Origin of the sequence: Lentisalinibacter salinarum (genome assembly GCF_040706555.1) — a bacterium.
GTDB lineage: Bacteria > Pseudomonadota > Gammaproteobacteria > Steroidobacterales > Woeseiaceae > Lentisalinibacter > Lentisalinibacter salinarum.
On the sequence record NZ_JAPDRH010000005.1, the window covers coordinates 1 to 113232 of the forward strand.

The window sequence follows — 113232 nt, forward strand, 5'->3', positions numbered from 1 at the left end:
ATCATCCTGCGCGGAAATATCGGTTTGATTGCATCGTCCCACTGATGCTTCCCGCCGGGCGTCGCGACAACTGATGAAAACCAGCGCAAGTAGGCTTCGTACGTTTCCCCTTCCAGTTGGGCTGACTCGTGCATTGCAAACACACTTTGGAAAAACAGCGCCTCTTCAGTCATTAGACCTCCGAACAGATGCCGTTTCGCGATTGGCATGTCCGGATAATAAACAAGACCCTCCCAGAACGCCTCCGCCTTCTCTGGATCCAATCGCAGTCTGTTCGTAATCCGATACTGCTCAGCAACCTGTTGACGACTCGAAGACTGCACAGCACGCGTATTCGCTCGTACCTGGATAGCCAGATAAATCAACGACACGACGACAGCGATGCCGCCTATGAAATCGCCGAGATTGCCGAGGCCTTCAAGCACAATGGTCCCGCACAGGTAATCCGCAGATTCGCCAGAGCGCCCAGTATAGGCGAAATCGGATCACGGTCCGCACTGCTCTGGTTACCACCGCCAGCCGACCTGAGGAGTATGCCAGGGGGGAGTCGATCTCAGGGCTCAGCGTGCGGTTGCCGAATAGCAAGTGTTTTTGAGACCCCTAGGCGGGCGATCGGGCGCAGGTGAGAGTGACCTTACCCCTGAAGTTGGTCCGGTACTTCACTAGGAAAGGACATACTACGCCACTTGGGCAGCGAAGGCCGCCGGTGTCATGAACTGCAATGAGCTGTGTGGTCGCTCCACGTTGTAATGCTGGCGCCAGGCTTCGATCTCGTCACGAGCATGTTGCAGGGATCGGAACCAATGCTGGTTAAGGCAGCCCTCCCGAAATCGTCCGTTGAAGCTCTCAACAAACGCATTCTGGGTTGGCTTTCCGGGCTGGATAAAATGCAGCTTCACCCGGTGATCTTTGGCCCAGAAGAACATGGCCTTACAGGTCAGCTCGGGGCCGTTGTCGCAGACGATAGTTTTCGGCAACGGGCGGTCGAGTTCGGTGAGGAACCGGGCCATCCTCGCCCCTGATATCGACGTATCGACGAGCTGACCAACGCACTCGCGGCTGAAGTCATCGACGACATTGAGCATCCTGAAGCGTCGGCCATCAGCCAGCTGGTCGGACATGAAATCAACGGACCAGCGCTCATTAGGCTTCGTTGGCACGAGCATCGGTACTCTCGGCCGAGTCAGCTTCTTGCGCCGCTTGGTGCGGACCTGAAGCCGCTCCTCCGTGTAAATCCGATGTGTGCGCTTGTGGTTGCGCACGACCCCCTCGTGCCGAAGCATGGCGTGCAGAGTCGGGCAGCCATAGCGCGGGTACTGCTCGGCCAGCGCCTTGAGCCTGGTCCGAAGGTCTGCATCGTTGGTCGGTAGCGGAACGTAGCGAACCATCGATCGGCTCACTCCCATCAGCCTGCAACCGTGGCGTTGACTCAGGAGCCCTTCCCGGACCCAAAACTCAACGACACGCCGCCGCGCGGCAGGCTTCACCATTTTCGATTCAGCGCTTCCGATAACGCCGATTTCTCCAGCATCGTCTCGGCCAGCAGCTTCTTCAGCTTCTTGTTCTCAGCCTCGAGCTCCCTCAGGCGCTTGGCCTCGGACACCTCCATGCCGCCGTACTTCGCCTTCCAGGTGTAGATCGTGCCCTCGGCAAAGCCGTGCTCCCTGGCCAACTCTGCCAGCGGCACACCGTTCTCGTGCGCCTGCAGGATCTTGATGATCTGCTCTTCGGAAAATCGCTTTCGTTTCATTTCGGACTTCCCCCAAGTCAACTCTAACGGGAAATCCTAGTGAATTCATGGGCCAGATTTCGGGGATAAGGTCAATCAAGACCATCGGGATCAAAGTAGCTCAACGGATTCTGCAGAGCGTACCCATAAGTATTCAATCCACCTTCGAGCCCGATAGGATCGCTTTCCAGGTACCGCCCAGTCGAAGGGTCATATGTACGGTGGTAGTTGTAGACTGTAATTCTCGATGGTGCCCCTTCGCTCGTTATTTTCCTCCGTAGTCGTGCTCCGACACTTTTTCTCCGTCGGCCGAGTACCAAGTGTACAAACCAACTCTTTGGCCATTCCTGTACTGGCCGACTTCCTTTACCTCTCCCGTGTCCCACCAGCTCCGATAAGGACCATCGTGTAATCCGTTGCGGTAGGATGCCTCCAATATCTGCTGTCCTGCCAGATTCCAATGACGCTCAACCCCATCCAACTTCCCTTCGGAATTGAACTCCGCTTCGGCGATAAGTTGGCCATCTTCTCCGTAGACTTTCTCGATTTGCCTATCAGTCGATCGTGCCTCGTTCATGTCAATCTACCTTTCAACCGATGATCTATCGCGGATAGTCCCTAAATGGAGAATACTCCGGTGGTTCCAAAGGATTCGGCTTTCCACCATTCTGATTGCACATATTTCGCCGCGTCGCCGCACGGTCTTGACAGGCCTTCACATGTCGCATTCCCAAGTTTTTCCATTGCCAGCAACGAGAATCTTCAGCCTCCCAGCGGCTATAGCAGAAGTTATCGTCGTCAGAATCGGTGCATACGTCATAGACATATGCGCCAGCTAGCAATGCGCCCCAGAATGCCCATTTTGGCCATGCCGCGTCGGAAGGGTCAGGCACGGCAGTGTCAGCACCAAGGCCGGTCAAAACGCGGGCTACTGCCGACTCGCCGGTCGGATCTGTGTACGACAGTGGATTCTGCAATGCATATCCGTAGGTATTCCACCCGCCGGCCAACCCAATGGGATCGCTCTCCAGATACCGCCCCGTAGTCGGGTCATAAGTGCGGTAGTAGTTGTAGTGCAGCCCTGTCTCTTGATCGTAGTACTGCCCCGGGAACCGCAAAGAGACCACAGTGGCCTGCCCGTCGCCATCCGGATCCTCATCTGCAGCACCGACCCCAAAACCGTCACTTGCCCAGCGCCAGATAACGGTGCCGACAGCGTCGGTCGCGAGCCGGGGCGTGTCGAGCTGGTCCGTGTGCAGGAAGACGATGGTGGAGCCGGTTGCCTGTGCGAGCGGCATGCCATCGAGCCAGAGGTAGTCGCGGTGCTCGATCAGCGTACCGGCACTGTCATAGAGCGTTTCGGCGAGGAGTTCCCCGGCAGGTCCGTAGTGATAGTCGTAACGTCGCCCGCTGCCGGTTGCCTCGAGCTTCCGAACCCGCTGGCCGTGACCGTCGTAGGCATAGGTCGCCTGGAGTGTGCCGCCGACGGAGGCACTCAGCAGCCGGCCGTGATCACCGTAGATATACGTCTTGCCGCGAGCATCATCCAGCGTGTTTTCGGCAGCGTCCAGCGTGACGGTTACGGCATCGTAGCTCGAGAGACGGTTAGAGGCGGGGGAGTAGGTCAGCGTGTCGGTGGTGATACTCACGCCGTCATCGGTGACGAGCGACTGGCGATTACCCACCGGGTCGTAGCTCATGGCGAGCACCCCGTCGTCACCGGTGTCGCTGATCAGCCGGTCCAGGGCATCGTAGTCGAAGGTCCGTGTCCGCGTGGGGTCGTTCGCATCGGCGATCTGATCGATGTTCCCGCCGGAGTCGTGGATTAGCGCCAGGTCCTCGATGGGGGTGGCACCGTCGCTCGTGACCTGGTCCGTCAGTCGATACTGAAGATCGTAGATCCGGATCAGACTGAGGCCATTGCCGAAGTCCAGCGAGACCAGCGGGCCGAAAGGGGCGTAGACGATGCTGGAGGCGACCGGCTCCGTGACGCCGCCGACCGTGGTCGTGACCGCTGTCACTTCTCCCGCGGCATTCCGGGTGTAGTCCACGCGACGGCCGGAGGGATAGGTAATGACGGAGAGCCGGTCATCAGCATCGTACTCGAAACCTGTGGTGTGAACGACGCCGTCCATCGTCCGGGAGACGCTGATGCGATTGCCGAAGGCGTCGTAGCTGTAGTTGCTGGTACCGGCGCCATCCGTCATCGAGGTCAGCCGACCGAGCTGGCTCATCCCGCCATCGTAGCCATAGGAGATATTCAGCGATGAGTCGGGATAGGAAACCGAGGTCAGGCGGTTCAGGGCGTCGTAGGTATAGGTGGTCGTGACACCCCGGGCATCGGTCTGCGTGATGCGGTTGCCGGCAGCATCGTACGTGTAGGTCGTCAGGCCCGTATCCGGACTGGAGACCGAAAGCCGGTTGCCAAGGTCGTCGTAGCTGTAACTCGTCTGTGCATTGTTCGGCGCCGTGACCGAGATCAGCTCATCATTGACGTCATAGGCGTAGCTCGTCGTCCCGGACAGCGCATCCAGAGTCTGCGTGAGACGATTCAGCGGATCGTAGGTGTGGTCGGTGTCGTTCAGGTTCGGATCGGTTTCGTCGGTGAGATTGCTGCCCACGTCGTAGCCCCAGATCCTGTGTGGCAGACCCGAGCGGACCTGCCGGAGATCCTCTTTAGTCAGCCGAGCAGCAACTGAGCAATGCGACATGGCAGGTATTGGGTTCAGATCCGGAGAAGCGGTATTCTTACGCAAGAGCTACGAGCTTCGCACTCCCACCACACTCTCGCAATGAGCCACCGAAGAAATTGCCCACATCGCCGACAGATACAGGTTGCGCCGATGATGGATTGGACGGACCGCCATTGCCGGTACTTCCATCGCCTGCTCTCACCCTCGGCGCTACTCTACACCGAGATGGTGACGGCCGAAGCCCTTGCCCACGGGGACGCCGATCGCCTGCTGGATTTCGATGCCGCCGAGAAACCCGTCGTCCTCCAGGTCGGCGGCTGCCACCCGGCGAAGATGGCACGTGCGGCCCGCCTCGGCGTCGACGCCGGCTACGACGCCGTCAATATCAACGTGGGCTGTCCGAGCGACCGCGTACAGGACGGGCAGTTCGGCGCCTGCCTGATGGACCGTCCGGAGTTAGTGGCCGACTGTTGGCGTGCGATGTCCGAAGCGGTGGATGTGCCCGTGACGGTGAAGACCCGCCTCGGCATCGACGACAAGGACAGCGACGAATTCTTCCTGCGCTTCGTCGATACCGTGGCGGAGGCCGGTTGCACGACGTTCATCGTGCATGCGCGCATCGCGATCCTGGCCGGTCTCAGCCCGAAGGAGAACCGCACGGTACCGCCGCTGAACTACGAGCGGGTCTATCGGCTGAAGGAGCGCTACCCGGAGTTCGAGATCGTGATCAACGGTGGCATTACGTCGGTGGAAGAAGCCCGCGCACAGCTCGATCGCGTGGACGGGGTGATGCTCGGCCGCGCGGCCTACCACACACCCTGGGTCTTGGCGGAACTCGAGCGCGCACTGGGCGATCCGTCCACGGCACCCGCCAGCCGTCACGCCGTGGTGGAGCGGATGCTGCCTTACATCGAGGCGCATCTGGCCGCCGGCGGGCGGCTGCATCACGTGTCCCGGCACATGATCGGGTTGTTCGCCGGCTGCCCGGGCGCGAAGCAGTGGCGGCGGACGCTCAGCGAGAACGCCCACCGCCACGATGCCGGCGTGGAAGTGGTGGAGGAGGCCCTGGCGGCGCTGCCGCGGGCCGCCTGACCGCGCCGATCAGTCGGTACGCACCGGGCCCGCCGGGCGCTGCGGGATGCGCGGCGGATCGGCCTGGATGCGCTGCATTACTTCGGCGATACCGCGCGCGAGCTGCGGGTCGCGGCCCTCGAGCAGCGCGACCGGGTCGTTGTCCACGACGATGTCCGGGCTGACGCCTTCGCCCTCGACGTCCCACTCACCCTGCGCGTTGGCGTAGCCGAACTGGGGCACGTAGACCTCGCCGCCGTCCAGCACCGGGCCGTGGTTGGTGATGCCGATGACGCCGCCCCAGGTGCGCTTGCCGATGAGCGGGCCGAGGCCCGCCTCCCGGAACATCCAGGGGAAGATGTCGCCGTCGGATGCCGAGGTCTCGTTGATGAGGCAGACGAGGTGCCCGGGGAAGACGGTGAACGGATAGGTGTTCGGTCGGTCGTTGTGACGGCCGTACGACAGTCCCAGGATGTTGCGGCGCAGGCGTTCGATCAGCATCTGAGAGACGTTGCCGCCGCCGTTGGAGCGCACGTCCACCACGATGCCGTCCTTGCGGATCTGCGGGTAGTACCACTTGATGAACTCGCGAATACCGTTCGCGCCCATGTCCGGGATGTGGATGTAGCCCACGCGGCCGTCGGTGGCCTCGACTACCTTGCGCCGGTTCTCCGCCACCCAGTTCAGGTAGATGAGATCCGACTCGCTGGCGAGAGGCTCCACCAGCACCGTGCGCGCGTCCTCCAGGTCGGGCGTTTCGCCGACGGTGAGCTGCAGGGGCTGTCCGGCCGGGACGGTCAGCAGCGCGTACGGGTTCGTGGCCGCCGTCAGCTCGCGGCCGTTCACGGCCAGCAGGTAGTCGCCCTCGCGCACGTCCACGCCGGTCTCCGTCAGCGGTGACCGATAGCGCTCGCTGTCGTTCTCCCCGGGGAGGATGTCGGCGATGCGGTAGCGGCCGGCATCCGTATCCAGCGCGAAGCGCGCGCCGAGCAGCGCCACATTGGGGCGGGCGGGCAGGCCCTCGTCGCCGCCGGCGATGTAGGCGTGGGAGGCGTTGAGTTCCGCGATCATTTCGCCGATGAGGTAGTTGAGATCGGAGCGGTGGGAGACGTGCTCGAGCAGCGGTTCGTATTGCTCGCGCACGGCCTGCCAGTCGAGGCCGTGCATGTTCTCAACGTAGAAGTAGTCGCGGAAGCGGCGCCAGACCTCGTCGAAGATGGTGCGCCATTCCGCGCGCGGGTCGATGTCCGCCACCAGTTTGTCGGTGGCGACGGCCTTCGTCTCCTGTTCCGCGCCCTTGCCGATGTCGTAGACCTTGTAGCCGTCCTTGCCCTGCACCATCACGAAGCCGCCGTCCGGCGAGAGGCTCACGCCCTGGACGCCGCCGACCAGTTCCTTCGCTTCCCGGTCCTCGATGCTGTAGGTCATGAGCCGCGGCTGCTGCAGCGGTTCGCGCCCGTAATAGAAGGAGTCGGTGACCACGTACAGGAGATGCTTGCCGGTGACGGCGAGGCCCTGGATGTTGGTGGGGGTGATGCCGGGTACCCGGAAGTACCGTCCGGCCAGGCCGTCGAAGTCGATGCGGACCTCCGGTGCCTGCTTCTTCTTGCCGTCCTCGTCCTTCTTCTCTTCTTCCTCGATGACGGGATCGGCGTTCTCCGGTGCGAAGGGGTTGCCGGCATCGGCGGTCAGGGCGAGGCCGAGGATGCCCACCTGGTCGACCAGGGTGTAATTGAACTCCCGGGTGCCGATCTGTGGCTGGAACATGCGGTCGCCGAGGAAGTACAGTGCCTTGCCGTCCGGCGACCAGGCAGGCGAGCGGTCGTTGAAGAACTCGTCGGTGACGCGGTGCAGCTTCTCGCGCTCGGCGTCCCAGACATGGATGGAGCGCATGCCCGAGGGCTCGCTCAGGCTCAACGCGAGCCAGCGGCCGTCCGGCGACCAGGCGTAGTCCGCCGTGTCGCCCTGGGCCTCGTCGGCCGCGATCACCGGTTCGCCGCGGCCGTCGGTGCGCGCCACGAAGATGCGGCCTGCGGCGTCATGCCAGGCCAGGCGCTCGCCGTCCGCCGAGAAGGCGGGCGCGGAGTAGCGCGTGCGGTAGCCTTCGGAGAGCTGCACCGGGTCGCCGCCGGCGGAGTCTTCCACGTACACCTCTTCCTCCCCGGAGAAGTCGGAGACATAGGCGATGTGGCTGCCATCCGGCGACCAGGCCACTTCGCGCTCGTGGGCGCTCGAGGTGCCGGTCAGGTTGACGGCCAGGCCTTTTTCCACCGGCACGCTGAACAGATCGCCCCGGGCGACGAACAGCGCCCGGCGGGCCTTCGGCGACAGCGCGAAGTCCTCGATCTGGCCGGCGACGCTGACCTGGCGCAGGCGTGCCGGCAGGAGGTCGGAGGGAACCGTGATGGTGAGGCGCCGGTCTTCGCCGGTGGCCGTGTCGTAGACGTGGATGGCGCCGTTCAGCTCGTAGGCGATGCGGCCGGCGTCGTCGGTGCCGGGCCAGCGCACGTCCCAGTCCGTGTAACGAGTCAGCTGGGTGGTTTCGCCGGTGGCGGGGTCGTGGCGGTAGAGGTTGAAACGGCCGTCCCGGTCGGAGGCGAAGTAGGCAGCGCCGTCGATCCACATGGGATCGCGGTCCGAGCGCTCGTGGCTGGTGACCGGCGTGGCAGTGCGGCCCGGGATATCCAGCAGATACAGGTCCTGGGCCCAGCCGCCCTGGTAGCGCTTCCAGGTGCGGAAGTCGCGCATCAGCGGCGAATAGAACAGACGGTCGGTGCTGCCCGCAAAGGTGGCGGCGCCGGCTCTCGGCAGCGGGAGCGGTTCCGGCAGACCGCCTTCGCGGCTCACGGTGAACAGACCCCCGTCGCCCAGCCCCCAGGCGTCGCGCAGGGAGCGGAACAATACGCGCTCGCCGTCCGGCGTCCAGCCCTGCACCAGGTGGTCGTAGCCCCAGCGGGCGGGTAGGGGACCCTGGGACGGATACCAGGTCAGCTGGCGCGGCTCGCCGCCTTCCGCCGGGATGACGTACACCTGCTCGGCGCCGTCGTACTGGCCGGTGAAGGCGATCTCGCTGCCGTCCGGCGAGAACTCCGCGAAGATCTCCAGCCCCGGATGGCTGGTGAGCTGGCGTGCGTGTCCGCCGTCGGCCGACACGGACCAGAGGTTGCCGGCGTAGGTGAACACCACCCGGTCGCCGTGGATGTCCGGGTAGCGCAGCATCAGTGTCTCCGCGGCCACGCCGGTGCCGGCGAGGAAGGCGAGGGCGGTCAGGCAAAGTGTCGGTAACTTTCTCATGGTTTCGTCCGTGATGATGACTCTGGTCGTGAGTTGGGTACGGCGTGTGGGCTCGCTCAGCGGGACTCGCGGGGCTCGACGGCCAGCCGGCCGAAGTCGCGCTCGAGGTTGGCGGCGATCCAGGCGAAGGCGGCGTAAGCGGCCACGTTCTGGTCGATGGCCGCGCGCTCGATGCGGTCGATGGTGTCGTTGGCCGTGTGGTGGTAGTCGAAATAGTACGTGCCGTCCTGGGTCAGGGAAAACACCGGCATGCCGCCGGTACGCAGCGGCCGCAGGTCCGCGCCGCCGCCGGTGTCGTTGCCGCCGCGCTCGATGCCGAGCGGTGCCAGCACCTGGTGGATGCCGGCCACCAGATCCAGGGCCTCCGGTGCCACGTTGGAAGAGATGCGCCAGACCCGGCCGGCGCCGAAGTCGGCTTCCGTGCCCACGATGTGATTGGCGAATTCCTCGTCGCTCATCTGCCGGTACTTGCGCGCACCGGACAGGCCGAATTCCTCGTTGGCGAACAGGACCACGCGGATGGTGCGGCGGGGCGCGGTGTCCAGCTGACCGATGAGGTGGGCTGCCGCCGTGACGATGCCGACGCCGGCGCCGTCGTCCAGCGCGCCGGTGCCGAGGTCCCAGGAGTCGAGGTGAGCGCCCAGCAGCACGATCTCCTCCGGGGTTTCGCGCCCGGGGATCTCGCCGATGACGTTCGCCGAGGTGGTGGGTGGCAGCTGGCGGGCGGTGGAGTGGATGCGCAGCACCGGCTCGGCGCCGGCGGCGATGCGGTAGGCGAGCAGGTCGGCGTCCGGTGCGGACAGGGCGATGGCCGGGATGCGGCGGATGGAGAGATCGTAGAGCTGAGTGCCGGTATGAGGCGCCCGGTTGTCGCTGGTACCGACGCTGCGGATGACGACGGCCTGGGCGCCGAGTTTCGCCGCCTCCCGTGCGCCGTACAGACGGACGGGAACGGTCTCGCCATAGCCCCGGCCGTCGCGGGCGCGCTCCATTCGTTTGTCGATGAAGACGATGCGGCCGCGGATGTCCTCCGCGTCGCGGTCCTGCAGATCCTCGAGGCCGCTCACGCGCACCACGCCCGCCTCGATGCCGGCCTCGCCGGTGCCGACGCTACCGCCGAGCGAGGTTGCGGCCAGCGGAACCGGGTTTTCACCGAGCAGCGTCACGGAGAGCGTGCCCCGGTCCCAGTGGGGCACTTCCACTTCCTGGGTGCGCACGTTCTCGAGGCCGAGCGCGCGAAGCTTCTCGAGCGCCCAGCGCACCGCCGCGCGGTCGCCCGGTGAGCCCGCCATGCGCGGTCCCACCTCCAGGGTGAGTGACTCGACGATGTCGTAAGCGGGCGTGCCCGCGAGCGCGGCGTCGCGCAATGCGGCGGCACTGTCCTTGAGATCGTTGGACAACGGCTGCGCTGCGGCCGTGCCGAAAATCGCAGACAGGGCAATGGCGAACAGAGGAGTGGCGACGAGTGCCGGCAGGCCGGCACGTCGCTTCAGCGTGGATGGCGACATCGATGGCTCCGAGACAGTTTGCCGAAACGGTTTTCGATACGGTTCTCGATACGGTTTGCGCCGGATTGTACCCAAAGCTGCCGGGCAGTACGCATAGCCGCCCACGGCGCCAGCCTATACAATTCAGCGGCGGCAGGACCCGTCCGCTCCGTATAAGAAAGGTACAGACACCCCATGGGCAAGGCACAACGCAAGCAGACAATGGCCGAGCTAGCCGACAGGCACGAGCTCTACGAGGAATCCGTCCAGGACGTCGAGGTGGAGGTGGACTTCCTCCTGGATACCTTCGGCGAACTGCGCGGACGCACACCGCAGATCTACCGCGAGGACTTCTGCGGCACGGCGAGTGCCTGCTGCGAGTGGGTGCGGCGTGGCAGCGACCGGCGCGCAATCGGCGTGGATCTGGATCCGGAGGTGCTGGCCTGGGGCCGGGAGAACCGGCTCTCCCACCTGACCCACGACGAGCGCGACCGCGTAACCCTCATCGAGGACAACGTCCTCACGGCCAATACCGGCGTGGTCGACCTGATCGGCGCGTTCAACTTCAGTTACTTCATCTTCGATTCCCGGGACGAGATGCGCCGCTACTTCGAGCGTTGCCGGGAGTGCCTGGCGGACGACGGCATCCTGTTCCTGGACGCTTTCGGCGGCTCCGAGACCATGGACGTGGTGAAAGAGGAGACCGAGCACGACGACTTCACCTATGTCTGGCATCAGGCCGAATACCATCCGGTGACCGGCTACATGAAGTGCCACATCCATTTCAAGTTCCCGGACGGCTCGAAGATGAAGAGGGCCTTCAGCTACGAGTGGCGCCTGTGGACGTTGCCCGAGATCCGCGAGCTGCTGCTGGAGGCCGGCTTCAGCAAGGCCACCGTCTACTGGGAGGGCGAGGACGAGGATGGCGAGGGCAACGGCGAATTCACCCCGGAGTCGGAGGGTGAGCCGGACCCCGCCTGGATCGTCTACATCGTGGCGGAGAAATAGGCTCTCCGGGGCCGGGTGCCGGCGGATTGGACATAATGGGTGTCGGTCGGCGCCCCTGTCTGCGTATAATCGAGCGGGAAAACGGATAAGCTTCCCCGCGTATCCCGCCGGCAGCAAAGGCTTTCGGACAGATAATGACCACAGACGCTGAAGTCGCCATTCTCTTCGCCGACGTCGTCGGCAGCACCCAGCTCTACGAGACGCTGGGTGACGACCGCGCCCGCGAGACGGTGGCCGAGTGCCTGGAGATCATGAAAGCCGCCACCGAGGAGACCGGCGGCACGGTCATCAAGACCATGGGCGACGAGGTGATGGCCACCTTCCCGACGGCCAATGCCGCCATCGGCGCGGCGGCGGCCATGCAGAAGCGGATCAGCGACAACGAGGAGCTGATCGGCGAGGGCCACAAGGTGTCCATCCGCATCGGCTGCCACTTCGGCCCGGTGGTGCAGGAGAACCGGGACATCTTCGGTTCCGCGGTGCACACGGCGAATCGGATGACCTCCCAGGCGAAGGCGCGCCAGATCATCACCACCGACACGATGGTGCAACAGCTGGACGAGGACTGGCAGGCGCTGGTCCGCCAGATCGACATCGCCACCGTGAAGGGCAAGCGCGACGAGGTGGCGCTCTACGAGGTGCTGTGGCAGCCGGAGGAGGCCACCAGCATGCTGCCGACGATCGGCTTCGAGGAGCAGGGCGCCGACAAGCCGGTGAAGCTCGTCCTGTCCTATAACGGCAAGGAAGTGGAAATGGACGCGAAGCGCACGAGCATTTCCATGGGCCGCGCCGACGAGAACGATCTGGTGGTGAAGGGCAATCTGATCTCGCGCATCCACGCCCGGGTGGAGAAGCGCCGGCACCGGTATTTCCTGGTGGACGAGAGCACCAACGGCACCTTCATCCAGACCATGCAGGGCGAGGAAATCTTCGTCCGCCGCGACTCAGCCGAGCTGGCCGGCGAGGGCATCATCGGCCTGGGACGGGTTGCCAAGCCCGGCAGCCCGCTGGCCATCCACTACATGCTGGTGCGCTGAGACCGGCGGCGCCGCCGGCGCCGGTCAGGAAGCCTTCGCCAGCTTCTCCATCACGGCGCCGTGTTCGGCCAGCAGACGCTCGGGAGCGCGCTCGCCGAACGAGCGCAGGTACTCGCCGACCGCTTCCATCTCCGCCTGCCACTGTGCCGGGTCGACGGCAAGTAACGCCTCCATGACGTCCGGGTCTATCTCGAGTCCCTCCGTGTCGATGTCGCCTGGCTTCGGCAGCAGTCCCACCGGCGTCTCGACGGCGTCGGCGCGGCCCTCGCAGCGGTCGATGATCCAGCGAAGTACCCGCAGGTTCTCGCCGAAACCCGGCCACAGGAAGCGGCCGTCGCCGTCGCGGCGGAACCAGTTCACGTGGAAGATGCGGGGCAGCTCGAGCGGCCGGTCGGCCAGCGAGAGCCAATGCTGCCAGTAATCGGCGAAGTTGTAGCCGCAGAAGGGCTTCATCGCCATCGGATCCCGGCGCACGACGCCCACCTTGCCGGTGGCCGCGGCGGTGGTCTCCGATGCCACGCTGGCGCCGACCAGCACGCCGTGGCTCCAGTCCTTCGCCTCGTAGACCAGCGGTGCCAGTTCCCGGCGGCGGCCGCCGAAGACGATGGCGGAGATGGGCACGCCCTCGGGCGCCTCCGCCAGTGAGGAGTAGCTCGGGTTCTGCTCCGCCGAGACGGTAAAGCGGGAGTTCGGATGGGCGGCGGGGCCGTGCTCCGGGTCATACTCCCGGCCGCGCCAGTCGATGGCGGGCTCGCCTTCCTTCTTCTCTTCCCACCAGGGCTCGTTGTCGGCCGTCACCGCGACATTCGTATAGATGGTGTCGCGGTGGATCATGTCGTAGGCATTCTTGTTGGTCTTTGCGTTCGTGCCCGGCACCACGCCGAAGTAGCCTGCCTCCGGGTTGATGGCCCGCAGCCGGCCGTCCTCGTCCGGGTGCAGCCAGGCGATATCGTCGCCCAGAGTCCAGATCTTCCAGCCGGGCTGAGAGGCGGGCGGGATCAGCATGGCGAGGTTGGTCTTGCCGCAGGCCGACGGGAAGGCGCAGGCCAGATAGTGGACCTCGCCGTCCGGGCTCTCGACGCCGACGATGAGCATGTGCTCGGCCAGCCAGCCCTCCTGGCGCGCCTGCCAGCTGGCGATGCGCAGCGCGTGGCATTTCTTGCCGAGCAGCGCGTTGCCGCCGTAGCCGGAGCCGATGCTGCGGATGGCGAGCTCCTCCGGGAAGTGCATGATGTAGCGGTTGTCCGGATCCAGATCGCCGGTGGAATGCATGCCCCTGACGAACGTGCCGTCGCGCTCGATGCGTTCGAGCGCCTCGTCGCCCATGCGGGTCATGAGCTTCATGTTGGCGACCACGTAGGGGCTGTCGGTGATCTCCACACCGCAGCGCGCATAAGGCGATTCCACGGGTCCCATGCAGTAGGGGATGACGTACATCGTGCGGCCCTGCATGCAGCCGTCGAACAGCGCGTCGAGCTTCTCGTGCGCCTCGGCCGGGTCCATCCAGTTGTTGTTGGGGCCGGCATCGGCCTCCCGGCGGGTGCAGACGAAGGTGAGGTGTTCCACCCGCGCGACGTCCGAGGGGTCGGAGCGGTGCAGGTAGCAGTTGGGGTAGGAGTCCTGGTTCAGTTCCACGAGATCGCCGGACTCCAGCATCTTCTGGATGAAGTTCTCGTATTCGCTATCGCTGCCGGTACACCAGTAAATGTCGTCCGGCCGGGTCAGACGGGCCACCTCGTCGACCCAGTCACTGAGGCTCTTCAACGTCGTGCTCATCGTGCTCTCTTGCGCTGGCGGCTGGGGAATTCCCGGAGTCCTTTCCCGGAGAGGGCCGGTATTATACCCACGAGACCGCGGAGTGCATTCCCTCTCCGTGCGCAATGCGCAACTCCCGCTGCAGAAACAAAAACGCCGCCGGATCCGTGGATCCGGCGGCGCAAGAGACTTATGTCAGACGGGGATCACGCGGCGGCTGCCGAGCTGGTCCCTCCCGTCTCGACCTGCCGTGCCTTCTTGGCAACCTTGGTTGCCGTCCGGCGGGTCTTCTTGGCGGCTTTCTTCTTGGTCTTGGCCGCTTTCTTCTTGGCCGTCTTCTTGGCGGGCTTCACTGCCTTCTGGCGGAAGTCCGTGACGGTGCTCTTCACGACCTCACCCACGTCCTCGGCGGCGTCGCCGAAGATGGTCACGGTGCCGCGCACGTTATCGACGACGCGCGACGTGGTGGCCGGGATGAGGTTGGCCTGGGTCTTCACCAGGGCGCCCAGGCTCTCGGCACGGGCGGCCGCCTTCAGGCGGGCACCGGCGGCGTCCAGCGTGGACTCGACCGTCTTCGTCTGGTGCTTCACCAGCTTCTCGGTCGTCTTGTGAGAGATGTTGGCCAGACGCAGGGTCATGTCGGAGATCCGACGGACCGGGGTCTTGCCCTTCGTGACCCAGTCACCGGCTCGCTCGACGCCGTCCTGAGCTGCGGAAATCACGGACTCGACGCGACCACGGGCGTCTTCCGCGGCACGATTGAAAATGTTCTCGACACTGATGTTCATTTGGCACCTCCTCGGTTGCTGCGCTGCATCATTGTTGCAATGCACAATAAGCCATGTCAGCGGGCTTGTCAAGCATCTGCGTAACCTGAAATGCAGACTTCGCAGCCCGTGTTTCCGGCTTCGTAAGTACCTGAATTAAAGAATAATAATTCGGCTGTAAAAGCGCCTGCGGCGGAGCCGGCCGTGGCGAGCCTTGCGCGTCCGCCGGCAGCCGCACGGGTTGCGCAGGCACGGCCCTGTCCTACGGCCGATTTGTGGCCCCTCCGGCCGGGAAGCGGGCAGTGCAGCCCGCGCGCGGCAGCGAGTATAGTCTGCGCCCATGCAGAGCTTCCGCGACCTCTTCGGGGACGAGAGTCCGCTCGCCGCGACGGTACCGGGCTTCCGTCCGCGCGCCGCCCAGGCGATGATGGCGGAGGCCGTGGCCGACGCGCTGGCGGCACAGGAACCCCTGGTGGTCGAGGCCGGCACCGGCATCGGCAAGACCTTCGCCTATCTGATCCCGACGCTGGGAAGCGGCCGGCGTACCATCATCTCCACCGGCACCCGGGCGCTGCAGGATCAGCTGTTCCATCGGGACCTGCCCACCGTGACCCGGGCCATCGGCCAGCCGCTGTCCACGGCGCTGCTGAAGGGCCGGGCCAATTATCTCTGCCTGCACCGGCTGGATCAGGCGGCGGGCACCCCGGCGGCCGCGCGGTTCCGGCGTGAGCTTGCCGTCCTCGAGCGGTGGAAACACGAGACCCGCAGCGGCGACCGCCGCGAAGTGGTGGATATAGAAGAGGAGTCGGGTGTGTGGCCGCTGGTGACGTCCACCGCCGAGAACTGCCTGGGCCAGAAATGCCCGTTCTTCGACGACTGCTTCGTCGTGCATGCGCGCCGTGCAGCCCAGAAGGCCGACGTGGTGGTGGTGAACCATCATCTGCTGCTCGCGGACCTGGCCATGAAGGAAGAAGGGTTCGTGGATTTCCTGCCGGGCGCCGAAGCGCTCATCCTCGACGAGGCGCACCAGATCCCGGACCTGGCCACCCGTTTCTTCGGCATCATGGCCGGCACGCGCCAGGTGGAGAACCTGCTGGACGACGCCGCCGCGTTTACGTTCGCGCTGGGCGGGTCGGAACTGCGCCAGGCCATCGGTGCCGTGGCGGATGCGGTGCGGGGCGTCGTGGCCGCGGCGCCGCGGGAAGCCGGCCGTTACGAGCTGGGCGGGCAGCGGGGCGCGCTGGCGGAACCGCTGGGCGTACTTCGCGGGCGCCTCGCCGAACTGCACGAGGCGCTGCAGGACGTGGCGGGCGAATCGGCGGAAGTGGAAGCCGTGGCCGAGCAGCTCTACGACCTGCAGGCCCGGCTCACGGCGGCCACCGACGAGGACGAGGAGGCCGGTCTGTACTGGTTCGACGTCAACCGCCGCTCGGTGCGCTTCCACCTGACGCCGCTGGACGTCGCCGGCCGGCTCCGGGCGCTGATCGATATGAGCGAGGCGCCGTGGGTGTTCACGTCGGCCACGCTGGCGGTAGGCGAGGATTTCAGTCATTTCCTCGGTCGGATGGGCCTGAACGACGCGCGCACCCTGCAGTTCCCAAGCCCCTACCGGCTGGCCGAGCGGGCGCGCATCTACCTGCCGCCGGGCCTGCCCCAGCCGTCGGCCCGGGGCTACACCGAGGCCGCCATGGAGGCGGCCGCGCCGCTGCTGGGGATGACCGCCGGCGGCCTGTTCTTCCTGTTCACGAGCTACCGCGCGCTCGGCATCGCGGCGGACTGGTGGCGGGAGCGACGCGAGCGCCTCGGCGGCCGACAGCTGCTGGTGCAGGGCGAGGCGCCCCGGGCGGACCTGCTGGAGCGGTTCCGGGCCGCCGGCAACGCGGTGCTGCTCGGCACGGGCACGTTCTGGGAAGGGGTCGACGTGCGCGGCACAGCCCTCACGGGCGTGGTGATCGACAAGCTGCCGTTCACCTCCCCCGGAGACCCGCTGCTGATGGCCCGCACGGAGTTCATCCGCCGGCAGGGCGGCAACCCGTTCATGGAGCATCAGTTGCCGGAGGCGGTACTGACGATGAAGCAGGGCGTTGGGCGGTTGATCCGCGACCACGCCGACTACGGGGCGATCGTCCTGTGCGATCCGCGCATCGGCACGCGGCGCTACGGACCCGTCTTCCTGCAGGCGCTGGCCCCGATGGCGACCGTAACCGATCCGGACGCGCTGGCGGAGTTCTATTCACGTCACGAGGCGGCCGGCGAAGCGGCGGTGTCGTGAAGATCCTCGCCCTCGAGACCTCGGCCGATGCCTGCTCCGCCGCCCTGTGGGTGGACGGCGAAGTGGCCGAGGTGTACGAGGAGCAGCCCCGCCGGCACGTGGAGCTGATCCTGCCCATGGTGCGCGGCCTGCTCGCCGAGGCGGGAATGCGCATGGCGGCACTGGACGGCATCGCTTTCGGCGCGGGACCCGGCTCCTTCACCGGCGTGCGCATCGCCGTGTCCGCGGCCCAGGGCTTTGGCCTGGCGGCCGGGCTGGCGCTGGTGCCGGTCTCCTCGCTGGCCGCACTGGCGTCTCGCGCGCTCGCGGGGGGCGCGCGCCGGGTCTACGTCACCCAGGACGCGCGCATGGGCGAGGTCTACGCCGGGGCCTGGGAGGAAGGCGCCGACGGGCTGCACACGCTGGCGGCCGATCGACTCACGGCCCCGGCCGCAGTGCAGCCCGCCGAGGGGGACTGGTGGCTGGCCGGCGGCGGCTGGGACCGCTATCCGCAGATGGCGCCCGCCGGCGCCGCGGATACCGGTCTGCGTTTTCCCCGCGCCCAGGAAGTGGCGGCGCTGGCCGCGCCCCGTTTCGCCGCCGGCGACACGCTGGCGCCCCGGGACGCGCAGCCCGCGTATCTGCGCCGGACCGTCGCCCGGCAGGCGCCGTAACCGGACTGTAATGTAGACTTGCTCTAATCGCGCTCCATGGAGCCGATATGACGACAGCGCGCCGCATACTGGTAGTCGAGGACGAAGCCCCCATCCGGGAGATGATCGCGTTTCATCTGTCGCGGGCCGGCTTCGAGGTGGACGAGGCCGCCGACTGCCGCCAGGCGCGGGAGCTGCTGGCCGACCATCGGCCGGACCTTGCCATTATCGACTGGATGCTGCCGGACATGAGCGGACTCGAGCTGACGCGCTCGCTGAAACGGGACTCCACCTTCGAGGACCTGGCCGTCATCATGCTGACGGCCCGGGCGGAGGAACAGGACAAGGTGAGCGGGCTGGAAGGTGGCGCCGACGACTACATCACCAAGCCGTTCTCCTCCCGCGAACTCGTCGCCCGCATCAATGCCGTGCTGCGCCGTTCCGGCGTCTCCGGCGACGAGATCGTGAGCGTCGGCGAGCTCGAGCTGGACGTGGCCGGACACCGGGTGAGTGTCGGCGGTGCCGAGATCCAGCTCGGCCCCACGGAATACCGGCTGCTGAAATTCCTGATCACACATCCGGAGCGGGTGTACAGCCGCGGCCAGCTGCTCGACCGGGTCTGGGGCGCCAACGTCTACGTGGAGGAGCGCACCGTGGACGTGCACATCCGCAGGCTGCGCAAGGCGCTGTCGGCGCGTAACGCCGAACACTACATCCAGACCGTGCGCGGGGCCGGCTACCGATTCTCGTCGCGGGACGGCTGATGCCCTCGGCCTGGAGCAATGCGCTGCTCAAGGCCGCCGGCGTTATCGGCCTGGGAGCGTTCATCGGCTGGCTGTACGGTTATGCCCTGCCCGGCGCGCTCATCGGCGCGCTGGCCGTGCTCGCGGTTCACTTCAACATGCTGTTCCGCCTCGAGCGCGCGCTCCGGACCCGCAGCCGTATCCAGATACCGGACGGTACGGGCATCTGGCCTCAGGTGCTCGCCCGCATCGATTACCTGAAACAGCGGGCCAAGAAACACAAGCGCCGCCACCACCGCACGCTCAAGGAGATCCGCGCCTCCACCAACGCCATGCCCGACGGCGGCATCGTGCTGAACGAGAACTCGGAGATCACACGCTACAACTCGGCCGCGGAGTACCTCGTCGGCCTGCGGCCCCGGCGGGACCGGGGCCAGCGCGTGGATAACCTGATACGGCATCCCGCCTTCGTGAGCTATCTTCGCACGGGCGACTATTCGGGCTCGGTGACCATCCCGTCGCCGTTGCGCGACGACGGCTGGCTGACCTGTCGCATCGTGCCCTACGGCGAAGGACAGCGACTGCTGCTGGTGCGCGACGTCACGGAGCAGGCGCGGCTCGCGCGCATGCGCCGGGATTTCGTGGCGAATGCCTCGCATGAGCTGCGCTCGCCGCTCACCGTGATCGGCGGCTACCTGGAGGCCATGTCCGAGGATACGGAGATGCCGCCGTCCTGGCAGCGGCCCGTCGCCGAGATGCAGCGCCAGGCCGCCCGGATGAAGGAGATCCTGGACTCGCTGCTGGAGCTGTCCCGGCTCGAGTCGGGCAGCGAGGCCCGCACCGACACCCGAGTGGACGTCGCGGCGCTGCTCAGGGAGTCCGTCGCCGAGCTGGACCGCCCCGACGGCGGGCCGGCCGTGGAGCTGCGGCTCGAGTCACGGGCGCAGCTGTACGGCAATCCGGTGGAGATCCGCTCGATCATCACCAATCTGCTGTCCAATGCCGTGCGTTACACGCCGGCGGACGGCAGCGTGACGCTGAGCTGGCAGTCCGACGGCGAGAGCGCCACGCTCACGATGGAGGATACCGGCGTGGGCATCGCGGAGCAGGACATTCCCCGGCTGACCGAGCGCTTCTTCCGCGTGAACCGGGGTCGCAGTCGCGAGGACGGCGGCGTGGGGCTCGGCCTCGCCATCGTCAAGCACGCGCTGGGCCGCCACGACGCGACGCTGGAGGTGGAGAGCCGGCCGGGGGAGGGCAGCCGCTTCGTCTGCCGGTTCCCCGGTGCGCGGCTGGTGCGCGCCGAGGCCGTCCCGATTCCGCGGGGCACGGCCGGCGGCGACCGCTCGGCCACGGGCTGATCGGCCCGGGCCGGAAGGGTGTGTGGCAATGTATGCACAATGCAATGCCATTGTATGAGTGAAGTATTTACAAATTATCGCCAGGAGCAGGGCAGAGCTGGTACACTCTGCGGCGTAAACGGGTCACGGCTACGGACGTGGAAACGTTTCTGCCATAGTTCATGGCGCCGGCTCGAGAGAGGACGCAACGCATGCAGACGACGGATCTGACCCATCACATATCCCGCCGCTTCAACAAGGACCTGGAGGCGTTGCGCAACAACGTGCTGTCCATGGGCGGACTGGTGGAATCCCAGCTCGAGCGCGCGGTCGAGGCGGTGGTCAGCGGCGACAGCGAGCTGGGGCTGCAGGTGGCCTATGACGACTACAAGGTGAATCATCTCGAGGTGAGCATCGACGAGGAATGCAGCCGCATCCTCGCCACCCGCGCGCCGACCGCGAGTGACCTGCGCCTGATCGTCGCCATCATCAAGACCATCACGGACCTCGAGCGCATCGGCGACGAGGCCGAGAAGATCGGCTTCCTGGCTTCCAAGCTCGCGGAGATGGACCGCCCCGCCGGCTCCTACCGGGAGCTGAAGAACATGGGCGGGCAGGTCAGCCGGATGGTGCGCCAGGCCATGGATGCCTTCGCCCGGCTGGACGTGCAGGCTTCGCTGGCGGTGGTGAAGGACGACGAGATGGTGGACGAGGAATACGAGACCATCCAGCGCCAGTGCATGACCTTCATGATGGAGGACCCGCGCAGCATCAAGCGGGTGATGAACGTCACCTGGGCGGCGCGGGCGCTGGAGCGCATCGGCGACCACGCCAAGAACATCTGCGAGTACGTGATCTACATGGTCCACGGCAAGGACATCCGGCACACGGATATCGACGCCCTGGACGAACAGCAGCCCGCCTGACCGCGAACCCGCTTCCCTCAGCATGACCGCCACGGATTTCATGACGCGCCGCTATGCCAATCTCGCGGGCCTGCTCGCCTGCGTGGCGATGATGGGTTTCGCCCTGTATGCGGAGTACGTGCTCCTGCTGGAGCCCTGCCCGCTGTGCGTCTTCCAGCGGGTGGCCACGATCGGGCTGGGCGCCGTCTTCCTGCTCGCCTTCGTGCACAATCCGGCGGGCTGGGGCGCTCGCGTGTACGGCGTGCTGGTCTTCGCGGCGGCTGCCGCCGGCGCCGCCATAGCCGGGCGACACGTCCGGGTGCAGAGTCTGCCCGCCGACGAGGTACCCGCCTGCGGTGCCGGGCTGGATTACCTGCTGAACACGGTGCCCCTGACCGAGGTGATCCGCGAGGTACTGACCGGCTCCGGAGAATGTGCCGAGCTGAAATGGTCGTTCCTGGGGCTCAGCATGCCGGCCTGGGTGCTGATCTGCCTGTCCCTGCTGGGCCTGTTCGGCCTGATCGCGAACTTCAGGTTGCCCGCGCGCCGCGGCGCCGGCTGAGGGCTCAGCGGGCCAGCAGAGCTTCCAGGATGCGTTCGTAGACCGCCGTCAGGCGGACGATGTCCTCCACCCGCACGTACTCGTCGATCTTGTGGATCGAGGCATTCACCGGACCCAGTTCCACCACCTGCGCTCCCGCCGGCGAAATGAAGCGCCCGTCCGACGTGCCGCCACCGGTCGAGAGTTCCGGCGCGACGCCGAGTTCCTCCCGCACGGCGGCAGTGACGGCGTCGGTCAGCACGCCTTCCTCGGTCAGGAAAGGCTTGCCGGACAGATGCCAGTGCAGCTCGTAGTCCAGGCCGTGGCGGTCCAGTATCGACTCCACGTGGGCCGCCAGGCTCTCGTGGGTCCACTCGGTGGAGTAGCGGAAGTTGAAGCGCGCGTTCAGCTCGCCGGGGGTCACGTTCGGGGCGCCGATGCCGGCCTGCACGTTCACCACCTGGAAACTGGTGGGCGGGAAGTACTCGTTGCCGTCGTCCAGCGGCGTGGCGTAGAGCTCGGCCAGCGCCGGGGCGAAGCGCTGGATCGGGTTGTCGGCCAGCTGCGGGTAGGCCACGTGGCCCTGGATGCCGCGCACCTTCAGGATGCCGCTCAGTGAACCGCGTCGTCCGTTGCGCACGATGTCGCCGAGCGCCGCCTGGCTGGACGGCTCTCCCAGCACGCACCAGTCGATGTGTTCGCTGCGCTCCTGCAGCGTCTCGATCACTCGCTTCGTGCCGTCCCGCGCCGGTCCTTCCTCGTCGCTGGTGATGAGGAAGGCAATCGAACCGTGGTGGTCCGGATGCGCCGCCAGGAAGCGTTCGGTCGCCACCAGCATGGCGGCCAGGCTCGACTTCATGTCGGCTGAGCCGCGGCCGTAGAGCAGGCCGTCGCTGAAGGTCGGCTCGAAGGGGTCGCTGGACCAGGCATCCAGGTCGCCCGGCGGGACCACGTCCGTATGGCCGGCGAAGCAGAACAGGGGATCCGACTCGCCCCGGCGGGCCCACAGATTGTCGGTGTCACCGTAGCGCAGATGCTCTATCCTGAAGTCCAGGGCTGCCAGGCGCTCGGCCATGAGAGTCTGGCAGCCGGCGTCCTCGGGTGTCACCGACCGGCGGCGGATCAGTTCGCAGGCGAGACGTACCGCCTCGTCTGCAGCGAACGCATTTTCGTCGTCGACGGCGGTGATATCGGACATCAAAAAAATCTTATAACTGATTGATAAGAATAATATTGGCTTTGAAGCGGGTTCCCGGCGGAGAGAACCACCTGCAATATTTCCGTAACATTGCCGGACTATCCTCTGCGCCCGTCGAATATCGCCTGAACCGCGGGAGTAAATCGTGAGCAAGAGAAGCACAGCTCCGGGACGAATCGCAACCATCGCGACCGTCGCCGGCATCGGAATCGGGCTGCTCGTGGCCGGCACCGCCATCGCCCAGAGTGGCCGCAGCTACATCTACATCGTCGGTTCCTCGACGGTCTATCCGTTCACCACGGTGGTGGCCGAGCGGTTCGGCAAGACCACCCAGTTCCGCACGCCCAAGGTGGAGTCGACCGGCTCCGGCGGCGGCTTCAAACTGTTCTGCGCAGGCGTCGGCGTGGACCATCCCGACGTCACCAACGCCTCGCGCCGGGTGAAGGCGTCCGAGCTCGAGATGTGTGCGGAGAACGGTGTCGCGGATGTGATCGAGGTCAAGATCGGCTACGACGGCATCGTGATGGCCAACGCCGTGGAGTCCGAGCAGTACCAGCTGAGCCGCCGCGATATCTTCCTGGCCCTGGCCAAGGAGGTCCCGGATCCGGACGGAGGGGAGAAGCTGGTGCCGAACCCCTACACGGTCTGGAACGAGGTCGACCCGAACCTGCCCGACACCGAGATCGAGGTGCTGGGCCCGCCGCCTACCTCGGGCACCCGCGACGCGTTCGTGGAGCTCGCCATGGAGGGCGGCTGCCAGACGTTCGACTGGATCGCAGCCATCGAGGACGAGGACGAGACCCGCTACAAGACCATCTGCCACTCCATCCGCGAGGACGGCGTGTACGTGGAAGCGGGCGAGAACGACAATCTCATCGTGCAGAAGCTGGAGGCCAACCCCGATGCTCTCGGCATCTTCGGCTTCAGCTTCCTGGACCAGAATATCGAGAAGGTGCACGGCTCGTTCATCGACGGCGTGGAGCCGACTTTCGAGAATATCGCCTCGGGCGACTACCCGGTGTCCCGCCCGCTGTACTCCTACGCCAAGAAGGCCCATGTCGGCGTGATCCCTGGTATGAGAGAATTCCTGCGCGAAATGACGAGCGAGCGCGCGTGGGGCGACGACGGCTACCTGTCCGAGCGCGGTCTGATCCCCATGCCGGAGCCCGAGCGGGCCAGGGTGCTGGCGGCCGTGGAATCGCTGACACCGATCCGACTCTGAATCGCGGCCGGAGCGGACGACAATAACGAGGGACGCGCGGCGGCCCGGCGGCCGCCGCGCGCAACCCGCGCCACGATGAAAGGGTGACCGAATGCAGCCCGAGACACTGCTGCTGATCCTGCTGTTCCTCTGCGCTGCAGCCTACCGTCTCGGCCGCGGCCGTTCCCTGAGCACGGCGGGTGGCGACCGGCCGATGGCGCGCCTGCATTCCCTGCCGAGCTACTACGGATACTTCACCGCCATCTGGTGTCTGCTGCCCGGCCTCGCCATCATCCTGCTGTGGGTCACGCTGGAGCCCAGGGTGATCACCGCGCTGATGGTCGATCGTCTGCCCGAGTCGGTGCGCGACGTGTCGGCCGGTGCGCTCGATCTCGCCGTCAACGATATCCGCAATCTCGCCGCCGGTGACGTGGTCAGCACCGACGTCGATGCGCAGATGCGGGCGGCGGCCGATTTCTACCTGGAGACGCGGGCGAAGAGCCGGCTGCTGCTCACGATATTTGTGCTGGCGGCGGCCGTGGGCGGGGCGACGCTGGCCTGGCGACGCATCTCGCCGGGTTTCCGCGCCCGCAACCACGTGGAGCGCGTCGTCCAGACTGCCCTGCTCGCCGCCTCGACCATCGCCGTCCTGACCACGGTCGGCATCGTCCTCTCGGTGCTGTTCGAGTCCATTCTGTTCTTCCGCAAGGTCCCGATCACGGAGTTCCTGTTCGGTCTGGAATGGAGCCCCCAGACCGCCATCCGCGCCGATCAGGTGGGCTCCTCCGGTGCCTTCGGCGCCGTGCCGCTGTTCACCGGAACGCTGCTCATCACCGCCATCGCCATGTTCGTGTCCGTGCCCATCGGACTCATGACGGCGATATTCCTGACCGAGTACGCGCGCTCGAGCTTCCGCTCGACCGCCAAGCCGCTGCTCGAGGTGCTGGCGGGTATCCCCACCGTGGTGTACGGCTTCTTCGCGGCACTGACCGTGGCGCCGCTGATACGGGAGGTCGGCACCAGTATCGGCCTGGACGTGGCCTCGGAGAGCGCGCTGGCGGCCGGACTGGTCATGGGCATCATGATCATCCCGCTGATCTCGTCCCTGTCCGACGACGCCATCACGGCGGTGCCCCGGGCGATGCGTGACGGCTCGTTCGCCCTGGGCGCGACGCGCTCCGAGACGGTGAAGCTGGTGATACTGCCGGCCGCCTTGCCCGGTATCGTCGGCGGCATCCTGCTGGCGGTCTCGCGGGCCATCGGCGAGACCATGATCGTGGTGATGGCCGCCGGCCTCGCCGCGAACCTGACCGGCAATCCCCTGGAGGCCGTGACCACCGTCACCGTGCAGATCGTGACCCTGCTGGTGGGCGACCAGGAGTTCGACAGTGCCAAGACCCTGGCGGCCTTCGCACTCGGCCTCGTGCTGTTCCTGGTGACGCTGGTGCTAAACGTGATCGGCCTCCGGGTCGTGCGCAAATACCGGGAGCAGTACGAATGAGCGACGGCAGGAAGACGGCCCGGCAGCTCATGGAGGCGGGCCTGCCCCGGCGCTACAGCCGCGAGCGCCGGTTCCGGGTGCTGGGCATGCTGGCGGTGTCCGTCGGGCTGACGTTCCTGGTGCTGTTCTTCGCCAGCATCGTCGCGAGCGGCTACAAGGCCTTCGCGCAGTCCCAGGTGGCGCTGGACGTGTATCTGGATCCGGCCCTAATCTCGCCCACCGGGGCGACGAATCCGGAGGCGTTGGCACTGGGTGACTATTCCGGCCTGGTGCGACAGAGTCTCTACGACCTGTTCCCGGACGTGAGCGGCCGGAGCGACCGCCGTGCGCTGGCGCAGCTGGTCAGCGTGGGCGCCTCGTATCAGCTGCAGAATCTGGTGGCGGCCGACCCGGATGCGATCGGCGAGACCCGCCGCGTGTGGGTGCCGGCCAGCGCCGACGTGGACATGGTGGTGAAGGGCAGCATCGACCGTACGCTGCCCGAGGAGTCCCGGCCCGTGAAAGACCGGGAACTCGTCTGGATCGACCGGCTCACCGAGACGGGGCGGCTGCAGCTCAAGTTCAACACCGCGCTGTTCACGAACGGCGATTCCCGGGAGCCGGAACTCGCCGGAATCCGCGGCGCCCTCATGGGCTCGTTCTACATGCTGCTGGTCACCGTGGCGCTGGCGTTCCCGATCGGAGTGGCGGCGGCGGTCTATCTCGAGGAATTCGCCCCGCGCAATCGCTGGACCGACCTCATCGAGGTGAACATCAACAACCTGGCGGCCGTGCCCTCCATCGTGTTCGGGTTGCTCGGGCTCGCCGTGTTCATCAACTGGGCGTCGCTGCCGCGCTCCTCGCCGCTGGTCGGCGGACTGGTGCTCTCGCTGATGACGCTGCCGGTGATCATCATCGCGGCGCGCGCCTCCATCAAGGCCGTGCCGCCGTCCATCAAGGAGGCCGCCCTCGGCCTGGGCGCGTCGAAGATGCAGATGGTGTTCCAGCACGTGCTGCCGCTGGCGCTGCCGGGCATCCTCACCGGCACCATCATCGGCATGGCCCGGGCGCTGGGCGAGACGGCGCCGCTGCTGATGATCGGCATGGTGGCCTTCATCGTCGACATCCCCCAGGGGCCGCTGGATCCGTCGGCCGCGCTGCCGGTGCAGGTGTATCTCTGGGCGGACAGCCCCGAGCGCGCCTTCGTCGAGCGCACCTCCGCGGCGATCATCGTGCTGCTCGGATTCCTGCTGGTGATGAACCTCACCGCCGTATTGTTGCGGCGGCGTTTCGAGCGCAGCTTTTAGACGGTCCGCCGTTGAGGCGGGCAGGGAACTGTAAGAGAATGAAGCCCGAATTCAGGACTGACATCGACCCCACGGCGGCCGCAGGCCGCGCTCAACAAGGACCGATCTCCCCAGTGGCTGACGATCAACTGACCCCGAGCGCTTCTGCGGCACCCGTCGTCGAGGAGTACCGTCGCGAGCAGGACGAGCGCGCCTACGAGACCGTCGGGAATCCCCGCGCGAAGCGACCGTTCCTGTGCACCGAGCACGTCGACGTCTATTACGACGACAATCACGCGATCATCGATGTGAGCCTGGAGATCGGCCAGAACGAGGTGATCGCGCTGATCGGTCCGTCCGGCTGCGGCAAGTCCACCTATCTGCGCTGCCTGAACCGCATGAACGACACCATCGAGTCGGCGCGGGTCACCGGCAAGATCACGCTGGACGGCCAGGACATCTACGACCGCAGCATGGACGTGGTGGCCCTGCGCGCGCGGGTCGGCATGGTGTTCCAGAAGCCTAATCCGTTCCCGAAGTCCATCTACGACAACGTCGCCTACGGACCGCGCATCCACGGCCTCGCGGCGAATCGGGCGGAGCTGGACGAGATCGTGCACAACAGCCTCGAGCGCGCGGGTCTGCTGGCCGAGGTGAAGGATCGCCTGGACGAGCCGGGCACCGGCCTCTCGGGCGGTCAGCAGCAGCGGCTGTGCATCGCGCGCACCATCGCGGTCAGCCCGGAAGTGATCCTTATGGACGAGCCTTGCTCCGCGCTGGATCCGATCGCGACCGCCCGCATCGAGGACCTGATCGACGAGCTGCGGGAGAACTACGCCATCGTGATCGTCACCCACTCCATGCAGCAGGCGGCGCGGGTGTCGCAGCGCACGGCGTACTTCCACCTGGGCAAGCTGATCGAGGTGGACGATACGGACCGGGTCTTCACCAATCCCCAGCACAAGCTCACCGAGGACTACATCACGGGCCGCTTCGGCTGATCGGGCCCGTCCGCGGACCCCTCAGGTGGCGAATATGCGGCCGTAGGCCTCGGCGTCGAAACCCACCACCATCCGCTTGCGGCTCTCGATCACGGGCCGCTTGATCAGCGTGGGATTCTCCAGCATCAGGGCGAGCGCGCCGGCCCGGCTGAGGTTCTGGCGATCGAGTTCCGGTATGCGCCGCCAGGTCAGGCTGCGCTTGTTCAGCAGCGCCTCCCACTCGACCCGGTCGGCCCAGCGCTCCAGCATCTGGATGGTGACGCCGTCGTCGCGCACGTCATGGAACCGGTGTTTGATATCGTGCTCCTGCAGCCATTGCAGCGCCTTGCGGCAGCTGTCGCAGCTCTTCAATCCGTAGATGTCGATGGTCGCCTCTCCCATGGCTATGTCCCGATGGCTCAGTCCAGATTGCGCAGCAGTTCGTTCAGGCCGACCCTGGCCTTCGTCTTCTCGTCCACCCGCTTGACGATGACGGCGGCATACAGCGAGTGGCTGCCGTCTGCCGCCGGCAGATTGCCGGGCACGACGACGCTGCCCGCGGGTACGCGGCCGTAGCTTATCTCGCCGCTTTCGCGGTCGTAAATGCGCGTGCTCTGGCCGATGTAGACGCCCATGGAGATCACCGCCCCGCGCTCGACGATGACGCCCTCGACGATCTCCGAGCGCGCGCCGATGAAGCAGTCGTCCTCGACGATGGTCGGGGCCGCCTGCAGCGGTTCCAGCACGCCGCCGATGCCGACGCCGCCCGACAGGTGCACGTTGGCGCCGATCTGGGCGCAGCTGCCGACGGTGGCCCAAGTGTCCACCATGGTACCCGAGCCGATCCAGGCGCCGATGTTCACGTAGGAGGGCATGAGGACGACGTCGGGGGCCACGTAGGCGCCGCGGCGGACCTGCGCGTCCGGCACCACGCGCACGCCGTCGGCGCGGAAGCGCTCCAGGTCGTAATCGGCGTACTTCAGGCCCACCTTGTCGTAGTAGCGGGTGTGGCCGCCCTCGACCACCCGGTTGTCCGCGAGCCGGAAGTAGAGCAGCACGGCCTTCTTCAGCCAGTCGTTCACCACCCAGCCGTCCGGTCCCGGCTCGGCCACCCTGGCCCGGCCGCTGTCCAGTTCGCCGAGCGCGGCCTGGACGGCCTCGGCCACCGCCGTATCGCCGGGACGGAGTTCGCCGCGGCGCTCCCACGCCTGCTCGATGGTGTCGCGCATATCGCTCATTATCGTTCCTTTTGCGTCGTACCTGTTCGTCGGTGCTGCCGGGACAGCGCGAACTCGCGGATGCGCCGCGCGGCTTCCACGCAGTCGTCGGGCGGCGCCACGAGCGACAGCCGCAGGCGTCCGGCGCCCGGGTTCGTGCCGCCGGCCTCGCGCCCCAGGTAGGAGCCCGGCAGCGTCACCACGTTGGTGGCGGCGTAGAGTTCCCGTGCGTAGCGCTCGTCGTCGCCGTCGATCCCGACCCAGAGGTAGAACGACGCCGCCGGCGCCTCCACGTCGAGGACGTCGGCGAGCAGTGGCGTGACCTCACGGAACTTGCGCGCATAGAGGCGGCGGTTCGCCTCCACGTGGGCGTCGTCCGCCCACGCCGCGACGCTGGCTCGCTGGGTGGGGACGGGCATGGCGCAGCCGTGGTAGGTGCGGTAGCGGCGGTAGTCGGCCATGATCCGGGCGTCGCCGGCGACGAAGCCCGAGCGCAAGCCGGGGATATTGGAGCGCTTCGACAGGCTGTGGAAGGCGATGCAGCGGGCGTAGTCGTCGCGGCCCAGGTCGCGGCAGACCTCCAGCAGCGAGACCGGCGCCTCGTCCAGATAGATGTCGGCATAGCACTCGTCGGCCGCGATCACGAAGTCGTGCCGGTCGGCCAGTTCGAGCAGTTCCCGATAGAAGGCGGCGTCCAGCACCGCGCCGGTGGGATTGCCGGGTGAACAGACATAGACCAGGGCCGTCCGCGCCCAGACCCGTTCGGGCACGTCCGCCAGGCGGGGACGGAAGCCGGTCTCGGGCAGGGTGGGCAGGTACCAGGGTTCTGCGCCGGCGAGCAGCGCCGCCCCCTCGTAGATCTGGTAGAACGGGTTCGGCATGGCCACGCAGCTGCCCGCGCCCGGATCGACCACCGCCTGGGCGAAGGAGAACAGGCCCTCCCGGGTGCCGTTCACCGGCAGGATCCCGTTGTCCGGGTTCACGCGGACGCCGAAGCGCCGCGCGAGCCAATCGGCACAGGCCTCGCGCAGCTCGTCCAGCCCCAGCGAGACGGGATAGACGCCGGCCCCCTCCGCCAGGGCCGCCTCCAGGGCCTCCAGGATGAACGCGGGGGTCTCGTGGCGGGGCTCGCCGATGGACAGCGGTATGCGGCTGAGGCCGGCCGGCGGCTCGACGCGTGCCAGCAGCTCGGCGAGCTGCTCGAAGGGGTAGGGATGCAGGCGCCGGATGCGCGGGTTCATGGTCAGGCCGCCTCGCCCAGCCGCTGGTCGAGGGTGCGGCTGAGCGCCTCGCGCACCGTGGCGTCCAGCGGCCGCTGATCGTGTCCCGTCAGATAGAACACGTCCTCGGCCCGCTCGCCGATGGTGAGGATCTTCGCCGCCTTGATCTCGACGCCCAGCTCGCGGAAGACCTTGCCCACCGCCAGCAGCAGGCCAGGCCGGTCGCCGGCGACCAGTTCCATGATGGTCCGCCCGCCGGCGGTGTCGTCGGCGAAGCTGATCTGGGTGGGCGTGCGGAACATGCGCACCTGCCGAGGCGCGCGGCGGGTGACGCGGGCGTCCCAGTCGTCGCCTCTTCGCACCACCTGTGTCACACGGGTCAGTATCTCCTCGAGGCGGTCGCCGTCCGGCGGCTTCTCCGTCTGCCCCACCTCCATGACGATGTAGGTATCCATGCTGTAGCCGTTGCGGGTGGGCGTGATGCGGGCGTCCAGGATGCTGAGCCCGAGTTCGTCGATCACCGCCGTGGCGTTGGCGAAGGTGTGGTAGCGCTGCGGCGTGTACAGGAACAGCGCGATGCCGCCGGTGTCCTCGAGCGCGCGCACGGCGATCAGCGGCTGATCCAGCTCGTTCCGGTGCGCGGCCATGAACTCGGTCTGCCAGGCGATCTCGTCGGCGCCGTGGCGCAGGAAGTACTCCGGATTCTGCACTGACCAGACCCGGTCGATGTCCGCGTCGGCGACGCCGGCGTCCGTCAGCGCCGCGCGGGCCTCGCGCTGGGTCTCGGCGATCAGCTCCTCCTTGTCGATGGGATTCTCCAGCCCCCGGCGCAGCGCCCGCTTGGTGAGCTCGTACAGGTCCTCGAACAGGCTCGCCTTCCAGGAGTTCCACAGCTTGGGGTTGGTGCCGCGCACGTCCGCCACCGTCAGCACGTACAGATAGTCGAGGTGGGTCTGGTCGCCGACCAGGGCGGCGAATTCGTTGATCACCGCCGGATCGCTGATGTCCTTTTTCTGCGCCGTCGTGGACAGGGCCAGGTGGTGGCGCACGAGCCAGGCGACCATGCGGGCCTCGTAGCGGGACAGACCGTGCTCCAGGCAGAAGGCCTCGGCGTCGACCGCGCCCAGCTCGGAGTGGTCGCCGCCGCGGCCCTTGGCGATGTCGTGGAACAGCCCGCCCAGATAGGCAATCTCGGGCTTCTCCAGTGCCTGCATCACCGCGCTCGGGTGCGGGTACTCGTGATCGAACTGGTGCAGCCGGAAGCGGCGCAGGTTGCTGACCACGAACAGGGTGTGTGCGTCGACGGTGTAGGCGTGGAAGAGGTCGTACTGCATGCGCCCGACGATGCGCCCGAAGGAGGGGATGTACAGCCCGAGGACGCCGTACAGGTTCATGCGCCGCAGCTCGTGGGTGACCCCCCGGGGCGCGCGCAGGATCTCCAGGAACAGGCGGTGATTGCGGGGGCTCTGGCGGAACTCCTCGTCGATCAGATGCAGGCTGCGCTTGATCAGCCCGACCGTCCAGGCGCTGACGCCCTTGATGTCGCTGTGCTTCTGCAGCAGCGTGAACAGCTCCAGCAGCGCGGAAGGATCGCGCTCGAAGACCTCGTCATTGGCGGTCTGCAGGAAGCCGTTACGCATCTGGAAGCGCTCGTTCAGCGGCTCCGGCTCGGCGTCGGGGTCGAGCAGGATGGCCTCCTGGAAGAGCTGCAGCAGGATCTCGTTCAGCCGCGACAGCTCCATGACGGTGCGGTAGTAGCGCTGCATCATCTGCTCGACCGCGAGCGTGTAGGAGGCGTCCTCGTAGCCCAGCATCTGCGCGAGCTTCACCTGATGGTCGAACAGGAGCCGGTCCTCGCGGCGCCCGGTCAGCACGTGCAGGGCGAAGCGCACCTTCCACAGGAAGCTGCGGCCCTCGATCAACCGGTCCAGCTGGCCCGGCGTCAGGAAGCGGTGGTCGACGAGCTCCGCCAGGCCGTCGGCGCCGAAGTGGCGCTTCGCGATCCAGCCGATCATCTGGATGTCGCGCAGCCCGCCCGGGCTGCCCTTGACGTTCGGCTCCAGGTTGTAGGCGGTGTCGTGGTAGCGGTGGTGGCGCTCGATCTGCTCGTTGCGCTTGGCCTCGAAGAACTCTCGTGACGACCACATGCGGTCGGGGCCGATGCGCTCGCGCATGGCGTCGAAGTTCGCCGCGGGGCCGGCGAGCAGCCGCGCTTCCATCAGCGTGGTCATGACCGTGACGTCGGCACGGGCCTCCCGCTCGCAGTCGGCCACGGTGCGCACACTGTGGCCGATCTCCAGCCCCACGTCCCACAGCGCCGTCAGGAAGTCGCTGAGCCAGCCGGTCTCCTGTTCGCCCTCCGGCAGCAGGATCATAACGTCGATATCCGAGCAGGGATGCAGCTCGCCGCGGCCGTATCCGCCGACGGCCGCCAGCGCGGCCGCGGAATTGTCGGCATAGCAGTCCCAGAGGTGGCGCAGCAGGCGGTCGATGAGCGCGGCCCGGGCCACCACGAGCCGGTCCACGGCTTCTCCGGCGCGGAAACGCTCCACCAGGTTGTCGCCGGCCTCGGCCAGCCCCTCCCTCAGCGACAGGGGGTCGACGTCGGGGCGGCAGGCGCCCAGATGCCGTTCCAGGACGGTGATGGCCGGGTCGGTGCCGCCCGTCTCCCGGATTCCGCCGGCCCTGGCGTTCACGCCGGCCTGCCTCAGCCGCCCGCGGCGGCGGCTTCGCGCTCCGCGGCCCCGAGGGTGAGTATTTCGTGCCCGGTCTCGGTGACCAGCACGGTGTGCTCCCACTGGGCGGACAGCGAGTGGTCTTTGGTGACCACGGTCCAGCCGTCCGGAAGCAGTTTCACGTGGCGCTTGCCGGCATTCACCATGGGTTCTACGGTAATGCTCATGCCCGGCGCGAGTTCCATCCCCGTGCCCGGCTTGCCGTAGTGCAGCACCTGGGGATCCTCGTGAAAGCCCCGGCCGATGCCGTGCCCGCAGTATTCCCGCACCACCGAGCAGCGCTGGGACTCGACGTATTTCTGGATGGCGTGGCCGATATCGCCGAGATGCTTGCCGGGGGCCACCTGGGCGATGCCGCGCAGCATGCCCTCGCGGGCCACCGCGGCGACCCGCTCGGCCTGCACGGAGGGCTTGCCGACGTGGAACATCCGGCTGGTGTCGCCGTGGAACCCGTCCTTGATCACCGTGATGTCGATATTCACGGCGTCGCCGGACTTCAGCTGCCTGTCCCCCGGGATCCCGTGGCAGACGACGTGGTTCACGGAGGTGCAGATGGATTTCGGGAAGCCGCGGTAGTTCAGCGGCGCGGGCACCGCATCCAGTTCGTCGACGATGTAGCGGTGACAGATGGCGTCCAGCTCGTCCGTGGTCACCCCCGGTCGCACGTGCTCTCCGATCATGTCGAGCACGGTGGCGGCCAGCCGGCCGGCCACGCGCATCTTCTCCTGCTCCTCGGGTGTCTTTATGGTCACATTCATGGCAAAGGGGGGCGCCGGGTGTGCGCGGGGGGGTTACCTGGGGATCACGGGCGGGGCCGCTCTCCGTCGGGTTTCGCCGCCGCTGCGTTGTTGGACAAAGCGACCTATGGTATAAAGCGCGCGCCTGACAGGCAATCCGAAAACTTAATCCACACATGCACCGACACGGTCCGCCGGGTGCCCCGCCGAAAAGGGGTTGCGGTCCGAGGGTGTATGGAGGCTCAACCCGAGGAGACGACATGACTGACGTGAACATGCGCCAGCTGCTGGAGGCTGGTGTGCATTTCGGGCATCAGACCCGTTACTGGAACCCGAAGATGGCCCCCTTCATCTTCGGCGAACGCAACAAGATCCACATCATCAACCTGGAACGCTCGCTGCCGATGCTGCGGGATGCGGCCGGCTACGTGAAGAACCTGGTGTCCGACGGCGGCACCGTTCTGTTCGTCGGCACCAAGCGGTCCGCCCGTGAGGCCATCCGCAGCGAGGCCGAGCGCTGCAGCATGCCCTTCGTCAGCTACCGCTGGCTGGGCGGCATGCTCACCAACTTCAAGACCATCAAGGGCTCCATCAAGCGTCTCGGCGACATCGAGGCCATGAAGGAAGACGGCACGATGGAGCAGCTCACCAAGAAGGAGGGCCTGACCATCGAGCGCGAGCGGGAGAAGCTCGAGCGCAGTCTCGGCGGCATCAAACAGATGAATTCCCTGCCCGATGCGCTGTTCGTCATCGACGTGATGCACGAGAACATCGCCGTGGCCGAGGCGCGCAAGCTGGGCATCCCGGTGGTGGCCGTCGTGGACACCAACTGCTCGCCGGACGAGATCGACCACATCATCCCGGGCAACGACGACGCCATGCGCGCGATCCAGCTCTACACGGCGGTGATCGCCGACGCGGTGCTGGACGGCAAGGCTTCCGCCCCGGAGGCGGTCCTGGGCGACGACGAATTCGTCGAGCTGGACGAGCAGGGCCGGCCGACGAAGACGACGCGCAAGAAGGCTCCCGCGAAGAAGAAGGCCAAGAAGAAGACGGCGAAGAAGAAAGCCGTGGCAAAAGCGGACGATGCCGGCGAGGCAGCCGGGGCACCGGACGTGGCCGAAGCCCAGCAGTCGCAGCCGGCGGAAGAGCCCGCCCCCGGCGAGGAGCCGAAGCCGGAGGCCGAGGCCGCTGCGAAGGCGGTCGCCGATGAGCCGGGCACCGAGGCCGGCGCCGGCGCGCCGCAGCCCGAGGCAGCCGCCGAGGCGGCGGAGCAGGCCGGCGACGAAGGCGGGAAGGAAGCCGAGGAGCCGAAGAAGGAGGGCTGAGCCCTCCTGCGAGCCCTGGCTCCGGCCGATCGAGCCGGCGATTTGACGGAAGGAACATGGACGTGCCGCGTTGTCGCGGCCCCGTCCGCAAGGATTACGAGGTAGAGAGATGGCTGTAACTGCAGCGATGGTCAAGGAACTGCGCGAGCGTACGGGCGCAGGCATGATGGAGTGCAAGAAGGCACTGGTGGAGACGGACGGCGACCTGGAGGCTGCGGTCGAGCAGCTGCGCAAATCCGGCCAGGCCAAGGCGGACAAGAAGGCCGGCCGCGTGGCCGCCGACGGCAAGATCGTCATCGCCACCGGCGACGACGCTGTGGCCGTGGTCGAGGTGAACTCCGAGACCGATTTCGTCGCCAAGGACGACAACTTCTCCGCCTTCGCCGACAAGGTGGCCGCGCTGGTGCTGGCCCGACGTCCCGTCGGTCTCGACGAGCTGATGGCCGCCGACCTGGATGGGCAGACCGTCGAGGAGGCCCGCAAGGCGCTGATCGCCAAGGTGGGCGAGAACATCGGCGTGCGTCGCTTCCAGGTGGTGCCGGCCGACGGCAACACCGGCGTCTACAGCCACGGTGCCCGCATCGGCTCCGTTGTGGTCCTCGACGGCGGCGATGCCGAACTGGCCCGGGATCTGGCCATGCACGTGGCCGCCTCCAATCCCGCCTGCATCAGCGAGGCGGACGTGGACCCCGAGCAGCTCGCCTCCGAGCGGCGCATCCTGACCGAGCAGGCGCAGGACAGCGGCAAGCCGGCCGAGATCATCGAGAAGATGGTGGAGGGACGCCTGCGCAAGTGGCTGTCGGAGATCACGCTGGTAGGCCAGCCATTCGTGAAGGACCCGGACGTCACCGTCGGCAAGCTGCTGGGCAAGGCCGGCGCCACCGTGAAGCGCTTCGTGCGCTACGAGGTGGGTGAAGGCATCGAGAAGAAAGAAGAGAATTTCGCCGAAGAGGTGATGGCCCAGATTCAGGGCAGCTGAGGCCCGCGCCGGATCCCGCCGATGGCCTCGGCGCTGCCCGGTAGGATAGAATCGAGCGGCCCCGCCTGCGCGGGGCAGTTCTTATCGTACGCCTTGTCGTACGCCGGGTCAGGGGCCGCCTCAGCGCTGCCCGGTCCCGGCAACGCCCGGAGTCGCGCCGCCTATGTCTGAAGCCGAGCCAGGTCTGAAGCGCATCCTGCTTAAGTTGAGTGGCGAGGCGCTGCTGGGCAGCCTCGATTACGGCATCGATCCCGAGATCATCAAACGCATCGCCGGCGAGCTGCGCGACGTGCGCGAGCTGGGCATCGAAGTGGGCGTCGTGATCGGCGGCGGCAACATCTTCCGCGGCGCGGGGCTCGCCCGGGCCGGCATGGACAGGGTCACCGGCGATCACATGGGCATGCTGGCCACGGTCATCAATGCGCTGGCGCTGCAGGACGCTCTGGAGCGACTCGGCGTATACGCGCGGGTGATGTCGGCGCTGCAGATCCACGATGTCTGCGAGGACTACATCCGGCGCCGTGCCATCCGCCACCTGGAAAAAGGCCGGGTGGTGATCCTCGCGGCCGGCACCGGCAATCCATTCTTCACGACCGACACTGCGGCCAGCCTGCGCGCGATCGAGGTGGGCGCGGACATGCTGCTGAAGGCGACCAAGGTGGATGGCGTCTACAGCGCAGACCCGGTCACGGTTCCGGATGCCCGTCGTTACTCGACGGTGTCTTTCGACCAGGTGCTGACCGACAAGCTGAATGTCATGGATGCCACGGCGATCGTCATGTGCCGTGACAACGGCCTGCCGCTCAGGATCTTCGACCTGACGCGGCCCGGCGCTCTTCTGCGGGCGGTGCGCGGCGAGGACGTCGGCACCCTCGTCACCAACCAGGGCTAATGATCAGCGGAGACACGGAGTGATAGAGGACATCAAGAAAGACGCGGCGGAGCGCATGAAAAAGAGCGTGGTATCGCTGAAGCAGGAATTCACGAAGCTGCGCACCGGGCGCGCGCACACCAGCCTGCTGGACCACATCCACGTGGAATACTACGGGGCGGAGGTGCCGCTGAACCAGGTGGCCAACGTCGGTGTGGAAGACTCGCGCACACTGACCGTGGCGCCGTACGAGAAGCAGATGGTGCCGGTGGTGGAGAAGGCCATCATGAATTCCGACCTCGGGCTGAATCCGGCGACGGCCGGCACGGTCATCCGCGTACCGCTGCCGCCGCTGACCGAGGAGCGGCGCAAGGACATGATCCGCATCGTGCGCCACGAGGCGGAGGGCGGCCGCGTCGCCATCCGCAACATTCGCCGTGACGCCATGCACGACCTCAAGGAGCTCCTGAAGGAGAAGGAGATCAGCGAGGACGACGAGCGACGTGCCGAAGAGGCCATCCAGCAGCTCACCGACAAGTACGTGGCCGAAGTGGACCAGCAGCTGTCCGAGAAAGAGAAGGAGCTCCTCGAGTTCTGAGAGACACCCGTCTCACGTTTCCCATGGTCCGCCGATGAGCAATAGTCCCAACAGCCCGCCCGCGAGACTGCCGCGTCACGTGGCCGTCATCATGGACGGCAACGGGCGCTGGGCGCGACGCCGCGGGCTGCCGCGCCAGCTGGGCCACCGCTCCGGCATCGGGCCGGTGCGCACCACGGTCGAGACCTGCGGCAAGCTGGGCATCGAGTATCTCACCCTGTTCGCGTTCTCCAGCGAGAACTGGTCAAGGCCCCGGGAGGAGGTCACCGGGCTGATGCGGCTGTTCGTCGAGTCGCTGAAGCGCGAGGTGACGGAGCTGCACGAGAACGATGTGAAGCTGACCTTCGTCGGCGCGCGGGAGCGGCTGCCCGGCGGCCTGGTAAACCAGATGGAGGAAGCGGAGCGCCGCACCGCCGACAACACGGGCCTGCGCCTGGTCATCGCTGCGGCCTACGGCGGGCGCTGGGACATCGGCCAGGCGGCCCGATCGCTGGCCGCCGAGGTGGCGGAGGGCCGGCGCAGCGTGGAATCCGTCGATGAGGAGGCGGTGGCCTCCCGGCTCGCACTGGCCGGCTGTCCGGACCCGGATCTCCTGATCCGCACCGGCGGCGAGCGGCGTATCTCGAATTTCCTGCTCTGGAACCTGGCCTACACCGAGCTGTACTTCAGCGACACGCTGTGGCCGGACTTCGACGCCGCGGAGTTCCACGAGGCACTCGCGTATTTCGCACAGCGCAAGCGGCGCTACGGCCGTACCCAGGAACAGCTCGAGGTCGGATGATGCTGCGCCAGCGTGTCATCACCGCGGTGATCGCGGTCGTGCTGATCCTGCTCGCGCTGTTCGTATTCCCGTCGTCCCTGACCCTCGTGCTGCTCGGCGTGCTGATCGTCGCCGGCGGCTGGGAATGGGCGGCCTTCCTGGGCGCAGAGGGTGCCGCACGCGGTCTCTTCCCCGCGGTGCTGGCCGTGGCGATCGCCGCAGTCTGGTGGGCGGTGCCCCAGTTCCTCCCGCTGCTGCCCGTGCTGCTGGCCGCGCTGGCCTTCTGGCTGGTGGCGGCCGTGCTGGTGATGCGCTATCCCATCCGCGTGCCGCGCTGGCTGATCTGGGTGGGCGGGCTCGCCATCCTGGTGCCGGCTTATCTGGCGCTGGGCACGCTGTATATGGGCGAGCCGCGCGGGCCGCAGGTGGTGCTGTTCGTGCTCGCCGTCATCTGGTCCGCGGACATCGGCGCCTATTTCGCCGGCCGTCGCTTCGGCCGCGTGAAGCTGGCACCGAAGGTCAGTCCCGGCAAGACCTGGGAAGGGGTGTTCGGCGGTCTGGCGGCAGCCACGCTCGTCTGCATCGCCGGCGCCTGGTGGTTCGGCGTCTCGCTGACGATCCTGCTGCCGTTGTCGCTGGCCGCAACGCTGCTGTCGATCATCGGCGACCTGACCGTGAGCCTGTTCAAGCGCAGCGCCGGCGTGAAGGACAGCGGGCACCTGTTCCCCGGCCATGGCGGTGTCCTGGACCGGGTTGACAGCCTGGCGGCCGCCTCCCCCCTGTTCCTGTTGATGCTGAGACTGCTCGGCTTGGCATGAGCGGGGCCAAGGGCAGCGCCTGCGCCCGGCACCGTTCGGGGAACCCCCGCCACGCCGGCGCTGTCTGTCTGTGTGGGCGGGACGGCGTCCGCAGTGGCGGGGCCATCCTTTATACTGGCGGACTTTGCGCGCGGGGAACCGGTCTTTGGGCACCATATTGACATCCGTCGTGGCCTTCGTCGTGGCGATCAGCCTGCTGATCGCCATCCACGAGTACGGCCATTACATCGTCGCGCGGCTGTTCGGCATCAAGGTGCTGCGCTACTCCATCGGCTTCGGCAAGCCGTTGTGGAGCATCCGCCGTGGCGCGGACGACACCGAGTACTGCATCTCCGCGCTGCCGCTGGGCGGCTACGTCAAACTGCTGGACGGGCGCGAGACCGAGATCGCCCCGGAGGACCAGGGCCGCGCCTTCGACCAGAAGCCGGTGCCGCAGCGCATTGCGGTGCTGTTCGCGGGGCCTGCCTTCAATTTCCTGTTCGCCATCGCCGCCTACTGGATACTGTTCGTCCAGGGCGTCGCCGTGGTGGCGCCGGTGGTCGGCGAGGTGGAGCCCGGCTCCTACGCCGCGGAAGCCGGGCTGGCTTATGAAGACCGGATCCTGCAGGTCGGCGGCAAGGACGTCTCGGGCTGGGAGGACACCCTGATCACCCTGCTGGGCGACATGGTCGATGACGGCCGCGTGCGGCTCACCGTGGAGCGCGCGGACGGCTCCACCGAGCGGCTGACGATCGACGTTGGCCGGGACGCGGCGCGGCTGACGGAGCCGGGGGTACTGTTCGACGGTCTCGGATTCCGCCCGTGGTCGCCGCCGGTGGTGGTGGGCGAGGTAAACCCGGACAGCGCGGCCGAGGCGGCGGGGCTCGAATCCGGAGATCGTATCGAGGCGGTCGACGGCGAGCCGGTGGCCAGCTGGCGGGAGCTGACCGAGGCGCTGTCGCCGCGGCCGGGTGAGACGGTGGCCATCACCTATCGCCGCGACGGCGACACACGTACCGTGGAGACGACGCTGGGCGAGATGGAGAGCGACGGCGAGCGCCGTGGCATCCTCGGCATCAGCAACCGCATCGAGCCCTCCGAGCGGCGCATCAGCATCCAGGAATACGGGCCGCTCGAGGCGGTGGCGGAGGCCACCGGCAAGATGGTGGATACCACGGTCTTCACCGTCCGCATGCTGTTCCGCATGGTGGTCGGAGACGTCTCGCTGAAGAATATCAGCGGCCCGGTGAACATCGCCCAGTACGCAGGCTCGTCCGCCAGCGCCGGCAGCGAGTATTTCATCGGCTTCCTGGCGGTGGTGAGCATCAGCCTGGGCGTGCTGAACCTGCTGCCGATCCCCATGCTGGACGGCGGCCAGATCGTCTACCAGACGGTGGAGTGGATCAAGGGCACCCCCTTGTCCGAGCGGGCGCAGATGATCGGCCAGCAGGTTGGAATACTCGCGCTAATCGCTATCATGGGCCTCGCTTTCTACAACGACCTAACGCGTATCTTCGCGCCATAAGGAATCACGGTTTGTTCTCGTCCGATCGGTTTACGACTCCGGATCGCGCCGGCCGCCCGCTGCTCCGCGGCGGCTGGCTGTTACTCGCACTGGCCCTGCTGTCGACGGCGGCCCTGACGGCGAGGGCCGACGAGTTCGTGGTGCGCGACATGCGGGTGGAAGGCCTGCAGCGCATCTCGGAGGGCACCGTGTTCAACTACCTGCCGATCAACCTCGGCGACACGCTGACGCCCCAGCGGGTGCGAGAGGCCATCCGCGCCCTGTACCGGCAGGGGCTGTTCGAGGACATCGCCTTCCGGCGCGACGGCAACACGCTGGTGATCGTGGTGGAGGAGCGACCCTCCATCGCCGAGTTCACCATCGAGGGCAACAAGGACATCAAGACCGAAGACCTGATGCAGTCGTTGCGCGGCGTGGGGCTCGCCCGCGGCAAGACCTTCGACCGCTCGGTGCTGGAGGAGGTGACCCGCTTCCTGACGGAGCAGTACTACAGCCGCGGCAAGTACGGCGTCTCCGTGGTCGCGAACGTGGAGGACCGGCCGAACAACCAGGTGGCCATCTCCATCGACGTGAAGGAGGGCGAACGCGCCCGTATCCGCCAGATCAACATCGTCGGCAACGAGGAGTTTCGCGACGAGGAGATCCGCGACCAGTTTGAACTGCAGACGCCCAACTGGCTGTCGTTCATCCGCCAGGACGACCGCTACGCCAAGGAATCGCTGTCCGGCGACCTGGAGAGCCTGCGCTCGTTCTACATGGACCGGGGTTTCGCGGACTTCCGGGTGGAGTCCACCCAGGTGGCGATCAGCCCGGACAGGAAAGACATCTACATCACCATCAACGTGCGCGAGGGCGAGCGCTACGAGATATCCGACATCAAGCTGGCGGGCGAGATGGTGGTGCCGAGAGAGGAGCTGGAGCGGCTGATCCTCGCGAAACCCGGCGAGACCTTCAACCTGCAGCGGCTCACCCAGACCTCGGAGCTGATCTCCTTCCGCCTGGGCGCCGACGGCTACGCCCAGGCCGAGGTAGAGCCCGTGCCGGACCTGGATCGGGAGAACAAGCTCGCCGACGTCACGATCTACATCGAGCCCAACAACCGGGTCTACGTCCGCCGCATCAATTTCAACGGCATCGACAGCGTGGCCGATGAGGTGCTGCGCCGGGAGATGCGCCAGATGGAGGGCGGCTATCTCTCCAACACGCTGGTCGACCGCTCGAAGGTCCGTCTGCAGCGCCTGCCCTACATCGAGGAGGTGCAGGTCGACACCGCGCCGGTGCCGGGTACCCCGGACCTGGTCGACGTGAATTACGACCTGAAGTACGGCCTGCCCGGCCAGTTCGGCGGCGGCGTCGGCTACTCCGAGGCCCAGAAGCTGATCCTGAACGGCAACTTCGTGCACTCGAATTTCCTCGGCACGGGCAACCGGGTGGCCGCCGAGATCAACTCGGGGCGCTTCAGCACGGCCTACAGCATCTCGTACACGGATCCCTATCGCACCATCGACGGCGTCCGGCGCACGCTGTCCGTGGGCTACCGGGACATCACGCAGTTCACCTCGTCCGCGTCGGACTTCTCCACCGAGACGATCACCGCCGGCATCGACTACGGCTACCCGATTACCGAGTATCAGACGCTTTCCTTCGGGCTGGCGCTGCAGGACGCCGAACTCGTCGCCTCGACCTTCAGCACCCGGCAGGCCCAGGAGTGGGTGCTGAACAACGGCAACCCGCGGGTGGAGGATCTCGGCAACGGCAATTCGCTGTTCGTCACCGACTTCAAGACGCTGGAGCTGGTAGCCGGCTGGACCTACGACAGCCGCAACCGGGCCATCTTCGCCGACCGGGGCACGCGCCAGCGCTTCGTCGTCTCCGCCGCCGTGCCGGGCAGCGACGTGGAGTACTACACGGCGCGCTACGACCTGCTGAAGTACTTCCCGATCACCCGCAACTGGATCGTCTCCTTCGCCTCGGAGTTCGCTTTCGGCGAGGGTATCAACGAGACCACGGCGCTGCCGCCCTACAAGCAGTTCTACGCCGGCGGGCCGGGCTCGGTGCGCGGCTTCGCGGAGTCGGATCTGGGACCGGTGGACAGCTTCGGCAACCCCTACGGCGGCAACCTTTTGGTCACGAGCCAGCTTGAGCTTATAATCCCCGTCCCTGAAAGCCTGCGCGGCCGCACGCGCTTCAGTCTGTTCTACGACGTCGGCAACGTATTCAACACGGGAGAGGTGGCCTTCACCGACAGGCTCGGTGACCCGATCACCTACGACTTCGAATCGGGCGAACTGAGGCAGTCCGTCGGCATCGCCGCCGAGTGGCTGGCTCCGCTGGGCCTCTTCCGCTTCAGTTACGCGATGCCGCTGAACGAAGTCTCGGGTACGGATCGCATCTTCGGTGATCGGGTCGAGCGCTTTCAGTTCTCGATCGGAAACGCATTTTGACGCCACTTTCAAGCACGGGAAACGGTATGAAATTCAAGACCCATCAAGGACCCCTCGGATTTTCCATCCTCGCACTGGCACTCCTGGCGCTGGCGACGCCCGTGTCACAGGCGTGGGCGCAGTCCAGCGTCAAGATCGGCGTGGTCTCGCTGCCGCGCCTCCTGAAGGAGGCACCCCAGGCGCAGGCATCCATGGCCGAGCTGCAGCAGGAGTTCGCGCCGAGAGAGCGCAGCATCCGTGCCAAGCAGGAGGAGTTTCAGAGTCGCAGCGAGCAGGTACAGCGCGACCTCGCGGTGATGAGCGAGGAGGAGCGGCGCACGGCCGAGCGCGAGCTGCGGGAGTCCCAGCGTGACACCCAGCGTCTGCTGGAGGAGTTCCGCGAGGACTACAACCTGCGGGTGAACGAGGAACTGGGCAAGCTGCAGCGCTCGCTGCTGAAGGAAGTGCAGGATTACGCCCGCGCCTCGGGCTACGATCTCATCGTCGGCGACGGCGTGCTGTATGCCAGCGACGTGGTGAATATCACCGACGAGGTCCTGCGCGAGCTGCAGGGCAACTTCGACGCCGGATCCGCTTCCGAGTAGGCGCGGCGGCCCGCACGGTGACGGGGCCGACGGCGTGAGCCTGTCGCTCGGCGAGATCGCCGCCCGGTTCGGCTGCGAACTGCACGGCGATCCGGACGTCGCGGTCAGCAGGGTGGCGACGCTCGCCAACGCCGGGCCGGACGCCGTGGCCTTCCTCGCCAACCCTGCCTATCGGTCCGCCCTGGCGGACACGGCCGCGGGCGGCGTGCTGCTCGCCGCCAACGAGGCCGACGCCTGCCCGGTGCCGGCGCTGGTCTGCACCGACCCCTACGTGACGTATGCCCGGGTGGCGTCCCTGCTGTATCCGCCGCGGCTGCCGGAGCCCGGCGTGAGCGAGTCGGCCACCGTCGACGAATCGGCCGTCGTACCGGCTTCCGCCGCGGTGGGGCCGGGCGCGCGCATCGGTCCCGGCGTCGTCCTGGGCGAACACGTGGCCGTCGGGCCCAACTCGGTCGTGGAAGCCGGCTGCCGGCTGGGCGAAGGCACCCGCCTGCTCGCCAACGTCACGCTCTGCCACGGGGTGCGCCTCGGCGCCCGCTGCCTGATCCATCCGGGAGCGGTGATCGGTGCCGACGGCTTCGGCATCGCGCGCGCGCCTGAGGGCTGGATCAAGGTGCCCCAGGTGGGCTCGGTCACCATCGGCGACGACGTGGAGATCGGCGCCAACAGCTGCGTGGACCGGGGCGCCATCGAGGACACCGTGATCGGCGACGGGGTCAGAATCGATAACCTCGTGCAGATAGCGCACAATGTGCGAATCGGGGATCATTCGGCGCTGGCCGCGATGGTGGGGATAGCCGGCAGCACGGAAGTCGGCAAGCGCTGCCTGTTCGGGGGCGCTTCCGGCGTCGTCGGGCACGTGAAGATCGCCGACGACGTCATCCTGGGCGGCCGCTGCATGGTCACCAGCGACATCCGCAAGCCCGGCATGTACGGTAGTGCGATGCCCCATCAGGAAATCGCCGTATACCGCAGGAATGTGGCCCGCTTCCGCCAGATCGACCGTATGGCGCGCAGGCTCAAGCAGTTAGAGAAGGCGCTCGGCATAGGAAGAGGCATTGGAAGAAAAGGATCCGACTGAATTCTCGCGGATCGATATCCGCGGCATCATGGAGCTGCTGCCCCATCGTTATCCCTTCCTGCTGGTGGACAGGGTGCTGGAGAACGAGAAGGGCAAGCGGCTGGTGGCGGTGAAGAACGTCACTATCAACGAGGAGTTCTTCGAGGGCCATTTCCAGGGCCGGCCGGTCATGCCGGGCGTGCTGATCATCGAGGCTCTGGCCCAGGCCACCGGCCTGCTGACCTTCACCTCCTTCGACTCCCCGGACTCCGGCAACGTGTATTTCCTGGTGGGCGTCGACAAGGCTCGCTTCCGCCGACCGGTGGTGCCCGGGGACCAGCTGCGCCTGGAAGTGAGCCTGACGCGGCGCATCCGCAACGTCGTGCGTTTCCGGGGCACGGCCACCGTTGACGGGGAGAAGGCGGCCGAGGTGGAACTCATGTGCGCGCCGGGGCGCTGACGGAGGAGGCGATGGGCATCCACGAGACCGCCATCATCGACCCGTCGGCCCGCATCGACGGTGACGTGGAGATCGGGCCGTACAGCATCGTCGGCCCGCACGTGGAGATCGGCGCGGGCACGCGCATTGGTCCGCACGTGGTCATCCGCGGGCCCACCCGCATCGGCCGGGACAACCGCATCTTCCAGTTCGCCTCCGTGGGCGACGACCCGCAGGACAAGAAATACGCCGGCGAAGACACGCGGCTCGAGATCGGCGACCGCAACACCATACGCGAGTACTGCAGCATCAACCGGGGCACCTCCCAGGACGTCGGCGTCACCCGCATCGGCGACGACAACTGGCTGATGGCCTACGTGCATATCGCCCACGACTGCCAGGTGGGTAACAACGTGATCATGGCCAACAACGCCACACTGGCCGGCCACGTGCACGTGGGCGACTGGGCCATCTTCGCCGGGTTCTCGGGCGCTCACCAGTTCTGCCGCGTCGGCGCCCACTGCTTCCTCGGCATGTATGCCGGCGTCTCCAAGGACGTGCCGGCCTACGTCATGGTGATGGGCCAGCCGGGCGAACCCCGCGGCATCAACGCGGAAGGGCTGAAGCGCCGGGGTTTCACGAAGGAGCAGATCCGCAATATCCGTGAGGCCTATCGCATCCTCTACCGCAGCGGGCAGAAGCTTGCCGAGGCGCTCGAGACACTCAGTGCGCTGGCCGCGGAACAGCCGGAACTCCTGCCCATGGTGGAGTCCATCCGCTCCTCGGAGCGGAGCATCATCCGCTGACCGGGGCGTGGGGCGAGAGTCAGGCAGCCCGCTCATCGCCGTAGTCGCCGGCGAGGCTTCGGGGGATCGTCTCGGCGCCGGACTGATCGCCGCCATCCGCGAACGCTGCCCCGGCGCACGCTTCGAGGGCGTGGCCGGGCCGGCCATGCGGGAGGCCGGCTGCGAGGCCTTGTTCGACACCGACGCGCTGGCGGTGATGGGCATCGCCGAAGTCGTCGGCCATCTGCCCCGCCTGGTCGCCATCCGCCGCTCGCTGGTGCGTCGCTGGTCCGCCGCGCCCCCCGATCTGCTGGTGGGCATCGACGCGCCGGACTTCAACCTCGGGCTGGAGAAGAAGCTCCGCCGCCGGGGCGTCACCACCGTGCAATACGTCAGCCCCTCGGTCTGGGCCTGGCGGCCGCGGCGGCTGAAGAAGATCCGCAAGGCCTGCGACCGGGTGCTCTGCCTGCTGCCGTTCGAGAAACGCTTCTACGACGAGCGTGGCCTGGATGCCGTGTTCGTCGGCCATCCTCGCGCCGAGTCCATCCCGCGGCAGCCGGATGCTGCTGCGGCCCGCCGCGCGCTCGGCCTGGCGAATGGAGGGGCCAATGATGAGGATAGCAGCGGGGGCAATGGCGCCGGCGAGGTGGTGGCGCTGCTGCCGGGCAGCCGCGCCGGCGAGGTGGGACGGCTGGCGCCGCACTTCCTCCGCACGGCGGACTGGCTGGCCCGGCGGCGGCCGGGTATCCGTTTCGTGGCCGCGCTGGCCGGCGCCGGCGCACGCACGGCTTTCGAGGCGGCACGGGCGGAGGTGGCACCCGACCTGCCGGTGACGCTCTGCGACAGCGGCGTGGATCTGCCGCTGGCTGCCTGCGATGTCGCCCTCGTGACCTCGGGGACGGCCACGCTGGAGGCGGCGCTGTACGGCCGCCCGATGGTGGTGGCCTACCGGCTGTCGCCGACCACGCTGGCGCTCGTGCGGTGGCTGAATCTCATCCGGGTGGAGAATTTCGCGCTGCCGAACCTGCTGGCGGGGCGCACGCTGGTGCCCGAATTCCTGCAGGAGGAGGCCGTGGCGGAGCGCATGGGGCCGGCGCTGGCGGCCTGGCTGGACGAACCCGAGCGCCGCGCCGGGGCCGAGCGCGAGTTTGCTAGAATCCATGCTGAACTCGCCCGGGGCGCCGACGGCCTGGCAGCGCAGGCGGTGCTGGAGATGTTGCCGGGCGCGGGGTGTGACCAGTGAAACCTTTCGTCCATCTGCATCTGCATACCGAGTATTCGCTGGTGGACAGCGTCGTGCGGATCGGGCCGCTGATGTCCGCCGTCGCCGATCAAGGCATGCCGGCGGTCGCGCTCACCGACCAGAGCAACCTGTTCGCGCTGGTGAAGTTCTACAGGAGCGCGCTCGCCCGCGGCGTCAAGCCGCTGATCGGGCTGGACCTGCTGCTCGCCGACGAGGACGATCCGCAGCGCCCCAGCCACCTGGTGCTGCTTTGCCAGAACCGGGCCGGCTACCGCAACCTCACACGGCTGGTGACGCGCACCTACCTGGACGGCCAGTACCGGGGCGTGCCCATGGCGCGGCGCGAGTGGCTGGACGCGGACACGACCGCGGGTCTCATCGCGTTGTCGGGCGGCATCCAGGGCGACATCGGCCGCGCCGTGATCTCCGGCCGCGAGGACCTGGTGGCCGAGCGCAGCGAACACTGGGCGCGGCTGTTCCCGGACCGTTTCTACCTGGAGGTCACGCGCACCGGGCGGCCGGGCGAGGACGCGTGCCTGGCGGAGGCCGTGCGCCTCGGCGATCGCCTCGGACTGCCGCTGGTGGCCACAAACGACGTGCGTTTCCTCGCGGCGGACGACTACGACGCCCACGAGGCCAGGGTGTGCATACACCAGGGCCGCACCCTCGAAGACGGCGACCGTCCCCAGGACTACAGCGACCGCCAGTATCTGCGCAGCGCGGAGGAGATGGCGGAACTGTTTGCCGACCTGCCCGAGGCGCTCGCCAACAGCGTGGAGATCGCGCGGCGCTGCAACGTGGAGATGCGCCTGGGCGAGAGTTTCCTGCCGGAGTTCCCCGTGCCGGTGGGCCGGACCACGGACGAGCACCTGCGCCTGGAGGCGGCCGCACGGCTCGAGAAGAAACTGGCCGCAGGCGGGCTGCGCGGCGGCAGCCGCGCGGACTACGAGGCGCGGCTCGAGCGCGAACTGGAAGTCATCTGCAGCATGGGCTTCCCGGGCTACTTCCTGATCGTGGCGGACTTCATCCGCTGGGCGCGTGAGAACGGCGTACCGGTGGGGCCCGGACGCGGATCCGGGGCCGGCTCGCTGGTGGCCTGGGTGCTCGGCATCACCGACCTGGACCCGCTGGAGCACGACCTCCTGTTCGAGCGCTTCCTGAACCCGGAGCGGGTCTCCATGCCCGACTTCGACGTGGACTTCTGCATGGAAGGACGCGACCGGGTCATCGACTACGTGGCCGAACGCTACGGCCGCGACCAGGTCTCCCAGATCATCACCTACGGCACCATGGCCGCGAAGGCCGTGGTGCGCGATGCCGGCCGGGTGCTCGGCCATCCCTACGGCTTCGTGGACCGCATCGCCAAACTGATTCCGTTCGAGCTGGGCATCACCCTGGACAAGGCGCTGGAGCAGGAACCGGAGCTGGCCCAGCTCTGTCGCGACGACGAGGAGGTGCGCGGGGTCATCGACCTGGCGCGCAAGCTCGAGGGTCTGGTACGCAACGCCGGCAAGCACGCCGGCGGCGTGGTGATCGCCCCAACGACGCTTACCGACTTCGCCCCGCTGTATTGCGAGGAGGGCGGGCACAACGTCGTCACCCAGTTCGACAAGGACGACGTCGAGGCGGCCGGCCTGGTGAAATTCGACTTCCTCGGGCTGCGCACCCTCACCGTGATCGACCGGGCGGTGGCCAACGTGAACGCGGAACGGGCACGCCAGGACGAGCCGGCGATCGACATCAGCGAGGTGGCGATGGACGATGCGCAGACCTTCGAGCTGCTGCGCGCCTGCCGCACCACCGCCGTGTTCCAGCTCGAATCCCGCGGCATGAAGGACCTCATCAAGCGTCTGCAGCCGGACTCCTTCGAGGATCTCGTGGCGCTGGTGGCGCTGTTCCGGCCGGGGCCCCTGCAGTCGGGCATGGTGGACGACTTCATCGCGCGCAAGCACGGCGACCAGAAGGCGGTGATCGACTACCTGCATCCGGACCTTGAGCCGGTGCTGAAGCCGACCTACGGCGTGATCCTGTACCAGGAGCAGGTCATGCAGATCGCCCAGGTGCTGGCCGGCTACACGCTGGGCGGCGCGGATCTCCTGCGCCGCGCCATGGGCAAAAAGAAGCCCGAGGAGATGGCCAAGCAGCGGGAGGTGTTCGTCAGCGGCGCGGAGGCCCGCGGCGTCGAGACCGCCACCGCCACCCGCATCTTCGACCTGATGGAGAAGTTCGCGGGCTACGGCTTCAACAAGAGCCATTCCGCCGCCTACGCCGTGCTGTCCTATCAGACGGCGTGGCTGAAGGCCCATTATCCGGCGGCGTTCATGGCCGCCGTCATGTCCACCGATATGGATCACACCGACAAGCTCGTCTCGCTGAAGGACGACTGCCGGGAGATGGGCATCGAGATCGAGCCACCGGACGTCAACCGCTCGGATTTCGTCTTCGGCGTCTCCCGCGGCGAAGCCATCCGCTACGGCCTCGGCGCAATCAAGGGCGTCGGCCGTGGCGCGGTGGAGTCCATCGTTGCGGAGAGGGAGGCGAACGGGCCGTACCGGGACCTGATGGAGTTCTGCCGGCGGGCGGACCTGGAACGGGTGAACCGGCGCACGCTGGAGGCGCTGGTCAAGGCGGGGGCCATGGACGGCATCGGCGCCAATCGCCGCACGCTGATGACCCTGCTGCCGGAGGCCGTTAAGAGCGCCGAGCAGGAGGCGCGCGCATCGGCCGCGGGCCAGGACGACCTGTTCGGGCTGCCGACCGCCGCGCCGCCGAGGCCGATGCCGCAGGCGAGCCCGCAGCTCGCGGAATGGAACGAACAGGAGCGACTGGCGGCGGAGAAGGAGAGCCTGGGCCTGTATCTCACCGGCCACCCATTTCACTCGGTTGCCGGGGACGCCCGGCATTTCACCTCCGGCACCCTGCGCGATATCACCTCGGCCCGGCCGCCGAGCACGGACAACGGCGAACGGGACTATTCCCAGTCGCGCCGGGAGGTCGTCGTAGCCGGGCTGATCATCGATATCCGCAAGCGCGGCAACCGGGTCACGGTGGTGCTGGACGACGACACCGGGCGCATCGAGACGAGCCTGTTCTCCGAGGCTTTCATGGAGAACCGGCACCTGTTGGTGAAGGACCGCATCATCGTGGTCGAGGGCCGCATGCGCTACGACGAGTTCATCGACGGCTGGACCGTGGTGGCGAAGACCGTGCGCGACATCGACCGGGTGATCGAGGAGCGGGCGCGGCATCTGGTGCTCTCGCTGGACGTGAACGGCAGCGGCCGGGAGGTGCTGAACAGCCTGCACGAGATCCTGCTGCCCTATCGCAGCAGCCCCGGGAATGGTCCCGGTGATGATCCGGGCAACGGCGCGGCCGGCGGCCGGGGCGGGCGTGCGCGCTGCGACGTGGCGGTGCAATACGTGGGCAGCGACGCCACCGTGCGGCTGAATCTCGGCGAGGACTGGTGCATTCGCCCGACCCGGGACCTCAGAGACAAGCTCGAGGATCTGCTCGGCCGCGGCGGGGTGCGGCTGGTGTACGCCGCGGATCAGGCGTCTTTGTAGTAGGCTTGTCGTTCGCGTGACACGCAGCTCGTAGGCGGGGGAGGGCGCCGGCACCGATATGGCGATGGATCTCAAGTTTCTGGATTTCGAACAGCCGATCGCCGAGCTGGAGGCGAAGATCGACGAACTGCGCTTCGTCGGCGACGACTCCGAGGTGAACATCGGCGAGGAGATCGAACGGCTGAAGTCGAAGAGCGAGGCGCTCACCCGCAGCATATTCTCCGATCTCAGCGCGTGGCAGATCGCCCAGCTCGCCCGTCACCCCATGCGGCCGTACACCCTGGACTACCTGCCGCTCGTGTTCGAGGACTTCCAGGAGCTGCACGGCGACCGCATGTACGCGGACGATCACGCCATCGTGGGCGGGCTCGCCCGGCTGGAAGGACGCGCGGTGGTGGTGATCGGCCACCAGAAGGGCCGGGATACCAAGGAGCGCGTGCGGCGCAACTACGGCATGCCGAAGCCGGAGGGCTATCGCAAGGCGCAGCGCCTGATGCAGCTGGCCGAGAAGTTCTCGCTGCCGGTGATCACGCTGATCGACACGCCGGGGGCCTACCCGGGGGTCGGTGCGGAGGAGCGCGGGCAGAGCGAGGCGATCGCGCGCAGCCTGTTCGTGATGGCGGAACTGGAGACGCCCATCATCGCGGTGGTCATCGGCGAAGGCGGGTCCGGCGGTGCGCTCGCCATCGGCGTGGGCGACCGGCTGCTGATGCTGCAGTACGCCGTCTACAGTGTGATCTCGCCGGAAGGCTGCGCCTCCATCCTGTGGAAGAGTGCCGAGAAGGCCAGGGAAGCCGCCGAGGCGATGCGCATCACGGCGAAGAGCCTGCACCAGTTCAAGCTGATCGACGAGATCATCCCCGAACCCCTCGGCGGCGCCCATCGCGATCCCCGCGCCGCGGCGGATACCCTGAAGAACGCGCTGATCAGACACCTGGACGAGCTGGAGGCGGGCGACATCGGCCAAGTGCTGGAGAAGCGCCGCCAGCGGCTGGCATCCTTTGGCGAGTTCAGGGACGGCTGAACCGCCGGCATTCGGTCCCGGCGCCCTCGAGGACACTCTGCGCGGCCTGCTCGGTCTGTCGCGCGGCGAGCCGCTACCTCCCCTGGTCGTCGCTTTCAGCGGCGGCGCGGATTCGACGGCGCTGCTGCATGCCGGCGTCTCGCTGCCGGACTGCCGCGTGCGGGCGCTGCATGTGGACCACGGGTTGCAGGAGGAGTCGGCCGCCTGGGCGGAACATTGTCTGCGTGCGGCCGCCGGCCTCGGCGTTGAGTGCCGCGTGCTGCGGGCCGAAATCACCCGGGAGGCCATCGATGCGGAGGGAGTCGAGGGCGCTGCGCGGCAGGCGCGCTACCGGCTGCTGGCCGCGGCGCTGGAAGCCGGCGAGTGCCTGCTGACGGCACAGCACCGACAGGACCAGCTCGAGACCGTCCTTCTCCAGCTCCTTCGCGGCGCCGGGCTGCCGGGGCTGGCCGCCATGGCAGCGATCGCCCCACTGGGCGCCGGCCGGCTGCTGCGCCCCCTGCTGGGCCGGGGCCGGGACGAGCTCTGCGATTACCTCCGCGCCCGTGGCATCGACTGGCTGGAGGACCCCGCCAACAGCGACCCGCGCTTCGATCGCAGCTACCTGCGCCGGGAGATCGTGCCGCGGCTGCTCGCGCGCTGGCCCGCGGCGGACCGCAATGCCGCGCGCAGTGCCCGGCATCTCGCCGAGGGTGCCGGGCTGCTGCGGCAACTGGCCGCGGCGGACCTGGACCGCTGCGATGCGGGCAGGGGCAGGCTGGACGCCGGGCGGCTGCGGAGACTGCCGCGGGCGCGGCAGGGCAATGCGCTCCGGCACTGGTTGCGCAGCGGCGGGTGCCGGGCGCCGGACGCGCAACACCTGGATCGTCTGCTGGAGGAGGTGGTGGCCGGTCGGGGCGAACAGCCGCGGCTGCGTCTCGGCGGGGCGGAGATCTGCCGCTACCGGGATCGTCTGTATATGCTCCGCGGGCAGCCGGTCGAGATCTCTGCCGGGCCGCTCGCGCTGGTTCCCGGCGACACGCTGGAGCTGCCCGGCGGCCTCGGCCGGCTGGCGCTGCGGCCGGGCGCGCGGACCGGCCTGGATCCCGCACTGGTCGCGGGCGGCTGCGACGTGCGCTTTCGCAGCGGCGGCGAGAGCCTGGCACCCGCTGCCGACCGCCCCACGCGGCGGCTGAAGCAGCTGCTGCGCGAAGAGGGCATCGTGCCCTGGATGCGGGGACGGCTGCCGCTGATCTACTGCGGCGACGAACTCGTGGCCGTGGCCGACCTCTGGATGGCGGCACAACGGTGCTGCGAAGGCGGCGTCGCCGTGGTCTGGGAGGGCCGTCCGCCGCTGTACTGAGCATCGCCGCGGCACCGTCCCGATTGTTTGCCCGGTCGGCTTCTGGTAGCTTTGAGTACCGTCTTTCAACATCCGTCGGGCTTGAGTTGGGGGTCGGAGTAAGCATACGCCCGGGCGCTGTCTGCGGGCGGTAGAACGTGTGCTTACTCCGGCCCCTTGCTATTGGCCGACATCCCCGCGGGGTTCTTCCATGACGTGCTACGTATTCATCACCGGCGGTGTGGTCTCCTCACTCGGCAAGGGCATCACCTCCGCCTGCCTCGGCGCTATCCTGGAGTCCCGGGGCCTGAAGATCAGCATGATCAAGCTGGACCCCTACATCAACGTGGACCCGGGCACGATGAGCCCCTTCCAGCACGGCGAGGTGTTCGTGACCGCGGACGGGACCGAGACCGACCTGGACCTGGGCCACTACGAGCGTTTCGTGCGCACGACCACCGGGCGCAACAGCAACTTCACCACGGGGCGTATCTACGAGAGCGTCATCGCCAAGGAACGGCGCGGTGACTACCTGGGCGCCACCGTGCAGGTGATCCCGCACATCACCGACGAGATCAAGGAGAGCGTCCGCCGTGGCGCCGGCGACGCCGACGTCTGCATGGTGGAGATCGGCGGTACGGTGGGCGACATCGAGTCGCTGCCGTTCATGGAGGCGATACGCCAGATGGGCGTGGAGGAGGGCCGCGACCGGGTGGTGTACGTCCACCTGACGCTCGTGCCCTATATCGCCACTTCCTCCGAGATCAAGACCAAGCCCACCCAGCACTCGGTGAAGGAACTGCGCTCCATCGGCATCCAGCCGGACGTGCTGGTCTGCCGTTCCGAGCACCCTTTGCCGGCGGAGCAGCGGCGCAAGATCGCGCTGTTCACCAACGTGGCCGAGAACGCGGTGATCTCCGCCATCGACGTGGACGACCTCTACAAGATCCCGATGATGCTGCGCGACCAGGGCCTGGACCAGATCGTGGTCGACCATCTCGGCATGGAACTGCCGCCGGCCGACCTCGGCGAGTGGGAGGACGTGGTGCACGCCAAGCAGCATCCCACCGGCGAGGTCAACGTGGCGATGGTGGGCAAGTACGTGGACTTCCGCGATTCCTACATCTCGCTGTCCGAGGCGCTGCTGCACGCGGGTATCCACACCTCCACCCGGGTGAATATCCATTACTTCGAGTCCCAGGACATCGAGACCGACGGCGCGGACTGCCTGCGGGACATGGACGCCATCCTGGTGCCCGGCGGCTTCGGCGAGCGCGGGGTCGAGGGCAAGATCAGCGCCGTGCGGCTCGCCCGGGAGAACGGCATTCCCTATCTCGGCATCTGTCTGGGCCTGCAGGTGGCCGTGATCGAATTCGCCCGCCACGTGGCCGGACTCGACGGGGCCCACAGCACGGAATTCGGGCGCGGCACGCCGCACCCGGTGATCGCGCTCATCACCGAGTGGCAGACCGAGGAAGGCCGCGTCGAGGAGCGCGACGAGGAATCCGACCTGGGCGGCTCCATGCGCCTCGGCGCCCAGCCCGTGCAGCTGGCCGAAGGCTCGCTGGCCCGCGAGACCTACGGCAAGCCGACCGTGCACGAGCGCCACCGGCACCGTTACGAGGTGAACAACAACTACAGGCCGGCGCTGGAGGAGGCGGGCATGCGCTTCTCGGGCACCTCGCTGGACGACCTGGTGGAGATGGTGGAACTGCCGGCTCATCCCTGGTTCCTGGCGAGCCAGTTCCACCCCGAGTTCACCTCCAACCCCCGTGACGGCCATCCGCTGTTTACCGGTTTCATCAGCGCCGCGCGGCGCTACCGGGAAGGCGAGGTGCCGGAGGCCGCGCGGGCATGAAGCTCGCTCACTTCGAGGCGGGGCTGGACCGGCCGCTGTTCCTCATCGCCGGCACCTGCGTGGTGGAGAGCGAGCAGCTCGCCATCGATACCGCGGGCCGGCTGAAGGAGATCACAGACGGCCTCGGCATGCCGTTCATCTACAAGTCGTCCTTCGACAAGGCCAACCGGAGTTCGGCGGGCAGCTTCCGCGGGCCGGGAATGGAGGAGGGCCTCAGGGTGCTCTCCGAAGTGCGGCGCCAGGTCGGCGTGCCGGTACTCACGGACGTCCACGAGGACACGCCCCTGGACGAGGCGGCCGCGGTTGCGGACGTGCTGCAGACGCCGGCATTCCTCTGCCGCCAGACCAATTTCATCCTGCGCGTCTCGTCCCAGGGGCGGCCGGTCAACATCAAGAAAGGCCAGTTCCTCTCGCCCTGGGAGATGGGCAACGTGGTCGACAAGGCACGCTCCACCGGCAACGAGCAGGTCCTGGTGTGCGAGCGCGGCTTCACCTTCGGCTACAACAACCTGGTCTCCGACATGCGCAGCCTGGCGGTCATGCGCGAGACCGGCTGTCCGGTGGTTTTCGACGCCACGCACTCGGTGCAGCTGCCCGGCGGCAAGGGCAGTGCCTCCGGCGGGCAGAGAGAGTTCGTGCCGGTGCTGGCGCGGGCGGCGGTGGCGGCCGGCGTAGCGGGCGTGTTCATGGAGACCCACCCGGATCCCGAGCGCGCCCTGTCGGACGGACCGAATGCCTGGCCGCTGGACCGGATGGAGGCATTGCTCGGGGTGCTGCAGGCGCTCGACGGTACCGTCAAGCAGAGCGGATTCGCCGAGGCCGAGTTCGGCCTGCAGGCCAGATAACGACTCAGAACAACACAGATAGACCAGGAGACAGCATGGGTCAGATCGCCGACATCCGTGGCCGCGAGATCATCGATTCGCGCGGCAACCCCACGGTCGAAGCCGACGTTATCCTGCAGAACGGGATCATCGGCCGGGCCGCCGTGCCCTCGGGCGCTTCCACCGGGGCCCACGAGGCCGTGGAACTGCGCGACGGCAACCCGGACCGCTACGGCGGCAAGGGCGTGCGCAAGGCGGTGGGCAACGTCAACGGCGCCATCCGCGATGCGCTCGTGAGCATGGACGTCCACGACCAGACCACCATCGATCGACGCCTCATCGAACTCGACGGCACGGACAACAAGTCGCAGCTCGGCGCCAACGCCATCCTCGCCGTCTCCCTCGCCTGCGCCCACGCGGCATCCCGGTCCTCCGGCGTGCCGCTGTATCGGCTGATGGGCGAGGAATCGGTGATGCCCGTGCCCATGATGAACATCATCAACGGCGGGGCTCACGCGGACAATAACGTCGACATCCAGGAGTTCATGATCCTGCCGGTCGGGGCGCCGCGCTTCGCGGAAGCCGTGCGCGCAGGCGCCGAGATCTTCCACACGCTGCGCAAGGTGCTGCACGGCCGCGGGCTGAACACGGCGGTGGGCGACGAAGGCGGCTTCGCGCCGGACCTGCCTTCCAACCGGGCGGCGCTGGATACCATTGCCGAGGCGGTGGAGAAGGCAGGCTTCAGACTGGGCGAGGACATCATGCTCGGGCTGGACGTGGCGAGTTCCGAGTTCTACCGCGACGGCGTTTACCGACTGGAATCCGAGGACCGCGAGTTCGACGCCGCAGGGTTCGTGGACTACCTGGCCGGCCTGGTCGATGCCTATCCCATCATCACCGTCGAGGACGGCATGGCCGAGGACGACTGGGACGGATGGAAACTGCTGACCGAACGCCTCGGCGGCCGCATCCAGCTGGTCGGCGACGACCTGTTCGTGACCAACACCCGCATCCTGTCGCGCGGCATCGAGAACGGCATCGCCAACTCCATCCTCATCAAGCCGAACCAGATCGGTACTCTCACCGAGACCCTGTCCGCCATCGACATGGCGGTGGAGGCCGGCTACAGCGCCGTCGTGTCGCACCGATCCGGCGAGACGGAGGACTCCACCATCGCGGATATCGCGGTCGGTACCCGCGCCACGCAGATCAAGACCGGCTCCATGTCGCGTTCGGACCGCATCGCGAAGTACAATCAGCTACTGCGGATCGAGGAGGCCCTGAATCATCACGCGAGCTACGCGGGTCGCGGGGCCTTCCCGCTTTCGGAGGCTGAAGAAGGCTGAAGACTGACGTGCGCTGGTTCCTCGCCCTGCTGCTGTTCCTGTTCCTGGGCCTCCAGGCGGACCTCTGGCTGTCCGAGGACGGTTACCGAAAGACCCGCGAGCTGCGGCGCGCGGTGGCCGAGGCAAGGGAGGAGAACGAGGCCCTGGCGGCGCGCAATGCGGCGCTGGAAGCCGAAGTGCAGAACCTGAAGACGGGCTCCGAGGCGGCCGAGGAGCGCGCCCGCAGCGATCTCGGCCTGATCGGCCCGCGCGAGACCTTCTACCAGGTCGTCCCGGCCGACTGAGCCCCATGCACGTCCCCGACTGGCCCCGCGCCGGCGGGTCCGTTGCCGGCGCGGCCCGGCTGAAGTCCTCGGCCGAGGACTTCATCGTCGAGGAGGAGCTCGGCTTCGAGCCGTCCGGCGACGGTCCCCATCACTATCTGTTCGTCGAGAAGACCGGCTGCAACACGCAGTGGGTGGCGTCCCGGCTGGCGCGCCACGCCGGCGTGCGCTCGCGGGACGTGGGCTATGCGGGATTGAAGGACCGGCACGCCCGCACCCGGCAGTGGTTCAGTGTGCCGCTGCGCGATGCGGCGCCGACCGACTGGGAGGGTTTCGCGGCCGAGGGGGTGCGGCTCCTGTCGGTGACCCGCAACCGGCGCAAGCTGCGTCGCGGGGCGCTGTCGGGCAATCGCTTCGAGCTGCGGCTGCGCGATGTGCAGGCCGACCAGGCGATGCTGGAAGCGGGTCTGGAACGCGTCGCCGTCGACGGCGCGCCGAACTATTTCGGCAACCAGCGCTTCGGCCGCGAGGGCGGCAACCTGGAGCTGGCCCGGCGGCTGTTCGCCGGCGAGCGCCTCCGCCGCCGCGAACGCGAGTTCGCCCTGTCCGCGGCCCGCGCGTGGCTCTTCAATCAGGTGCTGGCGCGCCGGGTCCGGGACGGCAGCTGGGACCGTGCACTGGACGGCGAGGTGCTGATACTCGACGGCCGGGGCAGCGTCTTCAACACGGAGGCGTCCGACGAGTCGCTGGCCGCCCGGGTCGTGTCGGGCGAGGTGCACCCCACCGGACCGCTCTGGGGCCGGGACGGGCCGCGGCCCGCCGCAGCGGCGGCGGCCGTGGAACAGGCGGTGGCGGCGGAGTGGGAATGGCTGGCTGCGGGTCTGGAGGCGGCCGGCCTGGAGATGTCCCGGCGGAGCCTCCGCCTCGTGCCCCGGGCGCTGGAGTGGTCCCGGGAAGACGACGAGTGTCTGCTGCTGCGTTTCTCGCTGCCCGCCGGGGAATATGCGACCACCCTCGTGCGCGAGCTGCTCGAGACCGCCTGAGCCGTCAGAGCGGCTTCAGGAGGACGTACACCGCCCCGGTCCCGCCGTGGGCGGGTTTCGCCGAGGCGAATGCGAGCACGCCGTCCCATTGCCGCAGCCAGCCGTCGACGCGCTGCTTCAGCACCGGCCCGCGATGTCCCGAACGCTTGCCCTTGCCGTGGATCACACGGACGCAGCGATGACCGAGGGAGCGGCTCTCGACGAGGAACTCTTGCAGCGCGTGCTTGGCCTCGTTCACGGTCAGGCCGTGCAGGTCGGTCTCGGCTTCGATGCGGTAGCCGCCGCGGACGAGCTTCTGCATGGCCCGGGAGCTGAGCCCGGCTCGATGGAAGCGCAGCTGCTCGCCGCTGAGGCGCTCCTGGTCGGCCACGGTATGGGTCAGGCTCTCGGTCAGGACCGCGGCCTCGTCGGCGCGCCGGAAGCGCGCCTCGGGCGCCGGCGGGCGGCGGCGCGTCTCTATGCGGTCCGGTCGTATGCGCCTGGCGTCGCCCACGCTGGCGCGGAAGAGTTCGATGTCTTCTTCGCTCAGCCCGGCTCGGTCGCCGCCCTGTCTGTCGTCCGTCATCGACCGCCTCCCTGCCACGGTGCGCGGTGCCGCCGGGCATCCGCAACACAGCCTCGTTCGCCCTAGGTACCGGTGCGAACATTGAGTATAGTTAGCGCGGTCCATCAGCACCAACGACAGGCTCACACCGGTTTGCGAATTCTTGTCAGTAACGACGACGGGCACCTGGCCGAGGGCGTTCGGGTGCTCGCCGACGCTCTCGAGCCGTTGGGCGAGATCACCGTGATGGCGCCGGACCGAAACCGCAGCGGCGCCAGCAATTCCCTGACCCTGGAGTCGCCGCTGCGCGTCATCCGCACCGGCGAGCGCCGCTATTGCGTGAACGGCACTCCCTCCGACTGCGTCCATCTGGGCGTCTCCGGATTCCTGCCGGAGGAGCCCGACATGGTCGTGTCCGGTATCAACGAAGGCGCCAACCTGGGAGACGACGTCATCTATTCCGGCACGGTGGCGGCGGCGATGGAAGGGCGCTTTCTCGGCCTGCCCGCCATCGCCGTCTCGCTGGTCGGCAATAACCCCGTGCATTATCCCACCGCTGCGCGGGTGGTCGTGTCGCTGCTCGAGCGCATGCAGCGTCATCCGCTGCCGTCGGACACGATCCTGAACGTGAACGTGCCCGACCGCCCGTGGGAGGAACTGGAGGGCATCGAGGTCGCCCGGCTCGGCTTCCGCCATCGTTCCGAGCCGGTGATGCGGGACCGGGACCCGAAGGACAAGCCCATCTACTGGATCGGCCCGGCCGGCGGCGGTCAGGATGCCGGGTCCGGCACCGATTTCAATGCCATCGCCCGGGGACGTGTCGCCGTGACCCCGCTGAAGGTGGACCTGACCCGGCACGAGGTCCTGGACGACATGCGCACCTGGCTCGCCGATGATTGACAGCACCGCGCACCGGGGCATCGGCATGACGTCGGCGCGCACGCGTAACCGGCTGGTGGAGCGCTTGCGGGCCGGCGGCATCCGCGACGAGCGCGTGCTCGAGCGCATCCTGGCGGTGCCGCGGCACATCTTCGTCGACGAGGCGCTGGCGAGCCGGGCCTACGAGGATACGGCGCTGCCCATCGGCCATGGCCAGACCATCAGCCAGCCGTTCATCGTGGCGCGCATGACCGAGGCGCTGCTGAAGGGACTGCCGGGCGGGCGCATCCTGGAGATCGGTACCGGCTGCGGTTACCAGACGGCCGTGCTCGCGCCGCTGGTCGACGAGATCTACACGATCGAACGCCTGATGCCGCTCATGACCCGGGCCCGCCAGCGCATCCGCGAACTGGGCATCGGCAACGTGCGCTTCCGCCGCGGCGACGGCTGGGAGGGCTGGCCGAAGTACGGGCCCTACGACGGCATCCTGGTGGCGGCCGCGCCGGAGCGCGTGCCCGAAGCGCTGCTCGCCCAGCTCGCGCCGGGCGGCCGGCTCGTGCTGCCGGTGGGCTCGGCCCGGCGCCAGGAACTGATGGCCATCGTGCACCGTCACGACCGCTACGAACAGGTCTCGCTCGGACCGGTCAGCTTCGTGCCGCTGGTGGCAGGGGCCTCGGCGTGAAGATATTCGGCGGACTCTACGACCGGGTCCTGTCCTGGTCCGCCCATCCGCATGCCCGCTGGTATCTGGGCGGCCTCAGCTTCGCCGAGTCCTCGTTCTTCCCGATCCCGCCGGACGTGATGCTGGCGCCGATGTGCCTGGCGCGGCCGGACCGCGCGCTCTCGCTCGCGACGCTGACCACGCTGACCTCGGTCGCGGGCGGTATCGCGGGCTACGCCATCGGCTACTTCGCGCTGGAGGCCATCGAGCCGCTGCTGAAGAACGTGGGCTACTGGGACGCCTATCTCAAGGGCCGGGACTGGTTCGCCGAGTGGGGCGTGCTGGCGGTGCTGATCGCGGGTTTCTCGCCGATCCCGTACAAGATCTTCACCATCTCCGCCGGCGCGGCGGCGATGGCGTTTCCGGGATTCGTCATCGCCTCGTTCTTCGGCCGGGGCGCCCGGTTCTTCCTGGTGGCCGGGCTGATCGCCCTAGGCGGTCAGCGATTCGCCGACGGGCTGCGCCGTCGTATCGATCTGCTCGGCTGGCTGTTCGTCGCGCTCTGCCTCATCGTGGTGGCCATCGTCGCGGTCAGGTGATGGGACGGCTGACGCGAGCGCTGGCTCTCTGTCTGGCCGCCGCCCTGCTCACGGCCTGCGGCGGCCGGGCGCTCAACTGGGATGCCGACGTGCCCGCCGCCCACATCGTGCGCAGCGGCGACACCCTGTATTCCATCGCCTTCCGCTACGGCCTGGAGGTACGCGACGTCGCCCGCTGGAACGGCCTCGGCGACGGCTCGCTGATCCGCCCGGGCCAGCGCATCGTGCTGCAGCCTGCGGCGGGCGCCTCGCCCGGCGGGACGGGGCGTTCCTCGTCCCCGACGGCCGGTCAGGCCGGCAATAGCACTACCAATACCCGGCCTGCGCTGCCGGACCTCCCGTCGCCGTCCTGGCGCTGGCCCACCGATGGCGCCATCGCGGCCGGCTTCGGCGAGGACAACGCTGCGCTCACCGGAGTGCTGATCGAGGGGCGGATGGGCCAGGCCGTGCGCGCGGCCGCCGACGGCCAGGTGGTGTACGCGGGCAGCGGCCTGATCGGCTACGGCAATCTGGTCATCATCAAGCACAACGCCACTTACCTGAGCGCCTACGGCCACAATCGGGCACTGCACGTGACGGAAGGGGAGACGGTGCAGCAGGGCGAGCGCATCGCCGAGATGGGCGAGGGCCCGGGTCGCAAACCGCGGCTGCACTTCGAGATACGCCGTAACGGCGAGCCGGTGGACCCCCGGCCGTTCCTGCCGCGAGGACGCTGAGGCACCCTGGGGGGCGCGAGCGGCGCGGCAGCGGCCGCCCGATCCGCGATCTCCGGCCGGCTACTCCACGATGAGCGCCGCCACCACCCGCCGCCCCTCGGCGGTGAGGATATTGAATGTGCGGCAGGCGGCGCGGGTGTCCATGACCTCGAGGCCGATACCCTGCCTGGCCAGACCGCGAGTGAGCGCGGCGTCGGGGAAGCGCAGGCTGCGCCCGGAGCCGAGCAACAGTATCTCCGGCGCCGGTTCGACGGCGGGCTCGAGGGTGGCGGCGTCGAGGCTGTCCACGCCTGCGCAGTCCCAGTCCCGCACCTCCTCGGGCAGCACGAGGATGCTGGATCGGTACAGGGTGCCGCTGATGGTGATGCCGGCCCCGGAGCAGGCCGTGATGCTGAGTCCCGCGGGTCTGTCCAGAGTAAATTTCATGGGGTCGATTTCATGGCGTATCATGCGTGCCCGGACGCGAGCGACGGCCCAAGCGATGGCCCAAGCGATGGCCCAAGCGATGGCCTAGGCCCCGACCTTAGGGATTCCGCGGGTCGTGTCAATGCCGCACCGCCCGATCTCACATCACCCGACACGCTCGATGAAGTCTCTCCTGTTCCTGACCGACCTCGATCAGCCGGCGCTTGCGCAGGTGCTGCCCGGCGTGCAAGGGGCCGGCGGCGGGCGCGAACCGGATGCGGCGAGCGCCGCGGCCCGCTGGCTCGGGATCACGCTGCCGGCGGCGCCGGCGTGGCTGCGGCTGCACGGAGAGCAGGGTCGACCCGGCCCCGGACCCTTCGCTGACGGCACCGGGCCGGGCGGGAATTGGCTGGCCTGCATGGATCCCGTGTCGATGGCCGCCGACATGCGGGAGCTGCACCTGCTGGAGCATGCGCCCGTGCTCGCCGATGACGAGGCGGCGGCGCTGTGCGAGGACATCCGGCCGAGCCTGGAGGAGCGGGGCTTCTCACTGCACGCCGGCGGCTCGAGCCATTGGTATGTCGCCTCGGAGCGGGAGTACCGATTCTCGGCAGCATCGCCGGGGGTGGCGCGGGCCGGACGCATACGCGACGAACTTCCCGCCGGGCCGGACGCGGGCGTGTTCCGCGCTCTGGGCAACGAAATTCAGATGCTCTGGCACGACCATCCGGTGAACCGGGCGCGTGCCGGGCGGGGCCTGCCGCCGGTGAACTCCGTCTGGTTCTGGGGCGGCGGCTGCGTCGAGGCCGGCCCGGCAGCGGGCGATCAGCGCCTGCCGCCGCTCCATGCGCACGACCCGCTGCTGACCGGCCTCTGGCATCGCCTCGGCGGCGAGACGGCCGCACCGCCTGCCGGCGACGCGGCAGCGCGAGCGCTTGCCGCGGGCTGCGTGATGGCCCTGTCCGGCGAGGCACTCGCCCGGCCGGCCGTGGTAAAGGCCCTGCGGCGAGGTCGCGTCCGCATCGTCACCCGGGACGGCCTGTGCGCCGTATTGCCGCGGCGCGGCCCGCGCGCGCTGCTCGCGGCCTGGAGGCGGCGATGAGCGAGGGCGGCCTGCCCATCGCGCGGCGGACGGCGGGCGAGGATGCCGCGCTGCCCGCCTCCCTGCACCCGGTGCTGCGCCGGGTGTATGCGGCGCGCGGCATCCGCACGGCGGAGGAGCTCGAACTCGGCCTCCGTCATCTCGCGCCGGTGGGCGGGCTCGCCAACCTGGATCGGGCGGTGGAGCTGCTGCTTGCCCACCGTGGCGGTCGCGTCACGATCGTCGGGGACTTCGATGCCGACGGCGCCACCAGCACCGCGCTGGTATTGCGCTGCCTCGGCCGCTACGGATTCGCGGCCGTGGACTCGCTGGTGCCGAATCGGTTCGATTTCGGTTACGGGCTGACGCCGGAGATCGTCGAGGTCGCCGCCGAGGCCGGGCCCTCGTTGATCGTCACCGTGGACAACGGCATCTCCAGCGTGCGCGGCGTCGAGCGTGCGCGCGAACTCGGCATCGACGTGCTGGTCACCGACCACCATCTGCCCGGCGAGCGGCTGCCGGCGGCCGCGGCCATCGTCAACCCGAATCTGCCGGGGGATCCCTACCCGAGCAAATATCTCGCCGGCGTGGGTGTGGCGTTCTGCGTGATGGCCGCGCTGGGGCGCCGCCTCGCGGCGGAGGGGCAGAACGGTGCCGAGCGCATCGCCGCCGATTATCTCGATCTGGTCGCCCTCGGCACCGTGGCCGACGTGGTGCCCCTGGACCGCAACAACCGGGTGCTGGTGCGCCAGGGGCTCGCACGCATCCGCGCCGGGGCCGCGGTGCCCGGCATCCCGGCGCTGCTGCAGGCGGCCGGCCGGGACCCGCGGCGGGCGGTGGCCAGCGACCTCGCCTTCGGCGTCGCGCCGCGTCTGAACGCGGCCGGACGGCTGGAGGACATGAGCACCGGCATCGAGGCGCTGGTGTCGGACTCCGTGGGCGAGGTTCGCGCGCTGGCGGCGCGTCTCTCCGAAATCAACGACGAGCGCCGCCGCATCGAGGCCCGCATGCAGGCGGAGGCGCTCTCCTCGCTGGAGGACATCGAGCTGCCGGAGGGGGAGAGTGCGTTGCCCCATTGCGTCACCCTGTACGATCCCGGCTGGCACCAGGGCGTGGTCGGGCTGGTGGCCTCCCGCATCCGCGAACGGGTCAACCGCCCGGTAATCGCTTTCGCCGATGCCGGCGGCGGGGAGCTGAAGGGGTCGGCGCGCTCGGTACCCGGGGTGCACATCCGCGACGTGCTCGCCGCCGTGGCGGCGTCCGCACCGGAAATGATCGGCCGCTACGGCGGCCACGCCATGGCGGCCGGTCTCAGCCTGCCGCGGTCGAATCTGGAGCGGTTCCGCCGGCTGGCGGCCAGCCGGGTGGCCGAGTGTTTCCCGGACGCGGACTTCAGCGGCACGCTGCTCACAGACGGCGAACTCGATGCGGCGGACATCGGCCTGCCGCTGGCCGAGGCGCTGCGGGAGGCGGGTCCGTGGGGGCAGGCATTCCCGGAGCCGCTGTTCGACGGCGTCTTCACCGTCCGCGAGGCCCGCGTCGTGGGAGAGCGGCACTGGAAGCTGAGACTGACCGGCAGCGGCGCCGGCGCGCCGGTGGACGCCATCGCCTTCAACCAGGTCGACACCGTGACGGTGATGCCCGGACACCGGGTACACGTCGCCTATCGGCTCGACGTGAACGAGTACGGCGGCATCCGCCGCGCCCAGCTCGTGGTGGAGGGCATGCAACGGCTGTAGCGCCGTCGCTCGCGCCACTCATGATAGACTGCGCCGCTTGTTTTCGGAGGGGTGCAATGGACACCAACCAGATCAGAACAGAGATCGAAGACCTCTCGGACAGGGCAGAGGCCCTGAGGAGGTATCTTTGACTACGCGGGCAAGTCGGAGAGACTGACCGAAGTCCTGCGCGAGCTGGAGGACCCGGCCGTGTGGCAGGACCCCGAGCGTGCCCAGGCGCTCGGCCAGGAACGCGCCGAACTCGAGAAGGTGGTCGGCACCCTCGATCGCATAGGCACCCGCGTCACGGATGCCGGCGAGCTGCTCGAGATGGCGGCCGAGGAGGGAGACGAGGACACCCTGTCTTCCATCGCCCGGGACGTCGGGGGCGTGGCCCGGGACGTCGAAGGGCTGGAGTTCCGCCGCATGTTCTCCGGCGAGATGGATTCGGCCAACGCCTTCGTCGACATCCAGTCCGGCGCCGGCGGCACCGAGGCGCAGGACTGGGCCGAGATGCTGCTGCGCATGTATCTGCGCTGGGCCGAGCAGCACGGCTTCCGTACCGAGATGATCGAGGCCTCCGAGGGTGAGGTGGCCGGCATCAAGAGCGCCACGGTGAAGTTCGTCGGCGAGTACGCCTACGGCTGGCTCAGGACCGAGACCGGCGTGCACCGCCTGGTGCGCAAGTCGCCGTTCGACTCCGGCAACCGCCGCCATACGTCGTTTGCGTCGGTGTTCGTCTCGCCGGAAGTGGAGGACGACATCGACATCGAGGTGGACCCGTCGGATCTGCGCATCGACGTCTACCGGGCCAGCGGCGCCGGCGGCCAGCACGTCAACCGCACGGAGTCGGCCGTGCGCATCACCCACGAGCCCACGGGGATCGTGGTGCAGTGTCAGAACGACCGCTCCCAGCACAAGAACAAGGCCACCGCCATGAAGCAGCTGAAGGCCAAGCTCTACGAGCTGGAGCTGCAGAAGCGCCGCGCCGAGGCGGACGCCCTGGAGGACACCAAGGCCGACGTCGGCTGGGGCAGCCAGATCCGCTCCTACGTGCTGGACCAGTCCCGCATCAAGGACCTGCGCACCGGGGTGGAGACCGGCAACACTCAGGCGGTGCTGGACGGCGACCTGGACGAATTCATCGAGGCGAGCCTGAAGCAGGGCCTGTGACAACGCCGCCGGCAGAACATTGAGGGAAGAGCATTGAGTCAGGACAAGCCCGCGGAATCCGAGAACAAGCTGATCGCCGAGCGTCGGCGCAAACTCGCCGAGCTCCGCGAGGCGGGCGGCGCCTACCCGAACGACTTCCGCCGCGATGCGCTGGCGGCAGAGTTGCATGCCGCCTGGGATCAGGAGGACGGCGAGGCACTGGAGGAGCGCGGCATCCGCGTACGCGTCGCCGGCCGCATGATGGCCAAGCGGGTGATGGGCAAGGCGAGCTTCGCGAAGCTGCAGGACCACAGCGGCCAGATTCAGCTCTACATCCAGCGCGATGCGCTGCCAGAGGGCCTCTACCGGCAGTTCAAGGGCTGGGACCTCGGCGACATCGTGGCGGCCGAGGGCACGCTGTTCAGGACGCGCACCGGCGAGCTCAGCGTCAAGGTCGACGTCCTGCGACTGCTGGTGAAGGCGCTGCGTCCGCTGCCCGAGAAGTGGCATGGCCTCAGCGACCAGGAGACCCGCTACCGCCGGCGCTACGTCGATCTCATCATCAACGAGGACAGCCGGCGGGTGTTCACCACACGCTCGGAGATCGTCTCCTTCATCCGCGCCTTCATGGACGAGCGGCACTTCCTGGAGGTGGAGACGCCGATGATGCAGACGCTGCCGGGCGGCGCGCTGGCGCGTCCGTTCGTGACGCATCACAACGCGCTGGACATGCGGCTGTATCTGCGCATCGCGCCGGAGCTGTTCCTGAAGCGGCTGGTGGTGGGCGGTTTCGAGCGCGTCTACGAGATCAACCGCAACTTCCGCAACGAAGGCGTCTCCACCCAGCACAATCCGGAGTTCACGATGCTGGAGCTCTACTGTGCCTACGCGGATCACCGGGATCTGATGGAGCTGGTGGAGAGCCTGATGCGCGGCGTTTGCGAGGCGGTCACCGGTGCCACTGCCGTCGAGTATCAGGGCAGCACCTACGACTTCGGGCCGGCATTCCGCCGGATCACCGTCGAGCAATCGATCCTGGATGCCAACCCGGGGCTGGAGCCTTCCCGCGTGCGGGATCGGGACCACCTGGCCGCCGTGGCGGAATCCCTGGGCATTCCGGTGCTGGCGGGCTACGGACCCGGCAAGCTGCAGATCGAGATCTTCGAGAAGACGGTGGAAGACACGCTGGATCAGCCCACCTTCGTGACCGCCTATCCCGTGGAAGTCTCGCCGCTGTCCCGGCGCAACGACGACGACCCCTTCGTCGCGGATCGGTTCGAGTTCTTCGTGGCGGGGCGCGAGATCGCCAACGGCTTCTCCGAGTTGAACGACCCCGAGGACCAGGCGGAACGTTTCCGCGCCCAGGTCGAGAACCGCAGCGCGGGCGACGAGGAGGCCATGTCCTACGACGAGGACTATATCCGCGCGCTGGAATACGGCATGCCGCCCTGCGCCGGCCTCGGCGTCGGCATCGATCGGCTGGTCATGTTGCTGACCGACTCACCGTCGATCCGCGACGTGCTGCTGTTCCCGTATATGCGGCCCGAGCACGGCCAGGAACATGGCCAGGATGACGCTCAGCCTCCCCCGAGCTCCGGCACGGAGTAGGGCAGCGAGCCGGGGGCGGCCGGCGTGCCGTCCTCCAGGCGCAACTCGCCGCCGAGCTGCTTGATGGAGACCACCGCGAGGAATTCGCTGCCGCCGTCGGCGGCAGCGGCCCGCACCACGGTGCCGGCCGTGCTGCCGGCCTCGTCCAGCAGCCGTGCGCCGGGCGCGGACGGCTCCGCCGCCGCGCTGAAGCGCAGCATGCGCCGCGACGGCCGGCCCAGGTTCTCCGTGCGCGCCACCACTTCCTGGCCCGTGTAGCAGCCCTTGCGGAAGCTGATAGCATCCAGCCGGTCCAGGTTGAGCATGTGCGGCGTGAAGGACTCGGCCGTCTCGGGATACAGCGCGGGGCGCCCGGCGCGGATGGCCGCGCGGCGCCAGGCTTCCGGCGGGAGCAGCGTCGCATCCAGACCCTGGAGTTGATCGGCCGCCGTGCAGATCTCCATCACGCGCGGTTCGGTGCCGGGCAGCAGCCGCGTGGCCAGCACGGGTTCGCCCTCGGGCAGCTGCATGCCGCCCGGTCCCGAGTCGACGGCGACGAGCCGCGTTTCCGACTGCGGCTCGATCTCCACGTCGGCGCGGAGCCGATAGCGGAGCAGGCGCTCGGTGAAGTCGTCCGCCTGCCAATCGGGCAGGAAGAGCAGCACGCGATCGCGGCCATGCACGAGGGTGAGCAGCGCGATCACCCGGCCCTTCGGGTTGCACCAGGCGGCAGTCAGAATCCGGTCCGCCTCGAGCCGATCGACGTCCTGGGTGAGCTGTCCCTGCAGGAAATCGATCCGGTCCGCGCCGGTCACCGCGAGGCAGACCGGGGCGTCGCTGATGGGGTTCGATGGTTCGCTCAATTCGCCTCCTCGGCCGTCCTGCCGGCGCGCTCCGGACGTCGCCGCAGTGGCCGGGTTTCAAGGGTTTGACTCAGTTCGGGCGGGTGCATCGAATGATCGCCTCTGGCATACTTAGACCATGTCTAGGCAGCCGCCCGAAACACCCCCGGAGAGCAACGACGGAGCCCGCGAAGACGCCGGAAACGCGCCGCTCCCGGGTGACGAGGCGCCGAAAGAGATCGGCGGCCGTCAGGGTCCCGATCCTACGCGTTACGGTGACTGGGAGAAAGGCGGCCGTTGCATAGACTTCTGAGGTGCCGCCGGGCCAGCGGGCCCGAGGCGCCGGGCACACCCGCCGCGAAGAGGCAGTCATCCGGGGCCGGATGACGAGACTGCGCGGGCGTGTCCTGCGTGCACGACAGAGGTTCGACGCCGGCATCGGGACCAGCTTCGTCAGACGAAAAAGAGGGACATGGACAACACCAACAGGCCACTGTCACCGCACATCGGTGTCTACCGCTGGCGCATCACTTCCACGCTTTCCATCCTGCATCGGGGCACGGGTGTGGCGCTGTCTCTCTCCACGCTGCTGCTCGCCGCCTGGCTGCTGGCCGCGGCCTCCGGGGCGTCCTCCTACGAGTCCGTCGCCGGCTTCGTCGGCTCGCCGCTCGGGCTGCTGATCCTGGTCGGCAGCAGCTATGCCTTCTTCTTCCACCTCGGCAACGGCATCCGCCACCTGTTCTGGGACGCCGGCATGGGCTTCGAGATGGAGCAGGCGAGGGCATCCGGCTGGACGGTGGTCGCCGCCAGCGTGGTGGCAACGGCGGTGCTGTGGGCCGTCATCCTCGCGTCGGGCAGCTAGAGGGAGCACGCACATGACCATCAAGACTCCCATGGCCCGGGCGCTCGGGCTCGGATCGGCCAAATCGGGCACGGAACACTGGTGGATGCAGCGGGTGACCGCCGTGGCGCTGGTGCCGCTGACGCTGTGGTTCGTCTTCGCGCTCCTCGGCCTGGAAGGCCTGGATCACGCCACGGTGACGGCGTGGATCGCCCGGCCGGTGACCGCAGTACTGCTGGTGCTGTTGGTCGCGACTCTCACCTATCACTCGTTCCTCGGTACCCAGGTGGTGATCGAGGACTACACGGGCGGCGCGACCCGCGTGATCACGCTGCTGGCCGTGCGTTTCCTGCACGTCGTGGTGGCCGTCGCGGCGCTGTTCGCCATCCTCAAGATCGCTTTCGGGACTGATACATGAGCCTGGACAAGGATTTCATCGACCACAAGTACGACGTGGTCGTCGTCGGCGCCGGCGGCGCCGGACTGCGCGCCACCTTCGGGCTGGCCGAGGCGGGTTTCACGACCGCCTGCGTGACCAAGGTGTTCCCCACCCGCAGCCACACCGTGGCCGCCCAGGGCGGCATCAGCGCCGCACTCGGCAACATGGGCGAGGACGACTGGCGCTGGCACATGTACGACACCGTGAAGGGCTCCGACTGGCTCGGCGATCAGGACGCCATCGAGTACATGTGCAAGGAGGCCCCGGACGCCGTCATCGAACTCGAGCACTACGGCGTGCCGTTCTCCCGCACCGAGGACGGGCGCATCTACCAGCGGCCCTTCGGCGGCATGACCACCCACTTCGGCGAGGGCACCGCGCAGCGCACCTGCGCCGCGGCGGATCGCACCGGCCACGCCATGCTGCACACGCTGTACCAGCAATCGCTGAAGCACGAGGCGGAGTTTTTCATCGAGTATTTCGCCATCGACCTGATCATGGAAGAGGGCGTGTGCCGGGGCGTCGTGGCGCTGGATCTCGCCACCGGCCGCCTGCATCGCTTCAGCGCGCATCAGGTCATCCTCGCCACCGGCGGTTACGGCCGTGCCTACTTCTCCTGCACCTCCGCGCACACCTGCACGGGCGACGGCGGCGGCATGGTGCTGCGGGCCGGCCTGCCGGTGCAGGACATGGAGTTCGTGCAGTTCCATCCCACCGGCATCTACGGCGCGGGCTGCCTCATCACCGAGGGCGTGCGTGGCGAGGGCGGCTACCTCACCAACTCGGAGGGCGAGCGCTTCATGGAGCGCTATGCGCCGAACGCGAAGGACCTCGCGTCCCGGGACGTCGTCAGCCGGGCGGAGACCATCGAGATCCGCGAGGGGCGGGGCGTCGGCGCGGAGAAGGACCATTGCTACCTGCACCTGGAGCATCTCGGTCGCGATGTGATCGAGGAACGGCTGCCCGGCATCGCCGAGACGGCGAAAATCTTCGCCAATGTCGACGTGCTGAAGGAGCCCATACCGGTACTGCCCACCGTGCACTACAACATGGGCGGCATCCCGACGGACTACCGGGGACGGGTGGTGACCTCCCGGGACGGCGACCCGGACAGCGTCGTGCCGGGTCTCATGGCCGTCGGCGAGGCGGGCTGCGTGTCGGTGCACGGCGCCAACCGGCTCGGCTCGAACTCCCTGCTGGACCTGGTGGTATTCGGCCGGGCCGCGGCACGGCACTGCGCCGGGAGCATGGATCGGGGTGTGCGGCACAAGCCGCTGCCGGACGACGCCGGCAAGGCGACGGTGGAGAAGATCCGCGGGCTGCTCGCGCGCGACGGCGAGCGTCCTACGGCGGAGATCCGCCTCGAGATGCAGAAGCTGATGCAGAACCATGCGGCGGTCTTCCGTACCGGCGATCTGCTGGCGGAGGGCATCGAGAAGCTGAAGGACACCTTCGGCGACTTCGGCCGGGTAAGCGTGGCGGACAAGTCCATGATCTGGAACTCCGATCTCGTTGAGACACTGGAGTTGGAGAACCTGCTGCTGAACGCGCTGGCCACCATCCATTCCGCGGCCAACCGGAAGGAGTCCCGCGGCGCCCAGGCGCGGGAGGACTATCCGGACCGCGACGACGAGAACTGGATGAAGCACACGCTGGCCTGGGTCGGCGAGGACGGCGGCGTGGAGATCGACTACCGCCCTGTGCACGGCAAGACGCTGACGGACGAGGTCCAGGCCATCCCGCCCAAGGCGCGTACCTACTGAGGCGGACCGGCACACCCGGACACGGCAACACCAAGAGGAATCGGCAGACGTGGCAGAATTTCGACTCCCGGAGAACTCACGGATAGGCAAGGGCCGTCATTTCCCCGCACCGGAGGGCGCGAAGAACGTGCGACGGTTCGTGGTCTATCGCTACGATCCGGACAGCGGCGAGAACCCGCGCATGGATACCTACGAGGTGGACATGGACGCGTGCGGTCCGATGGTTCTCGACGCGCTGATCAAGATCAAGAACGAAGTCGACCCCACGCTCACGTTCCGCCGGTCCTGCCGGGAGGGCATCTGCGGCTCCTGTGCGATGAATATCGACGGCGGCAACCAGCTGGCATGCATCACCGCCAACGAGGACGTGGGCGGCGACATCAGCATCTACCCGCTGCCGCACCTGCCGGTGGTGAAAGACCTGGTGGGCGATCTCACGAACTTCTACGCCCAGTACGCCTCCATCAAGCCCTGGCTGCAGACCCGCACACCGGCACCGCCGGACCGCGAGCGCCTGCAGTCCAAGCAGGACCAGGAGAAGATCAACAGCCCGTCGGCCTGCATCCTGTGCGCCTGCTGCTCGACCAGCTGCCCGAGCTACTGGTGGAACGGTGACCGCTACCTCGGTCCCGCCACGCTGCTGGCGGCCTATCGCTGGCTGGTAGACAGCCGGGACGAGGCCACCGGGGAGCGTCTGGACGCGCTGGAGGATCCCTTCCGCCTGTACCGGTGCCACACCATCATGAACTGCACCCAGACGTGCCCGAAGGGCCTGAATCCGGCGAAGGCGATAGCTGAGACGAAGAAGATGCTGGCCGAGCGCCGGCTCTGAGGGCCGGGCGGCCATGACGGATACCGCTGCGCCGCCGGGGCGGCTGCGCTGGCTGTGCCGGCGCGGCATGCGCGAACTCGACGTCCTCCTGAGCGGCTTCCTGGAACAGGAATATCCGCGGCTGGGAGAGCCCCTAAAGGCGGATTTCGCGGCCTTACTGGAGTCGCAGGATCCGGAGATATGGGCTTACCTGCTCGGCAGAGCCGAACCGGAGCCCGGGCTTGCCGCCATCATCCGCCGCATTCGCGATTTCTCTACCCGTTGACCCTTCGCACGGGCGCTGGCTGCATGGCTACGTCGCGGCGGTTGCGCTGCTCACGGCCGTCGCGCTGGCCGCGGTCGGCACGGGGTGGGGCCGACTGGCGACCGTCCTGCCGCTGGCAGCAGGGCTGGTCTGCCACCGCCGCCTCGCCGCCTGCGCTCCACTGCCCGAGACCGTGAGCTACGATCCGGCCCGCGGCTGGTTCCTCGGCACCGGCAACGGGGAGATTCCCGTCAGCCTGTCGCCCGGAAGCTGGTTCGGCCGCGGCGCGGCGCTGGCCGCGTTCCGCGGCGACGGCGGACGGCTGTGGCTGGTGCCGCTGCGACGCCCGAGGCCGGAGAACGGAGAAGACTGGCGCCGCCTGCGCATACTCTGGCGCACGCGGCGAGGCGCTTTGGTTGCAAACTCGCCCAACTGCTAGAATTGACTCTGTCGTCCAGGCGTCTTTCATCAGGTCCATCATGCGCTGCTGCCCGCCGCGGTATCAGCAGGCCGCGTGAGGCGTATCACAAACAAGGATTTTCCTCCTCGCCGATGGCTTATCCCGAGAACTTTCCAGACGGCCCCCTGTCTATTGCGTTGGCAGTGCGCGATACCGTCCGGCGTGAGTCCGACCGATGAGCGCGAAGCGGAGCGACGCCGCACTGGTGAAGCGGGTACAGCAGGGGGACAAGCAGGCATTCAACCTGCTCGTGCTCAAGTACCAGACGAAGATCGTGAACCTGGTGATGCGCTATGTGCGGGACCCCGACGAGGCTAACGACGTGGCCCAGGAGGCATTCCTCAAGGCCTACCGGGCCCTGCCCCGGTTCCGCGGCGACAGCGCGTTCTACACCTGGCTGTACCGCATCGCCGTCAATACGGCCAAGAACTATCTGGTGGCGGCCAAGCGCCGGCCCGTGGAATACGACCTGGATCTGCAGGACCCGGAACAATACGACATGCAGGCCCGTCTCAAGGATATCGACAGCCCGGAACGGGTCCTTATGAAGGACGAGGTGCAGCAGACCATCGACGAGGCGATCCAGGACCTCCCGGAGGATCTGCGCACGGCCATCATACTGCGCGAGCTGGAAGGGATGACCTACGAGGAGATCGCCGAGACCATGGAGTGCCCGGTGGGTACCGTGCGATCGCGTATCTTCAGGGCGAGGGAAGCCATCAGTAAAAGGATCGATCCGCTCCTCGCATGAGGCGCGCGGTCCGGTAGACGAGATCGGTGTGACATGAACGACAAGCTACGAGACCAGATGTCGGCCTTCCTGGACGACGAACTGCCCGACGGAGAAGCGGAGCTGTTGTTGCGGCGGCTGCAGGCCGACGAGGAACTGCGGCGCGTCGCCGGACGCTATCTGCTGATCGGGCAGGCGCTGCGCGGCGAGCGCCTGGCGGGTATCGACCTGGCCGGGCGCGTCGCCGCGGCGCTCGACGGCGAGACCACTTACGGCGGCAGGGCAGCCGGGCCGGGCCGCTCCCGCTGGTTGCGACCGGCCGCCGGCGTGGCGGTGGCCGCCTCCGTGGCGGTGGTCGCGCTGATGGGACTGCAGAACACCGGAGAGGTCGCCGGTCCCGAGGCGGTCACCGCGGAGACCGACGGGGAAGCCCCGGTCGCGGCGCCGCTCGAGGGCACTGCCGAGGGCTATGCCTACACCGTTCCGGTGGACGCGGCCGTGACGGTCCGGCCGGTCAGTGCCGTGCCGGCGCGGCTCACCAACTACATGATCAGCCACGGCGAGCGGGCTGGTACACTCATGCGCAGCGGGATGCACAGCCGCATCGTCACGCAGCCGAACGGGCCCCTGGTATACCCCACGGAATACGCCACGGAAACCTCCACGCAAGACTCCACGGTGACTTCTGAAGACGGACGGACGGGAACGGCAGAGAACCCGGCGGATGATGCGGCCCGGTAACGCAGCGGTGCACGGCGGCAGTTTCCTCGTTGGTTTCGCCGCCGCGGCGCTGTGCGGGGCTGCGCTGGCGGCGGATCCCTCGCCCATGGAATGGCTGCAGCGGATGGCGGTGGCCGTCGAGCAGGCCAATTACAGCGGCACCGTCGTGCGGGTGCACAACGGTCAGGTGCAGACACTGCGCGTCGTCCATCGCTACCAGGACGGCGAGGTGAGCGAGAAGCTCGAGTCCCTGGATGGCGCGGGCCGCGAGATCATCCGGGCCGGTGACGAGGTGCACTGCATCCTGCCCGAGAGCCGCATGGTGCTGGTCGAGCAGCAGATCAACCAGGAAGGTCTGTTCGGCCGCCTCGCCGTGCAGCCCGACGCGCTGTCCCGCAGCTACGACCTCACCATCGAGGACTACGAGCGCGTGGTGGGCCGCCCGTCGGTACAACTGGCCATCCGGCCCCGCGATCAGTTCCGCTTCGGTCACCGTCTCTGGCTGGACAAGGCCTCCGCGCTGCCGCTGCGGCGCCAGGTGGTGGGCACCGGCGGCGAGATCGTCGAGGAGATGCGCTTCGCCGAGATCACCATCGGCAAGCCCATCCCGGCTTCGGCGCTCCGCCCGTCGATGGACATCGAGGGTTTCACCTGGGTGCGAGACGCCGTACAGGCAGCCGGGCGCGAAGACGTCAATCCCACCGGTTTCGAGGCCCGCGAAGTACCCAGCGGCTTCCGGCTGGTTTCCGCAGGCACGGAGCGTTTCCCGGACAGCGAGGGCGAGGTGGCCCACATCGTCTACTCCGACGGCGTCGCCAGCGTGTCCGTCTTCGTGGAGTCCGGGCAGGAAGGGGCCGGCAAACTCGAAGGCGCCTCCCGTATCGGCGCCGCCTACGCCTTCGGCACCGTGGTCAACGGACATCAGGTGACGGTGATCGGCGAGGTGCCGGGCCACACCGTGCGGATGATCGCCAATTCTCTCGCTGCGGCGCCTGCCGGTGAGTGACTGCGACGGACTGCTGGTCCGCGACGGCCGCGTCGAGGCCGTCGACGGGCACACCGTCGTGGTCCGGGTGGCAACGGCCGGGTCCTGCGCGCGCTGCGCCCGCGGCGAGGGCTGCGGTTTCGGTTTCGCCGCGGCGCGGGCGGGCGAGGGCCGTCTGGTCCTGCCCCTACCCCCCGACTATCGGCCCGAGCCGGGGGATACCGTCCGCGTGGCCCTGGAGCAGCGCGGCCTCGCCGGTGCCGCCGTTGCCGTGTACGGCATCCCGCTCGCGGGCCTGCTGGCGGGCAGCGCGGCGGCGAGCCTGCTGGGTATCGGCGAGCCTGCCACCGTCGGCCTCGCTTTCGGCGCATTCGCGGCGGCGTTGCCACTGGCCCGCGCCACGTCGAGGCGCATGGACGCGGCCGGACGCTGCCGTCCCCGCCTGCTCGCGGGCGAACCGGCGGGGGTGCGAGCGGATGGCTGACCTGACCGTCTATACCCGGCGCGGCTGCCATCTGTGCGAGATCCTCATCGAGGAACTCATGCCCCTGGCGCGGGGCCGGGCGCGCATCCACCTGCGTGACGTCGACCGTGATCCGGAACTGGTCGAGCGCTACGGGCTGCGCGTGCCGGTGCTCGAGGCGGACGGCCGGGTGCTCTGCGAGGCCAGGCTGGATCGCGCCAGGCTGCTGGATTATCTCGATCGGTGCGGCGCGCCCGCGGAAAACGGCGAACCGGAGCCCCCGGGCCGTTTATAATCCGCGCTACGCCGGGGACTCTCGGGTATCCGGGCCCGCCCGGGCACCGCGAGCCGGCTCCCCGCGCACCATCCTGAGTCGACCCCGCTTATATGAAGAACATCCGCAACTTCTCGATCATCGCCCATATCGACCACGGCAAGTCCACGCTTGCCGACCGCATCATCCACATCTGCGGCGGGCTGAGTGACCGGGAGATGGCCGCCCAGGTGCTGGATTCGATGGACCTGGAGCGCGAGCGGGGCATCACCATCAAGGCGCAGACCGTATCGCTCGAGTACACGGCGACGGATGGCAGCGTCTACGAGCTGAACTTCATCGATACGCCGGGGCACGTGGACTTCTCCTACGAGGTCTCGCGCTCGCTGGCAGCCTGCGAGGGCGCGCTGCTGGTGGTGGATGCCGCCCAGGGCGTGGAGGCGCAGAGTGTCGCCAACTGCTACACGGCCATCGATCAGGGACTGGAAGTGGTGCCCGTCCTGAACAAGATCGATCTCCCGGCAGCGGAGCCCGAGAAAGTAATCAACGAGATCGAGGAGATCATCGGCCTGGAGGCGCACGACGCCGTGCTGGTCAGCGCGAAGACCGGTGAGGGGGTGCGCGAACTGCTGGATACGCTGGTCACCCGGATACCGCCGCCGGTGGGCGACACGGAGGCGCCGCTGCAGGCGCTCATCGTCGATTCCTGGTTCGACAATTACGTGGGCGTGGTCTGTCTGGTGCGGGTGGTGAACGGCACGCTGACGAACCGGGACAAGATCCGTGTCATGTCGACCGGCCGTGCCCACCAGGTGGACCGGGTGGGCAAGTTCACGCCGAAGATGCTGGACACGGAAACGCTGGAGGCCGGCGAGGTGGGCTTCGTCATCTCCAGCATCAAGGAGATCGACGGGGCGCCGGTCGGCGACACGCTCACCATCGACAAGCGCCCCTGCGACAAGCCGCTGCCGGGCTTCCGGGAGATGCAGCCGCGGGTGTTCGCGGGCCTGTTCCCGTCCCAGTCGGACGACTACGAGACCTTCCGCGAGGCGCTGCAGAAGCTCAGGCTGAACGACGCCGCGCTGCACTTCGAGCCCGAGACCTCGGTGGCGCTCGGGTTCGGCTTCCGCTGCGGCTTTCTCGGCATGCTGCACATGGAGATCGTCCAGGAGAGGCTCGAGCGTGAGTACGGCATCAACCTGATTACCACCGCGCCCACCGTCGTCTACGAGGTGCAGACCGTGACCGGCGAGGTCGTCAGCGTGGACAATCCGTCCGCCCTGCCGCCGACGGGTGAGATCGGCGAGATCCGCGAACCGATCATCGTCGCCGGCATCCTGGTGCCCGAGGAGCACGTCGGCGCCGTCATGAAGCTGTGTATCGAGAAGCGCGGCGTGCAGACCAAGATGCTCTACCTCGGCGGCCAGGTCTCGCTGGAGTACGAGATGCCCCTCTCGGAGGTGGTCCTCGACTTCTTCGACCGGCTGAAGTCGGCCAGCCGCGGTTTCGCCAGCTTCGATTATCACTTCGCCCGCTTCCAGGCGGCCGATCTCGTGCGCCTCGACATCCTGATCAACAAGGAGAAGGTGGACGCGCTGTCCGTCATCGTCCATCGGGACAAGGCCTACCCACGGGGCCGGGAACTGGTGGAGAAAATGAAGGAACTGATACCGCGGCAGATGTTCGAGGTGGCCATACAGGCGGCGATCGGCGCCCACGTCATCGCGCGCAGCACGGTCAAGGCCCTGCGCAAGAACGTGACCGCGAAGTGCTACGGCGGTGACGTCAGCCGCAAGCGCAAGCTGCTGGAGAAGCAGAAGGAGGGCAAGCGGCGCATGAAACAGCTCGGCTCCGTGGAGATTCCCCAGGAAGCGTTCCTTGCCGTACTGCAGGTGGAGAAGTAAGGTGCTCAACCGGATCGTCGCGCGGAAATGAAATTGGACCTGTCACTGCTGTTGGTACTGGCCACGCTGATCACCGGCGTGATCTGGCTCGTCTGGGCGCTGAGCGGACGCGGGCGGCACGCCCGCGCCGAAGCGGAGGCCGGCTCCGGCATGCCGAAGATCGTCGAGTATTCGCGCTCGTTCTTCCCCGTGCTGCTGCTCGTGCTGGCGATACGCTCGTTCGCCTTCGAGCCCTACCGCATCCCGTCGAGTTCCATGGTGCCCACCCTGCTGGTGGGTGACTTCATCTTCGTCTCCAAGTACTCCTACGGCCTCAGGCTGCCGGTGCTGCACACCGAGGTGGTGGAGACCGGCCGGCCCGAGCGCGGAGATATCGCCGTCTTCCGTCTGCCCTCCAACCCGGACATCAACTACATCAAGCGCGTGGTCGGCCTGCCCGGCGACGAGATCGTGTACCGCAACCATCGGCTGTTCATCAACGGCGAGCCGGTCGAGATGGAAGCGGCCGAGCGCTGGACCGAGGACGGGGAGACCGGGCAGCTGTTCGTCGAGCGCCTGGGCGATAACGAACACCTGGTCCTGCTTCAGCGCAGCCCGCTGTCCGGCGTCTACCGCTTCGAGGTGCCCGGGGGCTGCTATTTCATGATGGGCGACAATCGTGACAACAGCCGGGACAGCCGCTTCCCGCAGGTGGGCTGCGTGCCGGAGGACAATCTGGTGGGCCGGGCCAGCCGCATCTGGCTGAACTGGCAGTGGGGCGAGTGGCCGCGCTGGGATCGCATCGGCGACAAAATCCGATAATGTGGCGCAGGTCACTGCGTGATCGGTTAATATCGCGTGACATAACGCTTTCCCAGCAGGTTCCGGAGGCGGATATGGTGGAGCTTCGTCACATCGATCGCGGCGGCAGGCAGCGGGGCATGACGACCCTCGGCATGCTCATCCTCGTGGCCTTCGTCGGCCTGTTCGTCTTTGCCGGTATCCGCCTGGTGCCCGTCTACCTCGAGCACATGAAGATCGTCAGCGTGCTCGACGGCGTGAAGGACGAGTTCGAGGGACAGGGCCCGACTCGTCAGGACCTGATGCGCTCGCTTTCCCGCCGCTTCGACATCGAGAGCATCAACATCATCAGCGAGCGGGACCTGAGCATAAAGAAGGTCGCGGACGGCTACGTGATCGAGGCCAAGTACGAGAACCGCACGCCATTCATCTCGAATATCTCGTTTGCGGTGAGTTTCAACAAGACGGTCGAGGTCCGCAGCTGACCACAGCCGATCTCAGCTGATCGGGGGGCGACACGCCGGGCTTTGGAAGAGATCACCCAATGGGTCCAGCGGACCCTCGACTACGAGTTCGGCGACACCACACTGCTGGAGCGCGCGCTCACGCATCGCAGCGCGCCGGGCCGCAGTAATGAGCGGCTCGAGTTTCTGGGCGACGCGGTGCTCGACTGCGTCATTTCCGACGCCCTGATCTCGCTCCGCCCCGACGCCGAGGAGGGGGAGCTGAGCCGGCTGCGTTCCCGCCTGGTGCGCGACCATTCGCTGGCGCAGATCGCCCGCCAGCACGGGCTCGGCGAGCATCTGAAGCTCGGCTCCGGCGAGATGAAGAGCGGCGGCTTCCGGCGGGACTCCATCCTGGCCGACGGGCTGGAGGCGCTGCTGGGCGCCATCTTCCGCGACGGTGGCTACGCGGAGGCCGAGCGGGTGGTACACCGCCTCTATTCCCGGCGGCTCGAGCACCTTCCCGAGGGCGACTCGCTGAAGGACCCGAAGACCCGCCTGCAGGAATGGCTGCAGGCGCGCGGCCTGCCGCTGCCCGCCTACGAGTTGATCGGCGCCAGCGGGCCGGCGCACGACCAGCGCTTCGAGGTCCGCTGCCGACTGGTGCAGCCCGACGGCGAGGCGACGGCGAGCGGCGCGAGCCGCCGGGAGGCCGAACAGGAGGCCGCGCACCGGCTGCTTGCCTCCCTGACCGCCGGCTCGCCATCATAGGACCCCCATGTCGGAACGACAGCAACAGGATCACAGGTGCGGCTTCGTGGCCGTCGTCGGGCGGCCGAACGTGGGCAAGTCCACGCTGATCAACCGCATCGTCGGCCGCAAGGTGAGCATCGTCACGCCGCGGCCGCAGACCACCCGGCACCGCATCCACGGCATCAGCGAGCGTGATGACGCGCAGATCATCTTCGTGGATACGCCGGGTCTGCACGGCGATCAGCCACGCGCGATCAACCGCGCGATGAACCGGGCGGCCACCGGTGCGGCTGCGGAGGCGGATCTGTTGTTGTTCCTGTTCGACGCGAGGGGCTGGCGCGGGGCGGACCAGATGGTGCTCGACCGCATCCGTGACGCGGGCCATCCCGTCATCGCAATCGCCAACAAGGCCGATCTCGTGCGGCCGAAGGAGCGTCTGCTGGAGACGCTGGCCCGGGTCGCGGACAAGGCGGAGTTCGCCGAGATCGTGCCGCTCTCGGCGCGCACTGGCGATAACGTGGACCGCCTGCTCGCCATCATTCCGCGCTACCTGCCGGTCTCGCCGCCGCTGTACGATCGGGATACCGTCACCGACCGCAGCGAGAGCTTCATGGCCGCGGAGCTGATCCGCGAGAAGCTGACGCTGAGGCTGCGCGACGAACTGCCCTACGGGCTCACCGTGGTCATCGAGAAGTTCGCCCGCACCGGCACCGGGTACGAGATCGACGCCGTCGTGTACGTGGACAAGCCGTCACACAAGGGGATCGTGGTCGGGCGGGGCGGCGGCGTCCTGAAGGCGGTGGGCACCTCCGCGCGGCGGGAGCTGAAACGGATGCTGGGCGCGCCCGTGCACCTGGAGCTGTGGGTCAAGGTGCGCGAGAACTGGGCGGACAGCGAGAAGAGCCTGCGCGAGTTCGGTTACGAGACCCGGTGAGCCAGCGGTCCCGCATCGCCTCCCAGCCCGGTTTCCTGCTGCACAGCCGGCCGTTCCGGGACTCGAGCCAGCTGATCGAGATCTTCAGCCGGGACCACGGCCGCATCGGCCTGGTGGCGCGGGGCGTGCGCTCGGCCCGCTCGCGCTATCGCGGCATACTGCGACCCTTCGCCCCGCTGGAGCTGTCCTGGACCATCGCCGGCGACCTCGGCACGCTCACCGGCGTGGAGGCGGCCGGCCGGCTGCCCGACCTCTCCGGCGATGCGCTCATGGCCGGTTTCTACGTGAACGAGCTGGTGCTGAAACTCACCCATCGCCACGACGCCCAGCCCGACGTCTACGCCGCGTACGAGGCGGCGGTGACCGGACTGGCCGGCCGTCCCGACGTGGAGTTCACGCTGCGTTGCTTCGAGCTCAGGCTGCTGCGCGCCATCGGCTACGGCCTCGATCTGGAGCATGATATGGTTACCGGCCTGCCGGTGGAGGAGGGCGCCTGGTACCGGGTGAAGGCGGCGGAGGGCGTCGCCCGGGTCACCGCGGACGGCCCCGACGCCTCCCTGTACAGCGGCGCCGAACTCCGGGATATCGCCGCCGAACGACTGGAGGACCCGGCGCTCCTGAGACGGGCGCGGCGCATCCTGCAGATGGCGCTGGAGCACTGCCTCGAAGGCAGGGAGCTCAGCAGCCGGCGGGTGATGCGTGCGATGCGCCGGCGCAGCGAGGCGGGCGACGGCGAGACCCGCTAGGGCGCGGCCGGGGCCCGGCCGGACAGGAAGACAGCGAGATGCGGACACTGAAACTCGGAGTGAACATCGATCACGTGGCCACCCTGCGCCAGGCGCGGGGCACGCGCTATCCCGATCCCGTGGAGGCGGCATTCATCGCGGAGCGTGCGGGCGCCGACAGCATCACCGTGCACCTGCGCGAGGACCGGCGCCACATCCAGGACCGGGACGTGCGCGTGCTGGCCGGGACGCTGCAGACGCGCATGAACCTGGAGATGGCCGTCACGGAGGAGATGATCGCCATCGCCCTTGAGCTGCGGCCGGCCGATTGCTGCCTGGTGCCGGAGAAGCGGGAGGAGCTGACGACCGAGGGCGGTCTGGATGTCGTCGCCCGGCGGGACGAGGTGACCGACGCGGTGCTGCAGCTCTCCACGGCGGGCATCCGTCCCTCCCTGTTCATCGATCCCGATGCCGAGCAGCTCAGGGCCGCCTACGATTGCGGTGCGCCGGTGGTGGAACTGCACACGGGCGCCTACGCGGAAGCGGACGGTGCCGAGCAGGCCGGGGAACTCGAGCGCATCCGCGAGGCCGCGCGCTTCGGGGCCGAGAACGGCCTGACCGTGCACGCCGGGCACGGGCTGCACTATCACAACGTCGGGCCGATCGCCGCCATCCCGGAGATCGTCGAACTCAACATCGGCCATGCCATCATCGCCCGTGCCGTCATCGAGGGACTCGGCCCCGCCGTGGCGCGCATGCGCGAGTTGATGCAGGGAGCGCGGGGCTCTTGATATTCGGCGTCGGCACGGACGTCGTCGAGATCTCCCGTATCGCCGATGCCTACCAGCGGTTCGGCGAGCATTTCGTGCGCCGGCTGCTGATGCCGCGGGAAGCCGAGCTGTTCCGCCGCAACAAGCGCCCGGTGCGATTCCTGGCGATGCGCTTCGCGGCCAAGGAGGCGGTGGTGAAGGCCATGGGCACCGGTTTCGCCCACGGCATGTGGATTCGGGATGCCGGCTTCGTGCCCGATCCACGGGGCCGTCCGGTGGTGATCTTCTCGGAGCGCGGGCAGGCTGTCTGCCGGCGGCTGGGCATCGGCAACACCCACGTCAGCCTCACCGACGAGGCAGGGCTGGTGCTCGCGTTCGCCGTCGCGGAAAGGGCAGACGGGCCAGCAGTGAATGATAATTCAAATTAAGAAGATAGCTTAATGCATTGTTTCGCTTTTGATATTGAGACCATACCCGACTTCGAGGCCGGGCGGCGCCTGTGGGATCTGGGCGACCTGACCGACGACGATGTGGCGACCGCGATGACCTTCAAGCGGCTGCAGGAAGCCGGCACCGAGTTCATGCCCCTGCACCTGCACCGGGTCGTCGCCATCTCGGTGGCGCTCAGGACCGGCGACAGTTTCCGGGTCTGGAGCCTCGGCGAGCCGGATGCCGACGAGGCGGAAATCGTCACTCGTTTCTTCGACGGCATCGAGCGCTTCGCGCCCACGCTCGTGTCCTGGAATGGCAGCGGCTTCGACCTGCCGGTGCTGCATTACCGGGCCCTCATGCACGGCGTCGTGGCGTCGCGGTACTGGGAGACCGGCGACAGCGAGCGGGACTACCGCTACAACAACTATCTCGGCCGCTTCCACTGGCGCCACATCGACCTCATGGACGTGCTCGCCGGCTACCAGGCCCGCGCCCGGGCGGGCCTGGACGACATCGCCGTGATGCTCGGATTCCCCGGCAAGCTCGGCATGAGCGGCGACAAGGTCTGGGGCGCGTGGCAGGCCGGCGACATCGAGGGCATACGCAATTACTGCGAGACCGACGTCGTCAACACGTATCTGGTGTATCTGCGCTTCGAGTTCATGCGCGGCCGTATGTCGGCGGCGGACCTCGAGCAGGAATACGAGCGGGTGCGCCGGACCCTCGGCGAGAGCGGGGAGGCACACTTCGCCGAGTTCCTCGAGGCCTGGGATGGTGCCGCCGGCCGCTGAGGCCTGCGCCACCGGGAAGAAAATGGCGAAGAAGCAGCGCGAGCCGGAACAGGCCGGCATCCTGGGCATTACCCACGACGGGCGCGGCATCGCCGACGTGCCCGGCAAGAAGGTATTCGTGGACGGCGCCCTGGTCGGCGAGCGGGTGCGCTTCCTGCGGGTGCGGCGGCGGAAGAACTTCGACGAGGCGCGGCTGGAGGCCGTGCTGGAGCCCTCGCCGGACCGGGTGGAGCCGCGCTGCGCGGTCTACGGCATCTGCGGCGGCTGTTCGCTGCAGCACCTGGCCGCCGAGCGTCAGATCGAGGCCAAGCAGCAGGTCCTGCTCGACAACCTGCAGCGCATCGGCGGCGTCGTGCCCGAACGGGTGCTCGAGCCGCTGCGCGGGCCCGCCTGGCATTACCGACGCCGGGCCCGCCTGGGCGTGCGCTACGTCCAGGGCAAGGGCAGGGTGCTGGTGGGCTTCCGGGAGCGTTTCAAGCCCTATGTCACCGACACGGGCCGCTGCGAAGTGCTCGCGGAGCCCGTCGGCGGGCTGCTCGGCGAACTCGCGGAGCTCATCTCGGGGCTGTCGGTGCGCGAGCAGATCCCCCAGATCGAGGTCGCCGTCGGCGATAACCTGACCGCGCTGGTACTGCGCGTGCTCGAGACGCCGTCCGCGGAGGACGAGGCGCGGCTCAGGGGCTTCGCCGAGACGCACGCGCTGCGCTTCTTCCTGCAGACCGGCGGGGCGGAGACGGTGCGGCCGCTGCCGGACGCCGACGGCGGTATGCCCGAGCCGTTCCGCTACGACCTGCCCGAGTTCGGTCTGTCGATCCGGTTCCGGCCGCTGGATTTCATCCAGGTGAACGGCGCACTGAATCGGGCGCTTGTGTCACGGGCGGTGGAGCTGCTCGAGCCGGGGCCGGAGGAGCGCGTTCTCGATCTCTTCTGCGGCATCGGCAATTTCACGCTGCCGCTGGCCAGGCGGTCCGGCGTAGTGCTGGGCATCGAGGGCAGCGCCGATCTGGTGCGGCGGGCCGAGGAGAATGCGGCGGCCAACGGCCTCGGCAACGTCGCCTTCCTGAATCGCGACCTGGCCGAGCCCGATCCGGGCGAGGACTGGCTGCGGTCCGACTGGGACCGGGTCCTGCTCGATCCCGCGCGACCGGGCGCGGACGCACTGGCGCGGCACTTCGCGGAGAGACCGCCGCGGCGTCTGGTGTACGTGTCCTGTCACCCGGGCACCCTCGCGCGGGACGCGGGCACGCTGACCGCCCCGGGGCGTCTCGGATTGTCTGCGGCCGGCGTTCTGGATATGTTCCCCCATACGAGCCACATGGAATCCGTCGCGGTATTCGACAGAATATGATGAAGTTCAAAGTTTTATGCTCGGGTATTGAAGTATTTTGTCGATCCTGGGCAAGATCTGCGACCGGAGCGACGGAGGGAGCATGTCACTCGGCCCGCTGATGGCGGACATCGAAGGGACGGAACTGACGTCGGCGGACCGGGATTTCCTGATGCATCCGGCCGTGGGCGGCGTGATCCTGTTCAGCCGCAACTATGCCTCGCCGGATCAGCTGACCGCACTGACGGAGGCCATCCACCGGCTGCGCACGCCGGCGCTCCTGGTCGCCGTCGATCAGGAAGGCGGCCGCATCCAGCGCTTCCGCGAGGGTTTCACCGAGCTGCCGACCGCCCGCTGGCTCGGGCGGCGCTATGACGTGGATCCGGACACCGGCCGACGGCTCGCCCGCCACACCGGCTGGTTGCTGGCAGCCGAGCTGGGTGCGGTCGGTGTCGATTTCTCCTTCGCACCGGTGCTCGATCTCGACTGGGGTCTCAGCGAGGTCATCGGCGACCGGGCCTTCCACGCCCACCCGGAGGCGGCCGGCGAACTTGCGGCGGCCTACATGCACGGGATGCAGGACGCCGGCATGGCGGCGGTGGCCAAGCATTATCCCGGGCACGGCGCGGTGGTGCCGGACTCCCACGAGGAACTGCCGGTCGACCGCCGTCCCTACGGCGAGATCATGGAAGACCTGAAGCCCTTCGAGCGACTCGTGCGCGCCGGCGTACCCGGCATCATGACGGCCCACGTGGTCTACAGCGAGGTGGATGCCCGCCCGGCCACCTTCTCCCGCTGGTGGATCGGCGAGGAGCTGCGCGGGCGGCTGGGCTACAACGGCGCCGTGTTCTCCGACGACCTCAGCATGAAGGCCACAGAGAGCGTCGGCAGCATGTCGCGCCGGGCCCGAGCGGCGCTCGACGCCGGCTGCGACATGGTGCTGGTCTGCAACGACCGGGCACGTGCCGAGGCGACGGCCGAGGGCCTCGGCGACTACCGCAATCCGCCCAGCCTCGTCCGACTGGCCCGTTTCCACGGGCGCCGGCGGACCGGCCGGCAGCGGCTGCTCGCCGGCGAGCGCTGGCAGGCGCTGCACACCGAACTCGCGGAGGCCATGGACCGACCGGTGCTGGAACTCGATGCCTGACGACTTCGCTCACGGTCAGGGCAGCGACGTGCGCATCCCCGAGGGTGCCGTCCGCATTGCGAGCCCGGCGGAGGTGGCCGCCGCCTTCGACCGGCTGGCCGCCGCCATCAGCGCGCGCCTGGCAGGCCGGGATCCGGTGCTGGTCGCGGTGCTGGAGGGCGGGCGCATGCCGGCCGATGAGATCTCCCGCCGGCTCGGCATCCCCCACGTGAACGACACGCTGCGGGTAGGGCGCTATGGCCGCGGTGCGACCGGCGGAGAACTGCGCTGGCAGGCCGTGCCGGAGACGCCGCTCGCGGGCCGGTCCGTGCTCGTCGTCGACGACATCCTCGACGAGGGCGTCACGCTGGCGGCCGTCGCGAATCATTGCCGCGAGGCAGGGGCCGAGGAGGTGCTCACCTGCGTGCTGACCGTCAAGGATCTGCCCGACCGCGCGGCGCGCTTCAGCCCGGACTTCGTCGGCCTGCTGGTGCCGGACCGCTACATTGTCGGCTGCGGCATGGACTATCAGGGACGGTGGCGAGAGCTGCCGGGCCTGTACGCTCTCGAGGAGCCCCTGTAACGGGTGCGGTAATGCGCGAGGCAATACCCAGGGTGAAGAAGGACAGCGGCATCGCAGTGATCGGCGGCTCCGGGCTGGAGCGCATGCCCGGCGTGGAAGTGGTCGATACGCGGGAGATGACGACGCCGTTCGGTCCGCCGTCCGCGCCGCTCATGGAGCTGGCCGCCGAGGGCGAGCGGTTCTGGTTCCTGTCCCGCCATGGCGACCGGCACGACATCGCGCCTCACCGCGTGAACTACCGGGCCAACCTCTGGGCCCTGGACCAGCTCGGCGTGTGCCGGGTGGTGGCAGTCAACGCCGTCGGTGTCATACCCGCCGAGCCGCCGCTGGGAACGCTCGCCGTGCCGGACCAGCTGATCGACTACAGCTGGGGCCGGGAGTCCACCTTCTTCGACGGGGAGTCCGGCCCGCTGGAGCACATCGATTACACCGATCCTTACGATGCGGCCCTGCGCCAGGCGCTGATCGGCCGCGCGGCCGGACTGGGCATCCCCTGCCGTGCCGGCGGGGTCTACGGCGTCACCCAGGGGCCGCGGCTCGAGACCCGGGCAGAGGTGGACCGGCTGGCCCGGGACGGCGTCGAGTACATCGGCATGACGGGCATGCCCGAGGCGGTGCTGGCACGGGAGCTCGCGCTCGAATACGCTTGCCTGGCGGTGCTGGTGAACCGTGCGGCCGGCCGGGGCGAGGCAGCGATACACGCGGACCTGGAGCAGAACCTCAGCCGTGGCGCCGAAGCGGCCAGCCGCGTGGCGCTGGCACTGATCGTCAATGCCGCAGCGCCGTCAGCGGAGGATACCTGAGAGCCGATGAAGTCGCTGTCCAAGAGCCTGCTGGAGTCACTGCTGCTCGGTCTGCCCGAGGGGATGATGGTGGTAACGAAGCAGGGCGAGGACTGGCAAGCCGTGTTCTTCAACCCGGCGTTCGGTGAACTGGCGCGGCTCAGCCCGGGAGAGCTGTCGGGCCAGAGCCTGAAGAGCATTCTGCACAGGGTCGGCGGCCGCGACGACTGGCCGCGGGTCGCGCAGGCGCTGGCGGACCGGGAGCCGATCTATCTCACCGTCTATCCGGGCACGCCGGACGAGCCCGGGCCGCCGTTGTCCCTGTGCGTGACGCCGCTGGAGGCGTCCGAGGGCAGGGAGTACGCGGCCTGCCACCTGTCGTTGCGCAAGGGCGAGGCGCAGGCGGCGGACGGTCCTCCGAACCCGGCCGAGACGCTGCCGGCGACCGAGCGGCGGGATGCGGCAACGGGACTCGCGCCGCGCCCGTTCTTCGACGGCGTGTTGTCCCACGACTGGGCACTGGCTCGGCGTGAAGGCCACCGGCTGTCGCTGCTCGTGTTCCGCATCGAGGCGTTCGGTGCCTATCTCGATACCTTCGGCCGGCATGCCACCGAGTCGATGATCCGCCGGGTCGCCCGCTGCATTACCCGGCGCCTGCGCCGGGCCAGCGATATCGCTTCCCGGCTGGAGGAAGACTGCATCGTGGCGCTGGTGCACGGCGGCGACGAGTCCGCGGTGCGCGGTTTCGCCGATTCCATCAGCCGCCAGGTACGGGAACTCGGCATCCATCACCCGCACTCACCGGTGGGTCGGTTCGTCACCGTCCATTGCATGGTGACTGCGGCGCTGCCCGATGCCGAGCAGGACGCGAACGATTTCGTCATGGAAGCCCTGGCCTCATCGGCCGAGCACTGAGCGCTTCAGCCAGCCGTGGACGAGGCGTCGGTCGGTGCCGGGTCCGCCGGCTCCGCCTCACCGGTGCCGGGCGCCTCGGCGGGCTCCTCCTCCAGCTCCACCGGCGTCACCTTCGCCAGCACGCCGTAGCGGGGATGATCGTAGTAGTGGAGTTCGCCGCTGCGCAGCTTGCGCCGCTCGCTGAGTCGGTAGACGTCGGGCTCCAGCGCGTCCAGCGGCTCGCCGGCCTGCGGCCGGCCCCGGTCCGGGAAGAGTGGCTCCGTCGTCGCCGGCGACGGCAGGGACCGCCCCGGCTCCGACCAGAGTTCCAGGTCCAGTTCCAGGTGCAGGAAGCGCGACCGGTACAGCCGGACCTCGCCCTGCAGTCGGTCCGGCAGCTCCGCCAGCCGCGAGAGATCGAGTGCCTGCGCTGTCTCCGGATCGTAACCGGGCTGCTGCCAGGCGACGTGCAGGAGCGGCTGGTAGCCGTCCGTATTGCGGAGCCGCCGATACACCTCGCCCAGTTCGAGTTCCTGTTCCGGCAGCGGCATGAAGCGAAAAGCCGGTTCCTCGGGCAGATCGCCGCCGACGCCGGTCCCGCTCGCCGGGTCGCCAGGCGCATTGGGCGAGGAGGCGTCCGTGACCGGACGCTGCTGCGGACGGTCGTCCCGCAGCGTTCCTCCTTCGCTCGTTTCTGCGTCGGCCTCGGTGCCGGTCTCCTCCCCGGTCGCGGTGTCGTCGGCGGAGTCGGGTGGCGCAGACCAGTCCTCGGTGGTGCCCGCGAGAGAGTCGCCGTACTCGAACACGATAAGCTCCACCCGGTATTGCTCGAGCGCCTCGTCGGCCCCGCCATCGGCCGGCACGGCGCCAGCCGTCGAACCGGGCGTGGCTTGCTCCTGGGCCGCGAGCGGCCCGGCGGCCAGCAGCAGGACTGCGGCAAAGGCCGGCGCGAAGGCGGTCCGGATGCGGCGTATCGCGGTGAGTGGTGTGACCGGTGTGACCATTGCGCTAGCTTGCCATCGCCTCCGGCCGGGCGCCAGCGGCCAGCCGGTCCAGCAGCGCGTGCAGGTGTCCCACCCGGTCGTCGACCTCCGGCAGGGGTGTGCGGAAGTTAAGCCGGTCGTCGTTCTTCAGCCGGTAGATGCTGCCCGGCTCCTGGATGAGTTCGATGAGCGTGATGGGCTCGACGGCCGGCTCCGGACCGAACTGCACCGAGCCGCCCTCCGGGCCGACGTCGATCTTGCGGATGCCCAGCGGCTCGGCGGCGATGCGCAGCTCGGCCACCTGCAGCAGCCGGCGCGCCGGTTCCGGGAGCAGGCCGAAGCGGTCGATGAGTTCCACCTGCAGCTCGCGCAGATCGTCGGCGCTGTCGGTGCCGGCGATGCGCTTGTACAGCACCAGGCGCAGGTGCACGTCGGGCACGTAGTCGTCGGGCAGAAGGGCGGCGCCGTGAAGGTTGATCTCGACCCCGCCGTGCAGGGGTTTGTCGAAGTCCGGCTGGTCGCCCCGCCGCAGGCTGTCCACGGCCCGCTGCAGCATCTCGGTGTACAGCGCAAAGCCGATCTCCTGGATCTGCCCGCTCTGCTCGTCGCCCAGCAGTTCGCCGGCGCCGCGGATCTCGAGATCGTGGCTGGCCAGCGCGAAGCCGGCGCCCAGGTCCTCCAGCGAATCGATGGCGTCCAGCCGCTTCACCGCGTCGGCGGTCATGGTGGCTTTCGGCGGCGCGATCAGGTAGGCATAGGCGCGGTGATGCGAGCGTCCCACCCGTCCGCGCAACTGGTGCAGCTGGGCCAGGCCGAAGCGGTCGGCCCGGTTGATGACGATGGTGTTCGCCGTCGGCACGTCGATGCCGCTCTCGATGATGGTCGTGCACAGCAGCACATTGAAGCGGCGGTGATAGAAGTCCAGCATCACCTGCTCGAGTTCGCGCTCCGGCATCTGGCCGTGGCCCACCCGGATGTCGGCCTCCGGCACCAGTTCGGCGAGCCTCTGGCGCACCCGCTCGATGTCCTCCACCCGGTTGTGGACGAAGTAGACCTGGCCGCCGCGCTTGATCTCGCGCAGGCAGGCCTCGCGCACCATGGCGTCGTTCCACTGGCTGACGAAGGTCTTCACGGAGAGGCGCTCCGACGGCGGCGTGGTGATCAGCGACAGTTCCCTGAGCCCGCCCAGTGCCATGTTCAGCGTGCGCGGAATGGGCGTGGCGGTCAGCGTCAGTACGTCCACGTCCGCGCGCAGCGCCTTCAGCGCTTCCTTGTGCCGCACGCCGAAGCGGTGTTCCTCGTCGACGATCACGAGACCGAGGTCCCGGAACAGCGAGGTGTGCTGCAGCAGCTTGTGGGTGGCGATGACGATGTCCACCTTGCCCGCGGACACGTCGGCCAGCACGGTGTCGGTGTCCTTGCGGGAGCGGAACCGGGACAGCACCTCGATGCGTACCGGCCAGTCGGCGAAGCGGTCGCTGAACGTCTGATAGTGCTGCTGTGCGAGTAGGGTGGTCGGCACCAGCATGGCCACCTGCTTGCCGGCCTGGACGGCGACGAACGCGGCCCTGAGCGCCACCTCCGTCTTGCCGAAGCCCACATCGCCGCAGACGACCCGGTCCATCGAACTGGCGGTGCGCATGTCGGTGAGTACCTCCTCGATCACGCGCTGCTGGTCCTCGGTGGGCTCGAAGGGGAAGTCGGCCTCGAACGCCCGGTAGTCGTGCTCGTCCAGGTGGAAAGCGTGGCCGGGCCGCGCGGCGCGGCGCGCGTAGACGTCGAGGAGTTCGGCAGCCACGTCGCGCACCTTCTCCGCCGCCCGGCGTTTCGCCCGCTCCCACTGGTCGCTGCCCAGCCGGTGCAGCGGCGCATTTTCGGGGGAGGCGCCGGTGTAGCGGGAGATCAGGTGCAGCGAGTGCACCGGCACGTACAGCTTGTCGCCGTCCGCATATTCCAGCGTGAGGAACTCGGCCGGTATGTCGCCGACCTCCAGCGTCGACAGGCCCACGTAGCGGCCCACACCGTATTCCTCATGCACGACCGGCGCGCCCTCGCGCAGGTCGCTCAGCTGGCGGATGATGTTCTCGGGGTCCCGGCTCGCGCGCCGCCGCCGGCTCGTCTGCCGCGCCCGCTCGCCGAACAGGCTCTGCTCGGGCACGATGGCGAGCCCGGCCGCGGGCAGGATGACTCCGTTCTCGAGCGGGCCGAGCGCGATGGCTAGCGGCGCGTCCGTGGCCGTGAATTCCTGCCAGTCCGCGACCCGGGCCGGCGCCCGTTTCAGGTCGGTGAGCAGATCGGCCAGCGCTTCCCGGCGGCCGGCCGACTCAGCGGTGAACAGCACCCGGCCGTCGAAGCCGTCAAGGAAGGCGGTCAGGGCGCCGGCCGCCTCTTCCCGCCGGCTGTCGAGTCGCAGCACGGGCACCGGCTTCGCGCCGAAGTCCTCGCCTTCTTCCGGCAGCGGCTTGTTGGCGGACAGCAGGATGCGCGGACGTCCGGCGAGCCGCTCGCGCACGGCGTCCACCGGCAGGAAGGCCTCGTCGGGCGCCAGCACGGGACGATCCGGGTCGAGGGACACCAGGGCATGGCGTTCCTCGATCTCGGCGCGGAAAGCGGCCAGCGAGTCGTCCAGCTCGGCACCGGCCGCGATCAGCGTGGATCGCGGCAGATAGTCCAGCAGCGTCGCGGTCTCATCGAAGAACAGCGGCAGGTAGTACTCGATGCCGCCGTGGGCGATGCCTTCCGATACGTCCCGGTAGATCGGCGAGCGCGCGGCCTCGCCGGCGAAGCGGGCCCGATAGCGGCGGCGGAAGCCGCGGACGGCATCCGCGTCCAGCGGCGCCTCGCGGGCCGGCAGAATCTCGATCTTGTCCAGCGACTCGCCGGAGAGCTGGGTGTCGGGGTCGAAGGCGCGGAGCGTGTCGATCTCCTCGTCGAACAGGTCGATGCGGTAGGGCTCGCGCGCGCCCATGGGGAACAGGTCGATAATGGCGCCGCGGACGGCGAACTCACCGTGCTCCGAGACCTCCGGCACGCGCAGGTAGCCGCCGGCCTCCAGGCCGCGGATGAACTCGTCCCGGTCGAGGGTCTCCCCCGTGTGGAGCGACAGCGCGCGCGCCGTCACGTAGTCCGTCGGCGGCAGCCGCTGCATCAGGCACGGCGCGGCCACCACGACGATGCCGCGCGTGAGCGTCGGCAGCCCGGCCAGCGTGGCGAGCCGCTCGGAGACGATGTCCTGGTGGGGGGAGAAGCTGTCGTAGGGTAGCGTCTCCCAGTCCGGGAAGTGGAACACCGGCGTATCGGCGTCGGCGAAGAAGCCCAGCGCCGCCTCCAGGCGGTCCGCCTCGCGCGCGGAGGCGGCGACGGCGAGCACCGGACCCCGATGACGGGCCGCCGCCTCGGCGATGGCCAGCGCGTCCGCCTCGCCCACGAGTCCGCCCCAGCGCACGGGCGATGCGCCGGTTGCAGGCAAATCCGGTCTGCGTAAAGTTACCGTCATAACGAAAAAGGGCCGCCCGCAGGCGGCCCGGTAGTGTGCGGGCCGCCTGCGGGCGGCCCATCAGTATCTCATAACCGGCGTGTCGTTGCCGCCGCCGAAGCGTGGCCGGGAGGCGGTGGTCGGCAGAGCGGTCGGCAGAGCGGTCGGGAGGACGGCCGGGAGGCGGCCTCAGCCGGCGCTGCCGCGCTTCAGTACCGCGTGGATCACCCGGTTGTGCTCGAAATAGACCACGAACTCCGGGTATTCCCAGCGCGTGATCGGCGGCTCGCCGACCGGCGCGCGGCGCATCGTCGGCTGTCCCCAGTCGGACTGCACCTTCTGCATGGTCATGCCCCGGGTGGGCCGGTCGCCGCCGGTGAGCATGGCACTGCCGGCATCCATGTCGAGGCTCTCCGCGTGGGCGGCGCTGCTCATGGCCAGCATTGTGGCCAGCACCGTGGTCAGCATCAGACCCGTCGTCAGGGCGGCAAGCGTCAGTTTCAGGCTCTGCATGGCGGCTCTCCGCTTCGAAACCGGGTCGAATATAGCACCGGCCGCATTGAGGAAAAATGTCGTAGTGCGTAGATTTGCCGGAATTTTTGTTGTAGGGAGCCGGCCGTGGAGTTCGACCGCCCGCTGCGCGAGGCGCGCCTGTTGCGTCGCTACAAGCGCTTTCTCGCCGACGTGGAATTCGCCGACACCGGGGAGGCGTGCACCGTGCATTGTCCGAACACGGGCGCCATGACCGGCTGCGCCGAGCCGGGCTCCCGGGTCTGGCTCAGCCACTCCGATAACCCGCGGCGCCGCTATGCCTGGACCTGGGAACTGGTGGAGGCCGCCGGCGGCACGCTGGTGGGCATCCACACCGGCCGCACCAACGCCATCGTCGGCGAGGCACTGGAGGCGGGCCGCATACCCGAGCTGGCCGGCTATTGCGCGGATCGTACCGCGCACCGCGTTGCCGATCGCCCGGCGCAGGACCGGGTCCTGCAGCGGGAGGCCCGATACCCGGATTCGCGCAGCCGGGCGGATTTCCTGCTCGCCGGCGAGCCGCGCTGCTGGGTGGAGGTGAAGAACGTCACCGCGGCGGTCAGCGGCCGGCGGGCCGTGTTCCCCGACGCCGTCAGCGCGCGGGCCTCGGCGCACATGCGCAAGCTGGCGCAGCGACTGCGGGCCGGCGATGCCGCCGCCCTGGTCTTCTGCGTGCAGCGCGACGACGTGGACGTCGTCGCACCGGCCCGCGAGATCGATCCCGTCTACGCGGAGGCGCTCGCCGAGGCGGCGGCAGAGGGCGTGCAGGTACTCGCCTGGGGTGCCAGCGTCACGCCCGAGTGCATCCGCCTGGACCGTCCGCTGGAGGTGGACATCGCCGGGTGAGCCGACAGCGCTTGTGGTTTAATCTCGCCATGGCCGGCATGAAGGGACCGCTGGAACTCGCGATCGGACTCCGATACCTGCGTGCGCGCCGGCGGACCCGCTTCGTCTCGTTCATCACGCTGGCCTCGTCCATCGGGATTGCGGTTGGTGTAGCGGCGCTCATCGTCATCCTGTCGGTGATGAACGGCTTCGAGAACGAGCTCCGCAGCCGCCTGCTCAGCATGACCGCGCACGCCGCGGTGACGGGCGCCGGGGGCGCCCTCGAGCGATGGCCGCAGGTGCTGGAGCGGGTGCGCGCCCAGCCCGGCGTGATGGCGGCGGCCCCCTACGTGGAATTCGAGGCGATGGCCCGGTCCCGTGCGGGGCTGCAACCCCTGTTCGTCACCGGCATCGACCCGCCGATCGAGACAGAGGTCTCGGCTGCCGCCTCCAGCATGGTGTCGGGGCGGCTCGGACGGCTGGAGCCCGGCAGCTTCAACATCGTCCTGGGCCGGCTGCTCGCGATCAACCTGGGCGTTCGCGTAGGCGACGAGGTGATGCTGCTCATCCCCCGGCTGACGGAAGGCGAGGTCCGCCCGGAACTCCGGCGCTTCCACGTGGCCGGTGTGTTCGAGGCAGGACTGCAGGACCACGACGCCTCGCTGGCCCTGGTCGCGCTCGAGGACGCGGCCGCGATCCGGCGGCTCGGCGACGCGGTAAGCGGCATCCGCGTGAAGACCGACGACGTCATGCAGGCGCCTGCAATCGCGGCGGCGCTGGAGGCGAGGCTCGGCGAGGGTTACGAGACCAGCGACTGGAGCCGGGAGAATGCGAGCTACTTCCGGGCCGTGCGTCTCGAGAAGACCATGATGTCGCTGATTCTCTCGCTCATCGTCGCCGTCGCCGCCTTCAATATCGTGGCGAGTCTGGTCATGGTGGTCACCGACAAGGAGACGGACATCGCCATCCTGCGGACGCTCGGCATGAGCCCCGGCAGCGTGCTGCGCATATTCCTCACCCAGGGCCTCGTGATCGGGTGGGTCGGTGCCATCGGCGGCGTGGCGCTCGGCACGTTGCTGGCGGTGAACGTGCCGGTGATCGTGCCGGTGCTGGAGCAGACCTTCGGCTTCCAGATCATGCCCGGCGACGTCTACTACGTGACCGAGATCCCCTCGGACCTGCAACTCGCCGACGTGCTCGGGATCGCCACTGCGGCCCTGGGACTCACGGGCCTGGCCACCCTGTATCCGGCGCGGCGCGCGGCCGCCGTAGCGCCGGCGAGGGCGCTGCGTTATGACTAGGCTGGCTACTCCCGGCTCTCCGCAATCGCCGCTGGCAAGATACTGGGAGTGGCTCGTCGGCATCCGCTACGTACGCTCGCGCCACCGCAACAGCTTCGTCTCCTTCATCTCCCTGATCTCGATGGCGGGCATCGCGGTGGGCGTGATGGTGCTGATCGTGGTCCTGTCGGTGGTGAACGGCTTCGAGCGCGAACTGCAGGAGCGCATCCTGGCGATGTCCGCGGAGGCGACCATCGAGGGACCGGCGGGCCGTCTCGAGGACTGGCAGCGGCTCGCGGAAGGCGCGCTGGCCGACCCGCGGGTGCGGGCGGTCGCGCCGTTCGTCTCGGGCCGCGGGCTCGTGGCGGGTGCCGGGGCGATGAGCGGCATCGCCATCCGCGGCGTCGACCCCGCCCGGGAGAAGAACGTCTCCGGCATCGAGGGGCTCATGCGGGAGGGTTCGCTGGCCGATCTGCAACCGCGCTCCTATCGGGTGATTCTCGGCGTCGACCTCGCCGACGCGCTGGGCGTCGCGCCCGGCGAGCAGGTGTTGCTGATGCTGGCGGAAGGCGTCGTTACGCCCGCCGGTCTGATCCCGCGCATGCGCCGCTTCACCGTCGTCGGCACCTTCCGCGCCGGCATGTACGAGTTCGATCGCCGGCAGGTCTTCATGCATATCGACGACGCCGCCCGGCTGTTCCGGCTGGGCGACGACGTCAGCGGACTGCGGCTCGCGCTGGGCGATCTCTTCGGCGCGCCGGCCATCGTGCGCGAGGTGGCGACGTCGCTCGGCGGCGGCGTCCTGGTCAGCGACTGGACGCGGCGGCACTCCGGCTTCTTCCGCTCCATCAAGATCACCAAGTCGATCCTTTTCGTGATCCTGCTGCTGGTGATCGCCGTGGCGGCATTCAATATCGTCTCCACGCTGGTGATGGTGGTGAAGGACAAGCAGCGTGACATCGCCATATTGCGCACTCTGGGCGCGCCGCCCGGCGGTATCCTGTCCGTGTTCGTGATACAGGGCGCCATCATCGGGGTCATCGGTACGGGCATCGGTCTCGCGCTGGGCGCGGCGCTGACGCTGAATCTGGAGACGATCGTCGGCTTCGCCGAGGGGGCGCTGGGATTCAAGTTCCTCGCGCCGGACGTGTATTTCATCAGCGATCTGCCGGCGGACCTGCGCGCGGGCGACCTGGCGCTGATCTGCGGCGTGGCGCTCGCGCTGTCGCTGCTGTCCACGCTGTATCCGGCCTGGCGGGGCGCGCGCACCGACCCGGCGGACGCGCTGCGATTCGACTGATTTTCCGGTAAAGCGGGCACAAATGGCGGCGGCAGGCGCTGCGGCGAAAGCACAGGATTGGCAAGGGAAGAGGACATTGACGGAACGGACAGAGCCGGTCATCGAGTGCCGGGGACTGAAACGCAGCTTCCGCGAAGCGGGCGGCGAGCTGACGGTGCTGGAGGGCGTCGATCTCACGGTGGCGCCCGGCGAGCGGGTGGCCATCGTCGGCGCTTCCGGCTCGGGCAAGACCACGCTGCTGCAGCTCCTCGGCGGGCTGGATGCGCCGACCGCCGGCGAGATCAGCATCTGCGGCAGGGCGATGCACCGGCTCGGCGACGGTGAACGGGGCCGGCTGAGGAACGAGGCCATCGGCTTCGTCTATCAGTTCCATCATCTGCTGCCGGAGTTCACGGCGCAGGAGAATGTGGCCATGCCGCTGCTGATTCGGCGGGTGGAGCGCGCGAGCGCGCTGGAATCCGCGCGGGAACTGCTGGCGCGGGTCGGGCTCGCCGAGCGGACGCACCACAAGCCCGGCGAGCTGTCGGGCGGCGAACGCCAGCGGGCGGCCGTGGCCCGTGCGCTCATCACCCGGCCGCGGGTCGTGCTCGCCGACGAGCCCACGGGCAATCTGGACGGACATACCGGCGAGCATGTGCTGGACCAGATGCTGGCGCTGAATCGCGAGTACGGCACGAGCCTGGTGATCGTGACCCACGACCTCGGCATCGCGGCGCGGATGGACCGGCAGCTGGAGCTGAAGGACGGCCGGCTGGCGGCAGACTGACGGTTTTCAGGGCAGGTCGCTTTCGTCGGGCCCGTCGCCGTCATCGCCGGCCGCGCGGGCCGCGCGGCGCCGTCGCGCCCGGACGTAGCCGCTGACCGACAGCCGCCAGATCAGGTTGAGTGAGAAATAGCCCACGGCGGCGGTGGCGCTGCCGAGTATGAAACAGCCCAGCAGGAAGGGCTGCCAGATGCCTACCATCTCCGTGACCGAGTCGGCGGGGATGTCGACGTTCGCCCGGGTCCTCATCTCCAGGATGGCGGCGCCGACCCGGTAGGCCGCGTAGTAGAAGGGCCCCATGGTCACCGGGTTCGTGATCAGCGTAGCGAGGACGGCGACAGGGATGTTCACCCGCAGGGCCAGCGCGACCAGCGCCGCGATGATGCTGTGCCCCGGCACGGGGATCCACGCGCAGAACAGCCCCACGCCCACCCCCGGCACGATGCTGCGCCGGCGGGTACTCCAGATGCGCGGCTCGTGCAGGATGCGCTCGAACGGGCGCATGTACCACTGCCGTGCCACGGCATGTCGGTCGAAATTCAGGCGGCGAAAGAAGCGTCTGGGCATGGTCCCTGCAGGGCGCGGTGTCCGGGCGACGTCATCTTAACGGATCGGGGCAGGGGATTCCGACGATGGCACGCACGGCTCTCGCCCTTCTGGCTGGCATGCTGCTCGCGGCCCGTCTGCCCGCCCTGCCGCCGTTGTGGCTCATCCTCGCCGGTCTCGCCCTGGGTGCTGCCGGCCTGCTGCTGCGTCCGGCGCGCCTGCCGGCCGTCGTCCTCGCCGGGGCTGCCTGGTTCGCGCTGCACGCCCACTGGCAGCTCGCCGACCGCCTGCCCGCGGCCGACGACCGCCAGGAGGCTGCGGGCGAGTTCGTCATCGAGGACTTTCCCCGCCGGCGCGGCCGGGCGGTCACCTTCGTCGTCCGCAGCGCCGATCCGGCGCTGCCGGCGCGGCTAAGGCTGAACTGGTACGAACCGGGGTCGGTGCCGCGCATCGGCGAGCGCTGGCACTTCACGGTGGTCCTGCGCGCGCCCCGGGGGCTGGTCAACCCGGGCGGTTTCGACTACGAGCGCTGGCTCTTCACGCGGGGCATCGGTGCCACCGGCTACGTGCGCGGCGAGGGACGGCTGCTCGGCGGACCCGGTCCGGGGCGGCTGGCCTGGTGGCGCTCGCGGCTCGAGAGCGCCCTTGCGGGCGTGCTGCCGGAGGGGGCCGGCCGCGGCGTCATGGTGGCGCTGGCCACCGGCAGCCGGCATCGGCTGGATGCGGCGTCGACCGAGGTGTTCCAGGCGACCGGCACCTCGCACCTGATGGCCATTTCCGGGCTGCACGTGGGGTTGGTCGCCGGACTGGTTTTCGCCCTGGCAGGCCGCTTGCCCGCTGTCGGCGGCAGGGACCGCGCCGCCCTGCTGGCGCTGGCCGCGGCCACGGCCTACGGTCTGCTGGCCGGCTTCGGGACGCCAGTGCGCCGGGCGCTCCTGATGCTCGGCACCGTGGTACTCGCCGGACGCTGGCGTCGGCCGATCGGGCCTGCGACCGGGCTCGCGCTGGCGCTGATCGTCGTCCTGCTCGTGCAGCCACTCGATTGCCTCACGCCCGGTTTCGCGCTCTCCTTCGGGGCCGTAGCGGCGATACTCGCGATCGCGGGCAGCGACGCCGCTGCAGCGGATACCGCCGTGGCGGCCGGCCGGCTCCGGGCCCTGGCGTCGCTGCAGTGGCGGCTCTGGGTACTGCTGGCCCCGCTGACGCTGCTGTTCTTCGACCGGGTCGCGTGGTCGGCCATCCCGGCCAACCTCGTCGCCATCCCGGCGTTCGGTCTGATCATCGTGCCGGCGACACTGGCCGGCGGCGTTACGGCCGCCGTCGGCGGGATTCTGGCCCGTCCCGCCGCCTGGCTGCTGGCCCTGACCCACGAGGCTCTCGGTCTGGTGCTCGCCTTGCTGGAGCGGCTGGCGGCGTTACCCGGCGCCGGTTATCAGCCGCCGGGCCGCGGTCCGATCGTAATCTCGTTCGCCGCCCTCGCCACGCTGTCACTGTTGTTGCCGCGGTGTCTCCCCGGGCGATGGATGCCCGCATGGTTGACCCTGTCGCTCGTGCTGTGGCGCGGGAGTGCGGTGCCTCCCGGTTGCGTGCGGGCAGACGTGCTGGACGTGGGGCAGGGGCTCGCGGTGGTCGTCCGCACGCGCAATCACGCGATGCTCTACGATGCGGGTCCGGCCTATGCCAGCGGCTCCGATGCGGGGGAGCGGGTGGTCCTGCCGGCGCTGCGCGCGCTCGGTGTGCGGAACCTCGACCTGATGATGCTGAGTCATGCCGACAATGATCATGCCGGCGGCGCGGCGAGCGTCGCCGCCGCCGTGCCGGTGGCGCGGGTGGCCAGCGGCGAGCCGGGCGAGCTGAGCGGCCTGGAAGCCGACGCCTGCGAGCGCGGGCGCAGCTGGTCCTGGGATGGCATCGGCTTCCGCGTGCTCTGGCCGGCCGCAGCGGGCGCCGCCGGCAATGACGGCTCCTGCGTGCTCGAGGTGAGTGCCGGCGGCCGCCGCCTGCTGTTGCCGGGCGACATCGAGCGCGACAGCGAGCGGCGGCTGCTGGCGGCGGGGGAGGTGCAGCGGGCGGACGTGGTGCTGATGCCTCATCACGGCAGCGCCACCTCGTCGAGCGCGGCACTGGTGGACGCGCTGACACCCCGGTTCGCGATCGCCACGGCGGCCTGGCGTAACCGCTGGGGCTTCCCCCGGCCGGAGATCGCCCGTCGCTGGCAGGCGAGCGGGGCTCGTGTAATCAGCACCGGCGACTTCGGGGCGCTCGCGGTCACGCTCTGCAGCGAGGGCCGCGAGCCCGAAATCGCTGCGCGCAGGGAGTCGCGGCGGCGGCTTTGGTCGGCGGCGCCGCCGGCCGAGGCTTCTGGTCCCGGCAGTTCCTAGCAGGTATATTTCCGTTTTCTGGCGCAGCCTTGGATTATGGTCGAAATCATCAAAGCCGGCGGCTGGCTGATGCTGCCCATTATCCTGTGCGCGGTCCTCGCCATGGGCATCATGCTGGAGCGGCTCTGGTCCCTGAAGCAGGAGCGGGTGGTTCCGCAGGACCTCACGGCCCGTGTCTGGGGCTGGATCAAAAAGAACGAACTCACCCAGAGCCACATCCAGTCGCTGCACCAGGGCTCGCCGCTGGGCCAGATTCTGGCCGCGGGCCTGGTCAACCGCAATCGGGATCGGGCGGTGATGAAGGAGAGCATCGAGGATACCGGCCGCCACGTCGTCCACGAACTCGAACGCTACCTGGATACCCTCGGCACGATTGCCGCGATCTCGCCATTGCTGGGGCTGCTCGGCACGGTGGTCGGGATGGTGGAGGTCTTCACGGCAATCACCACCCAGGGCGTCGGCGATCCCGGTGCGCTCGCGGGCGGCATCTCCGAAGCGCTGATCACCACGGCCGCGGGACTCACCGTGGCCATCCCGTCGCTGATCGGTTACCGCTACTTCCGCAGCCGCGTGGATGCGCTGGTGGTGCAGATGGAGAAAGAGGCCCTGAAGCTGGTGGAAGCCGTGCAGCGGCGCCGCGACGCGGGACAGCGTCAGCCATGAATCTCGCCACCCGGCCGAAGGAGGAGCCCGAGGTGAACCTGACGTCGCTGATCGACGTCGTGTTCCTGCTGCTGATCTTCTTCATGGTCTCCACCAGTTTCGTGAAGGAGTCCCGGCTCACTATCACGCTGCCCGAGGCCGAGAGCGAGGCGCCGGCGGCGGAGGCAGAGCGCCTGGAAGTGGCCATCACCGCGGCCGGCACTGTCCTGGTCAACGGACGGGAACTGGTCAACAACAGCCCGGTCACGCTGCGCCGCGCCCTATTGGAGGTTTCCGGCGGCGACACCGGGCTGCCGGTCACCATCGTCGCGGACGCCGACGCCCGCCACCAGTCGGTGGTGACCGTGATGGACGTCGCCGGCCGCATGGGCTTCGTGAAGATCGACATCGCCACGGTCGCCGGCGAGGACTGAGCGGGGCATGGCCGTCGTCTCCGTCGACTCTCACGGGCTCTCCGTCTATCGGCGCCTGCTCGGCTACACCGCGCGCCACCGGCTGGTCCTGATTCTGGCCGGCATCGCCATGGCGCTCTCGGCGCTGGTGGAGGCGGGCATCGCGATGCTGATGGAGCCGCTGATGGACGAGACGCTGCTCGCGCGCAACGAGAGTGTCGCCTCCTGGATGCCGATCGCCTTCGTCGCCGCTTTCCTCGTGCGCGGCATCGCAGGCTTCGGTTCGGAGTACGGCCTGGGCTGGATCGGGCGCCAGATCATTACCAAGCTGCGCGACGAGACCTTCGACAAGTATCTGGTGCTGCCTGCCTCGTTCTTCGATACGCGTTCGTCCGGGCCGCTGCTGTCGAAGATGACCTACAACATCGAGATGGTGGCCGAGTCCGCCACCAACGTCGTGACCGTGCTCATCCGCGACACGCTGAAGATCATCTCCCTGCTGGCCGTGATGATCTACCAGAGCCTGATCCTCACCGCCTTCGTCGCGCTGGTGGTGCCGCTGATCGCGGTGCTGATCGGCTACCTCAGCAAGACCTTCCGCCGCTACTCCCAGCGGATCCAGAACTCGGTGGGCGACGTCACCCAGGTGACCGAGGAGGCCGTGCAGGGCCACCGGGTGGTGAAGGTGTTCAACGGCCAGGACTACGAGCGCCGGCGCTTCGGTGCGGCCAACGAGAACAACCGTCGTCTGAACATGAAACTGGTCGTCGCCAAGGCCGGCGGCATCGCCGTGACCCAGATGCTGTTCGCGGTCGGCGTGGCGGGCGTGGTGTATGTCGCCGGCGTGCAGTCGTTCGCCGGAGAACTAACGCCGGGCACGTTCACGGCATTCATGACGGCGATGGTATTCCTGCTCGACCCGCTGCGCCGGCTCACCAACATGAATGCGCCGCTGCAGAGGGGCATCGCCGCCGCCGACAGCGTGTTCGAGGTGCTGGACATGGAGGCGGAGCAGGATACGGGCACCTGGGAAGCGGACCGGGTTGCCGGCAAGGTGGAGTTCCGCGACGTCAGTTTCGCCTACGCCGAGGAGAAGGGCGTGGTGCTGAGGGACGTGAACCTCACGGTCGAGCCCGGGCGCACCGTCGCCATCGTCGGCCGGTCCGGCAGCGGCAAGTCAACGCTGGTGAGCCTGCTGCCGCGCTTCTACGAGACCGACACGGGCGAGATCCTGCTCGACGGGCGCCCCGTGCGCGACTACACCCTGGCGAGCCTGCGCGCACAGATCAGCCTGGTGAGCCAGGACGTGGTGCTGTTCAACGACACCATCGCCAGCAACCTGGCCTACGGCGCGGCCGGCGGGGTCGATCGCGCCGACATCGAACGGGCCGCGGAGCACGCCTACGTGATGGAGTTTGTCCGGGAGCTGCCGCTGGGGCTGGAGACGGTCGTAGGCGACCGGGGCGTGCTGCTCTCGGGCGGCCAGCGCCAGCGCATCGCCATCGCCCGCGCGCTGCTGAAGAATGCGCCCGTGCTCATCCTGGACGAGGCGACGTCCGCGCTGGACAGCGAATCCGAGCGGCGTATCCAGCGCGCGCTGTCCGAACTGATGGAGGACCGCACGACCCTGGTGATCGCCCACCGGCTGTCGACCATCGAGAACGCGGACCTGATCGTCGTCATGGAGGCGGGCCGGGTGATCGAGACCGGTACCCACGAGGAGTTGCTGCGGCGCGAGGGGCCCTATGCCATGCTCCACCGCATGCAGTTCAGCGATAGCCAGGCCTGAGGATGCGCCGCCGGCTGGAAGACGTCTGGTACGGTGACGGTTCCGGCGGCCTGCTGCTGCGCCCGCTGGGGGCGCTCTTCGCCTTGCTGGTGGGCCTGCGGCGCCGGCTGTTCGCGGCGGGCGTGTTGCCGCGGCACCGGGTGGGCGCGCCGGTGATCGTCGTGGGCAACATCAATGTCGGCGGCACCGGCAAGACCCCGCTGACACTGTGGCTGGCGCGCCGGCTCGCCGAACGCGGCCGGCACCCGGGCATCGTCAGCCGTGGCTACGGCGGCGAGCCGGGCCCGAGCCCGCTGCGGGTGGAGCCGGATTCCGACCCGGCGCGCGTAGGGGACGAGGCGCTCATCTTCGCCCGCCATGCCGGCTGCCCGGTCTACGTGCATCCGGACCGCGTGGCGGCCGCCAGGGCCGCCGTCGGGGCGGGCGCCGACGTGATCATCGCCGACGACGGCCTGCAGCATTATCGGCTGGCCCGGGACTTCGAGATCGCCGTGGTCGATTTCGACCGGGGCCTCGGCAATGGCCGCTGCCTGCCGGCCGGCCCGCTGCGCGAGCCGCCCGCGCGGCTCGACACCGTCGACCAGGTCTTCAGCCAGGGCCTGACCGGTATCGATCACGCCATCGGCTTCACCCTGCGCCCGGAAGGGGCCGTGAACCTGGACGACGGCTCCCGGCGCGACCTCGCGGAGTTCTCCGGTCAGGCGGTCTATGCGATCGCGGGCATCGGCAACCCGGCGCGGTTCTTCCGCATGTTGCGTGACGCCGGAATGAAGGTGATCGAGCACCCGCTCGCAGACCATGCGGAGCCGTCGCGGCAGGAGCTGGACCCGCCGGATGCCCTGCCGGTATTCATGACCGAGAAAGACGCGGTGAAGGTGGCTGACCGCGCCGGCCGGCGTCACTGGTACGTGCCGGTGACTGTCCATATGGATGCGGCGACGGCGTCCGCATTCCTGGAGAAACTGGATGAGCGACTGGATGCGGCATCATGAATCATAGCGCCGACAGCGGCGGCGGTGTCTCCGTGCCATTCCACGTGGTCATACCGGCGCGCTACGCCTCCGAGCGGCTGCCGGGCAAGGCGCTCGCGGACATTGCAGGCCGGCCGATGATCCACCACGTGTGGGAGCGGGCGCGGGAGAGCGGAGCCGACAGCGTGATCGTCGCGACGGACAGTGAGCGGGTGCTCGAGGCGGCGCAGGCATTCGGCGCGGAAGCGGTCCTTACCCGCGAGGATCACGCATCGGGCACCGACCGCATCGCCGAGGTGGCCCGCAGGCGGGGCTGGTCCGACGAGACGATCGTCGTCAATCTGCAGGGAGACGAGCCGCTAATGCCGCCCGCGCTGATCGGCCGTGCGGCCTCGTTGCTGGGGGAGGGCGGGGCGGACATCGCCACGCTGGCCGCCCATCTGCACGACGTGGACGAGTTCCACGACCCCAACGTGGTGAAGGTGGTGGCGGACGAGACCGGCCATGCGCTGTATTTCAGCCGCGCGCCGATCCCGTGGCCGAGGAGTTCCACGGCCGAGCCGGAGCGGGCGGCGCCCCGTCACGCGCTCCGCCATCTGGGTCTGTATGCCTACCGCTGCGCCGCGCTGGCCCGCCTGGTGGACGCCGCGCCCGCGGAACTGGAACTCACGGAGCGGCTGGAACAGCTGCGTGCGCTTTATCTCGGCCTGCGCATCCGCGTCGGCGTGGCCGGAGAGCTGCCCGCACCGGGCGTCGATACGGTGGCGGACCTGGAGCGGGTCCGGCAGATCCTCTCCGAGCGGCTCTGACTTTCAGCGGGCGCCGGTGCGGTCCAGCGCCGCCTGGCCCGCCGCAGCGGCCAGCAGCGAGGAGGCGCGCCGCATGCTCTCGCGGGTTGTCAGGCCGGGTCCGATCAGCCGCCATTCGTCGAGGCCGGCGGACAGGACGGCGTCGGCGTCCGGTCCCGCCGCCCCGACCAGGGCCACTGTCGGCACGCCCCGGGCGGCGGCGGCCCTTGCAACTCCCAGGCAGGCCTTGCCGGCGAGGGTCTGCCCGTCGATCCGGCCTTCGCCCGTCAGGCAGAGATCGGCTCCCTGCAGGCGCTCGTCGAAGCGGCAGGTCTCCAGCACGCGCTCGATGCCGGATTCGAGCCGCGCGCGGGCGAATACCGCGAGCCCGGCGCCGAGACCGCCGGCGGCACCGCCGTAATCGAGGGTGGCCATGTCCGCACCCAGCTCCCGCCGCACGAGGCGGGCGAGGTGGGTAAGCCCTTCCTCCAGCTCCGCGACGCCCTCCGGGTCGGCGCCTTTCTGCGGCCCGAAGACCGCGGCCGCACCCGCGGGTCCGAGCAGCGGCGCGTCCACGTCGCAGGCGCCGATGACCTCCGCGCGGGCGAGGGCCGCATCCGCGCCGCCGGTCTCGAGGTGGAGGACAGAGAGGAGGTCGCCGCCGGACAGCGGGGATTCGAGCACGCGGCCATTGGCATCGCGGAAACGCCACCCCAGGGCCTGAGCCATGCCGCAGCCACCGTCCACAGTGGCGCTGCCGCCCAGCCCCACGATCAGGCGCCGGGCGCCGGCACGGACGGCGGCGAGCATCAGTTCGCCCACGCCGAAGGTGGTCGTCCGGCGCGGGTCTCGTCGGGTCCTCGGCACGAGTTGCAGTCCGGCGGCCGCAGCCATCTCTATGACGGCAGTACCGGGATCCACCAGCCCCCAGCGGGCGACGACGGGCTCGCCGCAGGGACCGGTCACGGGACTCTCGCGGTAGTCTCCGCCGAGGCCGGTGACCAGAGCGTCCACGGTCCCTTCGCCGCCATCCGCCACCGGGCAGACGTCCACCTCGGCGTCGGGCAGCGCGCGACGCACGCCGTCGGCCATGGCGGCCGCGGCCTCCGTGGCGGACAGGCATTCCTTAAAGCTGTCGGGTGCGCAGACGACCTTCACGCTGGCGATCACTTCTCTCCGGTCCGGCCGGTGTCGATGTTATAGAATCCCGGAGTTCTGAATGTAGCAAGGCGGCAGCCTGGGAGCAGAGCGACGGTGGCGGAAACGAGCGACAAGGTCTCGGTACTCTTCGTCTGCATGGGCAATATCTGCCGGTCGCCCACCGCGGCCGGCGTGTTCCGCAAGCTGGTGGCCGACGCGGGGCTGGAGGAGTTCGTGCACATCGACTCCGCCGGTACCCATGCCTACCACACGGGCGAGCCGCCGGATCAGCGGGCGGCCGCCGCGGCGGAGCGCCGCGGCTTCGACCTCTCCGGCCAGTCCGCGAGACGCGTGACGGCGGAGGACTTCGAGCGCTTCGACTACGTTCTCGCGATGGACCGGGACAACCACGAGATCCTGCTGGGCGCCGCGCTCGAGGACCATCACGGCAGGATCCGCCTGTTCCTGGAGTTCGGCAGCGATCCCTCCCGGCAGGAGGTGCCGGATCCCTATTATGGCGGCGCGGTGGGCTTCGAGCGCGTGCTCGACCTGGTGGAAGACGCCGCCCAGGGCTTGTTGCGGGACGTCCGGGCAAGGCTCGGACGGGCCTGAGCCGGCTCCCGCCGACCCCGGCCCGCCCGGTCGTTCAGGGCTTGTCGCCGTCGTCCTCGGGCGTGGAGGACCAGACGGTGTAGCGCTTGTCCGGATCGGAGCGGATGGGCATCTCCCACGGCAGGAGCCTGTCTTGGTCCGCCGGCTTTGCCTGGCGGCCTGTGTCTTTCTCTGGCGCCTCGGTCGTCTTCGCCGCCTCGCGTCCGGCAGGCGGTGAGTTCGCCGCTTTCGTGCCGGCGTCGGCGCCGCGCCCGCGGCCTCGACCATTACCGCCGTCGCCGTCGGCATTGCCGTCGCCGTTGGCGGGGGTCGGTTTCGCGGCTGCGCCCGCCTGGTCCGGTCGGTCTTTCCTCTCTGCGGCTTTGCCCTCGGGAGCTGGCCGGTCGGGAGCTGCGGATTTTTCCGCCGCCGCCGGCTGCCCGACAGGCGCCGGCTTTGCCTCGGCCGAAGGCTTGTCCGCTGCGCCGGAATCCGCCGCCGCAGGCTTCTCCGAGCGGCCGCGGTCGCCGGAACTCTCGCCGGCGCCCCGCGCGTCGCCGCCGTCGGCGCCGCGCCGGGGTTCCGGTTTCGCGTCCTGTTGCGGCTTGCTCTCGTCGGCCGCCTTGTCGCTGCCACCCTCGCCGGGGCCGGCCTGCTGTTGACCGTCCTGCCTCGGCCCGCGCCGACGACGCCCGCGCCCACGGCTGCCACGGCGCTTCTTCTGGCCGCCTTCGCCGGCCGCGCCTTTCTGTTGCTGGCCTTCGTTCTGGCCCTGGCCCTGGTTCTGGGCCTTCTTGTCGTCCGCGCTCTCCTTGCCATCCGCGGCGGATTTCTGCGGTTTCTCGCCCTGCTGGCTCTTGCCGTCGGTCTTGCGGCCCTTGCGCGCGCCGCTCTTCTTGCCGCCGCGACCGCGCTGTTCGTCGCCATCCTTGCGGGCCTGCTGCTGCTTGCCCTTGCCGGCCTTGCCGCTCTTGCCGCTGGTGCTGCCCTGGCGGGACCGGGAGGAGGCCGGGCGCTTGCCCGAGTCCCGCTTCCCGCGGGTCTTCCTGCCGCCGCTGTCCTCGTCGCCGGTAGCGAACAGATAACGCCACAGGCGGACGAACAGGCCGGGCCCCTGGGGACCCTGAGGCTGGTCTTCCGCCAGTCGCTGGGGCGGCGGGGCAGGAGCGGACGGGATGATAGCCGTCACCGCGGGCTTTTCCACCGGCTTTTTGTCCGCCTGCCAGGACGGAACCTCGTCCTCGCCGTCGACGGCCGCCAGCTCGTAGCTGACGCCGGTGTTCTCCGGCAGCAGCGTCTGGTCGTCGCGCACGCGGCGGATGGAGTAGTTGGGCGTCTCCAGATCCGGGTTCGCGACCAGCAGCAGTTCGACCTCGTTACGGTCCTCGACGTTCTGCACCCAGTCCCGCTTCTCGTTCAGCAGATAGGTGGCCACGTCGACCGGCAGCTGGGCGATGACCTTCGCGGTGCGCTCCTTGCGCGCCTCCTCGCCGACCAGGCGCAGGATCGCCAGCGCGAGCGACTCCACGCCGCGAATGTTGCCGGTACCGTTGCAGCGGGGGCAGATCTGGTGGCTGGACTCACCGAGCGACGGCCGCAGGCGCTGACGGGACATCTCCAGCAGCCCGAAGCGGGAGATCTTGCCGATCTGTACCCGGGCGCGGTCCATGCGCACGGCCTCGCGCAGCCGGTTCTCGACCTCGCGCTGGTTCTTCTGCGGGCCCATGTCGATGAAGTCGATGACGACGAGTCCGCCCAGGTCGCGCAGGCGCAGCTGACGCGCCACTTCGTCCGCCGCCTCCAGGTTGGTGTTGAGCGCGGTGCTCTCGATGTCCTCGCCCTTGGTCGCCCGTGCCGAGTTGATGTCGACGGAGACCAGCGCCTCGGTGTGGTCGATCACCAGGCTGCCGCCGGAGGGCAGGATCACCGAATGGGCGAAGGCCGATTCGATCTGGCTCTCGATCTGGTAACGGGTGAACAGCGGTACCGCGTCGTCGTAGTACTTGAGCTTGCGCAGGTTGTGGGGCATCACCCGCTCGACGAACTCCCGGGCCTCGTTGTAGGCCTTGGTATCGTCGACCAGGATCTCGCCGATGTCGTTCGTGAGGTAGTCGCGCATCGCCCGGATGATGGCGTTCGATTCCTGGTAGATCAGGAACGGGGAGGGTCGTTCGACGACCACCTTCAGGATGGCCTCCCAAACGGCGAACAGGTTGTCCAGGTCCCACTTCAGTTCCTCTGCGGAACGGTCGATGCCCGCGGTGCGCACGATGATGCTCATGCCGTCGGGGATCTCGAGTTCTTCCAGCGACTCGCGGATCTGCTCGCGGTCCTCGCCGACGATGCGGCGGGAGACGCCGCCGGACTTCGGCTTGTTCGGCTTCAGGACGAGGAAGCGCCCCGCCAGGCTGACGAAGGTGGTCAGCGCCGCGCCCTTGGTGCCGCGCTCCTCCTTGTCGATCTGGACCACGATGTCCTGGCCCTCGCGCAGCACGTCCTTGATGCCGGGACGGCCGCTGCCTTCGGGCTCCTTGACGTAGTACTCGGGAGAGACTTCCTTGAATGGCAGGAAGCCGTGCCGTTCTGCCCCGTAGTCGACGAAGGCCGCTTCGAGGCTGGGTTCGATCCGGGTGATCTTGCCCTTGTAGATGTTGGCTTTTTTTCGTTCCTGTGACGGGGTCTCGATATTAAGGTCGTAGAGCCGCTGGCCGTCGACCAGCGCCATGCGCAACTCTTCTTCCTGAGTTGCGTTCACCAGCATTCTTTTCATATTGCCCTGCTTTGATTTCTTGTGCGGGCGGCGAGTCGGTGTCTGCTGCCGGGACTGGCCGAGCGAACCGGGACGGGCAGGGGTATGCGGCGACCGGCCGGAGGCATCCGGGGTCGACCTCGTACTTCAGATAAGACTTGCCGAGTCGATGCGAGATGATCGACAGCAGCGTGGCAATGATCATGAAAAACCCTTGAAACCCTGGCGGCTCAGATGCTCGGGTGTCGCCCGGCGTGCAGGCCGACTCGCGACCACGCACGGCCCCCGAATCCGGGGCCTCTGAACAATGACGTCCCTATCTCTGTACCGGGAAATTACTCCGGGTTGATGGGGGCGCCCCGCTGAATCCGTCCGATCCGGTACGATAGCGGAGTACGGGACCGTGACCGGTCAGTAATATAGCAACCTCTTGCGCCTTCAGCAATCGGCTTAAGTTATTGTCCTCCTTCGATAAGTCCTCCACCGACTCCGGCCCCGGCAATGCTCCGGTGCGCCATGGCGTGAGAAAGCTCGCCGTCGCCGCCGACGACGCCGGTCAGCGCATCGACAATTTCCTCGCCCGGGAGTGGAAGGGCCTGCCGAAGCCGCGTATCTACCGCCTGCTGCGCAAGGGGCAGGTGCGGGTAAACGGCGGCCGTGTGAAGGCCGACTACCGGCTCTGTGCCGGTGACGAACTGCGCCTGCCGCCGGTCACGATCGAGCCCGCGCAGGCGGGCCGCCCCGACCGCGGCCTGGTGGAGCGGCTGCTCTCTGCCGTGCTGTTCGAGGACAAGCGGCTGCTGGTCGTGAACAAGCCGAGCGGCGTCGCCGTGCACGGCGGCAGCGGCATCAGTTTCGGCGTGGTCGAGGCGCTGCGCGCCGGCCGCCCGGAGCTGAAGGTGCTCGAGCTGGTGCACCGGCTGGACCGGGAGACGAGCGGCTGTCTCGTGCTGGCGAAGAAGCGGAGCGCGCTGCGCGAACTGCATGCGCTGTTCCGCGAGGGGGCGGTGGAGAAGGTGTATCTGACGCTGGTCGCCGGCGACTGGCAGCTCGGCGCGCGCACGGTGGATCTGCCCCTGGCGGTGCACCGGCGCAAGGGCGGCGAGCGCCACGTCCAGGTGGACCACGAAGCAGGCAAGCCGTCGCGTACGCGGTTCAGCGTGCAGGCAGCCTACGGCAGCTGCACCCTGCTGAAGGCGCAGCCGGAGACCGGGCGCACCCACCAGATCCGGGTGCATGCGGCGGCCTGCGCACATCCCGTGCTGGGGGACGAGCGATACGGCGACGAGGCGGCCAATGCTCGCTTCGCCAGGCTGGGATTGCGGCGGCTGTTCCTGCACGCCCAGTCCATCGGCTTCGTCGACGGCAACGGCAACGACCGACTGTTCACCGCACCGCTGCCCGAGGAACTCGACGCCGTGCTGGCGCGGCTGAAAGAACGCCGCAGCTGACGGGTCGTCAGAGCAGCGGGACGCCGAGATCCTCGAGTGTGCGGGCGAGCCAGATCAGCGGCAGGCCCACGAGCCCTGTCGGATCCTGGCTCTCGATACGCTCGAACAGGACCGGTCCGCTGCCCTCAGCCTTGAAGCCGCCGGCACAGTCCCAGGAGCGGTCCCGGTCCACATAGCGCTCCGCGAGCGCCCGCTCGAAATGCCGGAAGCGCACCTCGGTGACGTCCGTATGCACCCTTTCCTCGCCGCCGGGACCATGGATGACGCAGACCGAGGTCAGAAATCGCATCGGCAGGCCGCGCGCCGCCAGCAGCTGCGCGACGGCGGCGTCCCGGCTGCCGGGCTTGCCGCAGGCCCGACCTTCCAGCACCGCGACCTGGTCGGAGCCTATGACCGTGGCGCCGGCGTGCCGGGAGGCGGCGGCCGCGGCCTTCTCCCGTGCCAGTCGCAGCGACAGCGCGGCGGGGGCTTCGTCGTCGAGCGGTGTCTCGTCCAGGTCGGGCGCCACACATTCGAAGCGGCCCAGAATCCGTGCCAGCAAATCGCGCCGGTAGGGCGAGGAGGAGGCGAGCACGACGGCGTTCGGGGCGGGATTTTCCATTCTCGATCAGTCACCTGTACGGACTCGCAGGCCCCTGTCGTGGCCCGCTTTTTCTTTGACAGCAGGGGTCAAGGCTCTTATCATCCGCCGGCTATGTCCAGCCCCATGCTTCAGGCGGTGCGGCCCGACGCGCTGGCCGCCCGACGTGAGGAGATCAGGGATACCATTCCGCTGGGCTCCACGGATCGTCTGGCGGGCCTCGTCCGCGAGGTGCTGACGCGGTGCGACGGGGAGGTGCCCGGGGACTGGGAGCGCCGGCCGCTGGTGGTCGAACTCGACTTCGAGAGCCGGCGGGTCGAGGGCAATCAGCCGGTGCCGGCGGTTACCGGGAAAGCCCGGGTTACGCTGCCGCTGGTCTGCGAGCGATGCCTGGGATCGATGGAGCTGGCGCTGGAAGCGGAGATCGCGTTCCTGCTGCCGGACGCCGACATGACCGACGAGGCCCTGCCGGGCTTCGAGGTCTGGCCGGTAGAGGGCCGCGGCGTGCGGCTGCTCGACCCTGTGGAGGAGGAGTTGCTGCTGGCGTTGCCGCTGGCCCTCATGCACGAGGACCGTTCGCGCTGCCGCCCGGTGACGGAGCATTACGCGGCGGACGACGCGGAAGCGGAGCCGGACACCCAACGACCGTTCAGCGCACTGAAGACGCTGCTGAGCGAAGACAAGGATTAGCTTGAGTGCCCGGCTGGCCGGATGCTCACATGACTTACAATCGATTCGAAACCGATCCCGCCTGATGCTCCAGGGCTGCCGGCGGGTCACAATTTTGGAGACCTGAAAATGGCCGTTCAGAAAAGTCGCAAGACACCTTCCAAGCGCGGCATGCGCCGCGCCCACGACGCACTGACGGGCGAAACGCTATCCGTGGAGCCCACCACCGGCGAGACTCACCTGCGTCATCACGTGAGCCCTGACGGCTTCTACCGGGGCCGCCAGGTGGTGAAGCCCAAGGTCGTGGAAGAGCAGGACTGATCCCTGCCTGAGCCGGCGCCGGGCGACCCGGACCGGCTCTCCACACCCATGCAGGCCGTCGATTTCACCATCGCCCTGGATGCCATGAGCGGGGACCTCGGTCCCGGCGTCGTGGTGGCGGCGGCGAGGCAGGCGCTGCGGCGCCATCCCGCCCTGGCCATCGCGCTGGTGGGCGACGAAGCCGTGCTCGAGCCCCTCGTCGCCGCCGTCCGTGACGACGCGGCCGGCCGTCTCGTCATCCGCCACGCCCCCGAGATCGTCACGATGAACGATGCGCCGGTGGACGCGCTGCGGCGCAAGAAGCAGTCTTCCATGCGCGTGGCCGTCGACCTGGTGAAGCAGGGCGAGGCCCAGGCCTGCGTGAGCGCGGGCAATACCGGTGCGCTGATGGCCATCGCGAAGTTCGTTCTGAAGACGGTGCAGGGCATCGACAGGCCCGCCATTCTCGCCGAGATGCCCGCGCGGGGCGGTTCGGTCCACATGCTCGACCTCGGCGCGAACGCCGACTGCACGGCCGAGCAGCTGTTCCAGTTCGCCATGATGGGCTCGGTCGTGACCGGCGACGTGCGCGGCCTCGCGAATCCGCGGGTGGCGTTGCTCAACATCGGTGAGGAAGAGATCAAGGGAGACCAGACCGTGAAGGCTGCCGCGGCCCTCCTCGGCGCCAGCGGGCTGAACTACGTCGGTTATGTCGAGGGCAACGACATCATCTCCGGCAAGACGGACGTCGTGGTGACCGATGGCTTCACGGGCAACGTGGCGCTGAAGACCATGGAGGGGACCGCCGGATTCATCTCCGAGATGCTGAAGGCGGCCTTCACCGAGACCTGGCTGTCAAAACTGCAGGCACTCGCGGCGCAAGGCGTGCTGGGGCGGCTGCGG

At 68.4% G+C, this 113232-nt stretch carries 108 protein-coding genes (1 of these 108 only partly in view); 83 read left to right on the forward strand and 25 right to left on the reverse strand.

Going from position 1 to position 113232, the window contains the following annotated elements; translation table 11 throughout:
- The 5 genes from ACJMKZ_RS17785 to ACJMKZ_RS17805 all read right to left on the reverse strand — a co-directional run.
- Window positions 1-425, reverse strand: a 425-nt coding sequence (locus ACJMKZ_RS17785) for a hypothetical protein (protein WP_405234573.1), incomplete at its 3' end; no start/stop codon positions are given.
- 252 nt (window positions 426-677) lie between these two features.
- Window positions 678-1750 (reverse strand): IS3 family transposase gene (locus ACJMKZ_RS17790; protein ID WP_405234574.1). Its coding sequence is split into 2 segments (ribosomal slippage): window positions 678-1489 and window positions 1489-1750, totalling 1074 coding nucleotides; the frame shifts between segments, so codons are not numbered across the junction.
- A 71-nt stretch (window positions 1751-1821) separates the two neighbouring features.
- Window positions 1822-2049 carry an RHS repeat-associated core domain-containing protein gene (locus ACJMKZ_RS17795; protein ID WP_405234575.1) on the reverse strand — a complete coding sequence of 76 codons (228 nt, stop codon included), beginning with the start codon at window positions 2047-2049 and terminating at the stop codon, window positions 1822-1824.
- Window positions 1995-2306, reverse strand: a complete 312-nt coding sequence (locus ACJMKZ_RS17800; protein ID WP_405234742.1) for a toxin-antitoxin system YwqK family antitoxin — start codon at window positions 2304-2306, stop codon at window positions 1995-1997. The genes ACJMKZ_RS17795 and ACJMKZ_RS17800 overlap by 55 nt, the downstream gene beginning before the upstream one ends.
- Window positions 2307-2331: 25 nt before the next feature.
- Window positions 2332-4350, reverse strand: a complete 2019-nt coding sequence (locus tag ACJMKZ_RS17805) for an RHS repeat-associated core domain-containing protein (protein ID WP_405234576.1) — start codon at window positions 4348-4350, stop codon at window positions 2332-2334.
- A 171-nt stretch (window positions 4351-4521) separates the two neighbouring features.
- Between ACJMKZ_RS17805 and dusA the strand changes: the two genes are divergently transcribed.
- On the forward strand, window positions 4522-5514 hold the full coding sequence (dusA, locus tag ACJMKZ_RS17810; RefSeq protein ID WP_405234577.1) for a tRNA dihydrouridine(20/20a) synthase DusA: 993 nt from the start codon (window positions 4522-4524) through the stop codon (window positions 5512-5514).
- Window positions 5515-5523: 9 nt separating this feature from the next.
- On the opposite strand, the gene ACJMKZ_RS17815 is transcribed toward dusA, so the two are convergent.
- Both ACJMKZ_RS17815 and ACJMKZ_RS17820 read right to left on the reverse strand, forming a co-directional pair.
- Entirely contained in the window at window positions 5524-8787 is a 3264-nt protein-coding gene (locus tag ACJMKZ_RS17815; protein WP_405234578.1) for a S41 family peptidase, read from the reverse strand.
- Window positions 8788-8843: 56 nt separating this feature from the next.
- On the reverse strand, window positions 8844-10295 hold the full coding sequence (locus tag ACJMKZ_RS17820; protein WP_405234579.1) for a M28 family peptidase: 1452 nt from the start codon (window positions 10293-10295) through the stop codon (window positions 8844-8846).
- Between the two features lie 174 nt (window positions 10296-10469).
- Here ACJMKZ_RS17820 and ACJMKZ_RS17825 point away from each other — a divergent pair, with 174 nt between their 5' ends.
- Complete coding sequence (locus tag ACJMKZ_RS17825) at window positions 10470-11282, forward strand: class I SAM-dependent methyltransferase (protein ID WP_405234580.1); 813 nt, start codon at window positions 10470-10472, stop codon at window positions 11280-11282.
- A gap of 134 nt (window positions 11283-11416) precedes the next feature.
- Window positions 11417-12319 carry an adenylate/guanylate cyclase domain-containing protein gene (locus ACJMKZ_RS17830; RefSeq protein WP_405234581.1) on the forward strand — a complete coding sequence of 301 codons (903 nt, stop codon included), beginning with the start codon at window positions 11417-11419 and terminating at the stop codon, window positions 12317-12319.
- A 24-nt stretch (window positions 12320-12343) separates the two neighbouring features.
- Here ACJMKZ_RS17830 and ACJMKZ_RS17835 read toward each other — a convergent pair whose 3' ends face one another.
- Both ACJMKZ_RS17835 and ACJMKZ_RS17840 read right to left on the reverse strand, forming a co-directional pair.
- On the reverse strand, window positions 12344-14095 hold the full coding sequence (locus ACJMKZ_RS17835; RefSeq protein WP_405234582.1) for a phosphoenolpyruvate carboxykinase (GTP): 1752 nt from the start codon (window positions 14093-14095) through the stop codon (window positions 12344-12346).
- 185 nt (window positions 14096-14280) lie between these two features.
- Window positions 14281-14862 (reverse strand): phasin family protein, encoded by a 582-nt coding sequence (locus tag ACJMKZ_RS17840; RefSeq protein ID WP_405234583.1) that lies wholly within the window; start codon window positions 14860-14862, stop codon window positions 14281-14283.
- A 319-nt stretch (window positions 14863-15181) separates the two neighbouring features.
- Here ACJMKZ_RS17840 and ACJMKZ_RS17845 point away from each other — a divergent pair, with 319 nt between their 5' ends.
- The 6 genes from ACJMKZ_RS17845 (at window position 15182) to ACJMKZ_RS17870 (ending at window position 21295) form a co-directional block, all read left to right on the forward strand.
- Entirely contained in the window at window positions 15182-17113 is a 1932-nt protein-coding gene (locus ACJMKZ_RS17845; protein WP_405234584.1) for an ATP-dependent DNA helicase, read from the forward strand.
- Complete coding sequence (gene tsaB / locus ACJMKZ_RS17850) at window positions 17110-17766, forward strand: tRNA (adenosine(37)-N6)-threonylcarbamoyltransferase complex dimerization subunit type 1 TsaB (protein ID WP_405234585.1); 657 nt, start codon at window positions 17110-17112, stop codon at window positions 17764-17766. The genes ACJMKZ_RS17845 and tsaB overlap by 4 nt, the downstream gene beginning before the upstream one ends.
- 47 nt (window positions 17767-17813) lie before the next feature.
- Window positions 17814-18509, forward strand: a complete 696-nt coding sequence (gene phoB / locus ACJMKZ_RS17855; protein WP_405234586.1) for a phosphate regulon transcriptional regulator PhoB — start codon at window positions 17814-17816, stop codon at window positions 18507-18509.
- Complete coding sequence (gene phoR / locus ACJMKZ_RS17860; RefSeq protein WP_405234587.1) at window positions 18509-19849, forward strand: phosphate regulon sensor histidine kinase PhoR; 1341 nt, start codon at window positions 18509-18511, stop codon at window positions 19847-19849. Before phoB ends, phoR begins: the two co-directional genes overlap by 1 nt.
- Window positions 19850-20040: 191 nt before the next feature.
- A complete protein-coding gene (gene phoU / locus ACJMKZ_RS17865) occupies window positions 20041-20754 on the forward strand; it encodes a phosphate signaling complex protein PhoU (RefSeq protein ID WP_405234588.1) in 714 nt (237 codons plus the stop codon).
- A 22-nt stretch (window positions 20755-20776) separates the two neighbouring features.
- A complete protein-coding gene (locus tag ACJMKZ_RS17870) occupies window positions 20777-21295 on the forward strand; it encodes a disulfide bond formation protein B (RefSeq protein ID WP_405234589.1) in 519 nt (172 codons plus the stop codon).
- Window positions 21296-21299: 4 nt separating this feature from the next.
- Here ACJMKZ_RS17870 and dapE read toward each other — a convergent pair whose 3' ends face one another.
- Complete coding sequence (gene dapE / locus ACJMKZ_RS17875) at window positions 21300-22472, reverse strand: succinyl-diaminopimelate desuccinylase (RefSeq protein WP_405234590.1); 1173 nt, start codon at window positions 22470-22472, stop codon at window positions 21300-21302.
- A gap of 202 nt (window positions 22473-22674) precedes the next feature.
- Here dapE and ACJMKZ_RS17880 point away from each other — a divergent pair, with 202 nt between their 5' ends.
- The 4 genes from ACJMKZ_RS17880 to pstB all read left to right on the forward strand — a co-directional run bounded on the left by ACJMKZ_RS17880 (window position 22675) and on the right by pstB (window position 27440).
- Window positions 22675-23694, forward strand: coding sequence for a PstS family phosphate ABC transporter substrate-binding protein (locus ACJMKZ_RS17880; protein WP_405234737.1), 1020 nt, complete (start codon window positions 22675-22677; stop codon window positions 23692-23694).
- Between the two features lie 91 nt (window positions 23695-23785).
- On the forward strand, window positions 23786-25174 hold the full coding sequence (gene pstC, locus ACJMKZ_RS17885; RefSeq protein WP_405234591.1) for a phosphate ABC transporter permease subunit PstC: 1389 nt from the start codon (window positions 23786-23788) through the stop codon (window positions 25172-25174).
- A complete protein-coding gene (gene pstA / locus ACJMKZ_RS17890; RefSeq protein ID WP_405234592.1) occupies window positions 25171-26460 on the forward strand; it encodes a phosphate ABC transporter permease PstA in 1290 nt (429 codons plus the stop codon). Before pstC ends, pstA begins: the two co-directional genes overlap by 4 nt.
- 113 nt (window positions 26461-26573) lie before the next feature.
- Window positions 26574-27440, forward strand: a complete 867-nt coding sequence (gene pstB, locus ACJMKZ_RS17895; RefSeq protein ID WP_405234593.1) for a phosphate ABC transporter ATP-binding protein PstB — start codon at window positions 26574-26576, stop codon at window positions 27438-27440.
- A gap of 21 nt (window positions 27441-27461) precedes the next feature.
- Here pstB and ACJMKZ_RS17900 read toward each other — a convergent pair whose 3' ends face one another.
- Genes ACJMKZ_RS17900 through map form a run of 5 tightly spaced genes read right to left on the reverse strand, consistent with a single transcriptional unit; the run spans window position 27462 to window position 33349 of the window.
- A complete protein-coding gene (locus ACJMKZ_RS17900; protein ID WP_405234594.1) occupies window positions 27462-27821 on the reverse strand; it encodes a Spx/MgsR family RNA polymerase-binding regulatory protein in 360 nt (119 codons plus the stop codon).
- Window positions 27822-27838: 17 nt separating this feature from the next.
- Window positions 27839-28657, reverse strand: coding sequence for a 2,3,4,5-tetrahydropyridine-2,6-dicarboxylate N-succinyltransferase (dapD, locus tag ACJMKZ_RS17905; protein ID WP_405234595.1), 819 nt, complete (start codon window positions 28655-28657; stop codon window positions 27839-27841).
- Window positions 28657-29877: a succinyldiaminopimelate transaminase gene (gene dapC / locus ACJMKZ_RS17910; protein WP_405234596.1), complete on the reverse strand. Its 1221-nt coding sequence runs from the start codon at window positions 29875-29877 to the stop codon at window positions 28657-28659. Before dapC ends, dapD begins: the two co-directional genes overlap by 1 nt.
- A gap of 2 nt (window positions 29878-29879) precedes the next feature.
- Complete coding sequence (glnD, locus tag ACJMKZ_RS17915) at window positions 29880-32552, reverse strand: [protein-PII] uridylyltransferase (protein WP_405234597.1); 2673 nt, start codon at window positions 32550-32552, stop codon at window positions 29880-29882.
- Window positions 32553-32563: 11 nt separating this feature from the next.
- Entirely contained in the window at window positions 32564-33349 is a 786-nt protein-coding gene (gene map, locus ACJMKZ_RS17920; RefSeq protein ID WP_405234598.1) for a type I methionyl aminopeptidase, read from the reverse strand.
- Between the two features lie 239 nt (window positions 33350-33588).
- Here map and rpsB point away from each other — a divergent pair, with 239 nt between their 5' ends.
- The 21 genes from rpsB (at window position 33589) to truD (ending at window position 57983) form a co-directional block, all read left to right on the forward strand.
- Window positions 33589-34656 carry a 30S ribosomal protein S2 gene (gene rpsB, locus ACJMKZ_RS17925; RefSeq protein WP_405234599.1) on the forward strand — a complete coding sequence of 356 codons (1068 nt, stop codon included), beginning with the start codon at window positions 33589-33591 and terminating at the stop codon, window positions 34654-34656.
- Window positions 34657-34765: 109 nt separating this feature from the next.
- Window positions 34766-35635, forward strand: a complete 870-nt coding sequence (gene tsf / locus ACJMKZ_RS17930; RefSeq protein WP_405234600.1) for a translation elongation factor Ts — start codon at window positions 34766-34768, stop codon at window positions 35633-35635.
- 163 nt (window positions 35636-35798) lie between these two features.
- The gene (gene pyrH, locus ACJMKZ_RS17935; RefSeq protein WP_405234601.1) at window positions 35799-36527 is read left to right on the forward strand and encodes a UMP kinase; all 729 of its coding nucleotides are present in this window, start codon (window positions 35799-35801) and stop codon (window positions 36525-36527) included.
- Between the two features lie 19 nt (window positions 36528-36546).
- Window positions 36547-37104, forward strand: coding sequence for a ribosome recycling factor (gene frr, locus ACJMKZ_RS17940; protein ID WP_405234602.1), 558 nt, complete (start codon window positions 36547-36549; stop codon window positions 37102-37104).
- Window positions 37105-37138: 34 nt separating this feature from the next.
- On the forward strand, window positions 37139-37885 hold the full coding sequence (locus tag ACJMKZ_RS17945) for an isoprenyl transferase (RefSeq protein ID WP_405234603.1): 747 nt from the start codon (window positions 37139-37141) through the stop codon (window positions 37883-37885).
- Window positions 37882-38682 carry a phosphatidate cytidylyltransferase gene (locus tag ACJMKZ_RS17950; RefSeq protein ID WP_405234604.1) on the forward strand — a complete coding sequence of 267 codons (801 nt, stop codon included), beginning with the start codon at window positions 37882-37884 and terminating at the stop codon, window positions 38680-38682. The genes ACJMKZ_RS17945 and ACJMKZ_RS17950 overlap by 4 nt, the downstream gene beginning before the upstream one ends.
- A 145-nt stretch (window positions 38683-38827) precedes the next feature.
- A complete protein-coding gene (gene rseP, locus ACJMKZ_RS17955; protein WP_405234605.1) occupies window positions 38828-40186 on the forward strand; it encodes an RIP metalloprotease RseP in 1359 nt (452 codons plus the stop codon).
- Between the two features lie 11 nt (window positions 40187-40197).
- Window positions 40198-42630 (forward strand): outer membrane protein assembly factor BamA, encoded by a 2433-nt coding sequence (bamA, locus tag ACJMKZ_RS17960; RefSeq protein WP_405234606.1) that lies wholly within the window; start codon window positions 40198-40200, stop codon window positions 42628-42630.
- A gap of 26 nt (window positions 42631-42656) precedes the next feature.
- On the forward strand, window positions 42657-43214 hold the full coding sequence (locus ACJMKZ_RS17965) for an OmpH family outer membrane protein (RefSeq protein WP_405234607.1): 558 nt from the start codon (window positions 42657-42659) through the stop codon (window positions 43212-43214).
- A gap of 34 nt (window positions 43215-43248) precedes the next feature.
- Complete coding sequence (lpxD, locus tag ACJMKZ_RS17970; protein ID WP_405234608.1) at window positions 43249-44295, forward strand: UDP-3-O-(3-hydroxymyristoyl)glucosamine N-acyltransferase; 1047 nt, start codon at window positions 43249-43251, stop codon at window positions 44293-44295.
- A gap of 28 nt (window positions 44296-44323) precedes the next feature.
- Window positions 44324-44734 carry a 3-hydroxyacyl-ACP dehydratase FabZ gene (gene fabZ / locus ACJMKZ_RS17975; RefSeq protein ID WP_405234738.1) on the forward strand — a complete coding sequence of 137 codons (411 nt, stop codon included), beginning with the start codon at window positions 44324-44326 and terminating at the stop codon, window positions 44732-44734.
- An 11-nt stretch (window positions 44735-44745) separates the two neighbouring features.
- Window positions 44746-45519 (forward strand): acyl-ACP--UDP-N-acetylglucosamine O-acyltransferase, encoded by a 774-nt coding sequence (gene lpxA, locus ACJMKZ_RS17980; protein ID WP_405234739.1) that lies wholly within the window; start codon window positions 44746-44748, stop codon window positions 45517-45519.
- A 7-nt stretch (window positions 45520-45526) separates the two neighbouring features.
- The gene (gene lpxB, locus ACJMKZ_RS17985) at window positions 45527-46741 is read left to right on the forward strand and encodes a lipid-A-disaccharide synthase (protein WP_405234609.1); all 1215 of its coding nucleotides are present in this window, start codon (window positions 45527-45529) and stop codon (window positions 46739-46741) included.
- Window positions 46738-50304 carry a DNA polymerase III subunit alpha gene (gene dnaE / locus ACJMKZ_RS17990; RefSeq protein WP_405234610.1) on the forward strand — a complete coding sequence of 1189 codons (3567 nt, stop codon included), beginning with the start codon at window positions 46738-46740 and terminating at the stop codon, window positions 50302-50304. Before lpxB ends, dnaE begins: the two co-directional genes overlap by 4 nt.
- Before the next feature lie 64 nt (window positions 50305-50368).
- Window positions 50369-51328: an acetyl-CoA carboxylase carboxyltransferase subunit alpha gene (locus ACJMKZ_RS17995; protein ID WP_405234611.1), complete on the forward strand. Its 960-nt coding sequence runs from the start codon at window positions 50369-50371 to the stop codon at window positions 51326-51328.
- Window positions 51306-52670, forward strand: a complete 1365-nt coding sequence (gene tilS, locus ACJMKZ_RS18000; protein ID WP_405234612.1) for a tRNA lysidine(34) synthetase TilS — start codon at window positions 51306-51308, stop codon at window positions 52668-52670. Before ACJMKZ_RS17995 ends, tilS begins: the two co-directional genes overlap by 23 nt.
- 190 nt (window positions 52671-52860) lie before the next feature.
- Entirely contained in the window at window positions 52861-54507 is a 1647-nt protein-coding gene (locus ACJMKZ_RS18005; protein ID WP_405234613.1) for a CTP synthase, read from the forward strand.
- Window positions 54504-55352, forward strand: a complete 849-nt coding sequence (kdsA, locus tag ACJMKZ_RS18010; RefSeq protein WP_405234614.1) for a 3-deoxy-8-phosphooctulonate synthase — start codon at window positions 54504-54506, stop codon at window positions 55350-55352. The genes ACJMKZ_RS18005 and kdsA overlap by 4 nt, the downstream gene beginning before the upstream one ends.
- Window positions 55353-55387: 35 nt before the next feature.
- Window positions 55388-56677, forward strand: a complete 1290-nt coding sequence (gene eno / locus ACJMKZ_RS18015; RefSeq protein WP_405234615.1) for a phosphopyruvate hydratase — start codon at window positions 55388-55390, stop codon at window positions 56675-56677.
- A gap of 8 nt (window positions 56678-56685) precedes the next feature.
- Window positions 56686-56961: a septum formation initiator family protein gene (locus ACJMKZ_RS18020; protein WP_405234616.1), complete on the forward strand. Its 276-nt coding sequence runs from the start codon at window positions 56686-56688 to the stop codon at window positions 56959-56961.
- Between the two features lie 5 nt (window positions 56962-56966).
- On the forward strand, window positions 56967-57983 hold the full coding sequence (gene truD, locus ACJMKZ_RS18025; RefSeq protein ID WP_405234617.1) for a tRNA pseudouridine(13) synthase TruD: 1017 nt from the start codon (window positions 56967-56969) through the stop codon (window positions 57981-57983).
- Between the two features lie 4 nt (window positions 57984-57987).
- On the opposite strand, the gene ACJMKZ_RS18030 is transcribed toward truD, so the two are convergent.
- Window positions 57988-58548, reverse strand: coding sequence for a Smr/MutS family protein (locus tag ACJMKZ_RS18030; RefSeq protein WP_405234618.1), 561 nt, complete (start codon window positions 58546-58548; stop codon window positions 57988-57990).
- 132 nt (window positions 58549-58680) lie between these two features.
- Here ACJMKZ_RS18030 and surE point away from each other — a divergent pair, with 132 nt between their 5' ends.
- From surE to ACJMKZ_RS18050, 4 genes are read left to right on the forward strand one after another with little or no spacing between them, the layout of a single operon-like run.
- A complete protein-coding gene (gene surE, locus ACJMKZ_RS18035) occupies window positions 58681-59427 on the forward strand; it encodes a 5'/3'-nucleotidase SurE (RefSeq protein WP_405234619.1) in 747 nt (248 codons plus the stop codon).
- The gene (locus tag ACJMKZ_RS18040) at window positions 59420-60088 is read left to right on the forward strand and encodes a protein-L-isoaspartate(D-aspartate) O-methyltransferase (protein WP_405234620.1); all 669 of its coding nucleotides are present in this window, start codon (window positions 59420-59422) and stop codon (window positions 60086-60088) included. The genes surE and ACJMKZ_RS18040 overlap by 8 nt, the downstream gene beginning before the upstream one ends.
- The gene (locus ACJMKZ_RS18045; RefSeq protein WP_405234621.1) at window positions 60085-60666 is read left to right on the forward strand and encodes a YqaA family protein; all 582 of its coding nucleotides are present in this window, start codon (window positions 60085-60087) and stop codon (window positions 60664-60666) included. The genes ACJMKZ_RS18040 and ACJMKZ_RS18045 overlap by 4 nt, the downstream gene beginning before the upstream one ends.
- Window positions 60666-61382, forward strand: coding sequence for a peptidoglycan DD-metalloendopeptidase family protein (locus tag ACJMKZ_RS18050; RefSeq protein WP_405234622.1), 717 nt, complete (start codon window positions 60666-60668; stop codon window positions 61380-61382). The genes ACJMKZ_RS18045 and ACJMKZ_RS18050 overlap by 1 nt, the downstream gene beginning before the upstream one ends.
- A 60-nt stretch (window positions 61383-61442) precedes the next feature.
- On the opposite strand, the gene ACJMKZ_RS18055 is transcribed toward ACJMKZ_RS18050, so the two are convergent.
- A complete protein-coding gene (locus ACJMKZ_RS18055) occupies window positions 61443-61808 on the reverse strand; it encodes an Mth938-like domain-containing protein (protein WP_405234623.1) in 366 nt (121 codons plus the stop codon).
- Between the two features lie 160 nt (window positions 61809-61968).
- Here ACJMKZ_RS18055 and ACJMKZ_RS18060 point away from each other — a divergent pair, with 160 nt between their 5' ends.
- From ACJMKZ_RS18060 to lysS, 4 genes are all read left to right on the forward strand, one after another.
- Window positions 61969-62889, forward strand: coding sequence for a hypothetical protein (locus tag ACJMKZ_RS18060; protein WP_405234624.1), 921 nt, complete (start codon window positions 61969-61971; stop codon window positions 62887-62889).
- Entirely contained in the window at window positions 62886-64607 is a 1722-nt protein-coding gene (recJ, locus tag ACJMKZ_RS18065) for a single-stranded-DNA-specific exonuclease RecJ (RefSeq protein WP_405234625.1), read from the forward strand. The genes ACJMKZ_RS18060 and recJ overlap by 4 nt, the downstream gene beginning before the upstream one ends.
- A 56-nt stretch (window positions 64608-64663) precedes the next feature.
- Window positions 64664-65759, forward strand: a protein-coding gene (gene prfB, locus ACJMKZ_RS18070) for a peptide chain release factor 2 (RefSeq protein ID WP_405234626.1) whose coding sequence is annotated in 2 segments (ribosomal slippage) — window positions 64664-64735 and window positions 64737-65759 — 1095 coding nt in all. Because the reading frame shifts where the segments join, the coding sequence is not laid out codon by codon here.
- A gap of 33 nt (window positions 65760-65792) precedes the next feature.
- The gene (gene lysS, locus ACJMKZ_RS18075) at window positions 65793-67346 is read left to right on the forward strand and encodes a lysine--tRNA ligase (RefSeq protein ID WP_405234627.1); all 1554 of its coding nucleotides are present in this window, start codon (window positions 65793-65795) and stop codon (window positions 67344-67346) included.
- Here the strand turns inward: lysS and ygfZ are convergent.
- Window positions 67316-68188 carry a CAF17-like 4Fe-4S cluster assembly/insertion protein YgfZ gene (gene ygfZ / locus ACJMKZ_RS18080; protein ID WP_405234628.1) on the reverse strand — a complete coding sequence of 291 codons (873 nt, stop codon included), beginning with the start codon at window positions 68186-68188 and terminating at the stop codon, window positions 67316-67318. The two genes, lysS and ygfZ, sit on opposite strands and share 31 nt — an antisense overlap.
- Window positions 68189-68306: 118 nt before the next feature.
- Between ygfZ and ACJMKZ_RS18085 the strand changes: the two genes are divergently transcribed.
- From ACJMKZ_RS18085 to ACJMKZ_RS18210, 26 genes are all read left to right on the forward strand, one after another.
- Window positions 68307-68480 (forward strand): DUF1674 domain-containing protein, encoded by a 174-nt coding sequence (locus tag ACJMKZ_RS18085; protein ID WP_405234629.1) that lies wholly within the window; start codon window positions 68307-68309, stop codon window positions 68478-68480.
- A 159-nt stretch (window positions 68481-68639) separates the two neighbouring features.
- Entirely contained in the window at window positions 68640-69029 is a 390-nt protein-coding gene (sdhC, locus tag ACJMKZ_RS18090; protein WP_405234630.1) for a succinate dehydrogenase, cytochrome b556 subunit, read from the forward strand.
- A gap of 13 nt (window positions 69030-69042) precedes the next feature.
- Entirely contained in the window at window positions 69043-69426 is a 384-nt protein-coding gene (gene sdhD / locus ACJMKZ_RS18095) for a succinate dehydrogenase, hydrophobic membrane anchor protein (RefSeq protein WP_405234631.1), read from the forward strand.
- On the forward strand, window positions 69423-71210 hold the full coding sequence (sdhA, locus tag ACJMKZ_RS18100; protein WP_405234632.1) for a succinate dehydrogenase flavoprotein subunit: 1788 nt from the start codon (window positions 69423-69425) through the stop codon (window positions 71208-71210). The genes sdhD and sdhA overlap by 4 nt, the downstream gene beginning before the upstream one ends.
- A gap of 49 nt (window positions 71211-71259) precedes the next feature.
- Window positions 71260-72042 carry a succinate dehydrogenase iron-sulfur subunit gene (locus ACJMKZ_RS18105; RefSeq protein WP_405234633.1) on the forward strand — a complete coding sequence of 261 codons (783 nt, stop codon included), beginning with the start codon at window positions 71260-71262 and terminating at the stop codon, window positions 72040-72042.
- Window positions 72043-72055: 13 nt separating this feature from the next.
- A complete protein-coding gene (locus tag ACJMKZ_RS18110) occupies window positions 72056-72307 on the forward strand; it encodes an FAD assembly factor SdhE (RefSeq protein WP_405234634.1) in 252 nt (83 codons plus the stop codon).
- The gene (locus ACJMKZ_RS18115; protein WP_405234635.1) at window positions 72264-72725 is read left to right on the forward strand and encodes a hypothetical protein; all 462 of its coding nucleotides are present in this window, start codon (window positions 72264-72266) and stop codon (window positions 72723-72725) included. The genes ACJMKZ_RS18110 and ACJMKZ_RS18115 overlap by 44 nt, the downstream gene beginning before the upstream one ends.
- A gap of 196 nt (window positions 72726-72921) precedes the next feature.
- On the forward strand, window positions 72922-73497 hold the full coding sequence (rpoE, locus tag ACJMKZ_RS18120) for an RNA polymerase sigma factor RpoE (RefSeq protein WP_405234636.1): 576 nt from the start codon (window positions 72922-72924) through the stop codon (window positions 73495-73497).
- A 33-nt stretch (window positions 73498-73530) separates the two neighbouring features.
- The gene (locus ACJMKZ_RS18125; RefSeq protein ID WP_405234637.1) at window positions 73531-74217 is read left to right on the forward strand and encodes a sigma-E factor negative regulatory protein; all 687 of its coding nucleotides are present in this window, start codon (window positions 73531-73533) and stop codon (window positions 74215-74217) included.
- Complete coding sequence (locus tag ACJMKZ_RS18130) at window positions 74201-75202, forward strand: MucB/RseB C-terminal domain-containing protein (RefSeq protein ID WP_405234638.1); 1002 nt, start codon at window positions 74201-74203, stop codon at window positions 75200-75202. Before ACJMKZ_RS18125 ends, ACJMKZ_RS18130 begins: the two co-directional genes overlap by 17 nt.
- Window positions 75195-75665, forward strand: a complete 471-nt coding sequence (locus tag ACJMKZ_RS18135) for a SoxR reducing system RseC family protein (RefSeq protein WP_405234639.1) — start codon at window positions 75195-75197, stop codon at window positions 75663-75665. The genes ACJMKZ_RS18130 and ACJMKZ_RS18135 overlap by 8 nt, the downstream gene beginning before the upstream one ends.
- The gene (locus ACJMKZ_RS18140) at window positions 75658-75939 is read left to right on the forward strand and encodes a glutaredoxin family protein (RefSeq protein ID WP_405234640.1); all 282 of its coding nucleotides are present in this window, start codon (window positions 75658-75660) and stop codon (window positions 75937-75939) included. Before ACJMKZ_RS18135 ends, ACJMKZ_RS18140 begins: the two co-directional genes overlap by 8 nt.
- A 92-nt stretch (window positions 75940-76031) precedes the next feature.
- A complete protein-coding gene (gene lepA, locus ACJMKZ_RS18145; protein ID WP_405234641.1) occupies window positions 76032-77822 on the forward strand; it encodes a translation elongation factor 4 in 1791 nt (596 codons plus the stop codon).
- 27 nt (window positions 77823-77849) lie between these two features.
- Complete coding sequence (gene lepB / locus ACJMKZ_RS18150) at window positions 77850-78623, forward strand: signal peptidase I (protein WP_405234642.1); 774 nt, start codon at window positions 77850-77852, stop codon at window positions 78621-78623.
- Between the two features lie 74 nt (window positions 78624-78697).
- A complete protein-coding gene (locus tag ACJMKZ_RS18155) occupies window positions 78698-79087 on the forward strand; it encodes a DUF4845 domain-containing protein (RefSeq protein WP_405234643.1) in 390 nt (129 codons plus the stop codon).
- A gap of 42 nt (window positions 79088-79129) precedes the next feature.
- A complete protein-coding gene (gene rnc / locus ACJMKZ_RS18160) occupies window positions 79130-79816 on the forward strand; it encodes a ribonuclease III (RefSeq protein ID WP_405234644.1) in 687 nt (228 codons plus the stop codon).
- Window positions 79817-79823: 7 nt separating this feature from the next.
- A complete protein-coding gene (gene era, locus ACJMKZ_RS18165; protein WP_405234645.1) occupies window positions 79824-80732 on the forward strand; it encodes a GTPase Era in 909 nt (302 codons plus the stop codon).
- Complete coding sequence (gene recO, locus ACJMKZ_RS18170) at window positions 80729-81478, forward strand: DNA repair protein RecO (protein WP_405234646.1); 750 nt, start codon at window positions 80729-80731, stop codon at window positions 81476-81478. The genes era and recO overlap by 4 nt, the downstream gene beginning before the upstream one ends.
- Before the next feature lie 38 nt (window positions 81479-81516).
- Entirely contained in the window at window positions 81517-82248 is a 732-nt protein-coding gene (gene pdxJ, locus ACJMKZ_RS18175) for a pyridoxine 5'-phosphate synthase (RefSeq protein WP_405234647.1), read from the forward strand.
- Window positions 82245-82655 carry a holo-ACP synthase gene (acpS, locus tag ACJMKZ_RS18180; RefSeq protein WP_405234648.1) on the forward strand — a complete coding sequence of 137 codons (411 nt, stop codon included), beginning with the start codon at window positions 82245-82247 and terminating at the stop codon, window positions 82653-82655. Before pdxJ ends, acpS begins: the two co-directional genes overlap by 4 nt.
- A 12-nt stretch (window positions 82656-82667) precedes the next feature.
- Window positions 82668-83450: a 3'-5' exonuclease gene (locus ACJMKZ_RS18185; protein WP_405234649.1), complete on the forward strand. Its 783-nt coding sequence runs from the start codon at window positions 82668-82670 to the stop codon at window positions 83448-83450.
- Window positions 83451-83472: 22 nt separating this feature from the next.
- The gene (gene rlmD, locus ACJMKZ_RS18190) at window positions 83473-84798 is read left to right on the forward strand and encodes a 23S rRNA (uracil(1939)-C(5))-methyltransferase RlmD (RefSeq protein WP_405234650.1); all 1326 of its coding nucleotides are present in this window, start codon (window positions 83473-83475) and stop codon (window positions 84796-84798) included.
- A gap of 82 nt (window positions 84799-84880) precedes the next feature.
- Window positions 84881-85924, forward strand: coding sequence for a beta-N-acetylhexosaminidase (gene nagZ / locus ACJMKZ_RS18195; protein ID WP_405234651.1), 1044 nt, complete (start codon window positions 84881-84883; stop codon window positions 85922-85924).
- The gene (locus ACJMKZ_RS18200; RefSeq protein ID WP_405234652.1) at window positions 85917-86486 is read left to right on the forward strand and encodes a hypoxanthine-guanine phosphoribosyltransferase; all 570 of its coding nucleotides are present in this window, start codon (window positions 85917-85919) and stop codon (window positions 86484-86486) included. Before nagZ ends, ACJMKZ_RS18200 begins: the two co-directional genes overlap by 8 nt.
- Before the next feature lie 11 nt (window positions 86487-86497).
- Window positions 86498-87289, forward strand: a complete 792-nt coding sequence (locus ACJMKZ_RS18205; RefSeq protein WP_405234653.1) for an S-methyl-5'-thioinosine phosphorylase — start codon at window positions 86498-86500, stop codon at window positions 87287-87289.
- Between the two features lie 6 nt (window positions 87290-87295).
- The gene (locus ACJMKZ_RS18210; RefSeq protein ID WP_405234654.1) at window positions 87296-88183 is read left to right on the forward strand and encodes a sensor domain-containing diguanylate cyclase; all 888 of its coding nucleotides are present in this window, start codon (window positions 87296-87298) and stop codon (window positions 88181-88183) included.
- 5 nt (window positions 88184-88188) lie between these two features.
- Here ACJMKZ_RS18210 and ACJMKZ_RS18215 read toward each other — a convergent pair whose 3' ends face one another.
- From ACJMKZ_RS18215 to ACJMKZ_RS18225, 3 genes are all read right to left on the reverse strand, one after another.
- Window positions 88189-89166, reverse strand: a complete 978-nt coding sequence (locus ACJMKZ_RS18215) for a CsiV family protein (RefSeq protein WP_405234655.1) — start codon at window positions 89164-89166, stop codon at window positions 88189-88191.
- 4 nt (window positions 89167-89170) lie between these two features.
- Complete coding sequence (gene mfd / locus ACJMKZ_RS18220) at window positions 89171-92641, reverse strand: transcription-repair coupling factor (protein WP_405234656.1); 3471 nt, start codon at window positions 92639-92641, stop codon at window positions 89171-89173.
- Window positions 92642-92809: 168 nt separating this feature from the next.
- The gene (locus tag ACJMKZ_RS18225) at window positions 92810-93133 is read right to left on the reverse strand and encodes a hypothetical protein (RefSeq protein WP_405234657.1); all 324 of its coding nucleotides are present in this window, start codon (window positions 93131-93133) and stop codon (window positions 92810-92812) included.
- A 105-nt stretch (window positions 93134-93238) separates the two neighbouring features.
- Between ACJMKZ_RS18225 and sfsA the strand changes: the two genes are divergently transcribed.
- The 4 genes from sfsA (at window position 93239) to ACJMKZ_RS18245 (ending at window position 97322) form a co-directional block, all read left to right on the forward strand.
- The gene (gene sfsA, locus ACJMKZ_RS18230; protein WP_405234658.1) at window positions 93239-93997 is read left to right on the forward strand and encodes a DNA/RNA nuclease SfsA; all 759 of its coding nucleotides are present in this window, start codon (window positions 93239-93241) and stop codon (window positions 93995-93997) included.
- Complete coding sequence (locus ACJMKZ_RS18235; protein ID WP_405234659.1) at window positions 93994-95277, forward strand: lipoprotein-releasing ABC transporter permease subunit; 1284 nt, start codon at window positions 93994-93996, stop codon at window positions 95275-95277. Before sfsA ends, ACJMKZ_RS18235 begins: the two co-directional genes overlap by 4 nt.
- Window positions 95270-96556 (forward strand): lipoprotein-releasing ABC transporter permease subunit, encoded by a 1287-nt coding sequence (locus ACJMKZ_RS18240; protein ID WP_405234660.1) that lies wholly within the window; start codon window positions 95270-95272, stop codon window positions 96554-96556. The genes ACJMKZ_RS18235 and ACJMKZ_RS18240 overlap by 8 nt, the downstream gene beginning before the upstream one ends.
- Before the next feature lie 76 nt (window positions 96557-96632).
- On the forward strand, window positions 96633-97322 hold the full coding sequence (locus ACJMKZ_RS18245; RefSeq protein WP_405234661.1) for an ABC transporter ATP-binding protein: 690 nt from the start codon (window positions 96633-96635) through the stop codon (window positions 97320-97322).
- A gap of 6 nt (window positions 97323-97328) precedes the next feature.
- Here ACJMKZ_RS18245 and ACJMKZ_RS18250 read toward each other — a convergent pair whose 3' ends face one another.
- Window positions 97329-97886 carry a DUF2062 domain-containing protein gene (locus tag ACJMKZ_RS18250; protein ID WP_405234662.1) on the reverse strand — a complete coding sequence of 186 codons (558 nt, stop codon included), beginning with the start codon at window positions 97884-97886 and terminating at the stop codon, window positions 97329-97331.
- 65 nt (window positions 97887-97951) lie between these two features.
- Between ACJMKZ_RS18250 and ACJMKZ_RS18255 the strand changes: the two genes are divergently transcribed.
- From ACJMKZ_RS18255 to kdsB, 6 genes are read left to right on the forward strand one after another with little or no spacing between them, the layout of a single operon-like run.
- Window positions 97952-100246 carry a DNA internalization-related competence protein ComEC/Rec2 gene (locus ACJMKZ_RS18255; protein WP_405234663.1) on the forward strand — a complete coding sequence of 765 codons (2295 nt, stop codon included), beginning with the start codon at window positions 97952-97954 and terminating at the stop codon, window positions 100244-100246.
- A gap of 36 nt (window positions 100247-100282) precedes the next feature.
- Window positions 100283-100909 (forward strand): MotA/TolQ/ExbB proton channel family protein, encoded by a 627-nt coding sequence (locus ACJMKZ_RS18260; protein ID WP_405234664.1) that lies wholly within the window; start codon window positions 100283-100285, stop codon window positions 100907-100909.
- Window positions 100906-101322, forward strand: coding sequence for an ExbD/TolR family protein (locus ACJMKZ_RS18265; protein ID WP_405234665.1), 417 nt, complete (start codon window positions 100906-100908; stop codon window positions 101320-101322). Before ACJMKZ_RS18260 ends, ACJMKZ_RS18265 begins: the two co-directional genes overlap by 4 nt.
- A 7-nt stretch (window positions 101323-101329) precedes the next feature.
- Window positions 101330-103090, forward strand: coding sequence for a lipid A export permease/ATP-binding protein MsbA (gene msbA, locus ACJMKZ_RS18270; protein ID WP_405234666.1), 1761 nt, complete (start codon window positions 101330-101332; stop codon window positions 103088-103090).
- A 2-nt stretch (window positions 103091-103092) separates the two neighbouring features.
- On the forward strand, window positions 103093-104082 hold the full coding sequence (gene lpxK / locus ACJMKZ_RS18275; protein WP_405234667.1) for a tetraacyldisaccharide 4'-kinase: 990 nt from the start codon (window positions 103093-103095) through the stop codon (window positions 104080-104082).
- 32 nt (window positions 104083-104114) lie between these two features.
- Complete coding sequence (gene kdsB, locus ACJMKZ_RS18280) at window positions 104115-104870, forward strand: 3-deoxy-manno-octulosonate cytidylyltransferase (RefSeq protein WP_405234740.1); 756 nt, start codon at window positions 104115-104117, stop codon at window positions 104868-104870.
- Window positions 104871-104873: 3 nt separating this feature from the next.
- Here the strand turns inward: kdsB and ACJMKZ_RS18285 are convergent, their stop codons facing one another.
- Complete coding sequence (locus tag ACJMKZ_RS18285) at window positions 104874-106019, reverse strand: glycerate kinase family protein (protein ID WP_405234668.1); 1146 nt, start codon at window positions 106017-106019, stop codon at window positions 104874-104876.
- 126 nt (window positions 106020-106145) lie between these two features.
- Between ACJMKZ_RS18285 and ACJMKZ_RS18290 the strand changes: the two genes are divergently transcribed.
- Window positions 106146-106601, forward strand: a complete 456-nt coding sequence (locus ACJMKZ_RS18290; protein ID WP_405234741.1) for a low molecular weight protein-tyrosine-phosphatase — start codon at window positions 106146-106148, stop codon at window positions 106599-106601.
- Between the two features lie 34 nt (window positions 106602-106635).
- On the opposite strand, the gene ACJMKZ_RS18295 is transcribed toward ACJMKZ_RS18290, so the two are convergent.
- Window positions 106636-109350, reverse strand: a complete 2715-nt coding sequence (locus ACJMKZ_RS18295; protein WP_405234669.1) for an Rne/Rng family ribonuclease — start codon at window positions 109348-109350, stop codon at window positions 106636-106638.
- A gap of 500 nt (window positions 109351-109850) precedes the next feature.
- Here ACJMKZ_RS18295 and ACJMKZ_RS18300 point away from each other — a divergent pair, with 500 nt between their 5' ends.
- A complete protein-coding gene (locus ACJMKZ_RS18300) occupies window positions 109851-110780 on the forward strand; it encodes an RluA family pseudouridine synthase (protein WP_405234670.1) in 930 nt (309 codons plus the stop codon).
- A gap of 7 nt (window positions 110781-110787) precedes the next feature.
- On the opposite strand, the gene ACJMKZ_RS18305 is transcribed toward ACJMKZ_RS18300, so the two are convergent.
- A complete protein-coding gene (locus ACJMKZ_RS18305) occupies window positions 110788-111381 on the reverse strand; it encodes a Maf family protein (protein WP_405234671.1) in 594 nt (197 codons plus the stop codon).
- A gap of 105 nt (window positions 111382-111486) precedes the next feature.
- Here ACJMKZ_RS18305 and ACJMKZ_RS18310 point away from each other — a divergent pair, with 105 nt between their 5' ends.
- From ACJMKZ_RS18310 to plsX, 3 genes are all read left to right on the forward strand, one after another.
- A complete protein-coding gene (locus ACJMKZ_RS18310; protein WP_405234672.1) occupies window positions 111487-112050 on the forward strand; it encodes a YceD family protein in 564 nt (187 codons plus the stop codon).
- A 108-nt stretch (window positions 112051-112158) separates the two neighbouring features.
- Window positions 112159-112350 (forward strand): 50S ribosomal protein L32, encoded by a 192-nt coding sequence (gene rpmF, locus ACJMKZ_RS18315; RefSeq protein ID WP_405234673.1) that lies wholly within the window; start codon window positions 112159-112161, stop codon window positions 112348-112350.
- A gap of 48 nt (window positions 112351-112398) precedes the next feature.
- Window positions 112399-113232, forward strand: the 5' portion of a protein-coding gene (plsX, locus tag ACJMKZ_RS18320; protein WP_405234674.1) for a phosphate acyltransferase PlsX. It continues 183 nt past the right edge of the window; only the first 834 of its 1017 coding nucleotides appear in the window; it begins with the start codon at window positions 112399-112401; its stop codon lies off the right edge, out of view.

Coding starts and splice junctions, on each gene's coding strand:
- ACJMKZ_RS17995 (WP_405234611.1), top strand. CDS start 50,369: ATGGATCTCAAGTTTCTGGATTTCGAACAGCCGATCGCCGAGCTGGAG.
- lpxA (WP_405234739.1), top strand. CDS start 44,746: ATGGGCATCCACGAGACCGCCATCATCGACCCGTCGGCCCGCATCGAC.
- pstC (WP_405234591.1), top strand. CDS start 23,786: ATGCAGCCCGAGACACTGCTGCTGATCCTGCTGTTCCTCTGCGCTGCA.
- ACJMKZ_RS18050 (WP_405234622.1), top strand. CDS start 60,666: ATGGGACGGCTGACGCGAGCGCTGGCTCTCTGTCTGGCCGCCGCCCTG.
- truD (WP_405234617.1), top strand. CDS start 56,967: ATGCACGTCCCCGACTGGCCCCGCGCCGGCGGGTCCGTTGCCGGCGCG.
- ACJMKZ_RS18240 (WP_405234660.1), top strand. CDS start 95,270: ATGACTAGGCTGGCTACTCCCGGCTCTCCGCAATCGCCGCTGGCAAGA.
- ACJMKZ_RS18110 (WP_405234634.1), top strand. CDS start 72,056: ATGACGGATACCGCTGCGCCGCCGGGGCGGCTGCGCTGGCTGTGCCGG.
- ACJMKZ_RS18125 (WP_405234637.1), top strand. CDS start 73,531: ATGAACGACAAGCTACGAGACCAGATGTCGGCCTTCCTGGACGACGAA.
- ACJMKZ_RS17840 (WP_405234583.1), bottom strand. CDS start 14,862: ATGAACATCAGTGTCGAGAACATTTTCAATCGTGCCGCGGAAGACGCC.
- rpsB (WP_405234599.1), top strand. CDS start 33,589: ATGACTGACGTGAACATGCGCCAGCTGCTGGAGGCTGGTGTGCATTTC.
- pdxJ (WP_405234647.1), top strand. CDS start 81,517: ATGCGGACACTGAAACTCGGAGTGAACATCGATCACGTGGCCACCCTG.
- sdhC (WP_405234630.1), top strand. CDS start 68,640: ATGGACAACACCAACAGGCCACTGTCACCGCACATCGGTGTCTACCGC.
- ACJMKZ_RS18130 (WP_405234638.1), top strand. CDS start 74,201: ATGATGCGGCCCGGTAACGCAGCGGTGCACGGCGGCAGTTTCCTCGTT.
- ACJMKZ_RS18215 (WP_405234655.1), bottom strand. CDS start 89,166: ATGGTCACACCGGTCACACCACTCACCGCGATACGCCGCATCCGGACC.
- ACJMKZ_RS17835 (WP_405234582.1), bottom strand. CDS start 14,095: ATGAGCACGACGTTGAAGAGCCTCAGTGACTGGGTCGACGAGGTGGCC.
- ACJMKZ_RS17825 (WP_405234580.1), top strand. CDS start 10,470: ATGGGCAAGGCACAACGCAAGCAGACAATGGCCGAGCTAGCCGACAGG.
- phoB (WP_405234586.1), top strand. CDS start 17,814: ATGACGACAGCGCGCCGCATACTGGTAGTCGAGGACGAAGCCCCCATC.
- dusA (WP_405234577.1), top strand. CDS start 4,522: ATGAGCCACCGAAGAAATTGCCCACATCGCCGACAGATACAGGTTGCG.
- map (WP_405234598.1), bottom strand. CDS start 33,349: ATGAATGTGACCATAAAGACACCCGAGGAGCAGGAGAAGATGCGCGTG.
- pyrH (WP_405234601.1), top strand. CDS start 35,799: ATGTCTGAAGCCGAGCCAGGTCTGAAGCGCATCCTGCTTAAGTTGAGT.
- phoR (WP_405234587.1), top strand. CDS start 18,509: ATGCCCTCGGCCTGGAGCAATGCGCTGCTCAAGGCCGCCGGCGTTATC.
- dapE (WP_405234590.1), bottom strand. CDS start 22,472: ATGTCCGATATCACCGCCGTCGACGACGAAAATGCGTTCGCTGCAGAC.
- ACJMKZ_RS17800 (WP_405234742.1), bottom strand. CDS start 2,306: ATGAACGAGGCACGATCGACTGATAGGCAAATCGAGAAAGTCTACGGA.
- ACJMKZ_RS18305 (WP_405234671.1), bottom strand. CDS start 111,381: ATGGAAAATCCCGCCCCGAACGCCGTCGTGCTCGCCTCCTCCTCGCCC.
- sdhD (WP_405234631.1), top strand. CDS start 69,043: ATGACCATCAAGACTCCCATGGCCCGGGCGCTCGGGCTCGGATCGGCC.
- ACJMKZ_RS17820 (WP_405234579.1), bottom strand. CDS start 10,295: ATGTCGCCATCCACGCTGAAGCGACGTGCCGGCCTGCCGGCACTCGTC.
- ACJMKZ_RS18210 (WP_405234654.1), top strand. CDS start 87,296: ATGAAGTCGCTGTCCAAGAGCCTGCTGGAGTCACTGCTGCTCGGTCTG.
- ACJMKZ_RS18140 (WP_405234640.1), top strand. CDS start 75,658: ATGGCTGACCTGACCGTCTATACCCGGCGCGGCTGCCATCTGTGCGAG.
- ACJMKZ_RS17815 (WP_405234578.1), bottom strand. CDS start 8,787: ATGAGAAAGTTACCGACACTTTGCCTGACCGCCCTCGCCTTCCTCGCC.
- lepA (WP_405234641.1), top strand. CDS start 76,032: ATGAAGAACATCCGCAACTTCTCGATCATCGCCCATATCGACCACGGC.
- ACJMKZ_RS18085 (WP_405234629.1), top strand. CDS start 68,307: ATGTCTAGGCAGCCGCCCGAAACACCCCCGGAGAGCAACGACGGAGCC.
- ACJMKZ_RS17945 (WP_405234603.1), top strand. CDS start 37,139: ATGAGCAATAGTCCCAACAGCCCGCCCGCGAGACTGCCGCGTCACGTG.
- msbA (WP_405234666.1), top strand. CDS start 101,330: ATGGCCGTCGTCTCCGTCGACTCTCACGGGCTCTCCGTCTATCGGCGC.
- sdhA (WP_405234632.1), top strand. CDS start 69,423: ATGAGCCTGGACAAGGATTTCATCGACCACAAGTACGACGTGGTCGTC.
- ACJMKZ_RS18200 (WP_405234652.1), top strand. CDS start 85,917: ATGCCTGACGACTTCGCTCACGGTCAGGGCAGCGACGTGCGCATCCCC.
- ACJMKZ_RS18265 (WP_405234665.1), top strand. CDS start 100,906: ATGAATCTCGCCACCCGGCCGAAGGAGGAGCCCGAGGTGAACCTGACG.
- ACJMKZ_RS18060 (WP_405234624.1), top strand. CDS start 61,969: ATGAAGTCTCTCCTGTTCCTGACCGACCTCGATCAGCCGGCGCTTGCG.
- fabZ (WP_405234738.1), top strand. CDS start 44,324: ATGGAGCTGCTGCCCCATCGTTATCCCTTCCTGCTGGTGGACAGGGTG.
- ACJMKZ_RS18260 (WP_405234664.1), top strand. CDS start 100,283: ATGGTCGAAATCATCAAAGCCGGCGGCTGGCTGATGCTGCCCATTATC.
- ACJMKZ_RS17900 (WP_405234594.1), bottom strand. CDS start 27,821: ATGGGAGAGGCGACCATCGACATCTACGGATTGAAGAGCTGCGACAGC.
- lepB (WP_405234642.1), top strand. CDS start 77,850: ATGAAATTGGACCTGTCACTGCTGTTGGTACTGGCCACGCTGATCACC.
- eno (WP_405234615.1), top strand. CDS start 55,388: ATGGGTCAGATCGCCGACATCCGTGGCCGCGAGATCATCGATTCGCGC.
- dapD (WP_405234595.1), bottom strand. CDS start 28,657: ATGAGCGATATGCGCGACACCATCGAGCAGGCGTGGGAGCGCCGCGGC.
- ACJMKZ_RS18030 (WP_405234618.1), bottom strand. CDS start 58,548: ATGACGGACGACAGACAGGGCGGCGACCGAGCCGGGCTGAGCGAAGAA.
- rpmF (WP_405234673.1), top strand. CDS start 112,159: ATGGCCGTTCAGAAAAGTCGCAAGACACCTTCCAAGCGCGGCATGCGC.
- ACJMKZ_RS18290 (WP_405234741.1), top strand. CDS start 106,146: ATGGGCAATATCTGCCGGTCGCCCACCGCGGCCGGCGTGTTCCGCAAG.
- ACJMKZ_RS18225 (WP_405234657.1), bottom strand. CDS start 93,133: ATGCAGAGCCTGAAACTGACGCTTGCCGCCCTGACGACGGGTCTGATG.
- ACJMKZ_RS17830 (WP_405234581.1), top strand. CDS start 11,417: ATGACCACAGACGCTGAAGTCGCCATTCTCTTCGCCGACGTCGTCGGC.
- ACJMKZ_RS17845 (WP_405234584.1), top strand. CDS start 15,182: ATGCAGAGCTTCCGCGACCTCTTCGGGGACGAGAGTCCGCTCGCCGCG.
- lpxK (WP_405234667.1), top strand. CDS start 103,093: ATGCGCCGCCGGCTGGAAGACGTCTGGTACGGTGACGGTTCCGGCGGC.
- ACJMKZ_RS18255 (WP_405234663.1), top strand. CDS start 97,952: ATGGCACGCACGGCTCTCGCCCTTCTGGCTGGCATGCTGCTCGCGGCC.
- ACJMKZ_RS18310 (WP_405234672.1), top strand. CDS start 111,487: ATGCTTCAGGCGGTGCGGCCCGACGCGCTGGCCGCCCGACGTGAGGAG.
- nagZ (WP_405234651.1), top strand. CDS start 84,881: ATGTCACTCGGCCCGCTGATGGCGGACATCGAAGGGACGGAACTGACG.
- ACJMKZ_RS17870 (WP_405234589.1), top strand. CDS start 20,777: ATGACCGCCACGGATTTCATGACGCGCCGCTATGCCAATCTCGCGGGC.
- ACJMKZ_RS18295 (WP_405234669.1), bottom strand. CDS start 109,350: ATGAAAAGAATGCTGGTGAACGCAACTCAGGAAGAAGAGTTGCGCATG.
- ACJMKZ_RS18005 (WP_405234613.1), top strand. CDS start 52,861: ATGACGTGCTACGTATTCATCACCGGCGGTGTGGTCTCCTCACTCGGC.
- pstA (WP_405234592.1), top strand. CDS start 25,171: ATGAGCGACGGCAGGAAGACGGCCCGGCAGCTCATGGAGGCGGGCCTG.
- ACJMKZ_RS17965 (WP_405234607.1), top strand. CDS start 42,657: ATGAAATTCAAGACCCATCAAGGACCCCTCGGATTTTCCATCCTCGCA.
- ACJMKZ_RS18055 (WP_405234623.1), bottom strand. CDS start 61,808: ATGAAATTTACTCTGGACAGACCCGCGGGACTCAGCATCACGGCCTGC.
- rpoE (WP_405234636.1), top strand. CDS start 72,922: ATGAGCGCGAAGCGGAGCGACGCCGCACTGGTGAAGCGGGTACAGCAG.
- ACJMKZ_RS18250 (WP_405234662.1), bottom strand. CDS start 97,886: ATGCCCAGACGCTTCTTTCGCCGCCTGAATTTCGACCGACATGCCGTG.
- dapC (WP_405234596.1), bottom strand. CDS start 29,877: ATGAACCCGCGCATCCGGCGCCTGCATCCCTACCCCTTCGAGCAGCTC.
- ACJMKZ_RS18185 (WP_405234649.1), top strand. CDS start 82,668: ATGCATTGTTTCGCTTTTGATATTGAGACCATACCCGACTTCGAGGCC.
- phoU (WP_405234588.1), top strand. CDS start 20,041: ATGCAGACGACGGATCTGACCCATCACATATCCCGCCGCTTCAACAAG.
- rlmD (WP_405234650.1), top strand. CDS start 83,473: ATGGCGAAGAAGCAGCGCGAGCCGGAACAGGCCGGCATCCTGGGCATT.
- ACJMKZ_RS18040 (WP_405234620.1), top strand. CDS start 59,420: ATGATTGACAGCACCGCGCACCGGGGCATCGGCATGACGTCGGCGCGC.
- ACJMKZ_RS18205 (WP_405234653.1), top strand. CDS start 86,498: ATGCGCGAGGCAATACCCAGGGTGAAGAAGGACAGCGGCATCGCAGTG.
- ACJMKZ_RS17950 (WP_405234604.1), top strand. CDS start 37,882: ATGATGCTGCGCCAGCGTGTCATCACCGCGGTGATCGCGGTCGTGCTG.
- kdsA (WP_405234614.1), top strand. CDS start 54,504: ATGAAGCTCGCTCACTTCGAGGCGGGGCTGGACCGGCCGCTGTTCCTC.
- tsf (WP_405234600.1), top strand. CDS start 34,766: ATGGCTGTAACTGCAGCGATGGTCAAGGAACTGCGCGAGCGTACGGGC.
- recJ (WP_405234625.1), top strand. CDS start 62,886: ATGAGCGAGGGCGGCCTGCCCATCGCGCGGCGGACGGCGGGCGAGGAT.
- era (WP_405234645.1), top strand. CDS start 79,824: ATGTCGGAACGACAGCAACAGGATCACAGGTGCGGCTTCGTGGCCGTC.
- ACJMKZ_RS18155 (WP_405234643.1), top strand. CDS start 78,698: ATGGTGGAGCTTCGTCACATCGATCGCGGCGGCAGGCAGCGGGGCATG.
- mfd (WP_405234656.1), bottom strand. CDS start 92,641: ATGACGGTAACTTTACGCAGACCGGATTTGCCTGCAACCGGCGCATCG.